The 108500-nt window shown below is 34.0% G+C and carries 79 protein-coding genes, 2 tRNA genes and 3 rRNA genes; 39 read left to right on the top strand and 45 right to left on the bottom strand.

The window, feature by feature from the left end; translation table 11 throughout:
- Positions 1 to 176 precede the first annotated feature (176 nt).
- The 8 genes from ACNFIH_RS22295 (at position 177) to ACNFIH_RS22330 (ending at position 8059) form a co-directional block, all read left to right on the top strand.
- Entirely contained in the window at positions 177 to 1187 is a 1011-nt protein-coding gene (locus ACNFIH_RS22295) for a hypothetical protein (protein WP_426484862.1), read from the top strand.
- A gap of 137 nt (positions 1188 to 1324) precedes the next feature.
- Positions 1325 to 1954 carry a TetR/AcrR family transcriptional regulator gene (locus tag ACNFIH_RS22300; protein WP_426484863.1) on the top strand — a complete coding sequence of 210 codons (630 nt, stop codon included), beginning with the start codon at positions 1325 to 1327 and terminating at the stop codon, positions 1952 to 1954.
- A gap of 29 nt (positions 1955 to 1983) precedes the next feature.
- Complete coding sequence (locus ACNFIH_RS22305) at positions 1984 to 3228, top strand: TolC family protein (protein WP_426484864.1); 1245 nt, start codon at positions 1984 to 1986, stop codon at positions 3226 to 3228.
- An 11-nt stretch (positions 3229 to 3239) separates the two neighbouring features.
- Entirely contained in the window at positions 3240 to 4142 is a 903-nt protein-coding gene (locus tag ACNFIH_RS22310) for an HlyD family secretion protein (protein ID WP_426484865.1), read from the top strand.
- A 7-nt stretch (positions 4143 to 4149) separates the two neighbouring features.
- Positions 4150 to 5100 (top strand): ATP-binding cassette domain-containing protein, encoded by a 951-nt coding sequence (locus tag ACNFIH_RS22315; protein ID WP_426484866.1) that lies wholly within the window; start codon positions 4150 to 4152, stop codon positions 5098 to 5100.
- A complete protein-coding gene (locus tag ACNFIH_RS22320) occupies positions 5090 to 5833 on the top strand; it encodes an ABC transporter ATP-binding protein (protein ID WP_426484867.1) in 744 nt (247 codons plus the stop codon). Before ACNFIH_RS22315 ends, ACNFIH_RS22320 begins: the two co-directional genes overlap by 11 nt.
- 1 nt (position 5834) lies before the next feature.
- Positions 5835 to 6941 (top strand): ABC transporter permease, encoded by a 1107-nt coding sequence (locus tag ACNFIH_RS22325; RefSeq protein ID WP_426484868.1) that lies wholly within the window; start codon positions 5835 to 5837, stop codon positions 6939 to 6941.
- Complete coding sequence (locus ACNFIH_RS22330) at positions 6938 to 8059, top strand: ABC transporter permease (RefSeq protein WP_426484869.1); 1122 nt, start codon at positions 6938 to 6940, stop codon at positions 8057 to 8059. The genes ACNFIH_RS22325 and ACNFIH_RS22330 overlap by 4 nt, the downstream gene beginning before the upstream one ends.
- Positions 8060 to 8089: 30 nt before the next feature.
- Here ACNFIH_RS22330 and ACNFIH_RS22335 read toward each other — a convergent pair whose 3' ends face one another.
- The 3 genes from ACNFIH_RS22335 to ACNFIH_RS22345 form a co-directional block, all read right to left on the bottom strand.
- Positions 8090 to 9472 carry a hypothetical protein gene (locus ACNFIH_RS22335; protein ID WP_426484870.1) on the bottom strand — a complete coding sequence of 461 codons (1383 nt, stop codon included), beginning with the start codon at positions 9470 to 9472 and terminating at the stop codon, positions 8090 to 8092.
- Between the two features lie 62 nt (positions 9473 to 9534).
- The gene (locus ACNFIH_RS22340; RefSeq protein WP_426484871.1) at positions 9535 to 10422 is read right to left on the bottom strand and encodes a DMT family transporter; all 888 of its coding nucleotides are present in this window, start codon (positions 10420 to 10422) and stop codon (positions 9535 to 9537) included.
- Positions 10423 to 10431: 9 nt separating this feature from the next.
- Complete coding sequence (locus tag ACNFIH_RS22345) at positions 10432 to 10956, bottom strand: GNAT family N-acetyltransferase (protein ID WP_426484872.1); 525 nt, start codon at positions 10954 to 10956, stop codon at positions 10432 to 10434.
- 61 nt (positions 10957 to 11017) lie between these two features.
- Here ACNFIH_RS22345 and ACNFIH_RS22350 point away from each other — a divergent pair, with 61 nt between their 5' ends.
- Positions 11018 to 11881, top strand: a complete 864-nt coding sequence (locus ACNFIH_RS22350) for a LysR family transcriptional regulator (RefSeq protein WP_426484873.1) — start codon at positions 11018 to 11020, stop codon at positions 11879 to 11881.
- 2 nt (positions 11882 to 11883) lie between these two features.
- Here the strand turns inward: ACNFIH_RS22350 and ACNFIH_RS22355 are convergent, their stop codons facing one another.
- Positions 11884 to 12330 carry a GNAT family N-acetyltransferase gene (locus ACNFIH_RS22355; protein WP_426484874.1) on the bottom strand — a complete coding sequence of 149 codons (447 nt, stop codon included), beginning with the start codon at positions 12328 to 12330 and terminating at the stop codon, positions 11884 to 11886.
- Between the two features lie 362 nt (positions 12331 to 12692).
- Between ACNFIH_RS22355 and ACNFIH_RS22360 the strand changes: the two genes are divergently transcribed.
- The 12 genes from ACNFIH_RS22360 (at position 12693) to ACNFIH_RS22415 (ending at position 39510) form a co-directional block, all read left to right on the top strand.
- Positions 12693 to 15806, top strand: a complete 3114-nt coding sequence (locus ACNFIH_RS22360; RefSeq protein ID WP_426484875.1) for a glycoside hydrolase family 2 TIM barrel-domain containing protein — start codon at positions 12693 to 12695, stop codon at positions 15804 to 15806.
- Positions 15807 to 15961: 155 nt separating this feature from the next.
- On the top strand, positions 15962 to 20056 hold the full coding sequence (locus tag ACNFIH_RS22365; RefSeq protein WP_426484876.1) for a hybrid sensor histidine kinase/response regulator transcription factor: 4095 nt from the start codon (positions 15962 to 15964) through the stop codon (positions 20054 to 20056).
- 171 nt (positions 20057 to 20227) lie between these two features.
- Positions 20228 to 21469, top strand: a complete 1242-nt coding sequence (locus ACNFIH_RS22370; protein WP_426484877.1) for a DUF2264 domain-containing protein — start codon at positions 20228 to 20230, stop codon at positions 21467 to 21469.
- Positions 21470 to 21494: 25 nt separating this feature from the next.
- A complete protein-coding gene (locus tag ACNFIH_RS22375) occupies positions 21495 to 22649 on the top strand; it encodes a glycoside hydrolase family 88/105 protein (protein ID WP_426484878.1) in 1155 nt (384 codons plus the stop codon).
- A 508-nt stretch (positions 22650 to 23157) separates the two neighbouring features.
- On the top strand, positions 23158 to 26490 hold the full coding sequence (locus ACNFIH_RS22380; protein WP_426484879.1) for a SusC/RagA family TonB-linked outer membrane protein: 3333 nt from the start codon (positions 23158 to 23160) through the stop codon (positions 26488 to 26490).
- A gap of 11 nt (positions 26491 to 26501) precedes the next feature.
- Entirely contained in the window at positions 26502 to 28487 is a 1986-nt protein-coding gene (locus ACNFIH_RS22385; RefSeq protein ID WP_035651343.1) for a RagB/SusD family nutrient uptake outer membrane protein, read from the top strand.
- A gap of 419 nt (positions 28488 to 28906) precedes the next feature.
- On the top strand, positions 28907 to 32791 hold the full coding sequence (locus ACNFIH_RS22390) for a glycosyl hydrolase (protein ID WP_426484880.1): 3885 nt from the start codon (positions 28907 to 28909) through the stop codon (positions 32789 to 32791).
- Between the two features lie 129 nt (positions 32792 to 32920).
- On the top strand, positions 32921 to 33775 hold the full coding sequence (locus ACNFIH_RS22395; protein WP_426484881.1) for a glycoside hydrolase family 16 protein: 855 nt from the start codon (positions 32921 to 32923) through the stop codon (positions 33773 to 33775).
- Between the two features lie 2 nt (positions 33776 to 33777).
- Positions 33778 to 34905: a glycoside hydrolase family 43 protein gene (locus ACNFIH_RS22400; RefSeq protein ID WP_426484882.1), complete on the top strand. Its 1128-nt coding sequence runs from the start codon at positions 33778 to 33780 to the stop codon at positions 34903 to 34905.
- 74 nt (positions 34906 to 34979) lie between these two features.
- On the top strand, positions 34980 to 36005 hold the full coding sequence (locus tag ACNFIH_RS22405) for a glycoside hydrolase family 43 protein (protein ID WP_426484883.1): 1026 nt from the start codon (positions 34980 to 34982) through the stop codon (positions 36003 to 36005).
- 68 nt (positions 36006 to 36073) lie between these two features.
- Complete coding sequence (locus tag ACNFIH_RS22410) at positions 36074 to 38089, top strand: DUF2264 domain-containing protein (RefSeq protein WP_426484884.1); 2016 nt, start codon at positions 36074 to 36076, stop codon at positions 38087 to 38089.
- A gap of 65 nt (positions 38090 to 38154) precedes the next feature.
- The gene (locus ACNFIH_RS22415) at positions 38155 to 39510 is read left to right on the top strand and encodes a serine hydrolase domain-containing protein (protein ID WP_426484885.1); all 1356 of its coding nucleotides are present in this window, start codon (positions 38155 to 38157) and stop codon (positions 39508 to 39510) included.
- A gap of 6 nt (positions 39511 to 39516) precedes the next feature.
- Here ACNFIH_RS22415 and ACNFIH_RS22420 read toward each other — a convergent pair whose 3' ends face one another.
- The gene (locus ACNFIH_RS22420) at positions 39517 to 39876 is read right to left on the bottom strand and encodes a hypothetical protein (protein ID WP_426484886.1); all 360 of its coding nucleotides are present in this window, start codon (positions 39874 to 39876) and stop codon (positions 39517 to 39519) included.
- A 1046-nt stretch (positions 39877 to 40922) separates the two neighbouring features.
- Between ACNFIH_RS22420 and ACNFIH_RS22425 the strand changes: the two genes are divergently transcribed.
- From ACNFIH_RS22425 to ACNFIH_RS22450, 6 genes are all read left to right on the top strand, one after another.
- Positions 40923 to 42436 (top strand): 16S ribosomal RNA (locus ACNFIH_RS22425).
- Between the two features lie 127 nt (positions 42437 to 42563).
- Positions 42564 to 42637 (top strand) — tRNA-Ile (locus ACNFIH_RS22430).
- 89 nt (positions 42638 to 42726) lie between these two features.
- Positions 42727 to 42800, top strand: a tRNA-Ala gene (locus ACNFIH_RS22435).
- Positions 42801 to 42936: 136 nt separating this feature from the next.
- Positions 42937 to 45818 (top strand): 23S ribosomal RNA (locus tag ACNFIH_RS22440).
- 164 nt (positions 45819 to 45982) lie between these two features.
- Positions 45983 to 46092 (top strand): 5S ribosomal RNA (gene rrf, locus ACNFIH_RS22445).
- Together the 16S, 23S and 5S rRNA genes with 2 tRNA genes alongside form the textbook arrangement of a ribosomal RNA operon.
- Before the next feature lie 1212 nt (positions 46093 to 47304).
- Complete coding sequence (locus tag ACNFIH_RS22450; RefSeq protein ID WP_426484887.1) at positions 47305 to 49992, top strand: glycoside hydrolase family 2 TIM barrel-domain containing protein; 2688 nt, start codon at positions 47305 to 47307, stop codon at positions 49990 to 49992.
- Between the two features lie 84 nt (positions 49993 to 50076).
- Here ACNFIH_RS22450 and ACNFIH_RS22455 read toward each other — a convergent pair whose 3' ends face one another.
- Positions 50077 to 51567: a hypothetical protein gene (locus ACNFIH_RS22455; protein ID WP_426484888.1), complete on the bottom strand. Its 1491-nt coding sequence runs from the start codon at positions 51565 to 51567 to the stop codon at positions 50077 to 50079.
- 38 nt (positions 51568 to 51605) lie between these two features.
- Positions 51606 to 53423 (bottom strand): T9SS type A sorting domain-containing protein, encoded by a 1818-nt coding sequence (locus ACNFIH_RS22460; RefSeq protein WP_426484889.1) that lies wholly within the window; start codon positions 53421 to 53423, stop codon positions 51606 to 51608.
- A 691-nt stretch (positions 53424 to 54114) separates the two neighbouring features.
- On the opposite strand from ACNFIH_RS22460, the gene ACNFIH_RS22465 reads away from it, so the two are divergent.
- Complete coding sequence (locus ACNFIH_RS22465) at positions 54115 to 54723, top strand: DNA-3-methyladenine glycosylase (protein WP_426484890.1); 609 nt, start codon at positions 54115 to 54117, stop codon at positions 54721 to 54723.
- Positions 54724 to 54766: 43 nt separating this feature from the next.
- On the opposite strand, the gene ACNFIH_RS22470 is transcribed toward ACNFIH_RS22465, so the two are convergent.
- Positions 54767 to 55279 carry a GNAT family N-acetyltransferase gene (locus ACNFIH_RS22470; protein WP_426484891.1) on the bottom strand — a complete coding sequence of 171 codons (513 nt, stop codon included), beginning with the start codon at positions 55277 to 55279 and terminating at the stop codon, positions 54767 to 54769.
- A 154-nt stretch (positions 55280 to 55433) separates the two neighbouring features.
- Between ACNFIH_RS22470 and ACNFIH_RS22475 the strand changes: the two genes are divergently transcribed.
- Positions 55434 to 56615 carry an MFS transporter gene (locus tag ACNFIH_RS22475; protein ID WP_426484892.1) on the top strand — a complete coding sequence of 394 codons (1182 nt, stop codon included), beginning with the start codon at positions 55434 to 55436 and terminating at the stop codon, positions 56613 to 56615.
- Positions 56616 to 56629: 14 nt separating this feature from the next.
- Here ACNFIH_RS22475 and ACNFIH_RS22480 read toward each other — a convergent pair whose 3' ends face one another.
- The 6 genes from ACNFIH_RS22480 to ACNFIH_RS22505 form a co-directional block, all read right to left on the bottom strand.
- Positions 56630 to 57247 (bottom strand): isochorismatase family cysteine hydrolase, encoded by a 618-nt coding sequence (locus ACNFIH_RS22480; protein WP_426484893.1) that lies wholly within the window; start codon positions 57245 to 57247, stop codon positions 56630 to 56632.
- 82 nt (positions 57248 to 57329) lie between these two features.
- Positions 57330 to 58100, bottom strand: coding sequence for an alpha/beta hydrolase (locus tag ACNFIH_RS22485; RefSeq protein ID WP_426484894.1), 771 nt, complete (start codon positions 58098 to 58100; stop codon positions 57330 to 57332).
- Between the two features lie 7 nt (positions 58101 to 58107).
- Positions 58108 to 58647 (bottom strand): hydrolase, encoded by a 540-nt coding sequence (locus ACNFIH_RS22490; RefSeq protein ID WP_426484895.1) that lies wholly within the window; start codon positions 58645 to 58647, stop codon positions 58108 to 58110.
- A 27-nt stretch (positions 58648 to 58674) separates the two neighbouring features.
- On the bottom strand, positions 58675 to 59205 hold the full coding sequence (locus ACNFIH_RS22495; RefSeq protein WP_426484896.1) for a hypothetical protein: 531 nt from the start codon (positions 59203 to 59205) through the stop codon (positions 58675 to 58677).
- Between the two features lie 70 nt (positions 59206 to 59275).
- Positions 59276 to 60019 carry a hypothetical protein gene (locus tag ACNFIH_RS22500; RefSeq protein WP_426484897.1) on the bottom strand — a complete coding sequence of 248 codons (744 nt, stop codon included), beginning with the start codon at positions 60017 to 60019 and terminating at the stop codon, positions 59276 to 59278.
- Between the two features lie 157 nt (positions 60020 to 60176).
- Positions 60177 to 62612: a histidine kinase dimerization/phosphoacceptor domain -containing protein gene (locus tag ACNFIH_RS22505; protein WP_426484898.1), complete on the bottom strand. Its 2436-nt coding sequence runs from the start codon at positions 62610 to 62612 to the stop codon at positions 60177 to 60179.
- A gap of 205 nt (positions 62613 to 62817) precedes the next feature.
- Here ACNFIH_RS22505 and ACNFIH_RS22510 point away from each other — a divergent pair, with 205 nt between their 5' ends.
- Complete coding sequence (locus ACNFIH_RS22510) at positions 62818 to 64791, top strand: sigma 54-interacting transcriptional regulator (RefSeq protein ID WP_426484899.1); 1974 nt, start codon at positions 62818 to 62820, stop codon at positions 64789 to 64791.
- Here the strand turns inward: ACNFIH_RS22510 and ACNFIH_RS22515 are convergent.
- A complete protein-coding gene (locus ACNFIH_RS22515) occupies positions 64788 to 65570 on the bottom strand; it encodes an alpha/beta fold hydrolase (protein WP_426484900.1) in 783 nt (260 codons plus the stop codon). The two genes, ACNFIH_RS22510 and ACNFIH_RS22515, sit on opposite strands and share 4 nt — an antisense overlap.
- A gap of 289 nt (positions 65571 to 65859) precedes the next feature.
- Here ACNFIH_RS22515 and ACNFIH_RS22520 point away from each other — a divergent pair, with 289 nt between their 5' ends.
- Complete coding sequence (locus tag ACNFIH_RS22520; protein WP_426484901.1) at positions 65860 to 66696, top strand: alpha/beta fold hydrolase; 837 nt, start codon at positions 65860 to 65862, stop codon at positions 66694 to 66696.
- A 203-nt stretch (positions 66697 to 66899) separates the two neighbouring features.
- On the opposite strand, the gene ACNFIH_RS22525 is transcribed toward ACNFIH_RS22520, so the two are convergent.
- The 26 genes from ACNFIH_RS22525 to ACNFIH_RS22650 all read right to left on the bottom strand — a co-directional run bounded on the left by ACNFIH_RS22525 (position 66900) and on the right by ACNFIH_RS22650 (position 93701).
- Positions 66900 to 67580, bottom strand: a complete 681-nt coding sequence (locus tag ACNFIH_RS22525; RefSeq protein WP_426484902.1) for a metal-dependent hydrolase — start codon at positions 67578 to 67580, stop codon at positions 66900 to 66902.
- A gap of 216 nt (positions 67581 to 67796) precedes the next feature.
- Positions 67797 to 68900: a hypothetical protein gene (locus tag ACNFIH_RS22530; protein ID WP_426484903.1), complete on the bottom strand. Its 1104-nt coding sequence runs from the start codon at positions 68898 to 68900 to the stop codon at positions 67797 to 67799.
- Positions 68901 to 69017: 117 nt separating this feature from the next.
- Positions 69018 to 69356 carry a lysozyme inhibitor LprI family protein gene (locus ACNFIH_RS22535; protein WP_426484904.1) on the bottom strand — a complete coding sequence of 113 codons (339 nt, stop codon included), beginning with the start codon at positions 69354 to 69356 and terminating at the stop codon, positions 69018 to 69020.
- Positions 69357 to 69373: 17 nt separating this feature from the next.
- Positions 69374 to 69832: a DUF4440 domain-containing protein gene (locus tag ACNFIH_RS22540; RefSeq protein ID WP_426484905.1), complete on the bottom strand. Its 459-nt coding sequence runs from the start codon at positions 69830 to 69832 to the stop codon at positions 69374 to 69376.
- Positions 69833 to 69920: 88 nt separating this feature from the next.
- Positions 69921 to 70757, bottom strand: a complete 837-nt coding sequence (locus ACNFIH_RS22545; protein WP_426484906.1) for a hypothetical protein — start codon at positions 70755 to 70757, stop codon at positions 69921 to 69923.
- Positions 70758 to 71004: 247 nt separating this feature from the next.
- Entirely contained in the window at positions 71005 to 71943 is a 939-nt protein-coding gene (locus tag ACNFIH_RS22550) for a ring-cleaving dioxygenase (protein ID WP_426484907.1), read from the bottom strand.
- Between the two features lie 262 nt (positions 71944 to 72205).
- Positions 72206 to 72556, bottom strand: coding sequence for a hypothetical protein (locus tag ACNFIH_RS22555; protein WP_426484908.1), 351 nt, complete (start codon positions 72554 to 72556; stop codon positions 72206 to 72208).
- Entirely contained in the window at positions 72556 to 73176 is a 621-nt protein-coding gene (locus tag ACNFIH_RS22560; RefSeq protein WP_426484909.1) for an alpha/beta hydrolase, read from the bottom strand. The genes ACNFIH_RS22555 and ACNFIH_RS22560 overlap by 1 nt, the downstream gene beginning before the upstream one ends.
- A 196-nt stretch (positions 73177 to 73372) precedes the next feature.
- Positions 73373 to 73663, bottom strand: coding sequence for a GNAT family N-acetyltransferase (locus tag ACNFIH_RS22565; RefSeq protein WP_426484910.1), 291 nt, complete (start codon positions 73661 to 73663; stop codon positions 73373 to 73375).
- Between the two features lie 91 nt (positions 73664 to 73754).
- The gene (locus ACNFIH_RS22570; protein WP_426484911.1) at positions 73755 to 74423 is read right to left on the bottom strand and encodes a YoaK family protein; all 669 of its coding nucleotides are present in this window, start codon (positions 74421 to 74423) and stop codon (positions 73755 to 73757) included.
- A 6-nt stretch (positions 74424 to 74429) separates the two neighbouring features.
- Positions 74430 to 74903 carry a Dps family protein gene (locus tag ACNFIH_RS22575; RefSeq protein ID WP_035652279.1) on the bottom strand — a complete coding sequence of 158 codons (474 nt, stop codon included), beginning with the start codon at positions 74901 to 74903 and terminating at the stop codon, positions 74430 to 74432.
- 1 nt (position 74904) lies between these two features.
- Complete coding sequence (locus tag ACNFIH_RS22580; protein ID WP_426484912.1) at positions 74905 to 75333, bottom strand: DoxX family protein; 429 nt, start codon at positions 75331 to 75333, stop codon at positions 74905 to 74907.
- An 11-nt stretch (positions 75334 to 75344) separates the two neighbouring features.
- The gene (locus tag ACNFIH_RS22585; protein WP_426484913.1) at positions 75345 to 77231 is read right to left on the bottom strand and encodes an amidohydrolase; all 1887 of its coding nucleotides are present in this window, start codon (positions 77229 to 77231) and stop codon (positions 75345 to 75347) included.
- Between the two features lie 61 nt (positions 77232 to 77292).
- Positions 77293 to 77925, bottom strand: coding sequence for a hydrolase (locus ACNFIH_RS22590; RefSeq protein ID WP_035652272.1), 633 nt, complete (start codon positions 77923 to 77925; stop codon positions 77293 to 77295).
- Between the two features lie 99 nt (positions 77926 to 78024).
- Positions 78025 to 78345, bottom strand: coding sequence for a phosphoribosylpyrophosphate synthetase (locus ACNFIH_RS22595; protein WP_426484914.1), 321 nt, complete (start codon positions 78343 to 78345; stop codon positions 78025 to 78027).
- A 60-nt stretch (positions 78346 to 78405) separates the two neighbouring features.
- A complete protein-coding gene (locus ACNFIH_RS22600) occupies positions 78406 to 79221 on the bottom strand; it encodes an alpha/beta fold hydrolase (protein ID WP_142452469.1) in 816 nt (271 codons plus the stop codon).
- Positions 79222 to 79667: 446 nt separating this feature from the next.
- On the bottom strand, positions 79668 to 80618 hold the full coding sequence (locus tag ACNFIH_RS22605) for a polysaccharide deacetylase family protein (RefSeq protein ID WP_426484915.1): 951 nt from the start codon (positions 80616 to 80618) through the stop codon (positions 79668 to 79670).
- A 169-nt stretch (positions 80619 to 80787) separates the two neighbouring features.
- Positions 80788 to 82155, bottom strand: a complete 1368-nt coding sequence (locus ACNFIH_RS22610; RefSeq protein ID WP_426484916.1) for an alginate export family protein — start codon at positions 82153 to 82155, stop codon at positions 80788 to 80790.
- A 2-nt stretch (positions 82156 to 82157) separates the two neighbouring features.
- Entirely contained in the window at positions 82158 to 83177 is a 1020-nt protein-coding gene (locus ACNFIH_RS22615; protein WP_426484917.1) for an MBL fold metallo-hydrolase, read from the bottom strand.
- 143 nt (positions 83178 to 83320) lie between these two features.
- On the bottom strand, positions 83321 to 85084 hold the full coding sequence (locus tag ACNFIH_RS22620) for an amidohydrolase (RefSeq protein WP_426484918.1): 1764 nt from the start codon (positions 85082 to 85084) through the stop codon (positions 83321 to 83323).
- Between the two features lie 8 nt (positions 85085 to 85092).
- Positions 85093 to 86106 (bottom strand): alpha/beta fold hydrolase, encoded by a 1014-nt coding sequence (locus ACNFIH_RS22625; protein ID WP_426484919.1) that lies wholly within the window; start codon positions 86104 to 86106, stop codon positions 85093 to 85095.
- A gap of 51 nt (positions 86107 to 86157) precedes the next feature.
- The gene (locus ACNFIH_RS22630) at positions 86158 to 86946 is read right to left on the bottom strand and encodes an alpha/beta hydrolase (RefSeq protein ID WP_426484920.1); all 789 of its coding nucleotides are present in this window, start codon (positions 86944 to 86946) and stop codon (positions 86158 to 86160) included.
- A 244-nt stretch (positions 86947 to 87190) separates the two neighbouring features.
- Positions 87191 to 89140, bottom strand: coding sequence for a sigma 54-interacting transcriptional regulator (locus ACNFIH_RS22635; RefSeq protein ID WP_426484921.1), 1950 nt, complete (start codon positions 89138 to 89140; stop codon positions 87191 to 87193).
- 14 nt (positions 89141 to 89154) lie between these two features.
- Positions 89155 to 90738 (bottom strand): sensor histidine kinase, encoded by a 1584-nt coding sequence (locus ACNFIH_RS22640; RefSeq protein WP_426484922.1) that lies wholly within the window; start codon positions 90736 to 90738, stop codon positions 89155 to 89157.
- Positions 90739 to 90975: 237 nt separating this feature from the next.
- Entirely contained in the window at positions 90976 to 91542 is a 567-nt protein-coding gene (locus tag ACNFIH_RS22645) for a ferritin-like domain-containing protein (RefSeq protein ID WP_426484923.1), read from the bottom strand.
- A gap of 17 nt (positions 91543 to 91559) precedes the next feature.
- On the bottom strand, positions 91560 to 93701 hold the full coding sequence (locus ACNFIH_RS22650) for a catalase (protein ID WP_426484924.1): 2142 nt from the start codon (positions 93699 to 93701) through the stop codon (positions 91560 to 91562).
- A gap of 503 nt (positions 93702 to 94204) precedes the next feature.
- Here ACNFIH_RS22650 and ACNFIH_RS22655 point away from each other — a divergent pair.
- On the top strand, positions 94205 to 95227 hold the full coding sequence (locus ACNFIH_RS22655) for an LLM class flavin-dependent oxidoreductase (RefSeq protein ID WP_426484925.1): 1023 nt from the start codon (positions 94205 to 94207) through the stop codon (positions 95225 to 95227).
- 78 nt (positions 95228 to 95305) lie between these two features.
- On the opposite strand, the gene ACNFIH_RS22660 is transcribed toward ACNFIH_RS22655, so the two are convergent.
- The gene (locus ACNFIH_RS22660) at positions 95306 to 96208 is read right to left on the bottom strand and encodes an AraC family transcriptional regulator (protein WP_426484926.1); all 903 of its coding nucleotides are present in this window, start codon (positions 96206 to 96208) and stop codon (positions 95306 to 95308) included.
- Positions 96209 to 96965: 757 nt separating this feature from the next.
- On the opposite strand from ACNFIH_RS22660, the gene ACNFIH_RS22665 reads away from it, so the two are divergent.
- The 3 genes from ACNFIH_RS22665 to ACNFIH_RS22675 all read left to right on the top strand — a co-directional run bounded on the left by ACNFIH_RS22665 (position 96966) and on the right by ACNFIH_RS22675 (position 100659).
- Positions 96966 to 97952, top strand: a complete 987-nt coding sequence (locus tag ACNFIH_RS22665; RefSeq protein WP_426484927.1) for a BstXI family restriction endonuclease — start codon at positions 96966 to 96968, stop codon at positions 97950 to 97952.
- Positions 97953 to 98220: 268 nt separating this feature from the next.
- Positions 98221 to 99492 (top strand): MFS transporter, encoded by a 1272-nt coding sequence (locus ACNFIH_RS22670; RefSeq protein WP_035652363.1) that lies wholly within the window; start codon positions 98221 to 98223, stop codon positions 99490 to 99492.
- 90 nt (positions 99493 to 99582) lie between these two features.
- A complete protein-coding gene (locus ACNFIH_RS22675; protein ID WP_035652243.1) occupies positions 99583 to 100659 on the top strand; it encodes a Ppx/GppA phosphatase family protein in 1077 nt (358 codons plus the stop codon).
- A gap of 185 nt (positions 100660 to 100844) precedes the next feature.
- On the opposite strand, the gene ACNFIH_RS22680 is transcribed toward ACNFIH_RS22675, so the two are convergent.
- From ACNFIH_RS22680 to ACNFIH_RS22690, 3 genes are all read right to left on the bottom strand, one after another.
- The gene (locus tag ACNFIH_RS22680) at positions 100845 to 102125 is read right to left on the bottom strand and encodes a hypothetical protein (RefSeq protein ID WP_426484928.1); all 1281 of its coding nucleotides are present in this window, start codon (positions 102123 to 102125) and stop codon (positions 100845 to 100847) included.
- An 82-nt stretch (positions 102126 to 102207) separates the two neighbouring features.
- Positions 102208 to 102585, bottom strand: coding sequence for a hypothetical protein (locus ACNFIH_RS22685; protein ID WP_142452452.1), 378 nt, complete (start codon positions 102583 to 102585; stop codon positions 102208 to 102210).
- A 602-nt stretch (positions 102586 to 103187) separates the two neighbouring features.
- Positions 103188 to 103652: a hypothetical protein gene (locus ACNFIH_RS22690; RefSeq protein WP_426484929.1), complete on the bottom strand. Its 465-nt coding sequence runs from the start codon at positions 103650 to 103652 to the stop codon at positions 103188 to 103190.
- A gap of 209 nt (positions 103653 to 103861) precedes the next feature.
- Between ACNFIH_RS22690 and ACNFIH_RS22695 the strand changes: the two genes are divergently transcribed.
- The 4 genes from ACNFIH_RS22695 to ACNFIH_RS22710 all read left to right on the top strand — a co-directional run bounded on the left by ACNFIH_RS22695 (position 103862) and on the right by ACNFIH_RS22710 (position 108446).
- Complete coding sequence (locus ACNFIH_RS22695; protein ID WP_426484930.1) at positions 103862 to 105199, top strand: DUF6734 family protein; 1338 nt, start codon at positions 103862 to 103864, stop codon at positions 105197 to 105199.
- 351 nt (positions 105200 to 105550) lie between these two features.
- On the top strand, positions 105551 to 107119 hold the full coding sequence (locus tag ACNFIH_RS22700) for a vitamin K epoxide reductase family protein (RefSeq protein ID WP_426484931.1): 1569 nt from the start codon (positions 105551 to 105553) through the stop codon (positions 107117 to 107119).
- 89 nt (positions 107120 to 107208) lie between these two features.
- Complete coding sequence (locus ACNFIH_RS22705) at positions 107209 to 107358, top strand: bacteriocin (protein ID WP_152561060.1); 150 nt, start codon at positions 107209 to 107211, stop codon at positions 107356 to 107358.
- 494 nt (positions 107359 to 107852) lie between these two features.
- Complete coding sequence (locus ACNFIH_RS22710) at positions 107853 to 108446, top strand: phage tail protein (protein ID WP_426484932.1); 594 nt, start codon at positions 107853 to 107855, stop codon at positions 108444 to 108446.
- Positions 108447 to 108500 lie beyond the last annotated feature (54 nt).

Below are 108500 nucleotides of genomic sequence, written 5' to 3' on the forward strand. Positions count from 1 at the left end.
AGTTGTGTTTTTTAAATGATGTTTTAATTGAATTTTGTACTGATATCTGTATTGGATTTAGAATAAAATAATTTTCTAAATGCTATTTGTCTTTCAATAAAAGCTATATTAGCTATTCCTTTATTAAGGAAAATAAGATGTTTTAAAAATTAGAAATCCTCAAATAATCAAAACGAATGCGTAAAATTTTACTAATTATTGTAACAACTGTAGTTTTTCAAAGCTGTAATTTTGGAAGTAGTGGAACACAAAAAAATGAAAGTATTGAAGCAAGTAAAATTCAGGAAATTAAAGTTTTAAATGATAAATTATTCAAAGCCATAATGAGCAATGATATTCCTGGTGTAAAAGCGTTGTTCTCTGACAAACTACTTACAATTGTAAATTCTGATCTAGATAAGCTAGTGGGGACGATGAGCAATAATTATCCATCTAAAAGCTATACAATTCTTGATCAATATTATGTTTCAAATACAGCTGTAGATATTCCTAATACTTTGATATCTGGTGTTTCAGGAGACAATGACTATATTATTAATTACAAAGCATTAAATAAAGAGATGTTTACTGTATTGTTGATGCCTACTACTACACACAATGATGCACTGATAACTGTAATTTATGGTAAGTATGGCAACGAGTGGAAGATTAATATTTTGCAGTTTGGACAATATACTTTATTAAAAAAAACAGCGCCAGATTATTTTAAATTGGCTCAGGAAAGTTATAAAAAAGGCTATTTGATTGATGCTGTGAACTATATTACTGTGGCTAAACAATGTTTAAATCCGGCTGGTGAATCCTTTAAATATCAAAAAGAACAGGAAATTAGCAATTTTTATGATAAAGTACTTGGTGAAGCGAAAGCAAAATTTATTTTGCCTTTTACATTAGATAATATTGAAAGCAAACCTAAAGTATTTCGAATTTTTCCTCAAATGACAAAAGATGGTTTTATGCCAGAGATTTGTTATGTTTCTAATATCAAATTGGCTGATACTGTTGCTTTAAAAGCTGAAAATGAAAAAGTTAAAATTGAAGTGGCAAAAACATTTTATGGAATCGATAAAGGAAAAAGTAAGGTTTTTTATGGTGCTTACAACGAGATACCTGATGGAAAAAAGGAAGTGATGCAATACCGATTTATTGAGGTAATTAGTAAAGGAAAGAGCATTAAAACAAAATAAAAAAAGGGCGCTGTTATTTAAAAAAGAATAACAGCGTTTTTTTTAGATCAGATATTAAACAAAATTTTTAATCATTTGATTAAAAATTTTGTTTAACTTATTTGAAATATTTTATATTTGCATTTAAATAGCTAAAAATGAGTGTTTCAGAGTCTAAAAAGAAAGATACAAGTACAGAAGAAAAAATAAAATCAGCTGCAAAAACTGTTTTTTATAACAAAGGTTTTGCCGCAACCAGAACAAGAGATATTGCCGAAGAAGCAGGTTTGAATCTTGCTTTGCTTAATTATTATTTTAGAAGCAAAGCAAAACTTTTTGAGATAATAATGTCGGAAACTTTTGCAGGTTTTATAGGTGGAATGAAAGTGATTTTGAATGATGAAGGAACATCATTAGAGGAAAAAGTAAAAATTATTGCTGAACGCTACATTGATTTTATTATAAAAGAGCCGGAAATTCCAACTTTTATATTGACAGAGATTCGTAATAATCCTGACGGACTTTTAAAAAGACTTCCAATCAGAGAAATTGTAAACGAATCTGTTTTCATTAAACAATTTCAGGAAGCAGTGGAGAAAAAGGAAATTTCAGAACCTAATCCGTTGCATTTTCTAATGAATCTTTTGGGCTTAGTGGTTTTTCCATTTATTGCAAAACCTATCATTATGGGAAGTAGAAATTTGGAAACAGAGCAGTTTAATAACCTGATTTTGGAACGCAAGAAAAAAATCCCAATTTGGATCAAGGCAATGTTTACACCAGTTTAAATGATTTTGAAGTTAATTTATTTATACAAATGAGGAAATTAGGCTTACTTAAATACATTGGAATTCTGTTCTTTATGAATGCCGCCTCGGCGCAGACTTTGACAATTGATCAAAGTTATCAGCTTGCAGTAGAAAATTATCCTTTAATCAAGCAATACGAACTCATTGAAAAAAGCAAAGAATATACCATAAGCAATGCAAATAAAGCTTATTTGCCTCAAGTAAGTATTACGGCTATTGAAGGTTATGTTTTTGGCGATTTTCCGACTATGGGAAATTCAGGAAACGACAGCAAATTCAAATTTATTGGTTTAGGACAGGTCAATCAGGTGATTTGGGATGGAGGTACGACCAAAACGCAGAAGAAAATTATTGAGGCTTCTTCTAATGTTGATAAGGCTTCTGTCGAAGTTTCGCTTTATGAATTACGTTCAAGAGTAAATCAGCTTTATTTTGGAATGTTACTGATTGATGAGCAGTTAAAACAGTTGGAAATCCAGAATACAATTCTTAGTAATAATATCGACAAAGTAAAAAAACTTCATGAAAATGGACTTACTTATAAAACCGATGTCGATGAAATGAAAGTCGAGCAATTAAATTTAAACCGACAAAAAAAAGACTTTCAGTATACCAGAAACGGTTATCAGACAATGCTTTCGTATTTAATTGGAAAAAATATCAGCCAGACTAAATTAGAAAAACCGATAAATTCTATTGCTTTTGATACGCTGATCAAACGACCGGAACAAATTCGTTTTGCAAGTCAGCGCAATTTGGTTACAGCGCAGGCAGATATGCAAAAAGTAAATCTTATGCCAAAAGTCGGTTTGCTTGGAGCAGGCGTTGTTTTGGCGCCAGGAATCAATCTCGGAAATAATAAAATTTCAACTGTTGGAGTTGCCGGATTAAGTGTTGGCTGGGACATTAAAGGTTTGTATAAAAATTCAAATGAAAAGGAATTAACAAAACAGCAATTAAATCAAATAGACATTCAGGAAGAAACATTTTTGTTTAATACCAGATTTCAAATGAATCAGAAAACGGCTGATATTGAAAGACAAACAGCAATTTTGAAAGATGATGATGATATTGTAAAACTTCGTCAAACGATTCGTGAAGGTTATCAGTTAAAGTATGATACTGGCGCTGGACCACTTATAGATTTGCTGAATGCAACCGAAAAAGAAGGAAATGCACGTGCCGAGAAAGCTTTGCATGAAATTCAATTGCTCATGACTTCGTATGAGTACCAAACAATTAAAGGAAATTAATAGTACATATTATGAAAAAAATAAAGCTTTTATATTTTTTAATGCCGGTTATCTGTTTATTGTCGTGCCATAACAATGAAAATGATTTTGATGCTTCAGGATCTTTTGAAGCCGTTGAAACTATTCTTTCTGCGCAAGCGAATGGACAAATTGTAAAACTGAATGTAGAAGAAGGACAACAATTAGAAGTTGGACAAAAAGTGGGCTATATTGATAGCACACAACTGCATATCAATAAAATGCAATTGTCACAAAACAAAAAAACAATTCTCAGCGGAAGGCCTCAGGAAAATATTCAAACTGAAAGTTTAAAAAAACAGCTTGCCAATGCAGTTTTGGATCGCAACAGAACCGATAAATTGGTTAAAGGCGGCGTAGCTTCGCAAAAAATGCTTGACGATGCAAATGCTAAAGTGGCGACATTGCAGGCTCAAATTGGTGCACAGAAGAGCTCATTGGAAATCACAAATGAAAATTTGACCGAACAAAGCAATACAGTTGGCGTGCAGTTAAAAGGTGTTGATGATCAGTTAAACAAAACCGTTATTATAAATCCGGTGAAAGGAACTGTTTTGGCAAAATATGCTGAACAATACGAAATGGCAATGGTTGGAAAACCATTATATAAAATTGCAAATCTCGAAATCCTTGATCTTCGCGCTTATGTTACTGGAACACAGTTGCCACAAATAAAAATTGGACAGCAAGTTAAGGTACGAATTGATCAAGGTGAAAAGAAATACAAAGAATATTTGGGAACAATTAATTGGATTTCGAATAAATCGGAGTTTTCTCCAAAAACAATTCCAACCAAAGATGAACGTGCAAATTTGGTTTACGCGATAAAAGTTAGAGTGAAAAATGACGGTTACCTTAAAATAGGTATGTACGGAGAAGTTCTTTGGTCAAAATAATAGTTTTATGTCTGCAGTAACATTAAAAAATTGTATTAAAAAATATGGTGATTTTGTCGCTGTAGATGACGTTTCTTTTGAGGTTCAGAAAGGCGAACTTTTTGGACTGATTGGTCCTGATGGCGCTGGAAAAACTTCCGTTTTTAGAATCCTGACAACACTTTTGCTTGCTGATGGCGGAACTGCAATTGTGGAAGGACACGATGTTGTAAAAGAATTTCAGCAAATACGAAACAAAGTAGGCTACATGCCTGGGAAATTTTCGTTATATCAGGATTTGACCGTTCAGGAAAATCTCGAATTTTTTGCCACTATTTTCGGAACTACAATTGAGGAAAATTATGAACTGATAAAAGATATTTACGACCAAATAAAACCTTTCAACAACAGACGAGCGGGAAAACTTTCAGGCGGAATGAAACAAAAACTAGCTTTATGCTGCGCGCTGATTCATAAACCGGAAGTTTTATTTTTAGATGAACCTACAACTGGCGTTGATGTTGTTTCCCGAAGCGAATTTTGGCAAATGCTTATCAAACTAAAAGAACAGAAAATCACTATTGTAGTTTCAACTCCTTATATGGACGAAGCAAAGTTATGTGACCGAATTGCGCTGATGCAAAACGGAAAAATAATGAGCGTTGATGAACCAAAAAATATTATAAAAAGCTTTCCGAAAACCTTATTTGCTGCCAAAGCCAAAAATATTTACAAATTACTACAGGATTTCCGAACGGATAAAGAAATAGAAAGTTGCGATGCTTTTGGAGAATTTATTCATATAACATTAGCTTCTGAAGACTCAAATGAGGAACGAGTTAAAGAAATCGCACAAAAATATAATCCTGAAAATTTCGAAGTAAAAATTATTGAGCCAACAATTGAAGACACTTTTATTCGATTGATGCGGGAACAAAATAATTTAGGAGAATTAAAAGAAATCGTAAATGGAAAATAAAGCCATAGTTTGCAAAGAGTTAACCAAACAGTTTGGTGATTTCAAAGCGGTTGATAAAATCAGTTTTGAAGTTAGCGAAGGTGAAATATTTGGTTTTTTGGGTGCTAACGGAGCTGGAAAAACAACAGCAATGCGAATTCTTTGCGGACTTTCGTATCCAACATCTGGAGAAGCAAGCGTGGCCGGATTTGATGTGTACAAACAGCAGGAAAAAATCAAAAAGAATATTGGTTATATGAGCCAGAAATTCTCTTTGTATGATAATCTCACGATTCTTGAAAATATTGAGTTTTATGGTGGTGTTTACGGCGTTTCCCGACCTGAAATAAAGGATAGAAGTGCAGAATTGGTCAAAACGCTCGGATTAGAAAAAGAGGCAAAAAAACTCGTTGGCGGTCTTCCTTTAGGATGGAAACAAAAACTGGCATTTTCTGTTGCAGTATTTCATCGGCCAAAAATTGTTTTTTTGGATGAACCAACCGGAGGTGTTGATCCTATTACAAGAAGACAATTCTGGGATATGATTTATGAGGCTGCGGCAAGCGGAATAACGGTTTTTGTAACCACGCATTATATGGACGAAGCCGAATATTGTAACCGTATTAGTATCATGGTTGACGGAAGAGTTGAAGCAATTGATTCACCCGCCGAATTGAAAAAACGTTTCAATACGACTTCTATGGATGAAGTTTTTTATGAACTGGCACGCAACGCCCAAAGAGCAGCAGATTAATATGAAAAGATTATTGGCTTTCATTAAAAAAGAATTTTACCATGTTTTCAGGGATAAAAGAACCTTGCTGATTCTGTTTGGGCTGCCAATAGCACAAATTATTCTTTTTGGGTTTGCATTGAGCAGTGAAGTCAAAAATATCGGAATTGCATTTCAGGATAATTCACATGATATTCACACGGAGAAAATTATAGCAAAAATACAATCCAGTTCTTACTTTAATATTGAAAATCCGATTCTGAATTACAATGACATTGAAAATCGGTTTAAAGACGGAAGCATTAAATGTGCCGTCATCTTTTCATCCAATTTTGCTTCTGTTTTGCAGCGTCCTGGAGGAGCAAAAATTCAAGTCATTGCTGATGCATCAGATCCTAATACAGCCACAATTGTAACCAATTATTTGACAGCTATTGTAAATGATTATCAGCAACAGCTAAATCCAACAGCAAAGCTGAATTATCAAATTATCCCCGAATTAAGACAACTTTATAACGAACAGCAAAATGGTTCGCTAAATTTTATTCCGGGCGTAATTGCCTTGATATTTATGATTGTAAGCACTGCATTGACTTCTGTTTCTGTGGTGCGCGAAAAGGAACTTGGCACAATGGAAATTCTGCTTGTATCGCCTTTTAAACCCATAATGGTTTTGATTGCAAAAGCGATTCCGTATCTCGTACTTTCATTGATTAATTTTATACTTATTTTATTTCTTTCGGTATATCTTCTTCATGTAGAAATTAAAGGAAGTTTTTTGTTGCTTTTTGCCGAAAGTATATTGTTTATTATTACTTGTCTTTCTCTTGGTTTGCTAATTTCAAATGTTACTGATTCTCAACAAACCGCAATGCTGATATCGATGATGGGAATGATGTTGCCAACATTGATACTTACAGGTTTTATGTTTCCATTAGAAAATATGCCCTGGATTTTCCGCGTCATTTCTCACGCCGTTCCTTCCCGATATTATTACAGTATTGTAAAATCTGTAATGCTGAAAGGTTTGGGTTTTGAATTTGTATGGAAAGAGACTTTGATACTTGCCGGAATGGCGGCTTTTTTATTGACCATCGCATTGAAAAAATTTAAGATTCGATTATCATGAAAGTGCTTCGTTTTATATTACAAAAAGAATTTCGTCAGATATTTAGAGATAAAACCATCTTGGCGATGATGTTTGTTGTTCCAACAATGCAGCTCATTATTTTACCATTGGCAGCAAATTTTGAAGTAAAAAATGTCAATATTGCTTACGTTGATCATGACCATAGCTCTTATTCTCAAAAATTGATCAACAAAATTGGTTCATCAGGATATTTTCATATTGCTGGAACGCCTGACTCTTATTTGGGTGGCTTAAAATTAATTGAAACGGGCGAAGCCGATTTGATTTTAGAAATTCCGTCAGGATTTGAAAGAAATCTGGTAAGAGAAGGCAGTCAGAAAGTAAATATCGCGGCTGATGCCATCAACGGAACAAAATCAAATATTGGAAATGCCTATTTAAATGTCGTATTGGCTGATTTTAGTCGTGATCTTGATATTCGTTTTAAACTGCCACAAACTCCTTCGATTTCTCCTTCATTAATTACGTTGACAAGTACAAATTGGTACAATCCACGAGCTGAGTATAAATATTATATGGTTCCCGGAATTTTAGTTTTGTTGCTGACATTAATTGGAGGTTTTATTACAGCATTGAACATCGTAAAAGAAAAAGAAATAGGAACAATTGAACAGATAAATGTAACGCCTATTCAAAAATGGCAATTCATTTTAGGCAAACTTATACCCTTTTGGATCGTCGGAATGATTGTGTTTACGGTTGGTTTGATTGTTATGTATTTGATTTACGGAATATTCCCAATGGGAAGTCTTGCAGTACTTTATCTTTTTGGAGCGGTTTACTTAATAGCTTTATTAGGCCTCGGACTGTTGATTTCCACTTTTGCAGATACTCAATTGCAGGCCATGTTTATTGCCTTTTTCTTCATGATGATTTTTATGCTCATGAGCGGTTTTTTTACCAGCACAGACAGTATGCCAAATTGGGCACGAACAATTTCTGAATTCACTCCCGTAACGCATTTTATTAAGGTTGTTCGTTTAATAGTTTTAAAAGGAAGCGGTTTAAACGAAGTAGGCAAAGAGCTTTTGTATTTATCTATTTTTGCCATTATTTTAAATGCACTCGCCATTTATAATTATAAGAAAACGAGTTAAGTACAAAAGCAAGAATCTTTTTTAGATTAATTACTCATAAGGTAATACAGGCGGAGCATCAAATAAATAAGATTTTTGATCTGAACTTATAATATTGTTTTCTTTGTCTAAAGTCAAGTATATAATTCCATATGCAACAAGATATTTTTGTACAGTATTTTCTTTAAATCCAAGATAAATAGGAAGTTGTGTTATAGTCTTAGTTATATTTTCTCCTTTTTGATTAAAGTAAGTATACAGCTTTGATCTTTCTTTTACAGGTGGATATGTTGCATCTTCAGCTAAATACAGTCCTTCGGAAACTTCATATATCTCAGTTCTAATTTTTGACGAAGGAAGAATTATATCGCCATTATAATCAATAATGTATTGATTGTCAGTGTCGCCGTTTCTTATGTCTTCATATCTTCGATTTACAATAATCTGCCCGTATTTATTAAAACTGCTGATTGTTCTTTGTATGTCAGGAAGTGATTTTACGATTTCAAAATTTTCATTTATTATTTTAAAGCTTCGGGTTTCGCGTCGCGGAAATGGTTCTCCGTAATAATTATACCGCTGTTTTTCTTTTATTATTTCCAATACAATACAATGTCCGTTGTAAAAATTACTATGCGGAACAAAATCGCTTTCTATTTTATGACCATTTTTATCAAAAAATCCATTGTTATAAGTGAAGACTGTGCTTTTGGCTAACGGAATGCCGTTTAATCTTTTGAAATCTTTTGGAACAGGCTGTATTTTGCCATCATGAACTAAAATGTATTTTTCCTTTTTATACTTTTTAACCAAATAATTGTTTGGATTCCAATATTCCACAATACTGTCTTTTGTTGCCAATACTTCTTTTCCAGTTATTTGATCAATCAAAACAGAAATAAGCTTTTTTTTCTCGAAATAATAATTCAAATGCGGATTCTCTCTATAGTCAAAATCATTTGTATATTTTAAATCGGTCAGGAATTTTCCCGTACTATTGATTAATGCATATTTCCCGTTTCTTGATGCATAGCCGTATTCTTCTGTTAATCCTGAACGAATATTTCCATTTGTCAGTTCATTTGTTCCTTCAAAATTGTATTCATCAATAAAATGCAGTTCCTTCATTAATTCTAAAATATGGAAGTCACCTTGAATGCCGTGGTTATCATTATCTTTTTTTGGTTTTAGACGACTTTGCTTGCTATCTGTTTTTTTTAAAATTGCCGTAATTCTACAGTTGTTATCTGGCATATATAGGTAGTCATATTCTTCAGATTTTTCACCTTCAGGCCCAACAAAAACATAACCGTTTAGTGTTTTTTCTATAGACAAATATCTGTTTATGATTTTAATGTCTCCCGTTTTTAGTAATTCTTGGGAAAAACTCAAAAATGATTTCATCAGTAAAATAAGTAATACAACTTTTTTCATAATTTCTCTTTTATAAGAAGATGTTCTTTTTTATAAAAAGGTTGTGACGAATGTATCACTTTTTAGTTTTTTCCAATCAAAGTACTGAGTTTATTATTTTTGAAATTTACTTCAGAAATTATAGTTCCGGCAAAAATCAGACTTCCGCCCAAAAGAAGTCGCCAGGAAAGATTTTCGCCTAAAATGAAAAAGGCTCCAATTGCTCCAAAAACAGGTTCAAATAAATAAATTACGGCAACTCTTTCTGCCGATAAATAACGTTGCGAAATATTTGAAACGGTGTACATATAAGCCGTCGAAAATAAGGCGCAGTAAATTACGCCAAGCCAAAATGTATTATTTTGAGGAAACCAATCTGCATTGTGATCTGTTATAGCAAGCACAAAAGTGAAAAGCGCGCAAAAGGTAAACATTGGAACAATAGAATATAAAAGATTTTTTAAAGCTGAATGTTTTTCAACCGAAATCAAATAAACCGCAAAAGCAAAAGCGCCCGCAATGGTATACAAATCGCCTAAATTGATTGTAAATTTTTCTTTTATTGCGATAATAAATAATCCAGCCAAAGCAGTCAAAGCGGCGCTCCAGATTTTTAAAGAGGCATTGGTTTTGTAAATAGCCAGTTTTAATAACGGAATTATGATAACGGTCAATCCAGCAATGAAAGAACATTGTGAAGCATCGGTATGTTTTAGTCCAATTGTTTGCAAATGAATTCCTAAAAACATTGGAACTGCGAGAATCCCGCCAATTTTAATCGATTCAAAATTGGTTTCTCTAACGTATTTCCAAAAGATTATGGTCAAAATAATAACAGCCAATAAAAAGCGATAAAATAAAAATGTAGCTGGAGAATAATTTCCAATTGCCATTTTTGTTACCGAATAAGAAATACCCCAAAAGGCTGTACCAATGATCAATAAAATCAATAAAAGTCGTTTTTTTTCCATTTTGAAATCTTAAGATTTTAGCATTTTTTTCATCATTAAATCGGTTTGTTCGTCATCGCCCAATCTGAAAATATGCGTGTCAAATTGCTCAAAACCGTTTTTGGTATAAAAACTGACCGCTCTAAAATTTTTTTCCCATACGCCAAGCCAAATGAATGAAGCATTTATTTCTTCGGCGATTAGCAAAGCCTGAGCATAAAGTGCCTGCGCTACTTTTTTACCATGAAATTCTTTTGCAACATAAATGCGTTCAATTTCTAAAGCATTTTTTCCTTGTTTTTCGGTTTGCGCGTCTCCCGTATTTAGTTTCAGATAGCCAATTACTTTTTCATCTATTTCAGCTAAATAGAAATAAGAAGATTCATTTTTAAGTTCCGAAGTTAATTTTTCAGACGCAAAACTTTCTTCCAGGTATTTAGCCATATTTTCTTCTGAATTCACTTCCGCAAAAGTTTCAGAAAAAGTTTGTCTTCCAATGTCTTGAAGTTTTGTAATATCGTTAAGCGTTGCTTTTGTAATTTTTAGCGTATTCATTTTTATTTTTTTAATGCGTTAAAACATATTTTTGTTCTTAATAAATGCGTAAATTGCATCAATGGACTTGCAACAAATCAAATATTTTTTGGCTCTTGCCAAAGAACTTCATTTCTGGAACACAGCCGAAAAGATGAATATTACACAATCGGCATTGAGTCGTCAAATTCAGTCTTTAGAAAACCAATTGGGTGTTCAGCTTTTTGAGCGCAATAAACGCAATGTTAAACTTACTGCTGCTGGCCAGTTTCTAAAAGAAAAATGGGAAGTCGAGCTTAATAAACTTGAATTTATTCATCAATCAGCGCGTCAGATTCAATTGGGTGAAAGCGGAACCATTACGATTGCGCATCCAGATTCGATTTCTGCTTCCATCATGCCGGATATTTTGTCCCGAATTTCGGCAGCTTATCCAAAACTTAAAATCAAATTAGTTCAGGTTCTTTATGAACATCAGCAGGATTTTCTACGTAATTATAAAATAGATTTGGCGATTACCAGAGATATTAATAATGCCAAAGATATTCAATCAGAAAAATTCCATACGGATCATTTAGCGATTGTTGTTCCCAAAAATCATCCTTATAAAACACCCGAAGATTTGACCAAAGAAACGCTGGCTTCTCAGAAATTCATTTTGCCAACCAATGATGAAGGCAGCAGTTACAGCGATTTGATTCAAAGATTATTCAATTCTTTTGAAAACGCTCCTGAAGTTTATCTTCATTCTGAATTCGGTTCAGCGATTATTGCTTTGGTTCGAAAAGGACTCGGAATTGCAATTTTGCCAGATTCTTATCTTTTTCATGAAATTCCAGGCATCCGATTTATTAAACTTCCAATGGAAACCGATTTGTATATCAATTGGAGAATCGAAGATCACAATCCAGTTTTAGCCAATGTTTTAAAATTGATAATTCCGTGATTTTAAGCTCTAAGCATTTCGATATGTGGAATTCCATCTTCGTCATACGGTTCGCCTTGTTCCACAAATCCAACCGATTGATAAAATTTCGATAAATGATATTGCGCACTAATCCGAATTGGGCCTTCGCCAAATTTTTCCTGACAGCCTGCAATTGAAGCTTCCATAATTTTTTTTCCTAATCCCAATCCGCGAAAGCGTGGAGCAATTACAACTCTTCCAATTGCAATTTCAGTATAAGATAATCCTGCAGGAAGCAATCGTGTACAGCCTGCCAATTCATCATTTACAAAATATAAAAGATGAAAACTTTGCTGATCTTTATTATCCAGATCAAGATAAGGGCAATTTTGTTCTACTACAAAAACTTCACTTCGTAACCGAAGCATTTCATACAGTTCGTGATTTGTAAATTCATCAAAAGATTTAATGGTATGGTTAAATATCATTTTAGTTTGTATTATTTAGGACAAAGATAAAAGCAGGAGTAATGATATAAAATGCTAATTTTTTATCAATTGATGCTAAAAACGCATTAATAAAGGGGGTAATATTGTACAAAATAAGGACTATTACCAAATTACCCCTTTTAGTATATCGGATTGCCCCTCATGTCTTTTAAGTGAATATCTAAATTTGTGATTCAGAATTTGTTATTCCAAATTGATTTAAGGTTTACGTTTTTAAGATTTGGTTAGTGTTAGGAAGGTTTTTTTTTATACGTTTTTATAAAAGAAATACTTTAAATCAATTTGGAATGACAATTTTTTTCTGTTTCAAAAACAAAATTTAGACAATCAAAAAAAGTTAGATGAAGAAAATTTTTTTAGCAGCTGCGCTGTTCTTAAGTGCGCAAAGTAATTTTGCACAAACCAATGAATGGGAAAATCCGCAAGTATTAGACAGAGGAAAAGAATCTGGAAGAAGTTCGTTTCTTTTATACGGCAATGCCGATGAATTAAAGGAAAACAATCCTAAAAAATCAGCATTGTACCAAAGTTTAAACGGACTTTGGAAATTTGATATTGTTAAAACTCCGGCACAACGACCAACAAATTTTTTCGAACCAAATCTCGATGTGAGCAAATGGTCAGAAATTCAGGTGCCATCAAACTGGGAATTGCAAGGTTATGATATTCCGATTTACACTAATATCACATATCCATTTCCTAAAAATCCTCCTTTTATAGCAGGAGATTATAATCCGGTTGCGAGTTACAGACGTAATTTTACAGTTTCAGATTCCTGGAACGATAAAGAAATTATACTTCATTTTGGATCAATTTCTGGTTATGCGAGGGTATTTTTAAATGGAAAAGAAGTCGGAATGACAAAAGCGTCAAAAACGCCGGCTGAATTTAATATTACGTCCTTTTTGAAGAAAGGAGAAAATTTAATTGCTGTTCAGGTTTTTAGATGGCACGACGGAAGTTATTTAGAAGATCAGGATTTCTGGAGATTAAGCGGAATTGAGCGCGATGTTTATTTGCAGGCAATGCCTAAAACTGCAGTTTGGGATTATTTCGTAAAAAGTGATTTAGACGATCAATACAAAAACGGACTTTTTAATGTTGATTTAACTTTAAAATATTTTGAGAATAATAAAATTAAAAGTCCTTCAGTAAAAATAGAATTATTTGATAAAGAAGGAAAGACAATTTATTCTGAAAGCAAAAAAGTAAATGCGAAAGAAACGAAAATCAGTTTTTCAAAAACCATTGAAAACGTAAAACAATGGAATGCTGAAACGCCAAATTTGTACAAATACACTATTACTTTGTTAGACAGCAAGGGAAATATTTTGGAGGCAGTTTCTAAAAAAACAGGTTTCAGAAAAGTTGAAATTAAAGATGCACAGCTTTTAGTTAACGGAAAAGCGGTGATGGTAAAAGGAGTAAATATTCACGAACATGATGATGTAAACGGACACGTGCCAAACGAAGAATTGATGCTGAAAGACCTTAAGTTAATGAAGGAATTCAATATTAATGCAATTCGTATGAGCCATTATCCGCATGATACTAAATTGTATGATTTGTGTGATGAATATGGATTTTATGTTGTTGATGAAGCCAATATAGAGTCACACGCAATGGGAGCAGAGTGGCAAAACTGGTTTGATCAGAAAAAACATCCGGCGTATTTGCCAGAATGGGCGTCGGCGCATTTGGACCGTATTAAAAGAATGTTTGCTTTTGACAAAAATCATCCTTCAATTATTATTTGGTCTTTAGGAAATGAATGCGGAAACGGGCCTGTTTTTTACGATGCTTATGACTGGTTAAAACAAGTGGATTCGACACGTCCGATTCAATTTGAGCAGGCTGGAGAAAATAGAAATACCGATATCGTTTGTCCAATGTATCCGGGAATTAAAAGCATGAAAACCTATGCGGCGGCAGATAAAAAGCGTCCGTATATTATGTGTGAATATGCGCACGCAATGGGTAACAGTGGCGGAAATTTTCAGGAATATTGGGATATTATCAACAGCAGCAAACACATGCAAGGCGGTTTTATTTGGGATTGGGTTGACCAAGGAATAAAAACGAAAGATGCAAACGGAAAAACATTTTGGGCTTATGGCGGTGATTTAGGCGCTTCAAAACTTCAAAATGATGAAAATGGTTGTGCTGATGGTGTTATTTTTTCTAACAGAACTCCAAAACCAGCTTTAAGCGAAATCAAAAAAGTATATCAAAATATTCATTTTCAGCTTAATGAATCTGATTTGACAGTAACAAATCTTTATAATTTCACCAATCTTTCTGATTTTAATTTTAAATGGGAATTGGTTAAAAATGGTGCAATAGCAAAATCAGGAGAATTTAATTTAAATGTTGCTCCTGCAGAAAGCAAAAAAGTGGCTTTAACTCTGGGTTCAATCGATGCTGATTCTGAATATTTTGTAAATGTTTATGCAGTTTCTAAAAACGATGCGCCTTTGGTTGCAAAAGGTCATGAGTTTGCAAGAGAGCAGTTTGCAATAGGAAAAGGTTCTTATTTTAAAAATAATAAGGTTGCAGAAAGTACTTCAAAACTGAAATATTCGGTTAAAAATAATGTGCTTTCTTTTGAAACTGAAACTGTTTCTGGAGAATTTGATCTTCAAAAAGGAGAAATTTTAAAATACAATTTGAAAAATGAAGCAAATCCAATTTTCAATAATTTCCCAACGCCTTATTTCTGGCGTGCTCCAACTGATAATGATTTTGGAAGCAACATGGAAAATAAATTGGTAATCTGGAAAGAAGCATCACAAAATCCATCGACTGTAAGTGTGACTTTGGACAAAAAATCTCCTGAAGGTTTATTGATAAAAGCGGTTTACAAATTAGCTGCTGCTGATGTTCCTTATACTGTGGATTATTTAATTCAGAATAACGGTTCAATAAAAGTTACTGCAGCTATTGATTTGGCCGGAAAAGAATTGCCTGAAATGCCTCGTTTTGGAATGCGTGCCAAGTTAAATGGTGCATTCGACAATTTGAGTTATTATGGAAGAGGTCCTTGGGAAAATTATTCTGATCGAAATTCTGCAGCGTTTATTGGTGAATATTCAGATAAAGTAATCAATCAATATACTAAAAGCTATATTCGTCCACAAGAAGGTGGTTATAAAACAGATGTTCGTTGGTTGACTTTAAAAAACGCAAAAGACCAAGGCGTAAAATTTGAAGGATTGCAGGCATTAGGTTTTAGCGCTTTAAATATTTCAACAGAAATGTTGGATCCAGGAAAAACTAAAGCACAACGCCATCCATCTGATTTGGATTTAGATTCTAAAGAAGCCGTTTATCTTCATTTGGATTATAGACAAAGAGGAGTAGGAGGAGATGACAGCTGGGGACGCTTACCACATGATCAATATCGTTTAACAGACAAAAAATATACTTACTCTTATGTAATTTCATTGGTTAATTGATAAGAATTGTATGTGTTTTTTACATGAAAAACCTATGATTTATTTTCATAGGTTTTTTTTAAGATTAATTTAATAATTGTATTTTTCACACGAATAATTTATGACCCTGATTTTTTAAAGAAAATAAAAATTTACTTAATCTTAAATCCGAAATTTTGAAAACCAAAATTCTATTATTTTTTGCACTTTTAGTTCATTTTGCAGCTCAACCACAGGCTGTAGGAACTTCTATTCCAAAATTTGGACAGAAAAAATATGAGATTGGGTATCTCGGAATCAAAAATGGTCTTGCTAATAATGCGGTAACTTCGGTTTATAAAGACAAAAGAGGTTTGATGTGGTTTGGAACTTATGACGGTGTAAGCAGATTTGATGGTTACAATTTTTTAAGTTTCAGAAACGAACCAAACGATTCTAAATCATTGGTAAATAATAGAATAGTTAGCGTTTGTGGAACTCAAAATAAAATTTGGATTGGTACAAAGGGCGGTATCAGCGTTTATGATTATTTGAGCAATCAGTTTACCTTAAAGAATTACATCAACGCAAAGTCTTCTAAAAGTGAAAAGATAGATTTTGTAGTCAATCAAATTAGGGATTTTAAGTCGAAAATGTACATCGCGACAGCGGGAAAAGGTTTGCTCTATTCTGCAGGTGAAGATAAAGAGATTGTGCAGATTCCGCTTTTGGCAAATGGAAAAATGCAATGGGATTTTCACGTGCAGGAAATGGATTTTGATCCGTCGGGCAAATTGTGGTGTTCTGTTGCGGGAGTTGGTTTGGTCGCTATGGAATCTGGCGCAAAAAGACTTTCTGTTGTTTATGCGACTTCTGTGGGCAGTGGCTGTATTTTATTCGACAAATTTTCAAATATTTGGTTAGCTGCTGAAGAAGGACTTTTAAAATACAATACAAAAAACAAGGAACATCATCTTTACACGAATCAGGAAATTCAATATCCCATTTCGGACTTAATGTTTAAGGCTTCCGCCAATGAACTTTGGATTGCCACAAACGGAAATGGTGTTATTAAATACAATTATAATAAAGACTCTTTTTCGCTTTTAAGCACGAGTCTCGATGAAGAAAAACTCAACAGCAACGCTATTTCATCGCTTTATTTAGATAATGAAAACCGAGTTTGGATTGGGACTTTAAGAGGCGGAGTAAATACTATCGAAGAGACAAAAAGTCCTTTTGTGACGATTTCTAAAAATGAGCGCACAAAAAATACTTTGCCGAGTGATTTCATTCTTTCGTTGTGTGAACAAGACTCCGAAAACCTTTGGATTGGAACTGATGGCGCGGGCGCAAGTCTTTGGAATAGAAAAACAAATACGTTTACGAACTATTCTTATAATTCGGGAAATCCAAATTCGCTTAGCAATAATTTTGTTTCTGTCATTTTAAAAGACAATAAAGGAACCTGGTTTGGAACTTATGGCGGCGGAGTTTGTCTTTTTAATTCCCAAACGCACAATTTTAAAAAATACAATCTTTTTCATCCAAAGCTTAAAGCGGTTCAAAAAAACATTTGGGTTTTGTTCAAATGCAAAAAGAACATTTTATGGGCAGCTTCGCCCGATGAGGAAGGTTTGTATAAATACAATGAAACGAAAGATCAATTTGATTTTGTTGATGCAAAAATCCGGGGTATTATTTCGATGACGCAGGATCAGAATCATCTTTGGATTGGAAATTTTTCAAAATTATTCCGATTCGATCCCAAAACAATGCAACGAAAAGAGGTTGATGTGAAATACCCGGTTCGTTCGATTGTTTCGCATTCCGACACCAAAATGCTTGTTGGTACAGAAGGCGGTGGATTGATGATTTTTAATCCGAAAACTTTTGAACGCAAATTCCTGACGCAGCGAAACGGACTTCCTAATAATTCGATTTTAAATATTGTTCGCGATAAACAAGGAGCTTATTGGTGCAGTACTTACAACGGAATATTTGTTTATAATGTTGACACCGGAAAAATCACAAGTTATCATGATACTGACGGACTTCAGAGCAATCAATTCAATTACAATGCGGCGTTGCGACTTTCGACAGGCGAAATTGTATTTGGCGGAATCAAAGGTTTTAATATAATTGATACTAAAATAAACAGTCAGGTTCACGCTTTCCCAAAGTTGATTATCACTTCGATTAAAGTAAATAATAAAGTGTATGATCAGGACGGTTTAGGCGCTTTTGGAATCAATAAATTAAAACTGCCTTATGATGAATCGATGTTGAATATTGATTTTGCGGCTTTGGAATACAGTTTGCCGGAAAAAATCTCTTATGCTTATTTTTTAGAAGGATGGGATTCGCAATGGCATTATGTGGATAATATTCGAAGTGCGAATTATTCGAGAATTACAGAAGGCGACTATGTACTGAAAATCAAATCAACAAATGCTGAAGGATTATGGAATTCTAAATCTATTTCTTTGCCTGTTACGATTTTACCGCCTTGGTACAGAAGTGGTTGGGCGTATTGTTTCTATTTTGTTGCTTTTATTTTGCTGATTTATGTAGTAGATAAATACCAACGCGAACAAGCACAGCTTAAATACGAAGTTCGACTTTCGCAGGATTTGGCAAAACAGGAAAAAGAACTGAACGAGAAAAAATTGACTTTTTTCACCAATATTTCTCATGAATTCAGGTCGCCTTTAACGATGATTATTAATCCGCTAAAGGATATTATTTATGGAACGGAGCAGCAAATTGATCCCGCAGCAATTGAAATGGTTTACAGCAATTCCAGAAGATTATTGAGTTTGGTCGATCAATTGTTGCTTTTTAGAAAAACCGAAACCGAAACCGGAAAACTCAAAGTAGGACAAATAGATATTGTAGAGCTCTGTAAAGAAGTTTTCAGCTGTTTTGTGCATCACGCAAAATCAAAAAAAATAGATTACAGTTTTAGTATTTCTGAAGAAAAACTATTGGTTTATGTCGATCGTGAAAAAATAGAAATGGCTTTGTTTAATTTGATTTCAAATGCTTTAAAATTCACAGAAAAAGAAAACGGAAAAGTTGCTGTGAATTTGAGATGCACTGAAACAGAAGTTATTATAAATGTTACCGATAACGGAGAAGGAGTTCTGGATGCTGACAAAGACAAAATTTTTAATTTGTTTTATCAATCGGGGAAAAATGTCAAAAATAACCGCAAAGGATTTGGTATCGGATTGTATTTGGTACAACAATTTATAGCGCAACATCAAGGAAAAGTAAGTTGCCGTGATAATGAAAACGGAGGCTCTGTTTTTGAAATTAAATTGCTTCTCGGAAAAGAACATTTTGGAGATATTGAAATCCGTGAAGATTTAAGCGACCGAACTTTATTTCTGGATGAAGCTTTAGAAGAAACTGCAATTAGGGAAAATGTTTTACAACCAATTGAAGAAGAACCTGAAAATGTAAAAGATGTAATTAAAGACGCAAAAAGCATTTTAGTTGTTGATGATAATGTTCAAATCAGAAATTATCTGAAACGAATATTAGCGCCAAAGTATCATGTGACCGCAGCCGAAAATGCAGAAACAGCTTTAAATGTTGTAAAAAATGTACAACCCGATTTAATTATTTCGGATGTTGTAATGGGAGAAATGAACGGCGTAGCTTTCTGCAAACACATAAAATCCGATCCTGATTTAAAACATATTCCCGTGATTTTGCTTACCGGAGGAACATCTGAAGATGTAAAACTAAAAGGAGCAGAAGTTGGCGCTGATGATTACATCACAAAACCATTTGATAATGATTATTTGCTGGCCAGAATAAATGGAATTTTGACACGTCGTGACAGCGAACAGAATTATTTGCTTAATTCGGTTACAAAAAATGTTGCCGGACCAAAACTTTCTGACGAGGATAAAAAACTGCTCGATAAAATCATCGAACTCATTGATTCTAATCTAGATGTCGACAATTTTAATATCAAAGATTTAGCATCTGAATTGGGAATGAGCCATTCTTTGGTTTATAAAAAAATCAAAAAAATTACAGGAAAATCGGTTTTAGAATTTACCCGAAATGTTCGTCTACGAAAAGTAGCAACATTATTAATCACAACCGATTTGCAGATTAGTCAAGCTGCTTCAATTGCTGGTTTTGGCGATATTAAATATTTCCGAAAACACTTTCAACAATTTTATAATCTGAATCCTTCGGAGTTTAAGAAAAAGTATCAGAATGTAAAAGATAATAAATACATTCTGAATGAGAGTTTTTGGAAATCAACTTAAATTAAAAAGAATAAATGATAATTAATTAAAATTTTTGCCACAGATTAAAAAGATTAACACAGATTAAACTAATAAGTTTCAATGACGCAACATCGCGCTGTGAACAAACAGATTTGAGTAAAAAATCCTTGAAATCCTTTTAATCTGTGGCAAAAAAAATAAAAAAAAGATATGAATCATAACCTGAAAAATGCTGTTTTAGCAGTGTTGATTTGTTTTATAATTTCAAATGTACAAGCACAATCAAAGAAGCCGGAAAAAGATTCTCCTGAAAAAGTTCGCGAGTTTTTTGTTGCTTCTTTAGTAAAAATTGGAGATCCCGTTTTGACTGCTTTGAGCAATAATCAATTGAAAACGTTGATGCCCATTGAAAAATCTCCTGGAGCTTGGGATGAAAGAACACATGTAACTTATTTAGAAGCTTTTGGGAGAACACTTTCGGGAATGGCGCCTTGGCTTGAATTAGGTCCAGATGATACTTTCGAAGGAAAATTAAGAGCTAAATACATTGCTTTGGCACAAAAATCAATTCATAATGCAACCGATCCAAATGCGGCTGATTTTATGAATTTTGTAAACGATAAACAGCCTTTGGTTGATGCTGCTTTTTTTGCTCAAGCTTTGCTTCGTGCGCCAAAACAACTTTGGGAACCGCTTGATGCTGTTACAAAAGAAAACGTGATTACAGCTTTAAAGTCATCCAGAAAAATCGAACCTTACAACAGCAACTGGCTTCTTTTTGCCGGAATGGTTGAAGCGGCGATTATCAAATTTGATAAAGAAGAAGATGCTAATCGGTTGAATTTTGGTTTATCTAAACACAAAGAATGGTATTTGGGAGATGGAATTTATGGCGATGGCCCAGATTTTCACTGGGATTACTACAATAGTTTTGTCATTCACCCGATGCAGCTTGATATTTTAAATTTGCTGAAAGATAAAAATAGCGATTATAAAAAAGATTACGAAACTGTTTTGAACAGATCCCGAAGATATGCTGCAATTCAGGAACGATTAATTTCTCCTGACGGGACTTATCCACCAATCGGAAGATCATTGGCGTATCGTTTTGGCGCTTTTCAATTGCTTTCTCAGATTGCACTTTGGAAAGAATTACCAAAAGATATTGCTCCGGCACAAGTCCGTTCGGCACTTTATTTTATGATCAATAATCAAATAAATGCCAAAGAAACTTTTGACAAAAAGGGCTGGCTCCAGATTGGTTTATATGGTCATCAGCCTAATATTGGCGAAGGCTATATTTCAACAGGAAGTTTGTATTTGTGTACAGAAGCCTTTTTAGTTTTGGGTTTACCAGCGACAGATTTGTTTTGGACAACTGCTTACCAACCTTGGACACAAAAGAAAATTTGGTCGGGTCAGGAAATCCCGATTGATCATGCTTCAAAATAATTAAACGCTTAATATTATTATAATTATGTATTTAAAAAAATCAATTTTTATTGTATTGACAGCAGTTTCTGTACTTGCTGTTGGCTGTAAAAGCAGTGCCGTAAAACAGAAAACGACAATAAAAGAATCTAAAAAAGAGGTTATCGCTATTATTGATAAAGTAAATAATCGCTGGCAAAGTACACATCAGGAACCAGGAAATTCTTTCTGGCACGTTTCCGCTTATCATACTGGAAATATGGAAGCTTATAAGGTAACTAAGAATAAAAAATATCTAGATTATTCGATGGCTTGGGCAGATAAAAACCAATGGATGGGCGCCAAATCAACGGATAAATCAGAATGGAAATACAATTATGGCGAAACCGATAAACATGTTTTATTTGGCGATTGGCAGATTTGTTTTCAGACTTATATTGATTTATACAATTTCAAAGGAAAAAAAGATCCTCAGAAAATTGCCCGTGCAAAAGAAGTTATGGAATACGAAATGAGTACTTCTGCAAATGATTATTGGTGGTGGGTTGACGGATTGTATATGGTAATGCCTGTTATGACAAAGCTTTACAACGTTACCGGAAATGAAATGTATTTGGAAAAATTAGATTCGTATTTACAATATGCAGACAGTATTATGTACGATTCGGAAGCAAAATTATATTTCCGTGATGCCAAATATGTTTATCCAAAACATACAAGTGCTAATGGAAAAAAAGACTTTTGGGCGAGAGGCGACGGATGGATTTTTGCAGGTTATGCTAAAATTATTCAGGATTTGCCAAAAAAGGCAAAACATAGAAAAGAATATATTCAACGTTTTAAAGAAATGGCTCAGGCATTGGCGGCAGCACAGCAAAAAGAAGGTTATTGGACCAGAAGTATTTTGGATCCAGAACATGCGCCAGGTCCAGAAACAAGCGGAACAGCTTTTTTTACCTACGGTTTTTTATGGGGAATCAATAACGGAATTTTGGATAAAAAGACCTATTTGCCAGTTGCAGAAAAATCCTGGAACTATTTAACTACGTTTGCGCTTCAGGTAGATGGAACTGTTGGGTATGTACAGCCTATTGGCGAAAAAGCAATTCCGGGACAAGTTGTAGATAAAAATTCTACAGCTGATTTTGGAGTGGGAGCTTTTCTATTGGCAGCTTCAGAAATGTATCGTTTTGCGAAGTAGTTTTTAGTATTAAATTTATTTGAATCGGCTTGATTTCTGAAATGAAATTTAGCCGATTTTTTGTAAAAATGTTTTTCATCTGCATTTTAAAATAATACTTAATAGAACAAGATAGATCAGAGAAAAGCTCTTTTGGATTTCATTTCAAAAAATGGATTTTCTTGTTATTTATATAAATTGTTGCAATTACTTTAAACATTCGCTCTCTAAAAAACGGAATATATATTTATTAAATTTTGATTTCTGAAAGGCTTTTTTTCTGAAATACATTAAAACCTTAGTGTTTTTGCGGTCTTGTACTAATTTGACCCTTCTTTATTATCATATTTCCCCCCTTTGAAACAACAGTGTTCTGTTAGATTTGTAGCTCAGATTGAATGTCGCAATTTGAGAAAAATGAATATGAAAGAATGTTTTCCCCAAAAAACAACAATCGTTATTTTTTTGTTTCAAAAGCGACTGAGATTTAAACCAAACTAATTATTTAACCAAAATTACAACCAAGAAAATGAAAAACTTTATTAGGAAGATGACGACTCCTGATTATGTATCTGGATTTGATTTTAAAAAGAAATTGGCCATTTTTTGTGTGCTGGTTTCATTATCTCAAGTACAGGCATATGCAGGAGAACCATCAGGAACAAATGCGCTGGAAAAAATAGAACAGCAAAATGGAATTAGCGGGCAGGTTAAAGACCAAAACGGATTGCCGCTTCCAGGAGCTACAGTTTCGATTAAAGGAACTAAAATTAGTACAATTACAGATTTTGACGGAAAATTTGAATTGAAAGGAGATCAGAACGCAACATTAGTGGTGTCTTATATTGGGTATGTGACTCAGGAAATTCAAGTAAAAAATAAAGCAAACATCACAATTCAACTTGCAGAAAATGCAGCTTCATTAAATGAGGTTGTAGTAGTTGGATATGGTAAAATGAAAAAGAGCGATTTAACAGGAGCAATTGTTCAGGTTAAAGCAGAATCGTTAGCAAATCAAAATCCACAAACGGTTCAGGATTTATTAAGAGGAGTTCCTGGTTTAAAAGTAGGTTATGATCCTGCTGCAAAAGGAGGAGGATCTTTGCAGATTCGTGGGCAGACTTCAGTTTACAATCCAGATGGTGCTGGTCATAATTCACCGCTTATTATTTTAGACGGAATGCAGTTTTATGGTGAGCTTTCAGAAATTAATCCTGATGATGTTGGTCAGATTGATATTTTGAAAGATGCATCTGCAACTGCTGTTTATGGTTCTAAAGCCGCAGCAGGAGTTATTGTTCTTTCAACTAAAAAAGGAAAAACGGGTAAGCCTATTATTAATTTGACGACAAACATGACAATCGTTAATGAAAGTGCTTATCGTGATGTATATTCTCCAGAAGGATATGTAAAATATCGTGAAGATTGGGAAACGGCTAAAACATATGGCACCAATACAACAACTGGAAATTATGAGGCATGGGTTACAGGAACAGCAGCTAACAAACCAGGATATTACACAAACCCTAGTCAATTAAGTCAGTACAATATTACTGAAGCACAATGGTTAGCTTATCAGCCGGCTGCGCAAATTCAAGGTAAAAGTTTGAATGAAGTTTGGGGATTACGTCTAGGAATTACTGATGCTACGCTTTTGAAGAATTTTACAGATGGAAAAACGCACGATTGGTATGATAGTACTTTTAGGACAGGAATAAATCGTGATAATAATTTAAGTGTTTCCGGAGCAAGCGATAAAGTAAATTATTATATCTCTTTGGGATCTTTAACTTCAGAAGGCGCTATTCAGGGAAATGATTATTCTGCAGTTCGCGCGAATATGAAAGTGGATGCTAAAGTTACAGATTGGCTTGAATTTGGAGCAAATGTTAACTTTCAAGACCGTTCAGATGGAGATATATCTGTTGGTACAGGAACTAATTATTGGGATGCAAATATGTTAAGAAACAGTCCATTTGCGAACTTTAAAGAAGCAAATGGTGATTATGCAAGACAACCAATGGGACCAACAATTGGAGGTTATAACTATTACTATGATCGCCAATATATGGATCTTGACAGAGGATATACTGTATTGAATACTATTTTTAATACAAAGGTTACTTTGCCTTTAGGTATTACGTATTCATTTAATGCTTCTCCTCGTTATGAATTCTTTTACAACCGTTATTTTCAGTCGGCTGGAAATAAAAACTGGAGTCCTGCTAATATAGGGGTAGATAGAGAAAACGGTAAAAAATTCACATGGAATATAAACAATACTGTAGCATGGGATCATACATTTAATGGGAAACACCATATTATAGCCACTTTTGTTCAGGAAGCTGAAGATTTAAAATCATGGTCAGATCGTGTAGATGCTAATAATATTCAGCCTTCAGATGCTTTAGGATATCACAATATTTCTAATGCAACATTGGCTAATAGTACATTTACATCGACAGACACGCATCAAACAGCAGATGCTTTAATGGCAAGACTTTTCTATTCATTCGATAATCGTTACATGATAACAGGAACGGTACGTCGCGACGGATATTCAGCGTTTGGAGCTTCTTATCCTTATGCAACTTTTCCTTCTGTAGCATTGGGATGGAGCTTTAATAAAGAAAGTTGGTTTCAATGGGCGCCTATGAGTACTGGTAAATTGCGTTTGTCATGGGGTAAAAACGGAAACAGATCACTTGCAGATCCATATTTGGCTTTAGCAAATTTAAGTTCAGGTACGGGTGCAACAATGGGATATCTTGATGCTTCAGGAAATATTGTTGATACGAAATATCTAGGAATTGACCGTATGGCAAATCCTAATTTGCAATGGGAAAAAACAACAGCAACAAATATTGGTCTTGATCTAGGTTTCTTAAATGACCGAATTACAAGTACAATCGATGTTTATAGATCTGTTACAAATGATATGATCATGAGTCAGCGTCTGCCTGTGTTTACTGGATTCTCATCAATTGCAACCAATCTTGGAGAGGTTGAAAATAAAGGTATTGAAATAAGCCTTACAACTTTAAATATGAAAAAGCCAAACTTTGAGTGGACAACAATGGTTGCTTTTTCATACAACAAGAACATTATTAATAGATTGTATGGAAACATGGAAGATGTTAAGGATGCCAATGGAAATGTAATAGGAGCTAAAGAGGCAGATGATAAAACGAATGTATGGTTTATTGGCAAACCTATTTCTCAAATCTGGGATTATAAAGTAATCGGAATTTGGCAAAAAGATGAAGCTGTAGAAGCTGCAAAATATGGTCAGCGTCCTGGTGATCCAAAAGTTGAAAACAGTTACACAGCAGATGATGTTAACGGAAAACCAACATATAACGAAAAAGACAAACAGTTTTTAGGACAGACCGCACCTCCAATCAACTGGTCATTGCGTAACGAATTCAAAATTTATAAAAACTGGAATTTGGCAATTAACATGTATTCGTACATGGGACACAAATCGCTTGATAGCCGTTATATGAATAATTATAATGATGGAAGTTTGTATACAAACAACTACAATCCATTTGTAAATCCGTATTGGACACTTGATAATCCAACAAATGATTGGGCACGTCTTGATGCCAGAGGGCCTGCAGGAGCTGGAGTATCAAAATTATACGATCGCAGTTTTATCCGTTTAGACAATATTTCGTTGGCTTATTCACTTCCAAAAGATCTTGTTGATCGTTTGCATGTGAGAAACTTCAAAATTTATGCTTCGGTTCAGAACGCTGCAACATGGTCTGCTTCTAAAGAATGGAAATATTATGGAGATCCGGAAACAGGTGGACTAGCTACGCGAATGTTTAATTTAGGATTTAACGTTTCACTTTAATAATTACAATAATGAAAAAATATATAAAAAATAAAATCTCAACACTTGTGCCTTTAGTAGCAGTAACTGCTCTTTTGGTTTCTTGTTCAAAGGATTTTTTGGAACCAGATCCGCTTTCGTTTTACGAGCCTGAAACTACTTTTAGTACTGAATCTGGATTGCAGGCAGTTTTAGCAAGTGCCGATAAACAACTTCGTAACAATTATATTCATTATAATAGCGCTAGTAATAGTGTGCCAATTGGAACAGAATACGTTTTCTCTGATATGGCAAAATATGGAAAAACAGATAATAGCAGTACTATTTCTGATTTTGCTAATACCATAGTTCCTACAGGAAGTTTTAAAACAGCAACAAACGATGATTTTTACCTAGGATTTTACTGGGATGAAGCTTATACGGGTATCAAACATGCTAACACTGTATTGACTTATATTGATAAGGTGACAAGTTTATCTGAAGAAGTTAAACGTAAATATATCGGTCAGGCTTATTTTCATAGAGCATACCGTTATCTTAATTTGGTATATCAATTTGGAGATATTCCGTTGATTACTAAAATTTTGGAAGTTCCAAAACAGAGTTATTATTCTACTAGAAAAGAAGCCATCATCGAAATGATTACTGCCGATATGGAAAAAGCTGTAGAATGGGTACCAGATCAAGCCAAATTGCCTTATTTAGGTGTAGTGAACAAAGGAGCATGCCGTCAGTTATTGATTAAATGTTACTTGGCTTCTGGAAGATTTAAAGATGCAGAAAATCAGGCAGATTTACTCATTAATTCATCTGGTTATTCTTTAATGCAAGCTAGTTTTGGAACTTTTGATCCAGGCGGAAATCCAACAACATGGACAATTAATAGAAATGTAATTTGGGATTTACACCGACCTGAAAATAAAGTTATTGCAGCTAATAGAGAAGCTATTATGATAATGCCAAATGGTGGAGTACAATCTTTCTTGCCTTTTGCCTCAATGAGAATTTTTGGACCTAACTGGAATTCAGCAACTGTAACAACTCCAGATGGAAAACAAGCAGCAAATCGTTTTGCCTCAAACAACACTGCCAATTACCAAGCTAATTATGATTATGCAAGAGCACTAGGACGTGGTATTGCTACAATTAGTGCTTCTTATTATTCACAACATCCTATGTGGGTTGTAAATGGTGTTGAAGACAAAAAAGATCTTAGACATAACAGTACAGTTGGAAACTGGGTAAATATGGAAGATCTTAAATATAGTGATAGAACTTCGGCATTTTACGGTCAAAATTTCAGATTAAGAAATGGTACGACTTTGTTATCAAAAGATACGCTTCGTGAATGGTTTGATTTTCCATTATATAAAATCTATCTGCATGATGTTGTAAATGAAACGAATCCAAATGCAACTGATTTTCAGGGAGCAAGTACAGGAAGTAAAGCACATTGGTATTTATATCGTTTAGCTGAAACTTATTTATTAAGAGCCGAAGCACGTTTTTACCAAGGAAATGTTGGTGGAGCAGCTCAGGACGTAAATACTGTTAGAGCCAGGGCAGGCGCAGCACAAATGTATGGTACAGTAACTATAGGTGATATTTGTGCAGAAAGAGGAAGGGAACTTTACCTGGAAGAATGGAGAAATGTCGAGTTAAAACGTATCTCACACTGTCTTGCACTCAGCGGAAAACCTGACGAATGGGGCCAGACTTATAATAAAACCAATTGGGATAAACAATCCGGAACTGATAATGCCGGCGGAAGTTATTGGTGGCAGCGTATCGTTCATTATACATTGTACAATAAATATCCTAGTGGTATAGTGGTTCCAAATGGAACTAAGTTTTATACGATGGACAAACGTAATAACTACTGGCCAATTCCAAGCAGTGCTATAACGGCAAACATTAAAGGAAAATTAAGTCAGAACTTCGGTTATGATGGCTATGACGCTAACATCAAAGTCTGGGATAAGTGGCAGGATGCCGTTGCAGATGAAAGTCAGCTTTAATTAGCTATATAATTAAAAAATATCGGAACTGCAGTAACCTTGAATTGTTATCTTGTTACTGCAGATGACGATATCCTTTTCGGATTTAAAACATCCAACTTCCTAAAACTAATTTTTATAAGTTTTGACTGTTAAAGCATTATCCCTAATGTGTTTAGGGATAATGCTGACAGTCATAATAATTCGCATGAATAAATATATTGTACCCGTTTGTTCCAAAAAAATCAGGTTTAACAATATAAATAGCAACAATAAATTTCAATACAATTTTGCCTGTTAATAAAAGCGAAAGAAATTTTCTTGCTCTGTTTTGATATTAAAATCAGCTGGTTGAGATTTTCTTGCGCCAATAATTTTGTCGGTTACCAATGAAAGCATTAAACAAAAATTATAAATAATTTTTAAATCAAATATTTCATATGAAAAAACTATACGCATTTTTATTATTCTCGTTATCGGTTTTTGTATTCAATATACATGCACAAGCTCCAAATTTACCTGTAAAGGCAAATTTAGCCACAACATTAAATGGTTCTAAGACTTTTACAAATGCTGTGAGTTCAGATATTATATCATTTCCATTATCTAATCAAACGGAATTTACTTTAGAAGTTAAAGCAAAAGTGAATTCGGCAGTTGGGAGAGGACTCGATGTAGAGGTTAAAAATACAATTGGCCTCGGATTTAGAACCTCCTTAGATAAAACAACTTTTAATAGCACTACAATATTATCAACACCAGATAATTTAAGTACTTCTGTAGATAATGCTCAGGAACAAACTTATAGATATGCCATAAAAGATGGCGTTGCAAATATTTATCAGGACGGGCATTACTTGACTTCTAAGACACTTGATTTTTTAAATGATACTTCAGGAGCAACAATTGCGTATGGCACAGATAATTTATTGGGAAGATGGGCTGGAGTTACAGGAAATAATTCTGGAAAGCCGAACGATTATGGCTGGGCAAATACGTCAACAAGTCTTCCATGGAATACCGCCAATTCAACTTCTGGTGTTCGCTATTTGGATGTAACTTCTGGACATACATATGAATCTGATAATTCGGTTTACAGTGGAAGAATAATGTATATTCGTTGGGATAATGCAAGTTATTCAGCTTCAACTTATAGTTTTCCAGTCAAACTAGAACAAGGTTTGAGATATGAATTTTCATGGCTTTACGAATATATTTCTAATGCTGCTCCCGGCATCAAATTGAATGTAGCAATATCGTCAGGTGCTGACGGATCAGGCGCTATAGTTTCTAAAACATTTACAACGGGTAATGCCAATAAATTGCGAAAAGGAGATTTATCTTTTGTTTCGAATTTTGATGGAAATTATTACCTGACCATTACAGGTGATTACGGCCTTATGGCTATTGCCGATTTGAAACTAAAATCTTCAAACTTAATCAATAACTGGGACGGTCTTTTTAATGATAATGCCGGAACTCCAGCTGCTTATGGATGGACGAATGTGGCTTCTCCATCTATTTTTAATACTGCAAACGGTACAAGCGGTACGCGCTTCATGGATGTAACTTCTGGTCATACATTTGAATCAGATAATTCTGTTTATAGTGGCAGATTAATGTATATTAGATGGGACAGTACTGCACTTCAAAATTCGGTTTATTCTTTTCCGGTATCATTAGAAGCATCAAAAGGATATCAGTTTTCTTGGATATATGAATATATTTCGAATTTAAGCCCAGGTTCTCAAATGACGGTCTCAATTTCTACAGCTGCAAATGGTGGCGGAACCGTTTTGGCAACAAAAAATTTTACAACCGGAGCTGTTAATAAACTTAGAAAAGGAGATTTGGCATTTCAGTCAACAAGCGCAGGTACTTACTATATTAATATTACCGGAGCAAAAGCACTTTTTGGAATAGCCGATCTAAAAGTTCAAGAGCAACAGACAGCAAATATTGTAATTGGTAAAAATTACGCAACAGGCGCTGTAAATATGGCAATATCTTCGGTTACTTTTGAGAATGTAGCTTACGCACCTGAAAAAGTGATTAGTCCATCTTTACAAACTACCACTATTTCGAGTAATACAAGTACAGGAGCTTTTGCAAAATCAAAAGTTGTTTTAAGCGGAACTGCTTCTTTATATCTTAAAAATGGATATAATCCTTTAATAAATTCAACTGTAAACTTAACTTCAGCAGATAACAGTTTGTATTTTGAAAATGTCAAACCAAGTGAAGTAATCAGTTCACAGTTGCAGTACGTTTCAGTAAATGGCGTTTTAGCGGGCAATGGCACAAATGTAAATGTTACAAATTACGGGGCAGGTTCTGTTGTATCGCCATATGTTGCAGATTATCAGCCGTTGCAGGTTTTTACCGAAGAAAATTTTGCGGGAACATCGCAGCAATATGTTACAGTAACTCCATTTGATAATTTAGGATCATTTGACAATGCCATAAAATCATTCAAATTGAAAAAAGGTTATATGGCAACTTTTGCTACAAGTGCCGACGGATCTGGATATAGCAGAGTTTATATAGCAGAAAATGAAGATCTTGAAGTTCCAGTTTTACCAATTAATTTAAAAGGAACAATTTCATTTATCCGAACAATGAGATGGCATCAAGTAACTAAAAAAGGACTTGCCGGCGGAAGCACAGAAGCTATCAATTCAACTAATATTACATGGTATTACAATTGGAACACGGGAATGGATACCACTCCAAATGTTGAGTATGTTCCAATTCGTCAAACACAATATTGGCCAGCATTTGCCCCAGCATATACTAAAGAAGGATACACCCATTTGTTAGGTTTTAATGAACCAGATCATACAGATCAAGCAAATATGACTGTTGACGCGGCGATAAGTTCATGGCCAGGTCTTTTGAAATCAGGATTGCGAGTTGGTTCTCCTGCAACTTCAGATCCTTATAATCCGTGGATGGCTAATTTTATGACGCAGGCTGAAGCTAATAATTATCGAGTTGATTATGTGGCATTACATTGTTATTGGTACAAAACGGCAGCACAGTGGAAAAGCGATTTACAATATATCTATGACAAATACAAAAGACCAATCTGGATTACAGAATGGAATATTGGAGCAAACTGGACCGCTAATAATTTCCCTGATGATGTAAATACGCTTACAGATGCCAATGCAACAAAACATAAAAATGATTTAGCTGCGATTTTAACTGTTTTAGAAAGTGCTGATTATGTAGAGCGTTATTCAATTTACAATTGGGTACAAGACGCCAGAGCAATGTATGTTACTATTAATGATGCGTTTAAAACAAGAAATCCAAATTGGCAAAATTATGTTTGGCTGCAGACAGCACCAGTAATTTCGAGCACATTAACTGATTATACCGTTTTGACTCCTGCTGGGCAATATTACGCTAAAAATGCATCGGCGAAAGCCTATAATTCTGCTAAAGAATATATTCCGCTATGGAAAACAAAAGTAGAAACGTTGAGCTATACGCTTTCATCAGATTATAAAAACATTACAGTTAAATGGACAGGAACCAATCAGGAATTAGTTAATAAATATGTTCTTGAACGAAAACTAACAGGTGAAAGCGCATTTTCAGTTTTTTATGAATCAACAGATTACAATATTATTGAGAAAATCGACCAAGTTCGTACACATGCTGAGTATAGAATAAAAGTTGTAGGCAAAGACAATGTTGAGTCAGCCTATTCAGCAGTATTGGTTTATGATCAGCCTGCGATTTCAGCAATTCCAGCAAATTTTACTGGAGAAGCTGTGTCATCATCGGCAATCAATTTAAAATGGTCGCTTGTAACAGGAGCCGAATCGTATAAAATCAAAAGAGCGACAACTGTTAATGGTACATACGATATAATAAATGCTTATGTAAAAGACAGCATTTTTGGCGATACCAATTTAGAAGCAAATAAAGATTACTTCTATAAAATTGCTTCTGAAAATGCTGGTGGAGAAAGTCAATATTCGGCAGCTATACAGGTTAAAACATTAGCATCTTCAGGTTCTTTTACGGCTAAAAGCGCAAATACGTTGGCTTTAAGTCCAATAGAAGAAGAGTCTGTTGAAACAATCAGCGTGTTTCCAAACCCTACAACAGGACAGTTTGATATTATTTTGCCAACTAATGAAGTCGCTGGAATAATTACAATTTATACTTCAGATAGTAAAGTAATTTCAACAGCAAATTATGGAAATGCAAGTGGCAAAATTCATTTGAATATTGAAAATCAGCCTCCAGGAATTTATCTGATAAAGATGCAATCACATCCAGCTTTAACTCTTAGAGTTATCAAAAAGTAATGAAATGAATATAAATAAAAGTAGGTTTTAATTAGTATAGAAATGATTAGGGATCTTTCGGGATCCCTAATCTTAATAAAAATTCTTAGAATTTCCTGAGATTGATCAGGATTTAAAAATAGATTTAAAATGAGATTTATTGGTAAGTTTTTGGCATTAGGTATCGTCTTAATGCTTCTTTTTAGTTTTGTAAATTACAAGCAAAGAACTTCATCTTCTGAAGATTATAAATTGGTCTGGGCTGATGAGTTCAATAAAAATGGTCCTCCAAATGAAAAGAATTGGAATTACGAAACAGGTTTTGTGAGAAACCAAGAAGATCAATGGTATCAAAAAGAAAACGCCTACTGCAAAGATGGTTTTTTGATTATTGAAGCCAGAAAAGAAAACAGAGTAAATCCGAATTTTATTTCTAAAAATCATCGTGACTGGAAAAAACAAAGAGATTCTATAAAAGTCACTTCTTCATGTTTAATCACACAGGGAAAACATTCCTGGCAATATGGCCGATTCGAAATGCGGGCTAAAATTCCGGTAAAAAACGGAATGTGGCCGGCCTTTTGGACTTTGGGCATTGAAGGAAACTGGCCTGCAAATGGAGAGATTGATATTATGGAATATTACACAGGAAAAATACTAGCTAACGCGGCCTGGAAATCAGACAAACAAAATGTTGCCTGGGATAGCGAAATAAAAAAATTGACTGATTTTAAAGATAATTCATGGGCAGATAAGTTTCACATTTGGAGAATGGATTGGGATGCCGATGCGATTAAATTATATGTTGACAATCAGTTACTGAATGAAATTAGTGTAAAAGATGCTAATCAAAATGCAGATCAAAAAATACTTCCGTTTCAACAACCGCATTATTTATTGGTCAATTTGGCTGTTGGCGGTATAAATGGCGGGAAACTCACACCAGACAGTTTCCCGTCAAAATACATAATAGATTATATCAGGATTTATCAAAAAAAGAATTAAAAATGAGATTAAAATATTCGATAATTATAAGTTTTATATGCGCCATAATGTTCAGTCAAAACAAAGAATTTGAGCCAGGAAAACTATGGAAAGATACTGATGGAGTGCATATTAATGCGCACGGCGGCGGAATTCTTTTTGTTAACGGAACTTATTATTGGTATGGAGAACATAAAACAGAAGGTAAAGGAGGAAATACATCTTTGGTTGGTTTCAGCTGTTATTCTTCTAAAGATTTATACAATTGGAAAAATGAGGGAATCGTTTTAAAAGCAGAAGAAAATCCGAATTCCGAAATAACCAAAGGTTGCATAATGGAACGTCCAAAAGTGGTTTTCAATGAAAAAACGAAAAAATATCTGATGTGGTTTCATTTGGAATTAAAAAATCAAGGTTATAATGCGGCAAAAGCGGCAGTTGCAATAAGTGATAATCCAAAAGGTCCTTTTAAATATTATAAATCATATCGTCCCAATAAAGGAGTTTGGCCAATGAATTTTAAAGAGGAAAATAAAACGTCTTCTCCAAATGAAGATAAGTTAAAATCTTGGAGTTCAGAATGGTTAACTGCTGTAAACGACGGAATGTTGGTTCGTAGGGATTTCAAAAAAGGTCAAATGTCAAGAGACATGACAGTTTATGTGGATGAAAATCAAAAAGCATATTTAATTCATTCTTCTGAAGATAATTTGACGCTTCACATTTCTGAACTTACCGATGATTATTTGGATTTTACTGAAAAATGGACGCGAATGGCGCCTGCCGGACACAATGAGGCTCCAGCCATTTTTAAAAAAGACGGAATCTATTACATGATAACTTCGGGTTGTACAGGTTGGGATCCAAACGAAGCGCGTTCTTTCTCTTCAAAATCGATTTTTGGACCTTGGAAATCATTGGGAAATCCATGTATAGGTGAAGATTCGGCACTGACATTTCATTCACAAAGCACTTATATTTTACCTATCTTCGGAAAAAAAGACCAATTTATTTTTATGGCCGATCGTTGGAAACCAGAAAACCCAATTGACGGAAGTTATATTTGGCTTCCAATTACCATTACAAATGAAAAGCCGGTTTTAAAATGGGCAGAGAAATGGAATTTGAACGCTTTTAAAGAAAACCAATAAAAACAGTTGTAAGTATCTGTAAATTTATAAACTAGAAGTTGGTAACTCAGGATGTTATTTTAAAAATTATGAAAATGAAAACACAACAAAATTATTTGAAACAGAAATCACGTCTTGTTTTTTCGATGTTTATATGTCTTTTATATTTTTCAACAACACATGCTCAGAAAAAGAGACCAATAAAAGAAGCTGTTCCATTAGATTCGATTAGATTGAGTGATCCAGCTATTTTAGCAGATAAGAAAACCAATATGTATTACATGACTGGTACAAGCGGATTACTCTGGAAAAGTAAAGATTTAAAATTATGGAGCGGTCCTTATGAAATTGCCAAAACAAATCCAAATTCCTGGATGGGACCAAATCCTATGATTTGGGCAGCAGAATTTCATCAGTTTAAAAATAAATATTACTACTTCGCCACTTTTACAAATAGAGACAAAATAATTGATACAGTTGCCGGTAATAATATTGAGCGTCGTGCAAGTCATATTTTGATTAGCGATAAAGCAGAAGGACCTTATACTCCAATGAAAGATGATATTTATTTACCTGCTAATAAACCAACTTTGGATGGCACATTTTGGGTGGATAAGAACGGAAAACCGTATATGATTTATTGTTATGAATGGTTACAAAATGGTAATGGAACTATTGAAAAAATAGAACTTAAACCAGATTTAAGTGGTTCGATTGGAGAAGGAAAATTACTTTTTAAAGCAAGCGATTCCCCTTGGAGCAGAGAAAAAGACGCTAACGGAAATGACAAACCGAATAAAGTTACAGATGGCCCTTATTTGTTTAAGACAGGTTCTGGACGCCTAGGAATGATTTGGACGAGCTGGATTTACGATGTTTATACACAGGGAGTAGCTTATTCTAAAAGCGGCACTTTAGACGGTCCGTGGACTCAGGAAAAAGATCCTATTACACCTCCAAATTTTGGTCACGGAATGTTATTTCAAACATTTGATGGCAAATGGCTGATGTCGGTTCATAGTCATAAAAAAGTGGAGGGTAAAACAGTCAGAATTCCGAAATTTTTTGAAGTAGATTTATCTGGAGATAAATTAGTGGTATTAAAACCTTATTTGCCATAGAATACAATTAAGATTCAATCAATCCTGAAAAAGTAGATTTTATACAAAGAATTACAAAGTTTTTAAAAATGAATAAATTAAGAGCATTCTTGTTTTTAGCGATTATTTTCGGTCAATCTTTATTTTCACAGCAAAAAGAAAATACCGAGAATGTATTTCAGATAAAAAATCCTGATTTTAATACGAGTCCCTATACAGGAATGACAAAACAGCATTGGAAAGATGCGGCAATGTATTTACTGGAAGGAGCGTTTAGTTATGTTCATACAATGGATGATCCGATGAAATTCCCAAAACAAGAAGGAAAAAGTTATCCAGCAAATGAAAATCAAGTTCCAACAGAAAAACTGGAAGGCCTTTGCAGAACCTTATTTATTGCTTCGCCTTTATTAAAAGAGAATCCAAATTTAGTAATCAATAACATTAAAGTTGCCGATTATTATCGATACCAAATAACAAAACTTACAGATCCAACAAGTCCGTCCTATATAGAGCCTCGAACTAAAAACGGTGGTCCAAGCCAAAAATTAGTTGAATTTGGAGCTTTGGCACTTTCGCTGATGACAAATCCGGATGTTTTGTGGAAACCGCTTCCACAAACGCAGAAAGATGATTTGGCTAAAATAATGCTCAGTTACGGTGATGGCCCAACAGTAGATTCAAATTGGAAATTTTTCAACATTTTTGTTTTGAGTTTTTTCAAGGATCAAGGTTATAGCATTAACGAAAAATTACTCGTTGAATATTTAGAAAAATCATTAAAACATTATCGTGGCAATGGCTGGTATAATGATGCTCCAGCTTTTGATTATTATAGTATGTGGGCTTTTCAAATGTATGGAACGATTTGGTCGGAGTTTTTTGGAAAGAAATATTATCCTGATTTTGCAGCAAAGTTCGCAACTAATTTCAACGATTTAAAAGATAATTATCCGTATCTGTTCAGCAAGAATGGCGAAATGATTATGTGGGGAAGAAGCATAAGTTACAGAACTGGAGCTGTTGTTCCGTTTCCATTAATGGGATTCTATAATAATCCAAATACAAATTATGGCTGGATGCGCAGAATTTCATCAGGAGTAATTAAACAATTTTTGACGCATCCTGATTTTATGAAAGATAATGTGCCTACACTTGGTTTTTATGGCGAATTTGAACCGGCTGTACAAAATTATAGTTGTCGCGGAAGTGTATTTTGGATGGGGAAAATCTTCTTAGGTTTGTTGGTTCCAGATAATAATCCATTTTGGACGAGCAAAGAAAACAATGGAGATTGGGAAACGAAATTCAAAAAAGATGAAGTTTACAATAAATATCAAGGAGAATCTCAAATTTTGATAACAGATTATCCAAATATCGGAGCTTCAGAAGTGCGAGCTTGGTGCCATGAAAAAGTAAGCAGCGATTGGCAAAAGTTCCGCTCAACCGAAAACTATAACAGATTGTCATACAACAGTGCTTTTCCTTGGCAAGCTGATGGTGAAAACGGCGAAGTGGCGATGAACTACGTTATTAAAAATAAAAAAAGTCAGTGGGAAGCTTTTCGATTATATACGTTTAAAAAGTTTGAAAGCGGTGTTTATTATAGAAAAGCAGTATTGGAAACTGATGAAAATTTTCAGTTTGATTTAGCGGATATTCCACTTCCTAACGGAATTTTAAGAGTAGATAAAAACAACAGTAATAAGCCAATCGAAATGCGATTGGGGCATTATGCTTTACCAAAATTACAGAAAGAAATCATTACAACTAAAAAAATGATTGAAGGTAAAGAGGTTACGATTATCGACAATGGAAAATATCAATTAGCCATGATTCCGCTTTTAGGATGGAATAAATCTGAAATTGTAAATGCAAAAGGGCTTCATCCTGAAAGTAAGGAAAGCACAGTAATTAATGTTGCAGCAAATTCTCAATCAAATAAATCAGCTATTTATGCAACTTTAATGCTTTGGAAAAAATCGGGAGAGAAATGGAATAATAAAGAACTGGTTCCATTAAAAGTTTCAGAACAGACAAATGGAACGATTTCAGTAGAATTTAAAAACGGAATAAAGAAGCTAGTCAAATTTAATGAAAAATAGTTTTGTAATGTGTTTAAAAATAGTATATTACATGAATTTGTTTAATGATATATTTAATTAACCACATGAATAAATTATATTTTCTTCTTTCCTTTTTATGGATATTTTGCACTTATGGACAATCTAAAGAAGACGTGCAATTAGAAAAAAAATTGGATGTACTGCTTTCTTCTAAATTTAGCTCATCTGAGCCTGGTTGTGAAATACTGGTAGCAAAAAAAGGCGAGATTGTTTATAAGAAAGCTTTTGGAAGTGCAAACCTTGAATTAAATGTGCCAATTAAGCCAGAAATGGTTTTTAAACTCGGGTCAATAACTAAACAATTCACAGCTGTTGCTATTTTGCAATTGGTAGAGCAAGGTAAAATTTCTTTACAAGACAGCTTGCAGAAATTCGTTCCTGATTTCCCGTCAAATTCTAAAAAGATAACTATTGAGAATCTATTGACACATACATCAGGAATAAGAGATTATATGCAAATTGATTATCCGGAACCTAATTTAGAAAGGAGAGACTTTGACCCGAAAGAACTTATAGATCGTTTTAAAAATTTTCCATTAGAATTTGAGCCTGGCACGAAATATAAATATAGTAATTCAGGCTATTTTCTACTGGGATATATTATTGAAAAAATATCAGGCAAAAGCTATAAAGCCTATCTGCAGGAAAATATCTTAAAACCGTTGAATTTAAATCACATTTATTTTGATACTTCAAATAATATTATTCCCAATAGAGTCAATGGTTATCGAAAAGAAGGAGCAGAATTTAAAAACGCTGATTACTGGAGTATGACTATTGCTTATGCTGCAGGTGAACTGATTTCAAATGTAGATGATTTATTAAAATGGAACAAAGGATTGTATTCATATAAGATCCTTAAAAAAGAAACTTTAGAAAAAGCATTTGTGCCTTTTAAATTGAAAGATGGAAGCATGACAGAATATGGCTATGGCTGGATATTGAAAAATATAAATGGTATAAAATCAATAGAACATGGTGGAGCTATAACAGGATTTTTAAGTACTGAAATCTACTTTCCTAAAGAGGACGTTTTTGTTGCTGCATTATTTAATTGTGAATGTGCTCCAAAAGATGAATTGTCAGTTGATATTACAAGTCTTGCATTGGGAAAAACATTCCAAAATGAAGTTAATGTAGATGCTACTTTACTAAATGAATATATTGGTACATATACATTGTCAATCGACAATAAGAGAACTATAGAAATTATAAAAGAAAATGGGCAGTTACTTGCTAAGATTTCAGGACAAGGAACTGTTCCTTTAATTTTTCAATCTGATGTAAAATTCCAGTTTAAGAATATTCTGGGTGCCGAATGTGAGTTTATAAAGGAAAATGGAAAAGTTACTAAATTTAATGTAAGTCAAAATGGGAACTTTGAATGGAAAAAAAATTAATAGACATTAGTTGAGTGTTTCAGTACTTTCCATTCTTAAACAATGCTCAGTTCCAAGATAGAGTGGATTGCCATGTTTTTCAGACCAAAATCCATCAAGAACATCCCTGGTGATACATCTGTAAACAGCAACTCCTTTATAAGTTTTTCTATCGTCACCTTTATAATTGAAGTTAATTACTAAAATATTATCTTTAAAGAAACCTTTGCCTTTTTGTTGTTGTGTATTATTAATTAACCAGTGCGCAATAATTCGATCGTTTTCATCTAACGACAAAGTTAAAACGCCTTTGTAGCTAATGTCGTTACTTTCTTCCTGATTACTTCCTGAAATAGCATATCTGCCAACTAAATCTTGTATGGTCATTTATAGTTTCTTTTTTAAGCAAAGATAAAATATATAATAACTGTATAGCTAGTTAAAGTTTGTTCATGTTTTCTATACATATATAAGGAAGAAATTATTTTATACTATAATATATAAGTATAGCTTTTGCCAAGCTGAGTGGAGTGGAAGCTTTTCTAAGTTTAGACGATGGAGTTTTAAGATTGTTATTTATAAGGAGCTGTTTCCCGCTATCCGCTTCAATCTTTTTGCGGCGAACCCCGCCACAAAAAGGATTTCCGCTTCTATCGGGGCTATGGGAGCTGTTTTCAGGAGAAATCCAGAGGAAGAAGAGAGGATTCCGGTTAAAATGGAGCCTGAAAAGGGAAGACTTTGCGTCTTTGCGACTCTGCGAGACTAAAAAGTGCATTTTAAGTAAGCCTTGAATCCTGTTTTCTTATCATAAAAGAGGCCGAAAGACTAAAAATTCAACAAAACGGAAAGCAGAAAAGACCCGAAAAGAATCAAAACCGCACCTTGATTCAGAAAAACGCTACAAAGAATCAAAAAAAAATGATTTGTAAAGAATCCGTTATCAGTGAGTTAAGAAATAATCCGAAAAAAGATGAAAAAAAGAGGCTAAAAAAGCTTGTATAACTGAATAAAGGTTCTACTTTTGCACCCGCAACAACGAAAGGCGTTCACTGAAATACTGGCAAGCGAGACGATTTAAACTGAAAAATATTTTCAAAAAAAGATTTCGAAAAGCTTGTGAGATTTGAAAATGCTTTTTACATTTGCACCCCGCAAAACACGGAAAGTTCATTGAGAGATTGGGAGGAAAGTTTGGAATATGAGACGAAAAAAAAGTTTCAAATTTTTTTAAATTTTTCTTGCGAGAAACAAAAAGAATTTTTAGTTTTGCACCCGCTTTGAGAGACAAGCGAAGGAAACAAAATTACGTTCGTAGACATATTGAATTGACAGCCGTTCCGATGAGAATCGGAACAAATAGAATAAGAGTAATGGAATCGATAGATTCGAAAAGAACCACTAGAGGAAGCATCGACTATATAATATTAAAATATACGATGAAGAGTTTGATCCTGGCTCAGGATGAACGCTAGCGGCAGGCTTAACACATGCAAGTCGAGGGGTATAGTTCTTCGGAGCTAGAGACCGGCGCACGGGTGCGTAACGCGTATGCAATCTACCTTTCACAGAGGGATAGCCCAGAGAAATTTGGATTAATACCTCATAGTATAGTGAGTTGGCATCAACACACTATTAAAGTCACAACGGTGAAAGATGAGCATGCGTCCCATTAGCTAGTTGGTAAGGTAACGGCTTACCAAGGCAACGATGGGTAGGGGTCCTGAGAGGGAGATCCCCCACACTGGTACTGAGACACGGACCAGACTCCTACGGGAGGCAGCAGTGAGGAATATTGGTCAATGGGCGCAAGCCTGAACCAGCCATGCCGCGTGCAGGATGACGGTCCTATGGATTGTAAACTGCTTTTGTACGAGAAGAAACAACATTACGTGTAATGTCTTGACGGTATCGTAAGAATAAGGATCGGCTAACTCCGTGCCAGCAGCCGCGGTAATACGGAGGATCCAAGCGTTATCCGGAATCATTGGGTTTAAAGGGTCCGTAGGCGGTTTAGTAAGTCAGTGGTGAAAGCCCATCGCTCAACGGTGGAACGGCCATTGATACTGCTGAACTTGAATTATTAGGAAGTAACTAGAATATGTAGTGTAGCGGTGAAATGCTTAGAGATTACATGGAATACCAATTGCGAAGGCAGGTTACTACTAATGGATTGACGCTGATGGACGAAAGCGTGGGTAGCGAACAGGATTAGATACCCTGGTAGTCCACGCCGTAAACGATGGATACTAGCTGTTGGGGGCAACTTCAGTGGCTAAGCGAAAGTGATAAGTATCCCACCTGGGGAGTACGTTCGCAAGAATGAAACTCAAAGGAATTGACGGGGGCCCGCACAAGCGGTGGAGCATGTGGTTTAATTCGATGATACGCGAGGAACCTTACCAAGGCTTAAATGTAGATTGACCGTTTTGGAAACAGAACTTTCGCAAGACAATTTACAAGGTGCTGCATGGTTGTCGTCAGCTCGTGCCGTGAGGTGTCAGGTTAAGTCCTATAACGAGCGCAACCCCTGTTGTTAGTTGCCAGCGAGTCATGTCGGGAACTCTAACAAGACTGCCAGTGCAAACTGTGAGGAAGGTGGGGATGACGTCAAATCATCACGGCCCTTACGCCTTGGGCTACACACGTGCTACAATGGCCGGTACAGAGAGCAGCCACTGGGTGACCAGGAGCGAATCTACAAAGCCGGTCACAGTTCGGATCGGAGTCTGCAACTCGACTCCGTGAAGCTGGAATCGCTAGTAATCGGATATCAGCCATGATCCGGTGAATACGTTCCCGGGCCTTGTACACACCGCCCGTCAAGCCATGGAAGCTGGGGGTGCCTGAAGTCGGTGACCGCAAGGAGCTGCCTAGGGTAAAACTGGTAACTAGGGCTAAGTCGTAACAAGGTAGCCGTACCGGAAGGTGCGGCTGGAACACCTCCTTTCTAGAGCCTCGAATGTTAGTGCTTGCACACGTTGGGGAAAAAAGATGCGGATCGAAATGGGTCTGAATTGAGGATTTTATTACTCTTGCTGTTAATTTAAAAAAATGATAAAACTTAAGTAAAACAGAGTCTCGTAGCTCAGCTGGTTAGAGTACTACACTGATAATGTAGGGGTCGGCAGTTCGAGTCTGCCCGGGACTACTATTTGGCTTAAAAAAAAAGGAAATTCTAGAGTTGAGTTCTTATGAATATAAATTCATAATTCATAATTCACAATTCATAATTAGATTGGGGGATTAGCTCAGCTGGCTAGAGCGCCTGCCTTGCACGCAGGAGGTCAACGGTTCGACTCCGTTATTCTCCACGAATTTACTTGAAGAAGTAAATAAAAGTTCATTGACATATTGAGATAAGAAAATAATAAAAAGTAGAAAGCGTTTTTTACAATTTATTGTAGAAAACAAAAAAAAACGGTCTTGTTTTTAGGAACAAGATTGGTACAATAAGCAAAATAAGGGCGTATGGGGGATGCCTAGGCTCTCAGAGGCGAAGAAGGACGTGATAAGCTGCGAAAAGCTGCGGGGACGAGCACACATCGATTGATCCGCAGATATCCGAATGGGGCAACCCACTATGTTGAAGACATAGTACACCGATAGGTGGGCAAACCCGCTGAACTGAAACATCTAAGTAGGCGGAGGAGAAGAAAACAAAAGTGATTCCGTAAGTAGTGGCGAGCGAACGCGGATTAGCCCAAACCAATAATGTTACGGCATTGTTGGGGTTGTAGGACCACGACATTTCATGCATGCAGAACCGGAAGTTACTGGAAAGTGACGCCATAGAGGGTGATAGCCCCGTATGGGTAATAAATGTAATGAATAGTGGTATCCTGAGTAGGGCGGGGCACGTGAAACCCTGTCTGAATTTGGCGGGACCATCCGCTAAGGCTAAATACTCCTGAGAGACCGATAGTGAACCAGTACCGTGAGGGAAAGGTGAAAAGAACCGTGAATAACGGAGTGAAATAGATCCTGAAACCATACGCTTACAAGCGGTCGGAGCCCTTTAGTGGGGTGACGGCGTGCCTTTTGCATAATGAGCCTACGAGTTAACGTTGCTGGCAAGGATAAGTGGTTAAGCCATGGATCCGTAGCGAAAGCGAGTCTGAATAGGGCGCTTTAGTCAGTAGTGTTAGACGCGAAACCGTGTGATCTACCCATGGGCAGGTTGAAGCTGTGGTAACACACAGTGGAGGACCGAACCGGTTGACGTTGAAAAGTCTTCGGATGACCTGTGGGTAGGGGTGAAAGGCCAATCAAACTCGGAAATAGCTCGTACTCCCCGAAATGCATTTAGGTGCAGCGCTGATGATAGTTATATAGAGGTAGAGCTACTGATTGGATGCGGGGGCTTCACCGCCTACCAATTCCTGACAAACTCCGAATGCTATATAATGTTTCACAGCAGTGAGGGCTTGGGTGCTAAGGTCCAAGTCCGAGAGGGAAAGAACCCAGACCATCAGCTAAGGTCCCCAAATATATGTTAAGTTGAAAGAACGAGGTTTGTCTGCCCAGACAGCTAGGATGTTGGCTTGGAAGCAGCCATTCATTTAAAGAGTGCGTAACAGCTCACTAGTCGAGCGGACGAGCATGGATAATAATCGGGCATAAACATATTACCGAAGCTATGGATTTGCAAGCAATTGCAAGTGGTAGGGGAGCATTCTGACAGGGTTGAAGGTGTATCGTAAGGTATGCTGGACTGGTCAGAAAAGAAAATGTAGGCATAAGTAACGATAATGCGGGCGAGAAACCCGCACACCGAAAAACTAAGGTTTCCACAGCTATGCTAATCAGCTGTGGGTTAGTCTGGTCCTAAGGCGAACCCGAAAGGGACAGTCGATGGCCAACGGGTTAATATTCCCGTACTACTAATTACTGTGATGGGGTGACGGAGTGATGAAAGCGCCGCGAACTGACGGAATAGTTCGTTGAAGTACCTAGCTATAAGACCTGTAGGCAAATCCGCAGGTTTTGGTGAAATACGATAGTACTCGGAGTCTTCGGACAAAGAGATAGTGCGCCTAAGGGCTTCCAAGAAAAACCTCTAAACTTCAGGTAATTAGTACCAGTACCGTAAACCGACACAGGTAGTTGAGGAGAGAATCCTAAGGTGCTCGAGAGATTCATGGCTAAGGAATTAGGCAAAATAGACCTGTAACTTCGGGAGAAAGGTCGCCCCCAGCAATGGGGGCCGCAGTGAAGAGGTCCAGGCGACTGTTTATCAAAAACACAGGGCTCTGCAAAATCGTAAGATGAAGTATAGGGCCTGACACCTGCCCGGTGCTGGAAGGTTAAGAGGAGATGTTATCTTCGGAGAAGCATTGAATTGAAGCCCCAGTAAACGGCGGCCGTAACTATAACGGTCCTAAGGTAGCGAAATTCCTTGTCGGGTAAGTTCCGACCTGCACGAATGGTGTAACGATCTGGACACTGTCTCAGCCATGAGCTCGGTGAAATTGTAGTAACGGTGAAGATGCCGTTTACCCGCAGTGGGACGAAAAGACCCTGTGCACCTTTACTATAGCTTAGTATTGACCTTGGATAAATGATGTGTAGGATAGGTTGGAGACTGTGAAGCGGCGTCGCCAGGCGTTGTGGAGTCATTGTTGAAATACAACCCTTTGTTTATCTGAGGCCTAACCCCGTGTTGCGGGGGACAGTGCTTGGTGGGTAGTTTGACTGGGGTGGTCGCCTCCAAAAGAGTAACGGAGGCTTCTAAAGGTTCCCTCAGTACGCTTGGTAACCGTGCGTAGAGTGCAATGGCATAAGGGAGCTTGACTGAGAGACATACAGGTCGATCAGGTACGAAAGTAGAGCATAGTGATCCGGTGGTTCCGCATGGAAGGGCCATCGCTCAAAGGATAAAAGGTACGCCGGGGATAACAGGCTGATCTCCCCCAAGAGCTCATATCGACGGGGGGGTTTGGCACCTCGATGTCGGCTCGTCACATCCTTGGGCTGGAGAAGGTCCCAAGGGTTGGGCTGTTCGCCCATTAAAGTGGCACGCGAGCTGGGTTCAGAACGTCGTGAGACAGTTCGGTCTCTATCTACTGTGGGCGTTAGAAATTTGAGTGGATCTGATTCTAGTACGAGAGGACCGAATTGGACTAACCTCTAGTGTATCTGTTGTCCCGCCAGGGGCACCGCAGAGTAGCTACGTTGGGAAGGGATAAGCGCTGAAAGCATATAAGCGCGAAACCCACCACAAGATGAGATTTCTTTTAAGGATCGTGGAAGATGACCACGTTGATAGGCTATAGATGTAAAGGCAGTAATGTCATAGTCGAGTAGTACTAATAATCCGTAAGCTTATGTACACCCTTTTCCCTCCGAGCAATCGGAGGGAGGAAACTTTCTAAACAAATACTTCTTTTCTTTATCTCAGTATGTTAAAATATTAGCTCGACGCAGAGCAGTTGATGGTCAAGAGTTGATAGTTGATGGAGAAATCCGACAACCAAAAACCAACAACTAAAAACCTTAAGGTGGTTATTGCGGCGGGGCTCACCTCTTCCCATCCCGAACAGAGAAGTTAAGCCCGCCTGCGCAGATGGTACTGCAATTTTGTGGGAGAGTATGTCGTCGCCTTTCTTTTGAGAATCCTTCCCGATTTATCGGGAGGGATTTTTTGTTTTATAACCACTTTGGAGAAATCTTCTGGAACTGAAACTTATCATTTACCCCGAAGCGCGTTAGTGATGGGAGCGGCATCCTTTTGCGGGAAACCAGCAGCTGCTCGATTTTCCTGAAACTGCTCCCGCAAAAGATACAGCGGACAGCACGGCCCAGAGGGAAACGCCCAAAATTAATTCTGCTTTCAATTCCCAATTTAACTCGTATTAAGGCACTATATTTAGTTGTGCAATTCTGTAGTATTCACTTTTCCTAAAGTCAATTTAACTTTTTAAGTTTCTGATTTTTTAAAACAAGTAATTCTTCAAACGCCTTGGTGAAATAACAAGAAAAAAGCTATTTTTAATCTAACTTCAAAAAGCTATTTTGTGATTTCTGATAAACTTAAAATAGTTGATATTATTTACTATACAATGTCAATACAGCTTCATAATAAATGTATTTTAAGATCAAAATAAAGTTGCAAAGTTTTGCGAATCAGTAGTTTTTCTTGAATAATTAGCTATAATTGCTATGAAAGTGAGAGAAATTCAAGTTCTGGCGAAATGACATTGTGATTAAAAATTGGATTCCCCAAAATGATTATAACATGTTAAAATTTGCTTTATAAAATACTCAAAAAACATTTTTAATGTCTAAATAATATTATTGATTAATCGATATATGATTTCTTGGGATAAATTTGTACTGACTATTGGGAAACTCATGTAGGAGTTTTTGAAAAATAAAATTCTGAAAAATAAGCACTTAAAGCAATAAATTTAGATTATTTGAGAATTGGCAAAATACAGCCTGATAAAAATCATCGGTTTGAAGTAAAAAATACTTTTACGGGTGAATTTCAAAATATGCAGAAGTGACATACACAATGGTGGTTATTTTAGTTTTATAATGAATATAAAAACCTGCTCAGAAGATAATTTGATTTATTCATATTTTAGAAACTATGGCGGAAAAAAGAATCTTTAGGATTTTAGTAAATAATGTCGAAATTGCGAAATAAATTTTAAAAGCTAAGAAACCAAATTCGTTTTATGATAAGACATATACGATTCCTACGGCTTTATTAAAAAATGAAAACCAAATTACAATTCAGTTTGCAGCCGATCCAGGGAATACAGCCGGAGGATTATTTGACTGCAGATTGGTAAAACCACAAAACTAATACCAATGATTAAAAAGATCTTACTGCTCGGTACTCTATTTTGTTTCTTGACTGGATTCAGTCAGGAAAAAATTAAACAATCTATAAATTCCAATTGGCAGTTTTACAAAGGAAAATTAAACCAAGCCGATTTAGAGAATACAAAAACTACGATTTGGGAAGATGTCAATTTGCCACACAGTTGGAACAAATTTGACGTCATGGATGATCAATGGGGATATTACCGCGGTGAAGGATGGTACAAGAAAACTGTTTATGTAAATTCGCAATGGAAAAACAAATCGGTTTATCTTTATTTTGAAGGTGCAAATCAAACTACAGAAGTTTTTATTAATGGAAAAAAAGTTGGTTCGCATATTGGTGGTTACACGGCATTCAGTTTTCCGATAAATGAATTTCTTCAGTTTGAAAATCCTGAAAAGGGAAACCAAATTGTAATAAAAGTTGATAACAGTTATAACGACGATATTCCACCGCTTGATGCCGATTTTACTTTTTACGGGGGAATTTATCGTGACTTATATTTGATTGCTTCAGACGAAGTGCATTTTGACATGACAAACCGTGCTTCTGATGGTGTATTTGTCACAACTCCTGATGTTTCAGCCACATCAGCTAAATTTCAGGTTAAAGGAAATATTGAAAACAATTCTAAATTTTCAAAAGAAGTAATTGTTATTTCTAAATTATTCGATAAAAATAATTTAGAGGTTGCTACTTTTAGTTCTAGTTTGAAACTGAAATCAAATTCAAAAACTGAATTTTTACAGCTTTCAAAAACGGTTCAAAACCCAAAATTATGGTCGCCAGATGAGCCTTATTTGTATAAAGTGGTTACGGTTGTTTTAGATAAAAAAACAAAAGAGCAATTAGATTTATTTTCTGCACCAGTTGGTTTCAGATGGTTTTTGTTTACTGCTGATAAAGGATTTTTCTTAAATGGAAAACCAACTAAATTAATCGGGGCAAACCGCCATCAGGATTATAAAGATTTGGCGAATGCATTGCCAGATGTTTTGGCTGAAAAAGATATGCAGTTGATTAAAGATATGGGCGGAAATTTTGTTCGTGTGGCACATTACCCGCAAGATCCTTCGGTTTTAGAAGCTTGCGATAGAATTGGGCTTTTGGCAATGGTTGAAACTCCTGAAGTAAACCGAATCACAGAAACTAAAGCTTTTGAAGAAAATAGCATCGAAATGCAACGTGAAATGATTCGTCAAAGTTTCAATCATCCAAGTGTAATTGTTTGGGCGTATATGAATGAAATTTTGCTTCGCCCAAGATATGATGATAAATCGGTAGAAAGACAGAATTATTACAAAAATGTTGCAGCATTGGCTCAAAAACTTGAAAATGTGACAAGAGAAGAAGATCCAACACGTTATACAATGTTGCCAAATCACGGTGCTTTTGATTTGTACAATTCGGTTGGATTGACAAAAATCCCAATGATTGTCGGATGGAATTTATATCACGGTTGGTACAATGGCGAATTTGGCGGTTTAGAAAAGTTTCTTGAAAACCATCATCGAGTATTACCAGACAAACCTATGGTAATTACAGAATTTGGCGCCGATGCTGATAGAAGAATGCGATCAGATAATCCGAAAAAGTTTGATAAAACGATGGATTATGCGATGTTGTATCACAAGCATTATTTGAATGCCATTGAAAATCTCGATTATGTAGCCGGAGGAACTATTTGGAATTTAGTCGAATTCAATTCAGAAGGAAGAGCCGAAAGTTGGCCGCACATGAACAATAAAGGCATAATTTCTTGGGACAGAATTCCGAAAGATGCTTATTATTTCTATCAGGCAAGATTACTGAAAAAGCCAGTTGTAAGCATTGGATCAAAAAGCTGGACAAATCGTTCCGGAGTTTTGACTTCAGAAAACGAATCGGTTTTTTATCAGGATTTGGAAGTTTTTTCAAATGGAAATGAAATCACTTTAAAAGTTAACGGACAAAATTTAGGAAGCCAGAAAACAAAAGAAGGATCGACTATTTTTAAAGTTCCGTTCAAAAATGGAAACAATATAGTAGAAGCTTTTTCAACTTCAAACGAAAGCGTAAAAGATTTTGCTTCAATTCATTTCACACTTTATGCACCAAATTTAAGCAGCACAAAATATCCTTTTGAAAATATAAGAATCAGTTTGGGAGATCAAAGACAATTTACTGAAGAATTAACACAGCAAAACTGGCTTCCAGAACAAGCATACACAAAAGGAAGTTGGGGTTATGTTGGTGGTCAAGCGTATAAAATGCATGGAAACCCTCAAATTCCGTACGGAACAAATAAATTGATAAAAGGAACTGAAAATGACCCAATTTATCAAACGCAAAGAGAAGGAATTGAAGCCTTTAATTTTGATGTTCCAGACGGAAAATATGAATTGATACTTTATTTTGCTGAGTTTCTCTCAGGAAATACGAGAGAGGCGTTGGCTTATAATTTAGCAGAGAAAAGTCAGAAGGAAGAAAAAGCCTTTAGAGTTTTTGATGTTTTGGTAAACGGACAATTATTTTTGGAAAACTTTGGAAATAATAACTACTTGGAACCTGAAAAAGCCGTTGATATGAAAACGACTATTTATGTAAAAGACGGTAAAGGAATTCAGGTAGATTTCAAGCAAAAAACAGGGAAAACAATCCTAAACGGAATTGAATTAAAAAGAATTTTCTAAGTTGATTTCAGAACTATTTGATCAATTAAGAATTTGAAAATGAATAAAAAAAGTGCTGATTTATATCTCAGCACTTTTTATTTATTATCGAGCAGTTAGATTAAGAGAAATCGTTGAAATATTTCCGCTTCCATCATAACGTTCCGCCCATACTTCAATATAATCATCTTTCTTAAGTTGTACTGTTCCGACTATCGGCAATGCTAAAATTCCAGCTGTCGCTAAAAATCCTGTCGATGGACGACCATACACTTTTGTATCAGTAAGTACAACACCATTTTTAGCAAAATATAGTATTAATGTAATATCTGCGCCACTTCCTTGATAGGACATTGAAGCTGTAATCTGAAAATATCTTGTTTTGTTGCCTCTGTATGTTATTCGATTATTTCCATCTTTAGTAAAGCGAAACAAACTGTTAGAGGTCGTTGTACCATTCAATTTAGTTCTGCTGGCTGTAGAAGTTCCTGAAAAAGTGGTTGTGGCACCAGTACCAACCGCAGCATCCAAATTAATATCGCCAGTTGCATCACTATCGCCTTCTCTCGGAATTCCCGGTGCATCTACAGTCCATGCTGTACTAAAATAATATCCGGGATAGGTAGAAGCTGCAGCATAACCTTTCACATAACCTGTAGGAGACGTAGTAGTTCCTGAAAAAACGGTGCCTAATAAAATACCTGTTCCTGTAGCAAGCGTACTGCTGCTAACATCTAAAGCAAGGTCTGAGCCATTTACAGAACTAAAGCCGCTGCTTTTTTGTATTAAACCAAAAGTACCAGTAAAGGTTTCAAAAGTACCATTATTAGTATTTAACCACGCTTGATTGTTTAGAAGTAAACTTCCAATATTAGAATATGTAATTCCGTTTGTATTATTTACAAATTGAATAATGTTGCCAAAATATAAACCAAAACCAGAAATAGTTCCAACATTTGTTGTCATACCATCTATTATTACATTTTGAGCCAACATTGAAGTTGCTGTTGCAATTCCAGGGCCTGTAATATCAAAAGCTTTTGCGCCCTTTAAAGTCAGAAATCGGATACTTCCTCCTGTGTTTCCCTGAAAAACAGTTCCTGGCGCTACCAAAATATCTTCATTCGCATCCAGTCCGGTAACATAAGCGTTATTTAAATTTATAGGAGCAGCAAGTGTAATTGTTCCGTTTATCTCGTATAAAGTATTTGTATTAAGCAAATAACTCGTTCCTCCGCCGGCGGTTAATTCGGGAGCCAAGTCAGCAGCAGTTTTGACCAGTTTATAATTGTTTCTTTTAATGGTACTCTCGATAGCCATTCTTGTCCAAGTTGAGTTGGCCGTGTTATAATAATAAAAGGCTTTATCTGTCGTGTCGTAAACCAATAAACTTTCTGCAGGAGTTGTAATAGCAGTTCGCTGTGCAGTTGTCATACGCGGAGCCAATAATCCTTGAGTAGTAGAAGTTATGTCTAATATCGAAGTGGCATTTGGTGAAACAGTTCCAATTCCGATTTGTGCATTTATTGTTAACGTTAAAAAAAAGAAAATAAGAAATGACGTTATATGATTCTGAAATGTAGATTTAATTATCATAATATAGGCTATTAGTTTGTTATTATAAGTTTTACATTTTATTTTCCCGAATTAGAAATAATAATCTTTTGTGTAATTTTTTGATTTTCATCAGTCAAAAATTCGGCTATATAGATTCCAGCGCTTAATCCGTTGGTAGAAAAACTGTAATTTGAATTGGCAGTAAGATCTTTTTTTGAAAACACCTTCTTTCCAGTCATATCATATAAAGAAAATGATTGAATTAGAAGCAAATCAGGATTTGAAGCTTTTAAAATATTATGCTCATTATCCTGATAAATAATAAATTGCTTAAAGATTTCATTATCAGGCGTACTAAGCGTATGGTTTACAAATGCGATTTTAAAACGTTCATTATACGTTCCGGGCGCAACAGTAACTTCATAAGATCCGTTTTTTATATCATGATAAGACTGATCAAGAGCATCATATATATAAATGGACTGTGATGAATCAAAATTTATAATTTCTGGTATCGAAAATTTTAATGTTGAGCTAGTAGTAGCCTTGGCAATTAACGGTACTTTTTTCTCCGGACTGAAATTAATTCCCTGAATAATATAATTTTCGTTTTGAAGCCAGAAGCTGACATCGTTAGGAAGACCTGTTGTAAGGTTTAAAGCATCAATACCAACATCTATACCATCTGTAGCTTCAGGAAGGAAAGCTAGTGCCATCTGTCTGGTAAATTCATTATTGATAATAATGTTTACTCTAAAATAGGAAAGCGGTTCTGTTTCTTCAGTTTTATTTTCTTCGTTTTTGTTCTCTACATTTTTGTTTTCCTTATTTCCTGCAGGCTTTTCAAATTGTGAAACTCCTACTGCTTCTTTTAAAAAAAAGCGATGACTGTTTTTTAGTGTGGCAGTTCCATTAGCAGTTCCATACAGCATAAATCCTTGTCCAATGGGCAAATACCTGCGTTGAATAGCAGTTCCTGTACCATAGCCTGGCCCAGGATTTACAGTACCATCTCCCTTATAAGATCTAAAGGTTGGCGGTATATAAATTCCTGCAGAGGTTAGATTTATAGGAGCATAGGATCCATATCCTCCTCTATAAGAACTTAAGTAATGAGAATTTGTGTTTTTATCCTGTTCCCAAAAATAAGCTATACCTCCTGTAACCGCCGCATTTGCAGGATCAAGAAGAAATGCATTTAAATGTAAAGCCGAAGGATATGGGTTTCCGGTTAAAGTAGAATTGTTAAGACCAATTGTTATGGTAATATTTCCATCATTTGGTTTTCCTCTAAAATCATAACGTTGTGCGCTTCCCGGATTATTTGAAACGCCTATTCCAGCTGGATCAAGAGCATCAGTTCCGCTTGTACCTTTCATTGTAAAACCTTCACCGGGACCAATAGTAGAAGCTCCCCCAACTAATTTCCATTGGGAATAATTAGTAGCATTGACCAATTTATAAATCCATGAAGAAGCAATGGAAAGTGGATTTGAAATGCCATCATAACTTCCTATCGGAAGTACGGTTGCTGTAGTAGATTCTGTCGGGGTTGTAGGACGGCTGAGCATTGTAATTCCAAAATTTTCATTCCCAATCGTTGCCGATGCATTTCCAACTGGAGAACACCAATAGTTATAATCGTAATTATCAGAAGTGCCTTCCTGATAAAGAGACAACGTTCCAAGTCCTGTATTGCTCGAAACCGTTGTTGAAGCTTGCAAAAGCTGTGAATTGTTTCGAAGGTATATATTTGAATTAGCGGCTAGATTAATATTCTGTTTTACATAAAGAACTTCATTCTTGACATACATATATGCGTTAGGACTGAAATAAATTTGTGAAATAGATTTTGTACAAATACTTATTAAAAACAAGATCATTATTTTTCTCATAATTTCTTTTTTTTAAATATTAATCGATAATTCTATTTGTGGAGATTGAATATTTCTGATTTAGTTTGCTATGAATTTTTTTTTTAATGATTACCAAAAATCCAAGCAAAATTCAGGCGCCCAATACTATTAAAGTTCTCTGCTCAATAGTTGCGGGAAGGTCGTGTGATGGAGGTCCATTACCTTGAGAAAAAATGTTTGTGGGGAAGAAAAATAGCGAGAGGATTATAAATAGTAGTTTTTCGATTTTCATATAATTTTGATTTGAGGCGTGAATAATACAGGAATTTTTAAATAAAATGAATCAAAATGGAGTTCTCGATTAAGCTTTTTTTTTAAATTTTACCATCTATAAATTATAGGTAAATGCCTGTGTTTATATCAAAGCTACTTATAAAAAATCTGTAAAATTTTAAAAATCAGATATTTAACTAAGTATTTTCTTATATTTAAAAAAGTGGGAAAAATGCGGCATAAAAATGTTAAAATCTATGAATTAGTATAAAATTTTGATGCTTTTAAATGAAGTGAAATGATGTAAAATGAGATTATTTTAACAGATTAAATCAATGAATTTTGCTTTTTTATCATATTTATTCATTTATAAAACTTAAGTATTGTATCAACAGGCATTTAGGATTATAATGTATATTTGAATATTATCAATTCTACAAAATAAAAAAGCACACTTTTGAAACTACAATATTCCTATTATCTCAATGAAGACGTACTTTTTTTGGCTAAAGATCTTTTAGGTAAAGTACTTTTTACTCAAATTGACGGAGAAATAACTGCCGGCATAATTGTAGAAACGGAGGCCTATTTTGGTATAAAAGACAAAGCTTCTCACGCTTATGGTAATCGACGCACTAATAGAACCGAAATTATGTACAGTGATGGAGGCGTTTCTTATGTTTATTTGTGCTATGGTATTCATAGTATGTTTAATATTGTGACTTCGATCAAAAATGATCCACATGCGATTTTAATAAGGGCGGTTGAACCTTTAATTGGTGCAGAAATTATGGAACGCAGAAGAAATATGCCAGTTACTAAACCTGCAATTTCATCTGGTCCTGGTTCTGTCGCAAAAGCTATGGGGATTAATTTGTCTTTTAATAAGAAAGATTTAGGAGGCGAGGAAATCTGGATTGAAGATCAGAATATTAAATATAATGACAATGCAATTGCAGCTGTGCCACGTGTTGGTATCGCATACGCAGAAGAACATGCGCTTTTGCCATGGAGGTTTTTTGTAAAAGGCAATAAATATGTTAGTAAGCCTAATAAAGACTTTTAAAAGCTTCAAATAAAAATGACGCTTTTAATAGCGTCATTTTTATTTAGAGTTTTAGAATCATCGTTAAAATAAAAGCATATTCTTTTATAAACTGAGGATAATCTAATTCATATTTATCGGTTTGTATAAAACCAGCTTTTTCATAAAGAAATCTGGCGTCACTGCTTTCCATTACCTTTAACCAAAGTATTGAACGATTTTTTTCTTTAGAAAAAGATATGATATAATTCATTACTGATGTTCCAATTCCTTTTCCTGTATATTTTTTCAAAAGATATAATTTGTCCAGTTCCATACATTCTTTTACAGAATAGTGTTCGATTGGATTTTCTTTCAGCTTAAAATAGCCAACTGGATTTTCTTCATCATAAATTAAAAAATAAAAAATAGAAGAATCAGAAAGTTCTTCTTTGAAAGTTTCTTTTTTATAAAATTTATCTAAATACCAAGCACCGCCGTCCATCCACAGGTATTGGTAGGTTTCATTATAAGATTGCAATGCGATTTGATGCAATAAATCGAGATTGGTTTCTTCGCATTTTTTAAATGTAATCAATTGTCTTTTTTTTTTAAAGTTGGGAAATGCAAAATTAGAATAAAATGGAAAAATTAAGATTCATTTTCAATTTTAAAACATGCAGATGATTTGTAAGCAACTTTTAGTATTTAAGAATAAGATTTATCTTTGAACAATATTTAATACCCTTCTAATGCCTCCTAAGGAAAAATCAATTTATACAGTTCAGTTTATCTTACTCTGCATGAGTTCATTGCTGTTTTCATCAAGTTTTAATATGATGATTCCAGAACTTCCGAATTATTTGAGCAGTATGGGAGGTGCAGAATATAAAGGTTTAATAATTTCCTTATTTACTTTAACAGCTGGAATATCACGTCCGTTTAGTGGTAAATTAACAGATAAATGGGGTCGCGTACCAGTTATGGCAATTGGTTCATCAGTATGTGTTGTTTGTGGTTTTCTTTATCCGGTTTTAAGTTCTGTTTCAGGATTTCTTTTGCTCAGGTTAGTGCATGGCTTCTCAACGGGATTTAAACCAACAGCAACTTCAGCCTACGTTGCCGATATTATTCCGCAAAAAAGATGGGGGGAAGCATTAGGAATACATGGCCTTTGTTTTAGTATTGGTGGCGCTCTAGGGCCGGCGGTAGGAAGCTTGATATCAAATCAATTCGGAATTAATTTCATGTTTTATTGTTCCTCACTGCTTGCGTTTTTGTCTATCATTATAGTAATGAATATGAAAGAAACGCTGGCGCAAAAAGAAAAACTCCATAAATCAATGTTTTTTCTTAACCGACAAGATATTATAGATAGAAAAGCGTTGCCTGCTGGAGTTGTAACATTTTTTTCTTATACCGCTTTTGGACTTATACTTACTTTAATTCCAGATTGGAGCAGTCATTTAGGTGCTCAGAATAAAGGACTTTTTTTCACAGCATTTACCGTAACTTCAGTTTTAGTCCGATTTGTAGCTGGAAAAGTTTCGGACAAATATGGTCGTCCAAAAGTTATTTTAGCAGGTTTGTTTATTGTTGTAGTGGCTCTTTTCGTTATAAGTGAAGGACGAGATATACAATTATTACTTGTAGGTGCGGGAATTTACGGAGCAGGCACAGGAATTTTGTCGCCTGCAATTAGCGCATGGACGATCGATTTAAGCAGCCCGGAGCATAGAGGCAAAGCAGTTGCGACCATGTATATTTCAATGGAAATGGGAATAGGCTGCGGTGCTCTTTTGGGCGGAAGCTATTACAATGATCAAATCATGCGTATCCCGCAAATTATGAAATTTGATATTTTGGCAATTTCTATGGGTATCCTTTATTTATTGTATTGGAAAAGAAAAAAGAACTTACAAAATAGTATTTAAGAAACACAACTGTTTTAATTGTTGATATTAGCAATAAATTCTTCAGTTGATGAAAGAATATGTCCATAGTTTGGAAAATTTGTTTCGACTGTTGCTTTTATCTCATCCCAATTAAATGCACCAATACCATCTTTAATTAAGGTTACATGATATCCTAATTCGACACCATATCGAGCTGTAGAATCAATACAGGTATTAGCTCTCATTCCTGCAAGAACGATTTGATCAATATTATGCTGACGCAAAAGAAAATCCAAATCAGTATTTGCAAAACCACTGGCTGTCCAGTGGTTTTGCGCTAAAAGATCACCCTCTTGCATTATTAAATCAGGATGAAATTCAGCTCCCCATGAGTTTTTCTCAAATAGAGTTATGCCTTTGCTGCCTAAATGTGATGGCGCCATAAATTTCCAATTCAAATAGTCGTTTTTTTGAGTATGGCGATGAGGCGCATAAACAATCTGGATTTTTTTCTCCCTGGCAGCAGTTAAAAGCTTTTTAATGTTTTCAACTACTTTGTTGCCTTCAACAGTTTCTTTCGTTACAGGATATAATTTTCCTCCTTCAGAAAGGAAATCATTGAAAGGATCAATTAGTACTATGGCGGTCTTTTGAAGTTGATATAAACTCATGATTTTTGTATTAAGTAAATTAAATTGCTTACGATTAAGATAATTCTAGAGAAATGCTTGTGCACTTGTAGAACATTGTTTTTTATAGATCTTCGTACCAACTAAGTATATAATCGGCAACAATTTCCCAGCCAGGTTCTCCACAAATAAAATGACTTTTGCCATTAAAAATCTTAAGATCTACACGGCCAGAATTATCATTGTATTTTTTTGCAATAGTTTGTGTCAGGCTAGGAGGGAAAATATTATCACTGCCACCTCCAATAAATAAAATAGGCTCGTGCGATTTTTTGAAATTAATATTTGAAAACGAATTTAAAACCAATTCCCTGCTCACTTTATAACTTTCTGGTACAGCAAATTTTTCAAATGCTTTCTGTTTTTCGCTTTCAGGTATGGTGTTAAAAAAAGCATAATCATACCATTTACGGCTTCCCATAAAATATTTATTGGAAGAAAAGAAACCAAATGCCGGAATTACCGTTTTTAAAGTTTGAAATGGCGGAAAAACATTTTTTGGAGGCGCTCCGTCAATACTCACACCAGCAGAAGCTTTTCCTAATTCTACTAATTTCAAAACAGCCATTCCAGCCATAGAATGACCAATTATTAAAGGCTTTTCTGGTAGCGAATCACTTAATTTACTAATATTAGTAACAATGTCTATAAATCCTGTTTTAACCAAATCTGGATGAACTTTTGTTCTCAATTCAGAAGGATTTCCATCGTGTCCCGGATTTGCTGGTGCATAAACGGTATATCCCTTTTTTTCATAGTACAGTTTCCATTCTGCCCAGGTTTTGTCGTTTACAAAATTTCCGTGAATCAGTATAATAGTTTTTGATTTTGACATGATTTTTTTATTTGATTAATGTTAGAATTTCTTTGAATATATTTTTTCTGGAATCTTTGACAAGCTCATAAAGACACATTTCAACGTTCGTTAAATCAGCTCCTTTGTTTTGCAATTTTTTCAGCGCTGTTTTAATATTTCCTTTTGATCTGGAAGAAACACAATCAGTTACGATTTGTACTTCAAAATCATTTAATAATAAACCTATTGCTGTTTGATACACACAAATATGAGCTTCAATACCACATATCAACCATTGCTTTTTTCCAGAATCAATAATAGATTGCTTAAAAATTTCAGTATCAAAAGCGTTGAAAGTATATTTTTCAATCGGTTTCTGATGTTGTAATAATTTTTCCAATTCCGGTATTGTTGAACCGAGTCCTTTTGGATTTTGTTCGGCCCAGATTATCGGAATTGAAAGTAGCTGACAGCCACGAATCAGTTTTTCAAGATTTAAAACTAATTTTTCGCTTTTGTCTACAATGCGAGCAAGTTTTCCCTGAACATCAATTAGAATTAATCCGGTGTTTTCTTGTATCAGCATAAGTTTATTAGTTTTAAAAACAATGTTTTAATTCCAAATTCCTTTCAGTGCTTTTCTTTCAATGTCTTTTGCAAAAAGCGGTGTTTCTTCTGCATTATGTTGAATTAAATTCTGAATCATTTCGTTTGAAATAGATCTTAAGTTTTTGATATCTAAAGAATTAAGTAAATTTAAGAAATCATCTGTTGCATTTACAATAACATGATTAGAAAGTTCGCAACTTGATGTATCTTTTTTTTCAATCTTTAATTCCCAAACGATATGAAGTTTAGTTTTACCCACCGCCGCAATTGAATCTGAAATAGATTGTACGCGACAATGGTCTTTTTGGCTAATATCTTCAACATAATGCTGAACGAGCAGATTTCCTGCAATTTGCTCCACATTTATAGACATTCTTTTTCCATTTTCGTTTATCGAATTGCCAGCTGCTATATGATCTTTTGAGCAAATTTGATACTCAGAATCTTTTAAAGTAAAAAGCCATTCGGTAAGATCAATGCTTTCTAATGAAGCATTTATAATTGTTTTGCAAGTACTTTCGGCTAACAGTTTCATTTTAAATAGTCTATAAATTAATCGATGAAGAAATCCAGATATATTCGCAAAATGATGCAAATATTAATTTTTACTTTACAGAATAAGGTAATGAAAGATTGCCACTGGCAACAGTATACACTTTGTAAACACCAAGCATTGGTTTTGCACCCGCAGTATCGTGTGAGCCGCCAGCGCCTGTGCTGACTTCCATATAGCAGCTTACTGCATCAAACTTGAAATTTGTATTATTATTGATTCTAAAATTGGGTACAATTACTTTTATTGAATTTCCTTTAGAAACTATATTGAAACCAGGACTATCCATGTACATTGCCATTCCCGGATTTGTTGGTGGCAAAACAACTTTCGGATCTCCTTTTGTAAATTCTTTTACCGAAAGTCCGCCTCCAACACGTTTGTCTTCGACCAATAAAACCCAGTGTGCATGCCAGACTAGTCCATCGTTGAGATAGTTTCCGTCCAGATTTTCATCCCAAAGTGGAGTGTCTTCAAAATCAGGATGTGAGGTTAGGGCAAGCGCCACAATCCCTTCGGTTTGGCCAAAACCAATATCAGAAGATTTTAATGTAGTTGGAAAAACATAGGCTAATACCGGAGCTCCATTTAATTGTCCAACAGGTTTAGGCATTGTTTTACCTGCATTCCCTTCGACTTTAATGTCCCAAACAGTTAGTCCTAAATCTGCTTTATGTGTAATTGTAGCCGATTTTATTTTAAAATCACTGTTATTGTAAGCAACACATTTGTCGCAGGCTTTTGCTGTACCATAATTTAAATATAGAATGATTAACAGCAGTATTGACTTTTTCATAATAAATTGGTTTTTAGCGTTAATTTTCTTTAAGAAACCAATTAATATGCCATGCCAATAAACTACCTAATTCATGGTATTTAGCGTTTTTTCTAAGCATTCAAAAGCGCTATATTTCGCTAAAGTGATTTAAATTAGTGAGATTTCGTCAATTCAATTATCTTCTTTTTTCATTGATTGGAAATTCTTTTGAAAACTCAATTTTGAAGATAGTACCGTTTTTATTTTCCATAGAAAACGTTGCTTCTAAATCGTCACTTAAACCTTTTATCAGACTCAATCCGAATGAATTGATTTTCTTGGCGCTGATATTAACATCAAATCCAACGCCGTTATCGGCGATCGTCAATAAATATTTGTTTTCAGAAGTAGCTTCCATAGTTATGTAAATCATTCCGGTTCGATCTTCTGGAAAAGCGTATTTGATCGCATTTGTAATCGATTCATTCAAAATAAGCCCAATTGGAACAGCTTGTGCAACATCAAGTTCGAGTGGATCAATTTTTAATTCAAAACGAATTTTTTGACCAAGCGAGAAAGATTCCCTTAAATATTCAACCAATTCCTTAATATAATTAGGCATATTGATAGTCGAAATATTCTCAGAATTATATAATTTCTGATGAATCAATGACATGGAATGAATTCGGTGCTGGCTGTTTTTAATGGCAGACAACGCCATATCATTCTCTAAATAAGCGGATTGCGAATTTAAAAGACTAATAACAGTTTGGAGGTTGTTTTTTACACGATGATGAATTTCTTTCAAAAGCCATTCTTTCTCATCCAGTAAATGTCTAAGATTGATGTTCTTCTGGTTGATTTCTTTTTCTTTTAGTTCTAATTCTGCATTGTTTTTTTGTTTTAAACGATATCTGCTATACAATAACACAATTGTAATTAGTAATAAAACTAAACTCCAAATGGAAAGCGTATTTAATAATTTTGATTTTTTTAATGCATTTTCCTGCAAATCAGTTTCCTGATTTAAGAGTTTGATTTTTTGTTCCTTATTTACGGTTTCATATTTTATTCTTAGCTCTTCAATTTGTCTGTTTTTGGCATAATCTACAAGTGAATCACTAAATTTTTTATAGATCTTATGATTTATTAAAGCAGATTTAAAATTGCCATTTACCGAATCCAATTTATATAAAGACATATAAAGTGCTTCAGTACCAAAGGTTTTATTGTATTTTTTTGATAACGCATCTATCTTATCTACATAAAATTGTGTTTTTTTATAATCAGCTCGGTTAGCATAAAACAAAGCGATAGACGAGTAGCTATTGCATACATCACGATAGGTTTGAGGTGAATCTAGAGCGTCTGCTGCTTCTGCAGTTTTTTTGAAATAATTTTCTGCCGTACCATAGTTTTTAATTCTTGCATAACAATTGCCGTATGCAAAATTAACCAGCATTTTGTCAAAGTTGTTTGGAGGTGTAAATTTACTTGTTACCTTATTCATATATTCAATTGCTTCTTTATTCTTTCCTTTCATAGATAAAGATGCCGCTGCAGTTACAAAACTTTTATACCAACTACCACTATTAAAAACAGTTTGTCCATATTTAATACTTTTTTCTGCCATTTTTGTGGCTTCATCAGTATGTCCCATATTCAAGTATAGTAATCCCAATCGCATATAAAAAATATCTGCAAAAGTGTAGTCTTTTGTATTTTCCATCGTTTCTACACTTTTTAAAGCATAGTAAAATGCGCTTTTTATATTGAATTGAGTGCCTTCTATATATGAAATTGTAGTTTCTCCATATTGCTGTTGCCTAAAACCAATTTTTCGCATGTCAGCGATGTTTTGGTAGAGTATTTTTTTAGCATCATTAATTTTTCCATGCCAGAAATAAATGGTGCACAGTTTCATTTTTGCTTCGATTCTTTTTTCTTCAAATCCCAAGTCTGCATATAGTGATTCTGCTTCTTTTAGGATTTTCTCTTTTTCAGGATCCAGGTCGTATTGATAGGTTGCCTGATTGAGCAAAGCATAAGCTAAAGCAGCTTTGTCACCTTGTTTTCTGCATTGTGCAACAACCTGTTGAAAGCATTTTTTACTTTCAGGATAATTATTAATCTGGAAATAAAATTTACCTAAAAGCATTGCGCTTTCGTCTTGCCATTTTTTAATTTGCAATTGCTTACTTATTTTGACAGCCTCAGAAATATAAAGATTAGCATTATTAATATCTTCTGGTATTGCAAATGGTTTAAACAAGTAAAAAATTCCGAGTTGTAAAGCCAATTTGATTTTATCTACTCCTTTTGCCTTTACAAAAAGTTGTTTCGCAGCATGAACATTTCCTTTTTCGATTAAATCGCTTCCAATTAAATAAGTACCATCATTAAAGCCTTCGTCATAAGCCAAAGCTACCGGAAGCTTATAAGCCTTACATGTCAAAACTACGGAGCTGTCGGCATCAATTGACCCTTGATTGGAATTATATAAATAAACAGAACAGGTTTGAATTAATAAACGTTTCTTCTTTAAATCATAATTTGCTGTAGCAGGATGATTTTGTGCTTCAGCATTAATTGTAATAATAAACAACAGACAAAAAGAGTACAAAAGTTTCATGGTTGATTAGAATTAAATTTTAGTAAGTTTTGGATTAACAAATATATACACAAACAACTTCCGATTGTTGAGAAATTATATGAAAATTAATATTAAATATGATTTTTATTTACCTAAATTTGAAAACGGAACATTTTAATTGCGATAATTAACTATTTTTGTATCAATTAATTAAGTGCAATATTAAGACAAAAAATAATCACTTATGAAAAAGACTGCCGATAACGGATATGAAACTGTTACTTCAGGATTGAAAAAAAGAATTTTAATTGTAGAAGATCAATTTATTGAAGCACATGATTTACAGTTAATTCTTGAAAAGGCAAACTATGAAGTAACGGGAATTGCACGTTCGGTTGAGCAGGCTTTAGAACAAATTCAGATTGAAAAACCAGATTTAGTTTTCCTGGATATTATGCTGAAAGGCAGTCGGAACGGAATAGAATTGGCTTACTATCTTAAAGAAAAATATATCGGTTTTATATTTATTTCGGCTAATTCCAGTAAAAGTATTTTGGATCAGGCGAAGACTACCCATCCATACGGATTTATTGTAAAACCATTTCGCGATCAGGATGTTTTAACGACTTTGGAAATTGCATTTTATCGCCAGCAATACAGTCTGGAATCGCAGTTGATGCAGCAATTTCAATTACAAAAAGAAATTACCGAAATCATAAATTCAAATGAAAAAAGCGAAGATAAATTGTTGTCTTTTGCTAAAATAATTCAGACGTATATTCCATTTGATTATTTAGAAACTGGTTTTGCAACGACAACGCATTATGACAAACTGGGAATTATTCGCAAAAACATCGATTTATATCAGATTATTGATTCAAAAAAGCTTTCACAAATTGCTGTAGTTTCTGAAAAAGAGCTTGATGAAACGTATAGAAAATCAAAAATTGACAAAGATCCGATTATTTACAGCGAAGAATCACTAATAAAGAATTTTCAGGATGCGCCAATAAAAGCGTTAATTGCTCATAATTTTGGAATAAAATCCTATTTGGTTTTCCCCATTTCTATAGCAAGTATTCAAAGCTTTCATTTCACTTTTTACAGTCGAAATTTGAGTGTCTATTCTCAGGAAAATTTAAAATTACTTAATTCGTTAGAACATACTTTTTCTCAATTTATCAATAGAATTTATTCAAAACAGGATGTCAGCTTGCCTGTAAATAAAGCGGAAATTAAAAGTGCGAAACCTGTACGTATTTCTGAAGGTTTTGAGGGAATTATAGGTAATAGTTCGCAAATGATTTCAGTTTTCAATTATATCCGAAAAGTGGCGCCTTCTGATACTTCGGTTTTGGTTTTAGGCGAAAGCGGCACTGGAAAAGAAAAAATAGCGCAAAGTATTCATGCTTTATCTCCAAGAAAGGAAAAACCTTTAGTAATAATTAATTGCGGCGCGATTCCTGAAAATCTGGCTGAATCGTTGCTTTTTGGTCATGAAAAAGGAGCTTTTACTGGTGCAACTGACAGAAGAATCGGCAAATTTGAATTGGCTGATGGCGGAACTATTTTTTTAGATGAAATAGGAGAGATGTCACTGGAACTTCAAGTGAAATTATTGCGTGTTTTGCAAGAAAGAGAAATTGAACGCGTTGGTGGAATGTCATCGCTAAAAATAGATGTTAGAATTATTGCTGCGACCAATAAAAATCTTGAAGAAGAAGTTGCTGCGGGAAGATTCAGAATGGACTTGTATTATCGTTTGCATGTTTTTCCGATTATTGTTCCTTCGTTAAAAAAACGAAAAGAAGATATTCCGGATTTGGCGAATCATTTTATAAAAGTCTTCAGTGAAAAAATGGGCAGAAAAGCACCAATTCTTTCTGATTTTGCTTTGCAGCAAATTATGAATTACAATTGGCCCGGAAATATCAGGGAACTAGAACACGTTATGCAGCGTGCTATTTTGCTGACTGACGGAAATACGATTAAAGAGATTGAGCTTTCAATGTCTTCTAAAATGCATCCTGAGCAAGTTTCTGAATCCTTTTCGATTAAAACCATTTTAGAAAACGAAAGAGATTACATTTTATATATTCTGAAAAAATGCAACGGAAAAATTTCAGGAGCCGGTGGTGCAGCTGAGATTCTAGATATTCATCCTTCGACTTTAAATTCTAAAATAAAAAAACTGGAAATAAAGAGAGAAATTAGTTAACCAATTTTTTCCAGACATTCGGCAATAAATTCGGCAATTGTTTCCCAATTTTTTTGTTTTAAAACGAGATGATTGGTATCCCGAAATTCTTTATAGCAAGTAATAGAATGGATGTTTTTATATTTTTTAAAATTAGAACGTTGAATGGAAGCCGGAATGAAATTATCTTTTGAACCAGTCAAAAATAAAAGAGGAGCGTGTTTTTTCTTAAAATCTATTTTAGCAGAATCAGAAAAAATATCGTAAAAAATGAATTGCGATTCCGGAATTACTAATTTCTCATAAGTCTCTTTTTGTTCTTCAAAAAACATTTGGTTCGTAAAATAATATTGCCATTTTTTAAAAGATATTAAATAAGCTTTTTGTGTGGAATTAAAGAAACCAAAAAAGCTCCAAATCTTTCTGTAAAGAGAAAAATTAAAATAAGTTAAGTTCGCTGGCGGAATAGAATGCATACAAATTCCAGCATAACCCAAATCTTTCTGAAGCAATAATTGTGTCAAGAGACCTCCGTACGAATGTCCAATAAGAATTGGTTTTTCGGGAAGTTTTTCGATGATTTCGATATAATAATTCAATACATCATTTAGTCGCATAGCTGCGATTTTTGGATTTGGATGTTGGCGTAACGTTTCTGAAGTTTCATTTTTATAAGGCCAGGGTGGCGCTATAGTTTTATATCTTTTATTTTCAAAAAAAATAATCCATTCTTCCCAGCAGGAATGACTTATAAAGGCCCCTGTAATAAACATAATCGTTTTGCTATTAGATAAATACATACTATTTGATCTTTAAGATTATTTTTCAGAAAAGCGGAAGTGGTTTAAATAATTAAAACAAAAGGAATGCCTTTTTTGTAAAGCATTGATTATTAAAGAATCCTTGCTGGTGAAAACTTTGTAATTATTAAATGTCGTTAAAAAGAAGTTTTAATTATTGAAATATCATAATTGTAAATGAGTTAGTTGTTTGTAAAAGTCTTGTTTTTCAGTGTTTTGTGTTTTGGTTTAATCTTTGCCTGTTTCAAATGGAAAGAATTATTTAGATACTAATGTTTAAATTATAGTTATGAAAAAAATTTATGATGCAGAGACACGTTTTGCCGATTTAGGCGATCGTAAAATTGCTTATCGCTCTTACGGGAAAGGAAAAGCAGTATTTTTTGTAAACCGTTTTAGAGGAACTCTTGACACCTGGGATCCGTTATTTATTGCTTCAATGTCGAAAAAATTCAATGTTATTGTATTTGATTATTCAGGAATTGGTTCTTCTACAGGTAGTTTGACTCCAGACATAACGGTTGTAGCCAAAGATATTAAGGACCTTGCAGATATTTTGAAAATAGATTCAATTGTAGTTCTAGGTTGGTCTTATGGCGGATTGGTGGCACAAGCGGCAACTTTATTGTATCCTAATTTGGTGACGCATGCGGTTTTAGTTGGGACAAATCCTCCAGGGAAAAATGAAGTTCCTATTGAGCAAGCTTTTTATGATGCGGCTTTGAAACCAATAAATGATTTTGAAGATGAAATTGTTTTATTCTTCGAACCTAAATCTGAATCGAGTAAATTGGCTGCAAAGGCTTCACACGACAGAATTCATAAAAAAATTGATGTTGCAAAAATTCCTTCTACGATGGATGTTTTTCAATTGTATTTTGGCGGAGGCGACGGTTTTAGAGAAGACGTTTTAAATTTTAGAGAACAAATCAAAAAAACTAAAATGCCAATTTTGATTATTTGTGGCGATCATGATATCAGCTTTGCAGTAGAAAATTGGTATTCATTTTTTAATCAAATGACAAATGCTCAACTGGTTGTTCATTCCGGAACGGGACATGCGCCACAACATCAATATCCGGAACTTACTTCAAAACAAATTATAAACTTTGTAAAATACACTTAATAGAATTTTAGAATTTAATCTCGCATAGTAATTTTCTAAAAATGATATTATGTGCTAAAAAGGAATAGTTTCAGCTGCTATTCCTTTTTTTATGAAATTTTTTTTACGAAACTTTTTATGGATTTTAATTTTGCATTTTAGACATAATGATATTTCGCTAAAAGATTTTATTTAGCGAAATATAACTATGAAAACGACCTAAATTATAAGTCGATTGTAGTATTTATTTTTGGCAAATAAAGTTCAAGATTTGCATTTTTGAAAGCATCCAAAGCTTTTTGATGATCCATTACAATAAAACCGAAAGTGTCGTAATGAACGCCTAAAATTTTGGTCACACCGACAAGTTTTGAAGCTTCAATTGCTTCTTCAACTCCCATTGTAAGTCCGTCGCCAATTGGGAAAACGGCAAAATCAAGTTTTGTGAATTTTGGAATAATCTGCATATCTAAAGTCAGCGCTGTATCTCCACTGTAATAGAAATTTCCTTCAGATGTGGTTAGTACAAAACCGCAGGCGATTCCTCCGTAAGAACCATCCATAAAACTGCTTGGATGTTGTGCTATCACGCATTTCACAGTTCCAAAATCAAAATCAAACTTTCCGCCCGGATTAATCGGATGTGCGTTTTCGATTCCTTGTTTTAATAGCCAATTATAGATCTCGAAATTTCCGAGCACTTTTGCACCAGTATTTTTTGCAATTCGCTCCACATCTAAAATATGATCGTAATGCGCGTGAGAAATAAAAATATAATCTGCTTTTATGCTATCAACATCAACCTCTTTGGCTAATTCATTCGGGGTAATAAAGGGATCAAAAAGAATATGTTTTCCGTTTGTAAAAACAGAAAAACAAGAATGTCCGTAATAAGTAACTTTCATGATTAAAGATTTAATTAGTTAATAATGATTATTATTTTTCAAGAAATATGCCATCAGGAAAATGGATTTCGGTAAACTTATAAAGTTACAATTTAAAAGGTTTATTTATAATGATTTAGATTCAAATGATAACGGAATTAAACAAAAAAAGCTGTCCAGAAATTGAACAGCTTCTTTAAAATATAGTTATGTTTTGGACTTTATTGATTTTCTTTTTTAAAAGTATTCAATTTCATATAAAACTTTACTTTGTGAAGATTTATTAGAAAAAGAGGTTAAGGTTTTAATTAAATGATTGTATTCATTATAGAAGTATTCCGTTTTTAAACTTCCTCTATCATCAGAAGTTTCTGTTTTTGCTAAAGAATCATTATCGGAATGAAAATAGTAGGTAAAACTAAAGCCATCTTTTTGAGTACTTAAACCTTCTTGTAAATCCGAATATACTAAAATATTGTTTTCATACTTTTTTGTTCGTTTTGTTTGAGATGTTACCATGCCCTCATTGTTCTTTTTTATTTCAATAAAAGTAATTACGTTTTTATTATTATCGTAAGTATAATTTCTCTCAACGGTTTCTGAATTGCCTTTTAAAACTTTTTTTACCAATAGTTTATTTTTATATTCCTGTTCAACTATACCAAAAGATTTTTTCTCTGTTAATATGTTATCTTTAAAAATGCTCCTGCTTGATTCAGAATAAACAAGTTGGTTGTCTTTATTGTATTTGTAAATTCTTTCAATAGTGACTTTTGTGTTTGGACTAATTTGGTGTAGTTCTTCTTTTCGAATTAAATTTTTACCTGAGTAATAAAAATTATCAACATAATTTCCTGTATAATCTTTAGTTGTAACTAATCTGTTTTTATTGTCATAATATCGATATCCAATTGTTTTAAAACTGCCATCACTTGATAATTTTAAAGTTTCCCCGCCAATAATTTTTCCTTTATCATCTAGATTTAGTTTAGTGGTAATTATTACATCTTCGTTTGGTTTCTTTCCTGTCTCATCAAGATTATAAATTTGTTTTTGTGTGGATTCGACAATCATATCACCTTTATATTTTGTAAGTGTACTTACGGTTGCGTGATTCCAATAGACACTTCTTGAAATAGGTCTGCCTATTGAATCAAACTCATCAACCATTTTGTTGCCTTCAAATGTTGTTATTTTTTTATAAGGTTTCGTCGAAAAATCCCATTTATCACCTGGAGGAGCAGGAGGCCATTCAATATCGAAGTTTGGGGTAGGGTCCCCAATTTGCCCAAAAGATAAAATACTGAAAAATAAAAATGCGATGTAAATAATTTTTTTCATTTGAAGGTTTTTTTGCGATTTGTTGTTCATGCTCTATATTTTTAATGATGCAAAAAATCGTCAAAAGGTTGGTTGTATTGTTAGTTTTTGTATTATTTTCCTGTTGCCTGCTGGCTTTTAGTCATCAGCCCAATTTTTTAATTCTTTTGTTCTTCCTATTGTAGATTGGATTAGACAATCTAATTTCATTTTATTTTCGTAAGGACCTCCTCCGTCTCCAGGATCCTGACTTATGAATTTGCAATTCAAATCTCTAAATTTTATCCAGGCTCTTTGAGATTCAATTAGATTTTTTTTGTCTCTTTCATTCAGCTTTTTTATGAGTTTATTGTAAACTAAATTTAATTCTTTGTCTGCTTTTTTATAATCTGCATATAATTCATCTTCTCCAGTTACAGATTGTGAAAAGGCGAAAGTTGAAAAAAGTAGAAATAGTATAGATATTGTTTTTTTCATTTTATCGTTGAATTGTTTTATTCATCTTTTGCTCTGGTTGAATGTAGCATTTCCAATTTCCATCCGTTTTTTGTTAGAATTGCGGTTGCACTTTCTAGCCAATATACTTTTTTACTTGTTTTATCTTCAAACGAAAATACTGCGTGGTTTTTGTAGGCAACCCAAGCCATTCCGTTTAAAATTTTTACTTCAATAATTTCAATTGAATTCACTCGTTTCGGAATCGGTTTATCAAGTAGAGCTTTGTCTAAATAATTTGCAATAGTAGCATTAGTCCATATTTCTCCATTTTCCAAAAGAAGAAAATCTTTTGTGTAGTATTTATCAATGTTTTTAGAATCTAGTTTAGACCAAATTTCGTCAAAAGATTCAATAACTAATTGTTCTATTTTTGATTTGTCGGTTTTGGTTGCGTTTTGTCCAAATGATAATGTTGTAAAACATATCATAAAAATTAGGGTATTGAGTTTTTTCATTTTTGTTTTTTTTGATTAATTATGATTACGGAAAGTTATAGACATTTGCGTAGCACTTCGTAGAGTGGATTATTGTAATCTAAATAAATTATAAGCCTTCTTCTTTGATATGTGCATAAATATTGTTACCCAACTCGGTAAGGATATAGATTTTTTCATCTTTTTTTATAAGTCCGATTTCAAACAATCGATCCATTATCAAAGAATTCAATGTAAATGATTTTCCTTTTGTATTGCCCTCTTTGAAAGCCGCATATCTTTTAAAGTATGAAAATTCTCTTTCACTAAGTGCGCTTAAGATAAGCTGTATTAAAGATTTAGTAGTATTATCGATAGAAGCCTTTTTATTAATTTCATACTCAAAATTTTTGTGCTTATTTTCAGATTCTACTAATGCTTTGCTAAGTTCTTTTTCACTATTTTCCTTAATTTTAATTGCTTCATTGTATCTGTCAAAACTTTCTTTGTTTTGTTGAGATAGTTGTTCGTTTTCTGAATTTAAACGTTCAATTTGATTTTTTAGTTTAGATATTTCACTTGTACCGGCACGCTCCTCGGCGATTTCACGCTCATATTTGGCTTCAGCTTTTTTCTGTTCCAATTTCGAAATAACAGAAGTTTTAAGTCTAATATTTTTTTGGGAATTTGAGTATGATAATAAGGCATCAAAAATTAAATTTAAATATGGCAGAATAAGAATATAAAAAAAAGCAATGCCTAAAGGCCATAATATAGCACTTAGAGAACAATATTCATGATTTATAACAACTATTTTATCTTCAATTGTAGCATCCGAAAAAATTAAAAGAAATATTGCACGCCAATTACACAATATGAAAGCAGTAATGTAGGAACCAATAAATGGGTTTTTTATCCTTTCATTCGAAGAATCAAATATACTTTGAAAAAGGTCTTTTATATTCATAATTTTAAGAAGGATTTTGATTGCTTATTAATAACTCATTTGGCTTAAAGACTTGATTATGTCATTCTCCATTTGGATATGTAGTTTTGACAATAGTTAGTCTTTTTAATCACTCAAATATAAAATATTTCCTTATAAATAATGAAAACCTCTTCCGATTCCCTGAATAAAAAAAGCCGTCCCAATCAGGACAGCTTTTTCAAAAAAATAGTTGTGTATTTTGGGATAAACCCGGTTTAGCATTTAATTAATTTATTTTAACCAAATGTGCTTCAATTGCTTCTCTTTGAGATTCGTATTGTGCAGGAAGTTTTAGGTTTTGGCCTAATTCTTCTAAGCTTTCATCTACAGTAAATCCAGGATTATCAGTTGCGATTTCGAACAAAACTCCGCCTGGTTCTCTGAAATACAAAGAGTGGAAGTATTGTCTATCAATTTGTGGTGTAATCTGCAATCCGTATGCTTCGATTTTTTCACGGAAATGCATCAAAATTTCATCATTCTGAACACGGAAAGCAACGTGGTGAACTGTTCCATTTGCACCAAGACCTCTTTTTTCATCAGCTAATTCAACTAGATCTACAATAGCAGCATTTTCTACAGCGTCTGTAGCATAACGGTAACGGTTTACATCCTGATCAATCAATTTGTAACCAAATATTTCAGTTAAAACTGCTGCTGTTGGCTTGATGTCGTTTAAAGTCAAAGTGATGTTATGAAAACCTTTTGTTGCAACATCTGCTTTTACTTCATCAGTTTCCCAAGCTTTTCTGTTGTCCTCTGTTTTTGATTCGATTAATTCTAGTTTTAATCCGTCTGGATCTAAAAATGTCAAATATTTTTCTCCAAATTTTTCTGAAGGTTTATTGTAGATAACATTGTATTGATCAAAACGTTTTTGCCAGAAATCCAAACTTCCTTTTGGAACAGAATAACCAATTTCTGTTGCCATTCCAGAACCTTTTCTTCCTTGCTGAATTCCTTCTCCCCAAGGGAAAAAAGTCAAAATAGTTCCTGCGCTTCCCATTTCGTCACCAAAGTAAAAATGATATGTTCCCGGATCGTCAAAATTCACTGTTTTTTTGATGAATCTCAATCCTAAAATTTTTGAATAAAAGTTGAAATTACGTTTAGCGTCACCTGCGATTGCAGTAATATGGTGTAAGCCTAAAATTTTATTTTCCATGGTATTTTTTATATTAAATTGTTGTTTGATTTTCTTATACAAATTTACGTCCGTTATACTTCTGGATCGATTAACCTAGATTAAGAAATGAAATAGACGCATTTTTGAGACTTTCAAACGATAACCAAATAACATTCCACTTGAATAAATGTCTTATTATTCAAGGTTTTTTAAAGAAAGTTTGTTTTGAGATTACACGATATATCGTGATTTTACGGAATGTGAAATGTATATTTAGAAAATCCGAAGTAGGGGAAACGGCTTATAACTTTATAAATATTGATTTTCGGAGTTTTGGTTCAATATTTTTTGTTTTGTGTCCTTTTCCTGTAGTGTCTTCGACCAGAAGAATGGAACCTGTATTAAATGTTCTTTTTTCTCCTAATGAAGTTTCGATTTGGACGCCGCCTTCCAGCAAAACAATATACTGACGGTCGGGAGCATTGTGAAAATCATAATCGTAAGAAGGGCTAACTTCTCTAAAAACGATTGACTTTACGGGTTCATCATCAGATAAGAAACCAATATCGCCATTGTTTTTCAACGGAACTTCAAAGTCTTCAAAATGACTTTCTCCATTGGCATCGCTGTAAACACGGGTAATTGTAATCATTATTTTTTATTGAAAATCAATGCATTTGCACAATCTACCTCATCCTGGCTTATGGTGTGTCCCATATTTGGATAGATTTTTTTAGTAACATCAGCGCCCATTTTTGTCATCAGTGCTTCAGTATCATTAACTCTTTCTACAGGAACATGAAAATCAGGATCGCTTGTTCCAATAAAAACCGGAGTATTTTCAAAGTTTCCTGAATAATGATTTTCATAAACCTGATCGCCAATCAATCCGCCTGTAAAAGCGACGATTCCGCCATATTTAGCTGCATTTCTTGTTGTGAATTCCAAAGCAAGACAAGCGCCTTGCGAAAAGCCTAAAAAGTAAATGTTTTCTTTTTCAATTCCGTTTTGTTGAATAGCAACCACAACCTGATGAATGGCTTCTAATGATTTTGAAAACGAAGGTTCATTTTGATCAAGAGGAACCAAAAACGAATAGGGATACCAAGTTCTATTTTCTGCCTCGGGCGCGACCAATGCAAAATCTTCAACTTTAAGATGCTTTGCAATGGACAGAATATCGTGAGCTCCAGCACCGCGGCCATGAATCATAATTAAAGCTTTTTTTGCTTCATTTAAAGGCACGCCGTCTGTTAAAATTTCAGTATTCATAAAATTGTATTTTTAATTATTAGTTAAACGAATTAATGTTCACGCTAATTTGGTTTTTTGACGCAATCTTGTCATTTCGACGTAAGGAGAAATCACACAAGCTGATCGACAAAGATTTTTCTTATTGCGTTACGGCATTACTCGTGTGATTTCTCCTTACGTCGAAATGACAAACAGTACTTTGTCAAAAATTAATTTACTTTTTCCAGATATCTTCATATTCATCCGGATGTCTTTTGAATTGTGCGTGTACATAAGGACAAAGTGGTAAAACTTTCATATTATTGGCACGAACGTATGTTACCATTTCTTCTAAAAGCTTCTTTGCATAACCTTTTCCTTCTGCTTCTGGCTCAACTCCTGTGTGATAAACCGTTAAAAGATCGGGTTTGATGCTTACCGTCATTTCGCCCAGTTTTTTATCATCAACATAGAGATTAAAAGCGCCATGTTTTTTTTCGTCTAATTCTAATTTTATTACTTCCATATATTTTGATTATTTCCTTAGTTTTATAAGGAATTTGGTTTTTTAAAGATACTATTTTATCAGGAATCTGCAATTCAAAATCGGTGTTTATCTAGTTTTCGCGATGATACCAATAGCAGATAATCATTGCAGCTCCAGGAAGAATTAAGGTCCCCAATCCGAAAAACTTACCTGCAACTGCTCCCATAAAACATCCAATCAAAAATCCAATTATAGTAACTAATTGTTTTTTAAAACTTGAAATGGCATCTATATCTTTAAATCCGTTTTTTAATAGATTTCCTAAATCAAGAGAAGCTTGTGTCACATTTCCCGTCATCATGGTTGTAGGTCCGTGCGTTTCTTTAGCGTAAAGTTTTCCAAAAGCATTTTGAAGTCCCATTGCAAATACAGTTGTCATAGCAACCGAATAAATTACCCATTCTGAAGTGTTATTTAAATAACCAAAAACAGAGAATGCAATCCCGCTTAAAATCAATATTACGCCTTCCCAAAATAAAATAGTATAGCGATTTGTTGCTTTTAATGCGATTCTTCCACCAGTAATTACAGCAATAATAAAAACCGGAAAAGTCAGCAGTTTTATCCAAGCATTAATATCTGAGCTTTTGATGATTTGATACGCAAAGACAATAAAGTTGCCCGTAACGTGTGCTGAAAATATGGAATCGGCAGCGACAAAAGTTACGGTATCACAATATCCTGCAATCATGGTTAAAAGCAGCGTTACGTACCAAATGTTTTTTTGTTGTATTTCCATTATTTTTTAGTTTAAATGAGCGCGAAGCATCCACGCCATTTTTTCATGATTTTCGACAAGTCCGGTGATAAAATCACTTGTACCTGCATCTTGTAGTTCGTTGGCAATACTGTTGATGTTTTCTCTTAAATAAATTATGATGCTTTCATGATCAGAAAGTAATTCTTTAATAAAACCATTGGCATCATTTTTTTCTTTTAATTCTTCGGTAAGATGTGTCAATGCTAAGAAATCTTTTAAAGTTGCAGGTGTATAATGACCTAAGGCTCTGATTCTTTCGGCAACTGTGTCAACAATTTCATCAATGGCGTCATATTGCTGTTCGAAGAAAAGATGTTTATTGTAAAAATCTGGACCTTCAACGTTCCAATGTGCTCTTTTTGTTTTGGTATAAAGAACAAATTCGTCTGCAAGAATTTTAATTAATACCTCAACAACTTTTGAGATACTTTCTTGTTTAATTCCGATGTTTGCTTTCATTTTAAAGTAAGTTTAATAAATAATAATCAAGTGAATAAGTTCCTGCGCCAAGTGCAAGAAGCAGTAATAGTGATAAAGTGTACATATATGGAACGTCACGTACTTCTAGTGAATCATTTTTGTGAACCACAAAATAACCAACGGCTGTAACACCAATTGTTGGAAGCACCGCAAGTCGTGTTCCGAGTCCGAGAATAATAAAAAACGGAATTATAGTATCTGAAAAAGTAGCTACTAATCCATTCAGTTTTTCAGGCAGATGCAACGGATTCGGAACGTGTTCTTTTTGTCCGTTTTCAACTCTGAATTTCTTCATTCCGTGTACTCTGAATAATTCAATTGCAAGCAAAACTCTAAATACTAAAAGAGCCGCATTGTTGAACGAATTTCCTAAATCGGAATAAAGGATTTGTTTTATAATATCAATCATTTCTTTAAAATTTAGAAAGCAAAACAAGAACAACCTAAGGCGCCCCAAAATGCATTATAATTATTGACCGGAACATTACTCATACGGGCAGCATCGTGATTGTGTAAATGAACATCACAACTTCCGCTGCAACTGTGAATCTGTGAAGTCAGTTTTGGTTTAATATCTGCTTTTGCATTTTTTTCAATTGTACTTTGAAAACTGCTTCTTACTGGATAACCGTTGTAAATATTTGTTGGTGACCAATCTGGTAAAATTGGAATAGTAGGAGGTGAGAACGAAGAAAAATCTCCATTTGCATACACAATTTTTCCGTCTACAATCGTCAAATCAGATTCGATTTTTTTAATGTCTTCGTCATCAATAGAAAAATAATCACGGTCTAAAACCACTAAATCCGCGAACATTCCAACTTTAATATCTCCTTTTTTAGTTTGTTCCTGTGAAAACCAAGCGCTTCCTCTAGTGTACAATTCCAAAGCAGTTTGTCTGTTTAGTCTAGTATCCGTGTACAATTGCAAACCCCCAACAGTTTTTCCGACCGTCATCCAATACATAGAAACCCACGGATTATAACTGCTCACACGTGTAGCATCTGAACCAGCACCGACAGGAACTTCCATTTCAATCATTTTTTTGATTGGCGGTGTGTTTTCAGCAGCTTTTGCTCCGTAACGATCGGTGAAATATTCTCCTTGATACGCCATTCTGCTTTGTACAGCAATTCCGCCGCCTAAAGCTTTTACACGTTCGATGTTTCTTTCGTCAATTGTTTCGGCGTGATCAAAAATCCACGGAAGCCCGTTGAAAGGAACATCCTGATTGATCTTTTCAAAAACATTCAAAAATCGTGTTATGCTTTCGTTATAAGTGGCATGAAGTCTGAACGGCCAACGGTTTTCTACCAAAAGACGAACTACTTTTTCCAGTTCTGCTTCCATATTTTCAGGAAGATCAGGTCTTGGCTGAAGAAAATCTTCAAAATCGGCAGCAGAAAAAACTAACATTTCGCCAGCTCCGTTATGACGGTACATGTCATTTCCTTGATATAATTTTACGGTATCAATCCAATCTGAAAAATCTTCAAATTCGTGTTTTGGCTTTTGAGTGAAAAGATTATAGGCAATTCTTACGGTTAGCTGTTTCTTTTCATTTAATTCATTAACCACTTTATAATCGTCTGGAAAATTTTGAAAACCACCTCCGGCATCAATGACACTTGTAATTCCGAAACGGTTCAATTCTTTCATAAAATGGCGCGTCGAATTGATTTGGTGTTCATAAGAAAGAGTTGGACCTTTAGCTAAAGTCGAATATAAAATCATCGCATTTGGAGTAGCAATAATAAGTCCGGTTGGCTCTCCATTTGAATCACGTTCTATATGTCCGCCCGGCGGAGCAGGAGTGTTTTTATTGTAACCAACTGCTCTTAGTGCGGCTCTATTCATGATTGCACGATCATACAAATGCAGAATAAAAACTGGAGTATCGGGAGCAATAGCATTTATTTCTTCTAAAGTCGGCATTCTGCGTTCAGCAAACTGAAATTCAGACCAACCACCAACCACACGAACCCATTGCGGATTTGGAGTGCGGTCGACTTGCTCTTTCAACATTCGAAGTGCATCAGCCAAAGATGGAACTCCATCCCAGCGTAATTCCAAATTATAGTTTAATCCGCCACGGATAAGATGAATATGCGAATCATTGATTCCAGGAACAGCTCTCTTATTCTGAAGGTCGATTATTTTGGTTTCTTCAGAAGCAAAACTCATAATGTCGTTGTCATTTCCAACGGCAATAAATTTTCCGTCTTTGATTGCAACTGCCGTAACATTTGGAGTTTCTGGATTGAAACTATGAATTTTTCCGTTGAATAAAATTAAATCTGCTTTCATAAATTAATTGATTAGAGTTGAGCTTTGGATAGGTTCTGATATTGTAAATGCGTTTACTAGATTAGTGTTTCAGCATTGTGTGTGCATATTGAATTCCTATTCCATAAGAACCTCCATATTTTTTCATCAAAGAAGTTACAGGACCATAGGTTTCCTGGCGAGCCCAATCTCTTTGAAGTTCTAATAAATATTGGATAGCAGTTACCGGAATTGCGCCAGCTTGTATCATTCTTTCTACAGCACGTTCGTGAGCTTCTTTGCTTACATCACCACAAGCATCTGTAATTACATATACCTGGTAACCTTCTTCGATTGCAGATAAAACCGGACCAACGATACAAACACTTGTCCATAATCCTGCAAGAACTAGTTTTTGTTTTTTCTTTGCTACAATGGCTTTATAAGCATTTTCATCTTCCCAAGTATTCATTGTTGTACGATCGATATATCCTGAAGTTGCAATTGGATAAAATTCTTCTACTTCTGGAAAAACAGGTCCTGAAAAACTTTCTTCTGCAACAGTTGTTACAATTGTACTTACATTAAAAATTTTTGATGCTCCTGCAACAATGGCAACATTCGTACGTAATTCGTGTACCGGAAGATTGCTTGTGGCAAAAGCCATTTGGCCTTCAAAATCGATTAATACTAAAGCGTGGTTGTCTGGGGTCAATAAGTTAACAGATGGTTTCATATGGTTTATTTTTTAAGATTTATAATTTAGTTAAGCCAATGAAAGGCAAAACTTTTAATTGGTTGTTAAAGAATTTGTCTTTTGAAAAGACGTTTTAAATTATTGATGTACTGAAAGTTTTCTAATCATTTCAGTTGAAACACTGTCGGCATAAGTTCCGAAAGCACTTGTTAGAACACCTTTCAGATTATGGATTTCAGATATAATGCCGTACACAATATCTTCGTCTGCGGGATTACTGTCGCCTTCAAAGCGAAATAAATATTCGATTTTGAATTCTTCCGGCGACAAGCTTTGTTTAGTAGTGTTGCAACGAATACAATCTGAATCAAGATTAAAATCTGCTGTAAAACCTTGAGAACTCAACCATTGCAAAGCTTCAGTAACGGTGTCGAAAGAGGGTTGTTGGAAAAAACTCATAATTTGGTAAGATTAAAACCGCCTGTAAAAACAAAACTTTTGCAGGCAGTTTTGATTGATTTATTTTATAAAAGCCAAAATATCCTTGTTGATTGTTTCTGCCTCAGTTGTAGGCATTCCGTGAGGAAATCCTGGATAAGAAATCAATTTTCCGTTTTTCAGCAATGCAGCAGATTTTGGTGCTTGGTGATAAGGAACAATTTGGTCATCTTCTCCGTGCAATACAAGAACCGGAATATCCAAACTTTTAAGATCTTCTCTAAAATCGGTTTCAGAGAAAGCTTTGATTCCTTCGTAATGCGCTAAAACAGATCCCATCATTCCCTGACGCCACCAATTTTGCTTAATTCCTTCCTGAACGGTTTGCCCTTCGCGATTCCATCCATAAAAAGGAATAGGGAAATCATAAAAATATTGTGATCTGGTAAAAGCTGTTCCGTTTCTGATTTCGTCAAAAATAGACAAAGGCACACCTTCTGGATTTGATTCGCTTTGCACCATAATTGGCGGTACAGCGCTAATGATTACTGCTTTTGCAATACGTCCTTTTCCGTATTTTGCTGCATAACGAATTACTTCACCACCTCCTGTTGAGTGACCAACGTGAATAGCATCTTTTAAATCTAAAGCTTCAACTAATTGAGCAATGTCAGATGCGTAAGTTTCCATATTGTTTCCTTCAGAAGTTTGGCTTGAACGTCCGTGTCCGCGGCGATCGTGTGCAATAACTCTGTAACCTTGTTTTAAGAAAAACATCATCTGTGCATCCCAATCATCACTTGATAATGGCCAGCCGTGATGAAAAACAATTGGTTGTCCAGTTCCCCAATCTTTATAAAAAATTTCTGCTCCGTCTTTTACTGTAAATGTGCTCATGGTTTTTTGATTTTAAGATTAATATTGTTTTAAAATTTTAACTAAAATTGAATACTAAGTTTTTAATTTTAACTTTTAAATCAATTTATATTTTGTTTTGTTATTAGTATGATGCAAATATATTATAGAATAAAACCTGCATCGATTAATCTAGATTAAGAAGTAAAAATGGGGGTGATTTTTTTATCAGAATTTAAGGATCTCGAGTAGAATGCCATTCTTTGTTGATTTTCATTTTCGGTACTTTAATTGATTTATTTGAATACCAAACAATGCCAATTAATGTGCCTAAAAGTATAAAGTCAATGATAATAAGGCTTTGACTGTTTTTAAGGAGTTGTGATAGTTGCGATATTTCGCTAATTTATGAGCTGAAACTGTTTTATATAGAATTTTGAACTTAAAGAGAAAAAGCCAAAAAACTTTTCTGGCTTTTTCGGTTTGAATTATTCGCGAATCGATGATTTATCCTGAAGCGTCATTTTAGCGATTTCATCTTTTCTTTTAAAACTTACGCCATTATATTTTTTAATATAATCGAGTAAATCAGATGTTGTTTTTACCATTTGCGGAGTTCCGCCAATTCGGTCATGAAAACTGATCGACATTTGTCTGCGTTTGGATTCGCTCTCGGCATAAAGCTGATCAAATTCTGCTTTTACCTGATTAAAAAATTGATCAGATGAAAAGTTTTTCCCTTCAATCAAAACGATATCATTGCATCGAATAGTATAAGGAACCACTACAAAATCTTTTTTGTTGGCCTGAATTATAAAAGGTTCGTCCCGGCTTAAATCGTCAATATGATAACTGAAACCTAATTCCTGCAGTATTTTAATGGTGTTTTCCCCACGACGAAGCCAATTTGCGTTATAACCAAAAGCAGTAAATCCGGTAACTTGTTTTATTGCATCGACACCGGCTTTTATAAACTTTTTCTCTTCGTCATAAGACATAGCGTATTGCGAACTCCAATTCATACCATGAGCAGCCGCTTCATGTCCGCGCTGTACAATTTCTTTTGCAAGAGCAGGATTTTGTAAAACAGCAGAACCGACCATATGTGAAGTAACTTTTATTCCGTGTTTGTCCCAGTTGTCCAGCATTCTCGGAATTCCTTCTTTATAACCATATTGATACCAGGTTTCAGCAGGAAAGTCATTATAACCTTTCTGCATGTTTTGAGGAAACGGACTTTCTGCATTTTGAGGCTGACCGCCCGCTTCAAACTGCATGGAAACGGAGACAACTAATCGTGAGCCATCCAACCATTTATTTTGTGTTTCAGAATCCATTTTTTCTTGTTTTATAGTATTTGAAAAAGTGTCAACAGGATTTGCCATTACTGCAGCGCCTGTTAAACCAGCCATTTTTATAAAGTTTCTTCTTGTTGTCATTTTTATATCTTTTGAATTTTATCAAAGTTTTTATTTATCCTATGCTTTTTTAATCTCGCAATCCCGATAGCTATCGGGAGCGGAGACGCAAAGTGTTATTAGAAAGCTTAAAAGAAAAATCTTTGCGTCTTTGCGACTTTGCGAGCAATTTTCAGAAAAAAAAACAATCTTAAAACTTAATCTGCGCCGTTACGCCAGTAAAAAACATATTTTTCCCGGTTCCGGCAGCTTTTAAGAAATCCCCGGCTTTAAACCAGGTTGCTTCAACGCGGAAATACAAATATTGATTTGGGGTGTAAATAATTTCACTTTCCAATTGTTTTCCGATTTCTTTAGCATCGGTAGCATCGCCTGGATAAATCATAATAGTGTTTGGACCATAAATTCCGTCTTCGCTGCTGTATCTCCAAAACATATCATAATCAATAACCCAATCGATATTTTTTGCCAATTCAAAACCAATGGAAGGATGAAAGTCAACTAAATTAGATGGCCCAATAACAGAAGCCAATCCAAAGTAAGCGCCTCTTGGAAACAACGGATTAAAAGTATTTAATTGATTATCACCATTGGTTTTATCACCACTAATCAATTCGACTTTAAAACCAAATTCAGGTTTTAAAACAACAGAAGTAAATTGATATCCGGTATTTAAAGAAACCGTCCAGGCTTTAATATTTTTCGAAGCCACATCTCCAAATTGATAAAGAGCTTCGGCATCATAACGCCATCCGTCATATTTCCCCCAAATACGGGTTCCTACAGAATGGCGTAATTCTTTTCCGCTGGCATCATCAAAGTTGGCATTTGCTCTTTCGTAACCCAAATAATAAAGGTCAATATTTTTGATTGCGGGAATTTTATTGATCACAAAATAACTTCCCCAAAACTGTCTTTTTTTGTTCGAAGAATCATCAAAAATGCCGTCTTCAGCAACCACATAATGACTGTAGAATAAATCGGAACGAAAATTATTGATTCCAAATATGACTTTTGCAGCATCAAAAGATTGACGGTTATTTGGTCCGTCACGAACGGCCACTAAACGTTGTGAACCGTAACTTAATTCTTGTCTTCCGACTCTAAAAATCAATTGTTTATTTTTTTCAGAAAACACATTCACATCAATAAATCCCTGATGTACCTCAAGCGGATTACTATCAACCGGACTCGGATCAATTCTTCCGTTGGCATTACTGCTTTGAAGCTGAATAAAAGCCCGGAAATATTTACTAGAATGAAAATCGGCATGAAGCAATAATCGGTTTAAAATGTAGCCATCGTCATCGACAGGATCATCTCCCCATTTTTCATTTTTGGCATAAAAATATTGATACCTAATTTCGCCTCCAAAGCTTAAAAACGTTTCGCCAGAAGAAGAAAGCGGCATATATTTCATGGTTTTGTACCAATTTTTTTTGACCGTATCTTTTTCCAAAACCTTATAGTTTTCATCAAAACGCAAAGGCTTAAATTCAGGATACGATTGCGCGTGGAGCTGAATACAAATTAGAAATAAAAGAATATATTTTTTCATGGCTATTTGCCTAAGTTTTTCTTAATGTCGTTATATGCATTTGGAATATTGAAATTGTAATGAAGCCAATTAAAAAGAACATAACCTTTATCAAATTCCTTCATCGTTACCGACGCTTTTACCTGATCTAAAGTTTCTCCTTTTTTAACGGCATTTTCTACATTTTCCTTTAAAGCATTTACATAATCAATCGTATATTTTATTCCTTTTTTATTGGTAATTCGGCCGTGACCGGGAACCACAACATCATTGTCTCCAATCATATCATAAATTTTTTGAAGATTACGAACAGGTTCCAAAAAATAACCATCAAAAAGCCAAGGAATTGCCGGACTTTCAGCAATAAATGGATTTCCTGCCCATAATACATTTTTATCTGAATCCTTTAAATATACAAATAAATCGGCTGGAGATTGCGCTGTTCCCGTATTAATAATTTCTACAATTTTGCCACCGCCTAAATCTAATTTCAGACTTTGATTTAAAGCAATTGTAAGATCTGCAGGACGATATACACTTTGTTCAATTCCGCGATCTTTTCCAAAAAGCATGATCATAAATTGTTTGATTCCTTCGAAATTCTTAGCTAAGTTTTCTTTGCAGAATTCATTTTGGATTAAAATAGTTTCTTTTGGAAGCAAATAATTTCCAAAACAATGATCACCGTGATCGCTTGTGTTGACTGCATAAACAATAGGCTTTGGAGTAACAGAACGAATCAGTTTGTACAATTGATCGTATAGTCTTTTGCTCAACATCGTTTCGATTAGTAAAACGCCTTTATCGCCCACAATAAATCCCGCCGAAGTGGCCTGTGGAATTCCTTTTGTAGTTTCTGTTTCAGTTGTTGATGGCGAAACGGCGTAGACATTATCAGAGATTTTATGCAATTGCAATGTCACTTTATTGGCATCCCAAATCGGAACTTCGGGCGGCATTGGAAATTGTGCATATGTTTTTTGTGCCGATAAAAAAACGACAACAAAAAGTATTGCAATTAAAATAGATTTATAATTTTTCATGATGTATTATTTATAAGTTTTAAAAGTTAGCCCACGGATTAAACTGATGAAACGGATTTTCACAGATGAGTTATAAAAAATCTGCGTCAATTCGCCCAAATCTGTGTCATCTGCGTGCTATTCTCATTTTATTCAGAATGTAATTATTTTTGATATCCGCCAAAATATTTCACAGGAGACCAATCCGGAATTACCGCAGGAATCTCTGGACTCAAGGCTTTATATTCCGCGGAAGCGTAAACAATCTTTCCATTTACAATCGTCAAAACCGATTCGATTTTTCGAACGTCATCTGTTTTTGCTGAAAAATAATCATCAGATAAAATCGCCATATCGGCATACATTCCTTTTATTAATTTTCCTTTATCTTTTTCTTCGCCAGAAAACCAAGCACTTCCTGAAGTATATAATTTTAAAGCGGTGAATTTGTCTAAAACCTGATCTTTAGGCCAGAATTGCATGCCGCCAATCGTTTTTCCAGTCAAAAGCCAATACAAAGCCATCCAGGGATTGAAAGTTGAAATTCGGGTTGCATCAGTTCCCATTCCGACAGGAATTCCTAATTCAAGCATTTTTTTAATTGGAGGTAATTGTGTTTTTGGAGCTCCGTACAATTTATTATATAATTCTCCCTGATAATACATTCTGAATTGTACAGCAATACCGCCACCAAGTTTTTTCACGCGTTCGAGTTCAGATGGCGTAATGGTTTCGGCATGATCAAAAAACCAACGCAATCCATTAAACGGAATTTCCTTATTCACTTTTTCAAAAACATTCAGCATTCTGTCAATTGATTCGCCATAAGTGGCATGCAAACGAAAAGGCCATTTGTTTTTGGCTAATAAGCGAATAATAGGTTCCAAATCGGTTTCCATTTCATCAGATAGAACAATTCTAGGTTCTAAGAAATTCTCAAAATCAGCAGCTGAAGCCACGATATTTTCTCCAGCACCTTCTTCAACATAACCATTTGCGACAATCAGATTATCATTTTTATTGATTTGCGTTGTAGCAACCCATTTTTCATAATCTTGTAATTCTTTCCCTTTTTGCTGTGCAAATAGATAATAGGAAATTCGTAAACTCAATTTGTTCTGTTTCGCCAATTCAAGAGACGTAACATAATCAGCAGGAAAATTTTGGCTTCCGCCGGCTGCATCAATGACGCTTGTTAATCCGAAGCGATTCAATTCGTGATTAAACTGAATCGAGCTATTAATGCGCTCTTCCGGACTTAATTTTGTTGTTAAACCCAAAGTCGTATAAATGGCTTTTGGAGTTTCTTTGGCGTACATTAAACCAGTCAAATTTCCGTTAGCATCTTGCTCTAAAAGGCTTCCTTCATATTTAGTGTCTTTTGTATATTTCAAAACTTCAATACCTTTTTTGTTCAAAAAAGCTTTTCCATACAAATACGTTATAAAAACAGGTTTATCAGGAACAGCAGCGTTAATTTCGTCAATTGTTGGTTGTCTTTTTTCTTCAAATTGAAATTCATTCCAGCCTCCAATCACTTTAATCCAAACGCCGTCTGGAGTTCTTGCCGCTTGTTCTTTCAGCATTTCCATGGCGCGTTTTAAGGTTTTTACGCCGTCCCAACGCAATTCAGAATTGTAATTCAAACCTTCGCGAATAACATGCATGTGACTGTCATTCAATCCCGGAATTACCGTTTTTCCTTTAGCATCGATCAATTTTGTTTCTGAAGATTTATAAGAAGAAAGAATATTTTTCTCGGTACCAATGTCCAGAATAATTCCATCTTTCATTGCAATTGCCTGAACAAATTCGTTTTGTTTCTGCATGGTTGCAATTTTCCCGTTATAAATAATCAGATCAGCTTTTTGCTGGGCTTGAGATAGCAAGCCCACAAAAAACGATAATATTAAAAATAGCTTTTTCATGATTTTAATTATTTAGCCAGAAAAAAGGCTAGTAAATCTTTTTGTACCTGAGCTGTATTTTCCTGAACTAACCAATGTCCTGAACCAGCGATTTTAGATTCGGTAACATTTTCTGCAACTAATTTTGAGTGATCTTTAAGAAAAGCTGCTGCAAAATATTCTCCGCCCATTGCTAATAATGGCATTTTCAGCTTTTTCTTTGCGAAAATAACGTTGTCTTTTCCATCCTGATCAAAAGCACCAAACCATTTGAATGCAGCAGTTGTGCCACCTTCAACAGCATAAGCTCTAATAAATTCTGTAGTTTCTTCAGCAGTAAATGGATCTTTTACATGTCCTACAACTGGCCAGAAATTAGTTAAGAATTCTTTTTCTTTTCCTTTAACAATATCTCCAGAAGCCGGCCACGCAAAGAAACCAAACCACCAAGCAGATCCTTTTACATTTGACCAAACTGGTTCAATGCCAGGCAAAAGTGCATCCATCAGAGCTAATTTGTTTACGCTGTCTCCATATTGCGCCGCATAAGCATACGCCACCATAAGTCCGATGTCGTGTCCAGCCAAATTGATTTTTTTATACCCAAGCTGATTCACCAATTCATGAATATCGGATGCCATTGTTTTTTTATCATAACCGCTTTCAGGTTTGTCAGATTCTCCGACACCTCTTAAATCAGGAGCGATTACCGTAAAATGTTTAGAAAGTTCTGGCAATAAACGATTCCACATGTACCAGTTTTGCCCAAAACCGTGAACCAAAACCAAAGGATCGCCTTGTCCGCCAATCACGTAATGAATTTTGATTCCGTTTACAGTTGCTGTTGCATGTTTAAAATTGGATGGTGGGTTTGCAGGAGCAACTTCGGGAGTTTCTGTTGTTGGTGTCGATGCTACGGCAGGAGTTTCTTCTGCTTTTTTGTTGCATGAAATTAAAGTCAATAGTGTAAATCCTAAAAGTAAAAACTGGGTAGTTTTACTTTTGAAGTTTAAATAAGTGCTGTTTACTAAATTCGTTTTCATAATCTTAAATTTTATTGGAATAATTGGTTAATAAATAATTGGTTTTAAATTTTATGGATGTTGTTTTGCAATCCAGTCTTGTATATAAACTGCAATTTCCTGCCAGCCAGGCTGATTCAGAACAAAGTGGTTTCTGTCTGGAAAAACCTTGAAGTTTGTAACAGAATCTTTATCAGTGTATTTTTTATAATTGGAATAATTGAGCGATTCGGGAATTGTATGATCTGCGGATCCTGCAATTAGTAATAATGGTTTGTGAGGCGCTTTAAAATCTACTTTTGCAGCTGAGGTTATAGTGTCGCGAACAATTAATTTAGATTCCGGAATTACAGATTCGCAATAGGCTTTATCTTGCCATTCTTCGGGCATTCCGTTTGTGAAGGCGTATTGCCATTGCGGAAAACTCATTAAGAAAGTTTTTTTTGTTGAGGTGAAAAAACCAAGAGGTCCCCAACCGGCTTTCAAAAAAGAAAACTTAAAAGTCATAATTCCTTGAGGAGGAACAGAATGTATCGCAATTGCAGCCGATGCTAAGTTTCGTTGTAAAAGTATTTGTGCTACCAGTCCGCCAATTGAATGACCAATAATAATAGGTTTCTGCGGCAGATTTTTAGCAATATTTTCAAAATGTTCAATAAGATGTGTTAATCGTAATCCCGCAATTTGAGGATCAGGATGACGATCACGTAAAACACTCGCAGGAGCATCTTTATAGGGCCACGCCGGTGCAAGAGTTTTAAAGCCTTTACTTTCAAAAAAGTCTTTCCACTCATCCCAACATTTATTACTGACAAAAGCGCCCGTGATAAAAAGAATTGTAGTAGGGTTTTCAGTTAGCATAATACATTGTTTTAATGTTATGCCAAACTATAAACTAAAACCGAACCTTTTATTTAAGTTATTGATTGTTAGTGAATTATGTGTTTTAAAGAAAGCTATACCAAACTATATATCGTTGAAAAACGGAAAACAAGTAACTTAATATCGTTTTTTTGAGTTATGAATTATGAGTTATGAATTATGAGTTTTGAGTTATGAGCGAGATAAAATAAATCATTCATAATTCATAACTCATAATTCATAATTAAAAATGACTTCTCTTAATACCCAGCTTCTGCATTCTTGAAGCCAAAGTAGTAGGAGGAAGGCCTAATATTTCAGATGCTCCGCCTGCGCCTCTGATTCTTCCGTTGCATTTTTCTAAAACATTAATAATATGCTCTCTTTCGTTTTCCTGAATGGTTTTAAAATACCACTCATTTGCCGAATTACTTATTTTAATTTCATCAAAAGCAGGAAGTGGAATATGTTCAATGGTATTCGTTTTTGCCAAAAGAATACTTCTTTCGATAAGATTTTCGAGTTCGCGAATATTTCCGGGCCATTGATATGATAAAAGACTTTTTAAAGCATTTTCAGCTATTTCGGTTACATTTTTTCCCGTTTTAACACTATATACAGCAATAAAATGACGAGCTAGAAGACCGATATCTTCTTTACGTTCTCTAAGTGGCGGCAATTGAATTGGAAAAACATTTAATCGATAATATAAATCAAGTCGGAAGCGACCATCTGCGACTTCTTTTTCGAGATTACAATTTGTTGCAGCAATTATTCTGACGTTTACTTTTATGGGAACATTTCCGCCGACACGTTCAATTTCCTTTTCCTGAATGGCGCGAAGTAATTTTGCCTGCATTTCAAGCGGCATATCTCCAATTTCATCTAAAAATAATGTTCCGTTGTTGGCTTGTTCAAATTTGCCAATTCGTTTTTCTGTGGCTCCTGTAAAAGATCCTTTTTCATGACCAAATAGTTCAGATTCTATTAAACTAGGAGGTAATGCCGAGCAATTTATTTTTACAAACGGCTGATTTTTTCTATCCGATAATTGCTGAATGCTATTGGCGATGCTTTCTTTACCTGTTCCGCTTTCTCCTGTAATCAAAACGGTTGTATCGGCCGGAGCAACTTGCAAAATATGATCAAATAATTTTAATAAAGCTGGACTTTTACCCACAATAGATTCAAAGCCAGATATTTTTACATTTTTGCCTGTATTTGTATTTGCAGCTGAATTTGTTTTTTGGACTAATTTTTTGTCGGCATTGATTAAATTTTCAATAGCATAAATTAAAGGTTCCTGAAGTCTGTCGCATAATGTAAGATGGTTTTTGTTGTAATTATCAGCTTGTTTGCTGAAAAATGACAAATATAATCCGCCATTTTCATGCAGTGTCAAAGGAACTGGCAACATTAGATTGGACTTCATATTCATTGAGTTCGCAATCATTTTTTTGATCGGCGTTTTATCGCATATTTTTGTGAAATTCTGATTGTTATAAAAAGTGGCTACAGTTTCTACCTGGCTTTTGTTTCTTAAATCATTTATTTCAGATTCTTTTAAAGCAGTTATGTTTTGCAACTCTTCAATTCCAATTTTTTGATATTCATGCAAACCTGTTCGGGCGTAGCCTAAAACTCTGTTGGATAATTTGCTATCGACATAAAAAACGGCCATTACAAGATCAAATGAAATAAGCGATTGTAAAGAAGTGACAATATTAAGAACTCTGTCATCCCAAGTACCGCTTTTTTTGACAATCGCTTTGAGTTGTTTCTGAAATAAAAGCTCTCTGCGAATAGAAGATTCTATTCCGTGTTCCTGATGGTATTTGGCAATTTCAATTGTAACCAATAAATCCTGTTCTCTAAAAGGCTTTACCAAAAAACCATACGGATGCGTTAATTTTGCTTTACTAAGCACTTGTTCATTTGAATTTGCAGAAAGATAAATAAATGGAATATTATCTTCTTTTAATATTTCGGCAAGGTCAATACCTGTTTCTTTTCCTGATAGAAAAATATCCAATAAAACCAATTCTGGTCTTTCCTGGGCAATATAATATTTGGCATCTGCCACTGAACGCGCCATTCCGGTAACAGAATGACCTGCTTTTTTCAGCATCAATCGCAAATGATTTGCTTCTACAAATTGATCTTCAACAATAAGAATTTTTAATGATTTTGACATTTTATAGCGTTTGATTAATGAAGATTATTTTCTTTGAAAGTAAATTCCAATGATATTTTAGTACCATTTGAATTCGTAATTAAAAACTTTCCTTCGATATCTGCAGATAATCCATGCATTAATTTTATACCTAAAGAAGGATTGTTGTAAGGATCAAAATCGGGTGGAAGCCCAATACCATTGTCATGAACAATTAATTTATAGTTTTCGTCGTCAGTTACTTTAAGCGAAATTGTAATAATATTATTTGTCTGATTTGGGAAAGCATATTTAATAGCGTTGGTAACGGCTTCGTTGAAAATAAGGCCAATTGGAATTGAATGTGACAGCGGTAGACTGAAACTATCAATATCAAGAATGAAACGAATATTGTTTCTAATTTCGAAAGAATCTTTTAGATATTCCGTTAATTCAAAAATATAAGAAGGCATATCAATAATAGATAAACTTTCCGATTGATACAATTTTTGATGAATCAAAGACATGGCCTGAATTCTGTTGTGACTACTGTTGATGGCCTGAATCGCTTCTTCATTTTTTAGAAATTCGGCCTGACTCGCCAATAAACCAACAACCATATGCAGATTGTTTTTTACGCGGTGGTGAATTTCCCGCAACAGCCATTCCTTTTCGACAACCAGATTTTGCAGTGTATTATTTTTTTTATTTATTTCATTTTGTTGTGTTTCCAGAATTATATTTGTTTTTTTCTTGAACCTATAGCTTTTGTAAAGCAATCCAAGAATTATAAGTAAGAGAACCACAAAAGTTATCATCGAATTACGCAAAAACACCTCATTTTTAAGTCTGCTTTCCTGCAAAAGTGTTGTGTTTTTAAGTCTTATAATATCCCGGTTTCTTTTATCGGCTTCATAAATAATATTCAGTCTGGAAGAAATAGGTAAAATTTCGTCTTCTTTTAGATGCGCTGCTTTATAAAAAAATACGGCTTTATTTAGAAAATTTAGCGATTTATTAAAATCCGAATAGGAAAAATAAAGTTCACTTATTTCTCGATAGCAATCACCAATTCTTTGATTGTTTCCTGATTTTTCGAATATCGCTGCAGCTTTAAAAATGGGAACTAATCTTTCAGGTATTGGTTTCCTTGTTCTCATTTTTGCCGACCAAACCATGACCCAGGATTCTGCCAAATCATCCAACTGATTTGTTTTGCTCAATGCCGCGATTGCTTTTCTGGCGGTAGCTTCAATCATCGAATCGTTATTTCTCAACTGATACACCATTGAAAGTTGTAGATAACATTTTCCAATATAAATATTAGAATGCAAGGCTTGGCTTATTCTAAGGGCATCTTTGGCATAGTAAAATGCTTTTTCTAATGTTTTAGGATTGTTATAAGAAGCTTCATACCAATCGCTTACTTGCAATAAAATTTTAACTTTATCGATGTTTTCCTGAAGTCCATCTAATAATTTTTCAGCTTTTTTTACTTGTTGTTCTGTATAAGCAGGTTCTTCATCAATATTATTTTCGGGAACAAGCAACTTCATTTCAGACGTTTCAACTTGCTTTAAATCTTTTAAAAAAGGCGAGGCATTTAAGTCTCCAATTGCAAATAATACAAGGAGGAACAAAATTATTTTTGTTTGATTAGAGAACATTTTTCGTAGAATTAAACTGGTTATACGAAGGTATTGATAATAATGTACTTAAGATTGAATTATCATAAAAACAATAGCCAACGATATTTCGTTGGCTATTGTTTTGTTAAATGCTCTAATAGAATTTCGGCAGTTCGATTAATTACATGAGATTCGCTGCATTTATTATAATTTCTGATAGCATAAATGGTGATTCATTTATTTTAGATATTATTCGGCAGCCATTACGTTTACTGTATTTAATGCAATATCATTTAACAAACAATCGGCTTCTTTTTCTTCTGCCAATGTTTGGGTCAATAATTTTGCAGCATCATTTTCACCTAATGTTTTTGCAAAGGCGCATAAAGTTCCATAAGTAGCAATTTCATAATGTTCGATTTTTTGTGATGCTGCAATAATTCCTGCATCTCTTACTGGGCCAGGTGTTGTTTCAACTAAAATACTATCACCTTCTTTGAGTAAACCGGCCATAGCTTCACATTTTTTTCCTTCAGCTTTTTCTTTTAAAAGCTCAAATACCTCATCAAGCCTTGCTATTTGATTTTTTGTGACCAAATGATGCTCCAAAATACTTTTTGAAAGTACTGGAGATGTTGCATTTTCAGCCATTTTAGGAAGGGCATTTACAAGTGCGTTTTCAGCCCAGTAAATATCTTTCAGATTATCAATAAAGAATTCTCTTAACTCTTTGGCGGCGTCTGCGGCTGGAGAAACTATGTTATTGGTTTTGGATTTAAGAGCTTTATTTTCAGTTGGTTTTTCAAGATTTTTCATGTTCAAAATTTTTTAGATTAGTTGTATAAGTTTTCTTCTCGTTGCCAAAAACGATGCATGGTCATTGCTGTTATAAAATCCTGTGCAAATTCTGCGGTAGCAATTTCACTTGAAATTATAATACCCGGATCATAATCAGTAATTTGAGAAACGAAAGCGGCCGAGCTTACTATTTTTGAAGCATCACCATCTGTTCCAATTACTTTACAATGTTTGTAAGCATCATTTAAAAATTCAAGAACATCTTTGTTTTCTGAAAGAGTCTTTACATCAAGTCCGTGGGGAATATAAACGGCATCAAATAAAACGGAGGAAACGGTAAGAAGACTGAAATCTACTGGAATTTCACCATTAGAATCGGTCGAAATCGAGCCTAAATGCGGTGCAATAACGCAACCTTTGGCATCTTCTTTTTTGAGTGCAGTTTTCATATTTGCAACAGCAGTTTCTGAAACTCCATCTGAACAAATAATAGCGACTTTTCGTGAAGCAATTGTGGGTGAATTAGTTGGATTATTAATCATGCTCAATGCATCAGATGTTTTTATTGTTTGGTTTTTGGTTTGTGGTTCATGTTTTCCTCCTTCATTTTCTGGTGAAACGCCATGGTTAATTGGGGTTTCAAGAATAGGAGGAACTTTTGCACCAAGTCCAATCGCTACTTTTTCGGCTAATTGTTGGTCAATTTGCGATAACAAACCGAGCATTCTGTTTCGTATAGCCGTTGTCTGTACTTTTCCAAGTTCAAAACGCAAAGCCTTAACAATATGGCTTTTCTCTTCGGAGGTTTGACTATTGAAGAATAATTTGGCCTGACCAAAATGATCATTGAAACTTTCGCTTCTTTCTCGAATTTTATGCGCGTCAATACGTTCATTAAAACTTGAAAAGCCACCTTCAGCAATTTTTGCCTGATACGGACAGCCTCCGCCAAGTGAATTAGGATGATAACTTACACGTCCTTTATTAATTTCCTGACGCATATGTCCGTCACGCTGATTGTTGTGAACTGGTGCAATACTTCTGTTAATTGGAATTTCATGAAAGTTTGGACTTCCTAATCTGGAAAGTTGCGTATCGGTATAGGAGAATAATCTTCCCTGAAGCAACGGATCATTTGTAAAATCAATTCCAGGGACAACATGTCCGGGATGAAAAGCAATTTGTTCGGTTTCTGCAAAGAAATTATCAGGGTTTTTGTTGAGAACCATTCGACCGACAATAGTAACTGGAACAATTTCTTCTGGAACAAGTTTTGTTGGATCAAGCAAATCAAACTCGTAATTATTTTCATCTGCTGATGGAATAATTTGAACACCTAATTCCCATTCAGGAAAATTTCCCATTTCTATGGCTTCCCATAAATCTTCTCTGTGAAAGTCAGCATTTTTTCCTGATATTTTTTGCGCTTCATCCCAAGCAACGGCATGCGTTCCTAGTTTAGGTTTCCAATGAAATTTTACAAAAACTGATTCTTCTTCAGCATTAACTAATCGGAAAGTATGAACTCCAAATCCTTCCATCATTCTATAGCTTCTCGGAATAGCACGATCTGACATTACCCACATAATCATGTGCATAGACTCGGGCATTAGCGAAATGAAATCCCAAAAAGTATCGTGTGCCGACGCAGCTTGAGGCATTTCGTTGTGCGGTTCCGGTTTAACGGCGTGAACAAGATCTGGAAATTTTGATGCGTCCTGAATAAAAAATACGGGAATATTATTGGCAACTAAATCATAATTTCCTTCCTGAGTGTAGAATTTAACAGCAAATCCTCTTGCATCTCTAGCCAAATCTGTTGATCCTCTTGATCCTGCAACGGTTGAAAATCGGACAAAAACGGGAGTTTTTAAACCTTTTTCCTGTAAAAAGCCCGCTTTGGTTAGTTCTGGAATTGGGTTCGTAACTTCAAAAAAACCATGTGCTCCAGATCCACGTGCATGAACAATTCTTTCTGGAATTCTTTCATGATCAAAATGCGTTATTTTTTCTCTTAAAATAAAGTCTTCCAATAATGAAGGCCCTCTTTCGCCACTTTTGAGCGAATTGTTATCATCATTGATTTTAACGCCCTGATCAGTGGTTAAAAATTTATTTGTTCCGTCTGATTTGCTTGTGGACAAATCACGTTGTTTATCGTCTTGAAAATTTTTCATAAATATATTTTTTTAGGTTAATTCCTGAATGCAGCAACTTGAAGAAACTGACTTTTTTGATAAGCTGTAAATGGTGGTTACCTTATTATAAAGTCATTTCAAAGCTAGTAAGAGAATACTTAAAATATTTATAGGTTTAATAGTGTTGTTTTACAGGATTACCATTTAATTGTTTTGTAAATCAGATAGTTATTTGTGGAAGAATGATTTTGAAGATCAGTTAAATAATGAAAAAGAAATGAAAATTAAAAGCGCATAGATTTTGTTCGAGGCGTTTTTTTGATTTTCTGCTAGGGCTTTGTGAAGTCAGTTGGAGAAATATGAAAAGTATCCCTCAAGTTAAAAATCTGTTTTACACTTTATATAGAATTGTTTTTATATTAATGCTAAGAAATTTTTTTCAATCAAAAAGCAAGGAAGTTAAGCACTTTCTCCGCAAGGATTCTAGATTCCTTCAATAATGATGCTTATATTTGGGAGTATTAATATTAATAATGCTATCAATGAAGAAAATTGGATTTTTATCGTTTGGGCATTGGGCAAATCATCCTTCATATAAAGCTCGTACAGCAAGCGACACATTGCTTCAATCCATTGATTTAGCCGTTGCGGCGGAAGAAATTGGTTTGGACGGCGCTTATTTCCGTGTGCATCATTTTGCACGACAGTTGGCATCGCCATTTCCTTTACTTTCTGCCATCGGTGCTAAAACAAGCAAAATTGAGATTGGGACAGGTGTAATCGATATGCGATATGAGAATCCATTATATATGGTTGAAGATGCCAGTGCTGCTGATTTAATTTCAGAGGGACGTTTACAATTAGGAATAAGCAGAGGATCACCGGAACAAGTTATTGATGGTTGGCGCTCCTTTGGATATGAACCCGAGCAAGGTGAAACAGATGCCGATATGGGACGAAAAAAAGCTTTAGAATTCCTGGAGAAACTTAGTGGTGAGGGATTTGCAGAACCAAATCCGTATCCTATGTTTCCAAATCCGCCTGGTTTGTTGCGTCTGGAACCCTATTCTGAAGGATTACGAGAAAGAATTTGGTGGGGAGCAGCATCTAATGCTACTGCTGTCTGGGCAGCTGAAAACGGAATGCATTTGCAAAGTTCTACGCTGAAATATGATGAAAATGGAAAACCTTTTCATATTCAGCAAGCGGAACAAATCAGATTGTATAAAGAAGCCTGGAAAAAAGCGGGACATGATCGCGAACCAAGAGTTTCAGTCAGCCGTTCCATTTTTGCGCTGGTCACAGATCAGGACAAATATTACTTTGGCGATCAAGGCAAAGGTTCTGATAGTTTTGGTAATATTGAAAGTGATAAACGAGCCATTTTCGGAAAAAGTTATGCTGCAGAGCCAGAGAAACTAATAGAAGAGTTAAAACAAGATGAGGCCATTCAGGAAGCTGATACACTGCTTTTAACAATACCAAACACATTAGGCGTTGACTATAATGTGCATATACTTTCTTCGATATTAAAATATATTGCTCCAGAGATGGGTTGGCGATAGTTTTTAAAATTCGTGATTATTAAAATGCCCCAAAAAGTTAAATACTATTTTGGGGCATTTTAAAATCTCTATAAAATCTTATGATGACTTTGATTGTGGAGAAAAACGATATTGCAATGGAGATATTTTCATATGTTTTTTAAAAAGACGTGAAAAATAATATGGATCATCATAACCCAAATCAGCAGCAATTATTTTTACTTTAACCTCGGAGGTTATTAATAATAAACAGGCCTGTTGTAATTTTAAGTGAATAAAATAATCCAACGGAGCCATTCCGGTGCTTTTTTTGAAAAGCAGTGAGAAATGTGAAGGCGATAAATTGTTTATTAATGCCAAATCTTCTAAAGTGATTTTTCCGCCCAGATTGTTTCTCATGTAAGCAATAGTGTTGCTTATCGAATCTTTTTCGTCCTGTTTTTTTTCATTGACATTGACATCAGGATATAAAAAGGAGGAAAGAAAATGATATAAGCATAAATTTGCCTTGGTAATATTTTCTTTTCCATAACCCATTTCAAGGCTATGGTACATGGTATTCCATAGTTCTATTCCTTTTTCGTTATAGGCGATTTGTCGGGGGCCATCAAATAAACCAATATTGAAGCTTTTATTAAAAACGTCTATTTTCCGACTGCTAAAATGAACCCAATATATTGTCCAGGGATCATCTTCATCGGCTCCGTAAATTATATGCTGATTTGTTGCAGGAATTATAAAAAATTGATTTGGCCGAATTTCAAAACGAATGCCATTTACAATATTCCAGCCTTTTCCACGTACACAGTAAATTAGAATATTATCTGTGCATCCTTTTTTTCGTTCCCTGTAATAATAAGTGGCGTTAGGGAAATATCCAATATGAGTAATATACAAATTACCTAAGACAGGATTTTCTTCAATTGCTTTTTGCCAAATATTATTAGGCAAGGATATTAATTTTTCCGTCCGAAATTCATCGTGTTGTTTAAAACTTTCCATGATAATTTAATATGAACAAAAAAGCATTTATTGCTAAAATACGATTTTATTTTCTTCTGTTTTAATTTTAAAATGATTTTTGAATGCTCTGTAAAATACAATTTTAATCGTCTTAGTTATTTCGTCGGGCGCAAATTTTTTTAATCTAGTTTAGGTTTTATAGTGTTGTAAATTAAGTTGTTACAGTGTGTTTTTAATAATTGATTTAAAAAATAAAAAGGCTTTTTTATTTTCAGATTTTAAGAAATAATTTTTTATATGAAAAATATTAGGTTATTTTTTTCTTTAATAACCCAATAATAAGATAATCCATTACGGTAATTTCTTAAACTCTTCCTAGTAATCTTATAGGCATATAAAAGTATTTTCTTAAAATAAGCAAATGAGACAATAATAAGATTGTCCATCATAATAATAAAATAGTCCATTTATTTTAACATGCGAATAAAATAGATTTGTTTATATTTAACAAGTGTTTAAGTGTAAGAAAAATGCTGAATTTTACACGTTTGCTTGAAAACTATTACTTTTTTAAAAATAACTTTATGTTAAATTATTGATATTTAGTTTTTTATAAAATTACAAAAATATATTGTCAAATACTTAAAAAGAACCCTGAATGAAAAAATAATCACTAAAAGTTAATCAAAAAAAAGCTCGACATTTTACTATGAATTTTTAAAGTTAAATTAAAGAATGTAAAGAAGATAATGCTGCCAAATCTATAATAAAACTAATCAACCAACTAACTTAACCTATGGCAAAAAGACTACCCAAACTACCTCCTTTACTGCAAAGTAAAATTTACAAAACCGGACAAACAAGAAGCGCGAATGATGATGTGATTTTTCAAAATAGAGCCAATAGAAATGGCACCGTTTTGATTCCTTTTGAATCAATTGATTTATTCGATATTTCCGTTCTAACTTCTCAAAAATTTGAAAGCGGATTTATTGTGGTTATGAGTCCTGACGATTATTACGCCAATCCTGAGGCATTAATTACAATGAAAGCCAAGAAGCTAAAACTTGGTGTTAATACTATTTTATTTTATGAGACAAGGACACAATGGAATAATTTTAATCCTTATAAAAATAAGCTCTCTGTAGCTGAGAAAAGGGCAGTTCCTATTGATGGCCATTTTGTTGCAAGAATAGTATCATCAGGAATAAAAGGCGAGGAGAAAATCATTCTCGGTTTTAATACCAGCAACTGCAAAGGTGCCGGAATTAGAGTTGCAGAATATGCTCCACTTTCAACAATCAAATCCTGTCATTTGCAATTAGAATATTTATTCTGGCTTTGCTACGATTCTGATGAAGTAGCGCTCAACGCTGGCATGACGGAAAGTGATATTGAAAATCGAAAGGCCGCTATTATTACAGCCTGTAATAATCAAAAACTATCTAATACCGACCGACTTTACAAGACGCGAATTATTGACAATGTAAAAAACACGATTTGCCCTCTTTGTTTAAAAAAATTAAGCGCCGGGGCTTTTATGATCAATTTTTTTGAATCATCTGAGAAATCATCAGATATCGACAAAGAAATTAGTCAGATCAACCTTTTTTACATTAATCAGTTGAAAATCGGAGAATTTAACCATTCACCATATAATTTGGCTTGGGGACATCAAAGTTGCAACATGATTTGTAAAGAAACCGGGGTAATTGAAACTATTAAATGGATGAAAGAAGTGGTAGTAAATACCATTATTTTCAATAAAGATTCATCCAATTAAAGTATAGAATATGCTGAGATATATTTTATTGAAAATATATACTCTAAAAACAGCATAATTCTATAAAATCATAAATCCACTATTCAATAAAAAGAAAGGCCATTTGTCAAAATGCTAGCCATGCTCATTTGCAGTAATTGCGGTTTATATTTTTGTGTTTAAAGTCAAAAAAATATAAATCTTGATTAGTGATTTGCAAAGTTTCCCTTTGAATTTGTTTAAAAAGTGGTATCAAAAAAAATTAAAAATCATCAAAAAAGTAAAAGAAATGATCAGCGACTTAAGAAAAAAATACATGGAAAATTATAGTGGTTTTCCAAAAGAAATTTGGATTTTGACATTAATAACCTTTATAAACAGAACAGGAACAATGGTAATTCCGTTCCTCTCAAAATATATGCGAGAGAATCTGCATTTTGAATATAATCAGATTGGCTGGGTTATGGTTTGTTTTGGTGTTGGTTCTTTTATTGGAACCTGGCTAAGCGGCATTTTGTCTGATAAAATCGGATTTTATAAAGTAATGATAGGCAGCCTTTTTGGAAGCGGTATCATCTTTTTTATGTTGCAGTATATAACATCATTTGAAGGGTTTTGTTTTTCAATTCTACTTTTAACAACTATAGCAGATATGTTCAGGCCGGCAATGCTGGTATCCTTAAATACTTATACTCGAAAAGAAAATAAAACGAGGGCATTGGCATTGGTAAGATCAGCAACAAGTTTGGGCTTTTTATTTGGTCCTCCTTTAGGCGGTGTTATAATTATGCTTATTGGATATAAATATCTGTTTTATGTAGATTCAGCTACTTGTATACTTGCGGTTTTAGTCTTTGTTCTTTTAGTGAAAGAAAGAAAACTGCCTTTTAAACTCAAAAAAAACAATATTGGAGTAGACAAATATGCGATATTAAAAGATAGAGCTTTTTTAACGCATATGTTCATTTCGTTGATTACTGGTATTATGTATTTTCAGGTATTTACGACATTGACTCTGTATCACAGAGAACAATTTAATTTATCAGAAGTAAACAGCGGTTTGATTTTAAGTTTTAGCGGAATATTGACATTGCTGTTTGAATTGCCGATTGTTAATTATGTAGAAAGAAACAGAATTAATAAGTTGAATGTCATTATGGTAGGTTTGGGCTTTATGGTGCTTAGTTATATCCTTTTATTGATGAATGACAAATGGTACGGAATATTGTATGTAATGATGTTTTTTATGACGCTTGGGGTAATGTTGACTTTTCCTTTTGCAAATTCGTTTGCTATGACGAGATCACATAATAATCAAGAGGGGAGATATATGTCTGTTTTTACAATGAGTTTCAGTCTTGCGCATATTTTAAGTGCTAAGACAGGTATGGAAATTGTCGCGTATGCGAGCTACAGAGCAGATTTCATATTTATGAGTTTAATCGGTTTATTTGCTATTTCGCTTTGTTATTGGCTGGTAAAAACGGTTGAAAAAGAAACAATAGAAACTAAAATAAAAATAGTGCAATCCATTTTTGTTGATAAAAACAAGAAGCTATAACCGGCTTTGATTTGAAAATGAACCTATAATTCCTTTTCAATGTTTGAATAAAAATGAGCTTTTCATATTATTAAAAAATACTCAATTAAGATGAAAAAAAATATTGCATTCATAGCCATAATTATTTTTATTTTTTTGATTCCTTCGAACTTGATTTCTCAAGAACTTTATGCAGGAATTGAAATAGGAAGCAAGGGAATAAAAATGTCGGTAATAAATGTCCAAAACATTAAAAAAGGAAAATACGAAGTAGTTGATTTTTGGACAGAAAATATTGCTATCGCGAAAGGGATTTCGATAGACGGAAAATTAGCCGAAAATGATATTGAAACGGCCTTTAATGTGACAGTGAAAAATTACACCAAACTACTAAAGGAATTCAAAATTGAAGAAAAAAACATATTTATAGTTGTATCTTCTGGTGTAGGAATGGCCAAAAATGTAGACGTATTGCTTCAAAAACTATACGTTTTTACAAATATTAATGTAGCCATAATTACTTCTGATACGGAAGCAAAATTATTGCTAAAAGGATGCATTCCGCCAAAAGAATATTCGGATTCTTTAATCCTTGATATTGGAGGAGGGAATACTAAGGGCGGATATGTAGAGGAATTTAATGAGGATGATATTTTGGTGTTTTATCCTGTGACTTTAGATTTAGGTACAGTAACTTTTACTGAGAAAATAAATAAAAATGCAAAAACCAATTCGGTTGATGAGTTTAATGAATTGCTTGTTAATGCATTACCTGAATTAAAAGAACAGACCGATCATTTATATCAGCAAAGTCCTAAAATCAATAACAAAAAAAATGTATACATGTCTGGAGGTGCAGTTTGGGCATTCTACACATTGTATAAGGGGAAAAGTGCAACAGAAAATTTTAGTCCGTTTGAAATTAAGGAAGTTGCAGATTACAACAACATGATAAAAACAGATTATGCAAAATTTGAAGCATTAGCATCGCAAAATAAGGATGTTGAGAAGGTATTGAAGACGTATTCTCAAAAATACTTAATTGCAGCAAATTCAATATTGCTGACTGTATTAGAGAAAATTCCTGATGTCAAATCTAAAAAAATCTATTTTACGAAACAGGGACAAATGGCATGGTTGCTTTCTTATATCGCTGATTCTGCAAAAAGAGCAAAAAATATTCGCTAAGGATAACTTTTAAACTATAATTCTTTATATAGGTTGAAAACGAGGGATTTTGATGCTTAGTTTTTAATATTGTGATTTATAAATCAAGCTCCAAATAAGTAGTTTTATAAATATGTGAAGAGAAAGTGAAATGATACAAAAAAGCCAGTAATCTAAAAGATTACTGGCTTTTTTATTGATATTTTTTAATTAGTTAGGTTTTGGCTTTTAATTCTAAAATCAGGCTTTTTTCTCATGGATGAACTGGCAAATAATTCATCGTTTTTGAGTTTTATAAAATCGATTCCGAATTCTTTTCCTTGATACCAATTACTAATGAAGGCATTGGTAGCAGTATTTTGCGTTGTTCCAATAATCTTTGTATCATTAATAAGCAGATCTTTTAAAATTATTTTCCCTAAAAATTCATCAGAAATTGTAACGGTATCTGAAAATATAATGAGGTGGCTAAATCCTGATATTACAGAATTGGTCAATGTTAAAAAAGTATTTTCTCTAATTAATATCGCTTCGTGTTTTAGTCCTTGAATTTCAGTTCCAATATCCTCTGTATGCATCATCGTGATATTGGTAGCATTTACTCGGGTCATTTCTTTTTTGCTGTCTAAAACTTCTCCTTTTCGGGTATCAACCGTTTCCATTTCAAAACAACGAGATCCGTAGCTATCAGATAGAAACGGACTTCGAATGGCAATACTGTTAGAGAGATTGCATTGGACACCTTGTGTAAAATCAAAATCATCATCTGCGGAGCGCAGAGATACTAAATTGTTGGCATTTACATATCCGCCATAGAATTGAAAAGAATCCTCATCGGATGAAGTAACCTGGATATATTCTAATTTTGTTTTACTTCCAACCCCAGCTAGCGATAGGCCATTTATTGGTCTATTACCAGATGTTTTTTTTCCTGAAAACTCAATTCGGACATATTTTAAGATTCCAGAATCACTTTCTTTGTTATCACCACCATATTGTGCTTTTTGTGGATCAAGATCGAAATCCAAAATACCAACTCCTCCAGTTTTGTTTATTGGCGCATCTCCAAAAACAATAATGCCTCCCCAATCACCCGGATTTCGATCTCCTGAGTTCTTGTTAGAGGTAAAAACGATTGGGTCAGTTTCGGTACCTTCAGCGATAATTTTGGCGCCTTTTGTAATTACTAATGTAGTTAAAGTATCAGTATCACACCTTATAAGCGTACCGGGCTGAATGGTCAAAGTTACATTTGGAGGAACATAAACGGTACCAACTAATATATAGACATTTTCTTTTTTTAATGTCATATTTGCACTAATAGTACCATTTAGTATTATAGAGGCTTCATTATAATTGGTTGTTTTTGGATTAAAATTTGTCCACATGTTCAGCCAATTGGTATCGCCGTTAATACCTTTAGTATTTTGTGCATTAATTAGGATTGTGAAAGTAAAAAATACAAGCAATATTAATTTATTCTTCATAACGTCTCACTTTTTTAAATTAATTAATATTTTAAAAAAGGCCGACTTTAAAAAAAGTCAGCCATTTCACAATTTCAAATCATTATAATTTAGAAGCAATCTCTTTTTTGTATTTGTTCAGAATTGCTTTTGTCATTCCTAAGTTTGCTTTAGTGGAATCAACTGCGAGATAGATCATATATAAGTTATTCTCAGAAACATCAATAATGTGAATTTGGGAAGTTAACGTAATCATGATATCTGAAACAATCTGATTTTTAAGTCCTAAAGCACTAACAGCGTTCATTTTTGCTTTTACAACTTCAAGGTTAAAAGCAGATGCTAATTCTGGATCAAATTCTGGAACTACTGAAAGTGAAAAGTATGACATTCCTGTTTGAATTTCTGCAATTGAAACTGCGATAAATCCTGGTACATTTTTTTCTAGATCGTCTCCGAATTGTTTTAAAAAGTCTGACATAATTGGGTGTATTTAATTGGTTAATATTTGTTTTTTTCTTTAGCTGTTGTCGACTTTACAAATATATTTTTAAAAATATCCAGCTATCAATTTTCGATAAATTGATTTCTTCTTTTTTCCTACTTTTTTTTGGAGTTCTAACTTTTTCTTGGAATGTTTTCTAAAAAAATACTGACAATGAGGCGTTTATATTTTATTTTTTTATCACCATTTAGTGGTTGTTTTTTTAAATATTCGAATTATTGTGTTTTTTGGCATAAGTATCTGTTAATGAGTTATTTGTGTTTTTATTTTTTTACCATCTGGTGGTGGAAGAATTTTGATTTTGTTTTTCTTGTTTTTTGTAAGACTTTGTTTTTGTGGTAATTATAGTTTTAAGCTTATAATTTTAGCCTTTACGTGGTGTTAGAATTGTAAAAAAACTTTTTTGGGAATTATAATTGTAGGAAAAATTTAAAATAAGCATAATAAACCAAGTATATTTACGTAAGGTAAAATAGTGGCTTATTATTGGTTTCGTCTATTTTTTGAAATCAGAAGGAAAAAAACTAAAATTTAGGTATCAAAATCTTATCGGTAAATCATTAATTTGATGGATATATTTATTCTTTTGAATTCTCAAGTTGTACTTTAAATTTACCCCAATAAGGATTATCTGCCATTTGTGAATGTCCAACTATAATAATATGATTTCCTTTTTGGGTGAGTTGTATTTGCAAGTCCTTTCCAAAAGGCCCGTCTGAAGAGTTATCAGGAAAAATAATTTGGTTAAAACGTATGTTTCCATTGTCTGTTGCCAAAATAATCTTTCCGTTTAATTCACCCAGATTTTCATTTTTGAATTTTATAAATACGCGAGGGTGAATTGAATCTAATTGACCTTCGGCTATGTATAAACCTTTGGCATTTTTAAAATTCATGAAAATAGTGTCATCAATTTGTTTGTTTTCTTTTCTGTATTTTTCAATGGCGATTGTATCGGAATTGTGAACAGAATTATTTTTAATTTCTTTTTGCTGACAGGAATAAAAGAAAACTGAGATCATAATATATATAACATTTTTCATAATCTATTTTTTAAGTTGAGTATCTCAAATTTAAATTTCTTTGGAAAATTTTGGTTATAAAATAATGTATTAGATTTTATAGGATTTAGATCTAAATCTAATACTGAAATAAATACCTTATTTATAGTATTGTTAAATGCGGAAACCCGTAACAAATATTCTAATTCCTTTTGTTTATTTGAGTGTCATTAATTTAGCAAGATTTTTAAATGAAAATAGTACAAAGTTTTTGGTCAGGAAATTTGACAGATTTTAGAAACAATTATGGATGGCTTTCATATAAATATAATTGGATGAGCTGGTTATTGAGCTGCCATCAATTAGTTAAATATCATAAAGAGGTTGAACTTTATACAGATCGTTTTGGATATGAAATATTAATTACAAAATTGCAATTGCCTTATACTAAAGTTCATGTGATTTTAGATGATTTAAATGATTACCATAAAGATCTTTGGGCAATTTCTAAGATTAAGGTTTATGAAATGCAAAATGAACCGTTTTTGCATATCGATGGCGATGTTTTTGTATGGGAATCTTTAGAAAACAAATTTAAAGATGCTGCTTTAATCACTCAAAATTTAGAAATTACAGCAGATTGTTATATTAAAATGTGGAATGAAATTTCGCCGAATCTTTCATACATGCCAATTGAAATTGAAAACTATCATAAGCACACAAAAAATTTTGCTTGTAATATGGGAGTTGTTGGCGGAAATGATATTGACTTTTTTAAGGAATACACAAAAAGGAGCATTGACTTTGTAGATAAAAATAGAAGCTCTTTGCCAGAAAATAATTTCCATAATTTTAATCTTTTCTTTGAACAGGTCTTGTTTTACCAACTTGCTATAATAGAGAATAAAGAGATAAAATTTTTATTTGATGAAGTATTCGACGATGGTGAATATATAGGTTTTGCTGAATTTCAAGAAGTACCAGATAAAACGTATTTGCATTTATTAGGAGTTTATAAAAGAAATCCTCATGTATGTAAAGCCATGGAAGTATATATAATGAAGAATTATCCAGAAAGTTATTCTAAAATCACCCGATTAATTAATGAAGCAGAAGGGAATCAAAATGAAATTGAATTTTTAACAAATGAGAAGGTTGGTGAATTGATTTCAGATTTTGATTTAGAGTTGAGAAATAATGTGTTTACATCTGACAATGATTTATTGAAAAGAAACTTATATACAGAAGGCTTGCCACGTTATCTGCAGAGACTGCTATTTAATAAAGAAGATTTTAATATTGTGTTGCTCGATGGTTTTGAGCAAGTATTTACTACTCTCGACGATCAGGAGCTTTCCTTTTTAGAAATTAAAGAACTCAATTCTGTATCAAGAAAATACGATTTAGATGATTTAGATGAAGCTATTTTATCTGAAATATCAGAGGGAATCCGATATTTTGATCTTATAGCCAAAATGTACACTCATTTTGACGATGATTCTCAAGAGGCAAAAAATGACTTTTTAATGCTAATTAATAAAATGTTGTCAAATTATATCGTTTTTAAAATAATTGCCATCTATCAATAATTTTAAAATTTCTAAAACTCACATTAACTAAAAACGCCTAATCATAAATTAAAATTAGCAGTTAATATCAGAGGTTGCCGTATTTAGTATAGATTAAGATTTGTGTTTTTCTTGAGTTAAATTTTTACCCATTGATAGTGTTATTTAACATATTTGCTCGCATTTGTTTTAAATGAATTATGTTAAAGTTTTAAAATATGCGGTTTCCCGTAATAAAATGTTGGTATAAAAAATCATATTTGTAAGTAGAATTTTGCTTTTGTAAACTCAGAATGTAACTTTCTAATTACAAAATATTGGATAATTTTTCTTGTATGCTTATAAAAGTATAATTAACGGATTGGAAATTCTATGGTACATTTAGTTCAAAAGTATTTAAGCATAAACAATTTTGCAGATCAAAAATTTGCATTCAAAGATTTGTTTGAATCTCATCCTGACTTTCCTAGTTTATTTGCTATTACTGATAGTTTAGAATCACTGGCTATTGAAAATTCTGCACTCAAGATTTCAAATGATCAGCTGTTCGAATTACCAGATTCTTTTTTGGCAATTTATAATAAAGATTTAGTTTTAGTTACAAAGAGTAAAACTTCAATAAAAATTGAATTTGAAAAAACAGGAGGGAAGAGTTTGTCGTTTGATGATTTTATCAAAGGCTGGAATGGAATTATTTTAGTTATTGAACCCAATCCTACTTCTATAGGCAAAACTTTAAAAACAGCTTTAAAATGGTTCTGTTATAGTTTGCCAGTTTTTGCCTTATTAATTATTTCAATTTTTAATAATAATTATGATACGAGTGGAATTATTTTCTTTTCAACTTCGGCGGTGGGATTAGTTTTCAGCATTTTTATTATTAAAGAAAAATTAGGGTTAAAAAATGAAATCGTTTCTCAGTTATGTAATAGAAGTTCAAACGTATCATGCGAATCTGTTATTAGCTCAGATAAAGCTAAAATTAACGAATGGCTTAGTTTTTCAGATTTACCAATCCTCTTTTTTGGAATCAATCTCACATCTTTATTGCTTAATCCATCTTATTCAAATAATATAATAGGCTTGCTGAGCTTGCTTTCTTTGCCAATAATTGGATATTCTATTTGGATACAAAAAATGCAATTAAAAAAATGGTGTTTGCTTTGTCTGGCAGTATCTTTTTTAATTATGTTTCAAGGCGCTGTATGGGTTTTTATGAAAAATTCATTTGTTTCTATTACATTTTCCAGTTTGTTTTTTTATCTGTTTTCAATGGTATTGATTAGCTCTTTTTGGTTGATTCAGAGCAAAACATTAGAAAATAAAATTAAAGCAGAGAATGAAGCAAGTAAATTAAAGAAGTTTAAAAGAAATTATAAAATAGTAAACTTCTTATCTAATGATATACCTGTTTTAAAAGGGCTTGATGAATTAAAAGGTTTAAAATTTGGTGACAACAATGCAGCTGTTGATATAATTCTTATAGTAAGTCCGAAGTGTAAATATTGCTATAAAGTTTTTGCAGAGGCTTTCGAATTAATTACGAAGTATCCTGAAAAAAATTCTCTAAATATTATATTCAATATCAATCCAGATAATAATGATAATCCTTATAAGGTTGTTGCAGAACATTTGTTGGAAATCAATTTTTTAAACGAAGATTTGGCAAGAGAAGCGATCATAGATTGGTACATACAGGAAGTCAGTTTAAAAAAATGGATAGAAAAGTGGAAAGTGGATTTTATTAGTCCGAAAGTGTGTCAACAAATTGAACAGCAATATAATTGGTGTACTGCTAATGAATTCAATTATACACCAGTAAAAATTGTGAATAATAAATTGTTTCCTAACGAATATGAAATTTCTGAACTGAAATATTTTCTAAATGATTATGCTGAGGGAAAACAAGTGTTTGAAAAAAATGATTTAGTTCAAATATAAAAATATATAAAAAATTCTTGCGCAAGAATAGACATAAATTCCAAGTGTCTCTAAATGATTGGAATATAAATTAACCCAAATAACATATTATGAAATTTTTAAAAACAAAAGAAGTTAAAAAATTTATTGCTAAAGATGTTCAGAAATTAAATGAAAAACAATTGAAAACAATTGTTGGTGGATATCGTGAAGATGAAATTTGCGAGGACCCGATTAGAGATAGATGGGTTCCTTGTTAGTAGGAGCTTTTGATTAAGTCATTATTAATAATGATTTGACTCAAAAATTAAACTGTCTGCAATTTTATTTGCAGACAGTTTTTTTTATATTAATAGTTTAGGGATAAACAATTTTTTGCATAAAATCTTCCCCATAATGCATACATAAAATCAGCTTTCTCTTTGCTGATATCGGCACAAAATCCTACATGATATTTTGCCTGATAATAATAAACAATTCCTTTAATTATTAGTTTTTTTAGTACCAAATTCCCTGTGTTTTTGTCTCCATTTTAGGTTTTTCTCAATCAATTTAAGATAAGTACAATTTTCAAAACATTATTGTTCAAATGCTTATGTGTGCACTCTATACAAAAACAGGTATAAACACCTGTTCCAAAACTCTTTATATAAATTAATTTAGCGATGTAATAAAAAACTGTCAGAACTACTTTTTTATCTGACAAATTATTTACAAATCAAAAAACAAATATTAACCAATTAATTAAAAAATTATGAATGACATTTTTTTAGGATCAATTATGGCTTTTGGTTTTGATTTTGCACCAAGAGGCTGGGCACCATGCGCTGGACAAATAATTGCTATTTCTCAAAATACTGCGCTTTTTGCATTACTAGGAACTACTTACGGTGGAAATGGACAAACTACATTTGCTTTACCAGATTTAAGAGGCCGCAGCATGGTAGGTGTTGGTCAAGGGCCTGGTTTAAGTCCTATTGTTTTGGGAGAAGTTAGCGGAACAGAAAATACGACGTTAACAATCAACAATATGCCTATGCACAATCACCAAATCAATGCTGGAACTGGTGCTAATCAGGTAAATTTAGCTACTAGCGCACTTGCTTATAGTGGTGGAACAAATTCTAATGAAACGGATAGTGGTTCTAATTATTTAGGGGCAGCTGGTGCTACACCAAATATTTATTGTGAGCCTACTGGAACTACAGTTAAGGTTGGAGGTATAACTTCTACTATAGGTGGTTCTACATCTATAGCTGGAGGCAGTCAGCCATTTGGACTTAGAAATCCATATTTGGGTACTAATTTTTGTATTGCTATGGAAGGAGTTTTTCCTCCACGTAGCTAATATTAAGTATAAAACAGAGGTAAAATATTTGCCTCTGTTTTTTAATCTTATTTT

The sequence above is a fragment of the Flavobacterium sp. 2 genome (genome assembly GCF_049949195.1).
Classification (GTDB): Bacteria; Bacteroidota; Bacteroidia; order Flavobacteriales; family Flavobacteriaceae; genus Flavobacterium.

What these genes read in the sequence shown, in the direction of transcription:
- ACNFIH_RS22395 (WP_426484881.1), top strand. Translation starts at nt 32,921, where the DNA reads ATGAGATTTATTGGTAAGTTTTTGGCATTAGGTATCGTCTTAATGCTT.
- ACNFIH_RS22600 (WP_142452469.1), bottom strand. Translation starts at nt 79,221, where the DNA reads ATGAGCACATTTACAGTAAAAGACGGAGCAGAAATTTTTTATAAAGAT.
- ACNFIH_RS22615 (WP_426484917.1), bottom strand. Translation starts at nt 83,177, where the DNA reads ATGAAAAATTATAAATCTATTTTAATTGCAATACTTTTTGTTGTCGTT.
- ACNFIH_RS22555 (WP_426484908.1), bottom strand. Translation starts at nt 72,556, where the DNA reads ATGATTACAATTACCCGTGTTTACAGCGATGCCAATGGAGAAAGTCAT.
- ACNFIH_RS22660 (WP_426484926.1), bottom strand. Translation starts at nt 96,208, where the DNA reads ATGGAAAGTTTTAAACAACACGATGAATTTCGGACGGAAAAATTAATA.
- ACNFIH_RS22495 (WP_426484896.1), bottom strand. Translation starts at nt 59,205, where the DNA reads ATGAAACTGTTAGCCGAAAGTACTTGCAAAACAATTATAAATGCTTCA.
- ACNFIH_RS22325 (WP_426484868.1), top strand. Translation starts at nt 5,835, where the DNA reads ATGAAAAGATTATTGGCTTTCATTAAAAAAGAATTTTACCATGTTTTC.
- ACNFIH_RS22700 (WP_426484931.1), top strand. Translation starts at nt 105,551, where the DNA reads ATGGTACATTTAGTTCAAAAGTATTTAAGCATAAACAATTTTGCAGAT.
- ACNFIH_RS22485 (WP_426484894.1), bottom strand. Translation starts at nt 58,100, where the DNA reads ATGTCAAAATCAAAAACTATTATACTGATTCACGGAAATTTTGTAAAC.
- ACNFIH_RS22375 (WP_426484878.1), top strand. Translation starts at nt 21,495, where the DNA reads ATGTATTTAAAAAAATCAATTTTTATTGTATTGACAGCAGTTTCTGTA.
- ACNFIH_RS22480 (WP_426484893.1), bottom strand. Translation starts at nt 57,247, where the DNA reads ATGAGTTTATATCAACTTCAAAAGACCGCCATAGTACTAATTGATCCT.
- ACNFIH_RS22330 (WP_426484869.1), top strand. Translation starts at nt 6,938, where the DNA reads ATGAAAGTGCTTCGTTTTATATTACAAAAAGAATTTCGTCAGATATTT.
- ACNFIH_RS22585 (WP_426484913.1), bottom strand. Translation starts at nt 77,231, where the DNA reads ATGAAAGCAGATTTAATTTTATTCAACGGAAAAATTCATAGTTTCAAT.
- ACNFIH_RS22400 (WP_426484882.1), top strand. Translation starts at nt 33,778, where the DNA reads ATGAGATTAAAATATTCGATAATTATAAGTTTTATATGCGCCATAATG.
- ACNFIH_RS22510 (WP_426484899.1), top strand. Translation starts at nt 62,818, where the DNA reads ATGAAAAAGACTGCCGATAACGGATATGAAACTGTTACTTCAGGATTG.
- ACNFIH_RS22315 (WP_426484866.1), top strand. Translation starts at nt 4,150, where the DNA reads ATGTCTGCAGTAACATTAAAAAATTGTATTAAAAAATATGGTGATTTT.
- ACNFIH_RS22530 (WP_426484903.1), bottom strand. Translation starts at nt 68,900, where the DNA reads ATGAAAAAAATTATTTACATCGCATTTTTATTTTTCAGTATTTTATCT.
- ACNFIH_RS22380 (WP_426484879.1), top strand. Translation starts at nt 23,158, where the DNA reads ATGAAAAACTTTATTAGGAAGATGACGACTCCTGATTATGTATCTGGA.
- ACNFIH_RS22525 (WP_426484902.1), bottom strand. Translation starts at nt 67,580, where the DNA reads ATGAAAGTTACTTATTACGGACATTCTTGTTTTTCTGTTTTTACAAAC.
- ACNFIH_RS22580 (WP_426484912.1), bottom strand. Translation starts at nt 75,333, where the DNA reads ATGATTGATATTATAAAACAAATCCTTTATTCCGATTTAGGAAATTCG.
- ACNFIH_RS22340 (WP_426484871.1), bottom strand. Translation starts at nt 10,422, where the DNA reads ATGGAAAAAAAACGACTTTTATTGATTTTATTGATCATTGGTACAGCC.
- ACNFIH_RS22505 (WP_426484898.1), bottom strand. Translation starts at nt 62,612, where the DNA reads ATGAAACTTTTGTACTCTTTTTGTCTGTTGTTTATTATTACAATTAAT.
- ACNFIH_RS22310 (WP_426484865.1), top strand. Translation starts at nt 3,240, where the DNA reads ATGAAAAAAATAAAGCTTTTATATTTTTTAATGCCGGTTATCTGTTTA.
- ACNFIH_RS22420 (WP_426484886.1), bottom strand. Translation starts at nt 39,876, where the DNA reads ATGACCATACAAGATTTAGTTGGCAGATATGCTATTTCAGGAAGTAAT.
- ACNFIH_RS22385 (WP_035651343.1), top strand. Translation starts at nt 26,502, where the DNA reads ATGAAAAAATATATAAAAAATAAAATCTCAACACTTGTGCCTTTAGTA.
- ACNFIH_RS22560 (WP_426484909.1), bottom strand. Translation starts at nt 73,176, where the DNA reads ATGAATACTGAAATTTTAACAGACGGCGTGCCTTTAAATGAAGCAAAA.
- ACNFIH_RS22295 (WP_426484862.1), top strand. Translation starts at nt 177, where the DNA reads ATGCGTAAAATTTTACTAATTATTGTAACAACTGTAGTTTTTCAAAGC.
- ACNFIH_RS22460 (WP_426484889.1), bottom strand. Translation starts at nt 53,423, where the DNA reads ATGAGAAAAATAATGATCTTGTTTTTAATAAGTATTTGTACAAAATCT.
- ACNFIH_RS22595 (WP_426484914.1), bottom strand. Translation starts at nt 78,345, where the DNA reads ATGAGTTTTTTCCAACAACCCTCTTTCGACACCGTTACTGAAGCTTTG.
- ACNFIH_RS22565 (WP_426484910.1), bottom strand. Translation starts at nt 73,663, where the DNA reads ATGGAAGTAATAAAATTAGAATTAGACGAAAAAAAACATGGCGCTTTT.
- ACNFIH_RS22675 (WP_035652243.1), top strand. Translation starts at nt 99,583, where the DNA reads ATGAAAAAAAATATTGCATTCATAGCCATAATTATTTTTATTTTTTTG.
- ACNFIH_RS22665 (WP_426484927.1), top strand. Translation starts at nt 96,966, where the DNA reads ATGGCAAAAAGACTACCCAAACTACCTCCTTTACTGCAAAGTAAAATT.
- ACNFIH_RS22350 (WP_426484873.1), top strand. Translation starts at nt 11,018, where the DNA reads ATGGACTTGCAACAAATCAAATATTTTTTGGCTCTTGCCAAAGAACTT.
- ACNFIH_RS22610 (WP_426484916.1), bottom strand. Translation starts at nt 82,155, where the DNA reads ATGAAAAAATATATTCTTTTATTTCTAATTTGTATTCAGCTCCACGCG.
- ACNFIH_RS22410 (WP_426484884.1), top strand. Translation starts at nt 36,074, where the DNA reads ATGAATAAATTAAGAGCATTCTTGTTTTTAGCGATTATTTTCGGTCAA.
- ACNFIH_RS22635 (WP_426484921.1), bottom strand. Translation starts at nt 89,140, where the DNA reads ATGTCAAAATCATTAAAAATTCTTATTGTTGAAGATCAATTTGTAGAA.
- ACNFIH_RS22655 (WP_426484925.1), top strand. Translation starts at nt 94,205, where the DNA reads ATGAAGAAAATTGGATTTTTATCGTTTGGGCATTGGGCAAATCATCCT.
- ACNFIH_RS22705 (WP_152561060.1), top strand. Translation starts at nt 107,209, where the DNA reads ATGAAATTTTTAAAAACAAAAGAAGTTAAAAAATTTATTGCTAAAGAT.
- ACNFIH_RS22645 (WP_426484923.1), bottom strand. Translation starts at nt 91,542, where the DNA reads ATGAAAAATCTTGAAAAACCAACTGAAAATAAAGCTCTTAAATCCAAA.
- ACNFIH_RS22500 (WP_426484897.1), bottom strand. Translation starts at nt 60,019, where the DNA reads ATGAAAAAGTCAATACTGCTGTTAATCATTCTATATTTAAATTATGGT.
- ACNFIH_RS22690 (WP_426484929.1), bottom strand. Translation starts at nt 103,652, where the DNA reads ATGAAAAATGTTATATATATTATGATCTCAGTTTTCTTTTATTCCTGT.
- ACNFIH_RS22490 (WP_426484895.1), bottom strand. Translation starts at nt 58,647, where the DNA reads ATGCTGATACAAGAAAACACCGGATTAATTCTAATTGATGTTCAGGGA.
- ACNFIH_RS22335 (WP_426484870.1), bottom strand. Translation starts at nt 9,472, where the DNA reads ATGAAAAAAGTTGTATTACTTATTTTACTGATGAAATCATTTTTGAGT.
- ACNFIH_RS22360 (WP_426484875.1), top strand. Translation starts at nt 12,693, where the DNA reads ATGAAGAAAATTTTTTTAGCAGCTGCGCTGTTCTTAAGTGCGCAAAGT.
- ACNFIH_RS22605 (WP_426484915.1), bottom strand. Translation starts at nt 80,618, where the DNA reads ATGACAACAAGAAGAAACTTTATAAAAATGGCTGGTTTAACAGGCGCT.
- ACNFIH_RS22455 (WP_426484888.1), bottom strand. Translation starts at nt 51,567, where the DNA reads ATGATAATTAAATCTACATTTCAGAATCATATAACGTCATTTCTTATT.
- ACNFIH_RS22570 (WP_426484911.1), bottom strand. Translation starts at nt 74,423, where the DNA reads ATGGAAATACAACAAAAAAACATTTGGTACGTAACGCTGCTTTTAACC.
- ACNFIH_RS22305 (WP_426484864.1), top strand. Translation starts at nt 1,984, where the DNA reads ATGAGGAAATTAGGCTTACTTAAATACATTGGAATTCTGTTCTTTATG.
- ACNFIH_RS22355 (WP_426484874.1), bottom strand. Translation starts at nt 12,330, where the DNA reads ATGATATTTAACCATACCATTAAATCTTTTGATGAATTTACAAATCAC.
- ACNFIH_RS22620 (WP_426484918.1), bottom strand. Translation starts at nt 85,084, where the DNA reads ATGAAAAAGCTATTTTTAATATTATCGTTTTTTGTGGGCTTGCTATCT.
- ACNFIH_RS22545 (WP_426484906.1), bottom strand. Translation starts at nt 70,757, where the DNA reads ATGAATATAAAAGACCTTTTTCAAAGTATATTTGATTCTTCGAATGAA.
- ACNFIH_RS22710 (WP_426484932.1), top strand. Translation starts at nt 107,853, where the DNA reads ATGAATGACATTTTTTTAGGATCAATTATGGCTTTTGGTTTTGATTTT.
- ACNFIH_RS22650 (WP_426484924.1), bottom strand. Translation starts at nt 93,701, where the DNA reads ATGAAAAATTTTCAAGACGATAAACAACGTGATTTGTCCACAAGCAAA.
- ACNFIH_RS22590 (WP_035652272.1), bottom strand. Translation starts at nt 77,925, where the DNA reads ATGAAACCATCTGTTAACTTATTGACCCCAGACAACCACGCTTTAGTA.
- ACNFIH_RS22390 (WP_426484880.1), top strand. Translation starts at nt 28,907, where the DNA reads ATGAAAAAACTATACGCATTTTTATTATTCTCGTTATCGGTTTTTGTA.
- ACNFIH_RS22345 (WP_426484872.1), bottom strand. Translation starts at nt 10,956, where the DNA reads ATGAATACGCTAAAAATTACAAAAGCAACGCTTAACGATATTACAAAA.
- ACNFIH_RS22550 (WP_426484907.1), bottom strand. Translation starts at nt 71,943, where the DNA reads ATGGAAAATAAAATTTTAGGCTTACACCATATTACTGCAATCGCAGGT.
- ACNFIH_RS22540 (WP_426484905.1), bottom strand. Translation starts at nt 69,832, where the DNA reads ATGAAAAAACTCAATACCCTAATTTTTATGATATGTTTTACAACATTA.
- ACNFIH_RS22625 (WP_426484919.1), bottom strand. Translation starts at nt 86,106, where the DNA reads ATGAAAACGAATTTAGTAAACAGCACTTATTTAAACTTCAAAAGTAAA.
- ACNFIH_RS22475 (WP_426484892.1), top strand. Translation starts at nt 55,434, where the DNA reads ATGCCTCCTAAGGAAAAATCAATTTATACAGTTCAGTTTATCTTACTC.
- ACNFIH_RS22535 (WP_426484904.1), bottom strand. Translation starts at nt 69,356, where the DNA reads ATGAAAAAAACAATATCTATACTATTTCTACTTTTTTCAACTTTCGCC.
- ACNFIH_RS22695 (WP_426484930.1), top strand. Translation starts at nt 103,862, where the DNA reads ATGAAAATAGTACAAAGTTTTTGGTCAGGAAATTTGACAGATTTTAGA.
- ACNFIH_RS22300 (WP_426484863.1), top strand. Translation starts at nt 1,325, where the DNA reads ATGAGTGTTTCAGAGTCTAAAAAGAAAGATACAAGTACAGAAGAAAAA.
- ACNFIH_RS22415 (WP_426484885.1), top strand. Translation starts at nt 38,155, where the DNA reads ATGAATAAATTATATTTTCTTCTTTCCTTTTTATGGATATTTTGCACT.
- ACNFIH_RS22320 (WP_426484867.1), top strand. Translation starts at nt 5,090, where the DNA reads ATGGAAAATAAAGCCATAGTTTGCAAAGAGTTAACCAAACAGTTTGGT.
- ACNFIH_RS22520 (WP_426484901.1), top strand. Translation starts at nt 65,860, where the DNA reads ATGAAAAAAATTTATGATGCAGAGACACGTTTTGCCGATTTAGGCGAT.
- ACNFIH_RS22450 (WP_426484887.1), top strand. Translation starts at nt 47,305, where the DNA reads ATGATTAAAAAGATCTTACTGCTCGGTACTCTATTTTGTTTCTTGACT.
- ACNFIH_RS22515 (WP_426484900.1), bottom strand. Translation starts at nt 65,570, where the DNA reads ATGTATTTATCTAATAGCAAAACGATTATGTTTATTACAGGGGCCTTT.
- ACNFIH_RS22680 (WP_426484928.1), bottom strand. Translation starts at nt 102,125, where the DNA reads ATGAAGAATAAATTAATATTGCTTGTATTTTTTACTTTCACAATCCTA.
- ACNFIH_RS22685 (WP_142452452.1), bottom strand. Translation starts at nt 102,585, where the DNA reads ATGTCAGACTTTTTAAAACAATTCGGAGACGATCTAGAAAAAAATGTA.
- ACNFIH_RS22575 (WP_035652279.1), bottom strand. Translation starts at nt 74,903, where the DNA reads ATGAAAGCAAACATCGGAATTAAACAAGAAAGTATCTCAAAAGTTGTT.
- ACNFIH_RS22405 (WP_426484883.1), top strand. Translation starts at nt 34,980, where the DNA reads ATGAAAACACAACAAAATTATTTGAAACAGAAATCACGTCTTGTTTTT.
- ACNFIH_RS22670 (WP_035652363.1), top strand. Translation starts at nt 98,221, where the DNA reads ATGATCAGCGACTTAAGAAAAAAATACATGGAAAATTATAGTGGTTTT.
- ACNFIH_RS22370 (WP_426484877.1), top strand. Translation starts at nt 20,228, where the DNA reads ATGAATCATAACCTGAAAAATGCTGTTTTAGCAGTGTTGATTTGTTTT.
- ACNFIH_RS22630 (WP_426484920.1), bottom strand. Translation starts at nt 86,946, where the DNA reads ATGCTAACTGAAAACCCTACTACAATTCTTTTTATCACGGGCGCTTTT.